Annotated in this window: 102 protein-coding genes, 1 tRNA gene and 1 pseudogene (2 of these 104 cut by a window edge); 36 read left to right on the top strand and 68 right to left on the bottom strand. The window is 72.5% G+C overall.

Annotated features, from left to right (window positions below; translation table 11 throughout):
- The 3 genes from ABZ738_RS01025 to ABZ738_RS01015 form a co-directional block, all read right to left on the bottom strand.
- Positions 1–1339, bottom strand: the 5' portion of a protein-coding gene (locus ABZ738_RS01025; protein WP_357210212.1) for a hypothetical protein. Its footprint begins 362 nt before the window's first position; 1339 of the gene's 1701 nt are visible here — the first part of the coding sequence; it begins with the start codon at positions 1337–1339; its stop codon lies off the left edge, out of view.
- Complete coding sequence (locus tag ABZ738_RS01020) at positions 1336–2172, bottom strand: hypothetical protein (RefSeq protein WP_131051628.1); 837 nt, start codon at positions 2170–2172, stop codon at positions 1336–1338. The genes ABZ738_RS01025 and ABZ738_RS01020 overlap by 4 nt, the downstream gene beginning before the upstream one ends.
- Positions 2173–2282: 110 nt before the next feature.
- A tRNA-Thr gene (locus ABZ738_RS01015) sits at positions 2283–2359 on the bottom strand.
- Between the two features lie 324 nt (positions 2360–2683).
- Here ABZ738_RS01015 and ugpC point away from each other — a divergent pair.
- Entirely contained in the window at positions 2684–3775 is a 1092-nt protein-coding gene (gene ugpC, locus ABZ738_RS01010; protein ID WP_131051629.1) for a sn-glycerol-3-phosphate ABC transporter ATP-binding protein UgpC, read from the top strand.
- 76 nt (positions 3776–3851) lie between these two features.
- On the opposite strand, the gene rlmB is transcribed toward ugpC, so the two are convergent.
- Positions 3852–4973: a 23S rRNA (guanosine(2251)-2'-O)-methyltransferase RlmB gene (rlmB, locus tag ABZ738_RS01005; RefSeq protein WP_357210208.1), complete on the bottom strand. Its 1122-nt coding sequence runs from the start codon at positions 4971–4973 to the stop codon at positions 3852–3854.
- Positions 4973–6388: a cysteine--tRNA ligase gene (gene cysS, locus ABZ738_RS01000; protein WP_176095385.1), complete on the bottom strand. Its 1416-nt coding sequence runs from the start codon at positions 6386–6388 to the stop codon at positions 4973–4975. The genes rlmB and cysS overlap by 1 nt, the downstream gene beginning before the upstream one ends.
- Before the next feature lie 63 nt (positions 6389–6451).
- Between cysS and ABZ738_RS00995 the strand changes: the two genes are divergently transcribed.
- Together ABZ738_RS00995 and ABZ738_RS00990 are read left to right on the top strand one after the other, a co-directional pair.
- The gene (locus tag ABZ738_RS00995) at positions 6452–7132 is read left to right on the top strand and encodes a helix-turn-helix domain-containing protein (RefSeq protein WP_236145580.1); all 681 of its coding nucleotides are present in this window, start codon (positions 6452–6454) and stop codon (positions 7130–7132) included.
- Between the two features lie 116 nt (positions 7133–7248).
- Positions 7249–8109 (top strand): hypothetical protein, encoded by an 861-nt coding sequence (locus ABZ738_RS00990; RefSeq protein WP_131051632.1) that lies wholly within the window; start codon positions 7249–7251, stop codon positions 8107–8109.
- 83 nt (positions 8110–8192) lie between these two features.
- Here ABZ738_RS00990 and ABZ738_RS00985 read toward each other — a convergent pair whose 3' ends face one another.
- Genes ABZ738_RS00985 through ABZ738_RS00975 form a run of 3 tightly spaced genes read right to left on the bottom strand, consistent with a single transcriptional unit; the run spans position 8193 to position 11390 of the window.
- On the bottom strand, positions 8193–9869 hold the full coding sequence (locus ABZ738_RS00985; protein ID WP_131051633.1) for a S8 family serine peptidase: 1677 nt from the start codon (positions 9867–9869) through the stop codon (positions 8193–8195).
- Between the two features lie 35 nt (positions 9870–9904).
- Positions 9905–10417, bottom strand: coding sequence for an HAD family hydrolase (locus ABZ738_RS00980; RefSeq protein WP_357210204.1), 513 nt, complete (start codon positions 10415–10417; stop codon positions 9905–9907).
- 13 nt (positions 10418–10430) lie between these two features.
- A complete protein-coding gene (locus ABZ738_RS00975) occupies positions 10431–11390 on the bottom strand; it encodes an EamA family transporter (RefSeq protein WP_357210202.1) in 960 nt (319 codons plus the stop codon).
- An 84-nt stretch (positions 11391–11474) separates the two neighbouring features.
- Between ABZ738_RS00975 and ABZ738_RS00970 the strand changes: the two genes are divergently transcribed.
- Complete coding sequence (locus ABZ738_RS00970) at positions 11475–12020, top strand: CGNR zinc finger domain-containing protein (RefSeq protein ID WP_131051636.1); 546 nt, start codon at positions 11475–11477, stop codon at positions 12018–12020.
- 462 nt (positions 12021–12482) lie between these two features.
- Here the strand turns inward: ABZ738_RS00970 and ABZ738_RS00965 are convergent, their stop codons facing one another.
- From ABZ738_RS00965 to ABZ738_RS00945, 5 genes are all read right to left on the bottom strand, one after another.
- A complete protein-coding gene (locus ABZ738_RS00965) occupies positions 12483–13892 on the bottom strand; it encodes a class II fumarate hydratase (RefSeq protein ID WP_357210199.1) in 1410 nt (469 codons plus the stop codon).
- A 48-nt stretch (positions 13893–13940) separates the two neighbouring features.
- Positions 13941–16916, bottom strand: coding sequence for a BTAD domain-containing putative transcriptional regulator (locus tag ABZ738_RS00960; protein ID WP_357210197.1), 2976 nt, complete (start codon positions 16914–16916; stop codon positions 13941–13943).
- Between the two features lie 203 nt (positions 16917–17119).
- The gene (locus tag ABZ738_RS00955) at positions 17120–18787 is read right to left on the bottom strand and encodes a fumarate hydratase (RefSeq protein WP_131051638.1); all 1668 of its coding nucleotides are present in this window, start codon (positions 18785–18787) and stop codon (positions 17120–17122) included.
- Positions 18788–19037: 250 nt separating this feature from the next.
- A complete protein-coding gene (locus tag ABZ738_RS00950) occupies positions 19038–20471 on the bottom strand; it encodes a PQQ-binding-like beta-propeller repeat protein (RefSeq protein WP_357210195.1) in 1434 nt (477 codons plus the stop codon).
- A 200-nt stretch (positions 20472–20671) separates the two neighbouring features.
- On the bottom strand, positions 20672–21955 hold the full coding sequence (locus ABZ738_RS00945) for an MFS transporter (protein WP_131051640.1): 1284 nt from the start codon (positions 21953–21955) through the stop codon (positions 20672–20674).
- A 67-nt stretch (positions 21956–22022) separates the two neighbouring features.
- Between ABZ738_RS00945 and ABZ738_RS00940 the strand changes: the two genes are divergently transcribed.
- Positions 22023–23015, top strand: a complete 993-nt coding sequence (locus ABZ738_RS00940) for a helix-turn-helix domain-containing protein (RefSeq protein ID WP_176095394.1) — start codon at positions 22023–22025, stop codon at positions 23013–23015.
- A 131-nt stretch (positions 23016–23146) separates the two neighbouring features.
- Here ABZ738_RS00940 and ABZ738_RS00935 read toward each other — a convergent pair whose 3' ends face one another.
- Positions 23147–23632, bottom strand: coding sequence for an Lrp/AsnC family transcriptional regulator (locus ABZ738_RS00935; RefSeq protein WP_131051642.1), 486 nt, complete (start codon positions 23630–23632; stop codon positions 23147–23149).
- A 139-nt stretch (positions 23633–23771) separates the two neighbouring features.
- On the opposite strand from ABZ738_RS00935, the gene hppD reads away from it, so the two are divergent.
- Genes hppD through hisC form a run of 4 tightly spaced genes read left to right on the top strand, consistent with a single transcriptional unit; the run spans position 23772 to position 27934 of the window.
- Complete coding sequence (gene hppD / locus ABZ738_RS00930; RefSeq protein ID WP_131051643.1) at positions 23772–24977, top strand: 4-hydroxyphenylpyruvate dioxygenase; 1206 nt, start codon at positions 23772–23774, stop codon at positions 24975–24977.
- 11 nt (positions 24978–24988) lie between these two features.
- Positions 24989–25771, top strand: a complete 783-nt coding sequence (locus tag ABZ738_RS00925) for an RDD family protein (RefSeq protein WP_357210192.1) — start codon at positions 24989–24991, stop codon at positions 25769–25771.
- Positions 25772–25793: 22 nt separating this feature from the next.
- Entirely contained in the window at positions 25794–26837 is a 1044-nt protein-coding gene (locus ABZ738_RS00920) for an RDD family protein (RefSeq protein WP_357210189.1), read from the top strand.
- The gene (hisC, locus tag ABZ738_RS00915) at positions 26834–27934 is read left to right on the top strand and encodes a histidinol-phosphate transaminase (RefSeq protein ID WP_357210187.1); all 1101 of its coding nucleotides are present in this window, start codon (positions 26834–26836) and stop codon (positions 27932–27934) included. Before ABZ738_RS00920 ends, hisC begins: the two co-directional genes overlap by 4 nt.
- Positions 27935–28048: 114 nt before the next feature.
- On the opposite strand, the gene ABZ738_RS00910 is transcribed toward hisC, so the two are convergent.
- From ABZ738_RS00910 to ABZ738_RS00895, 4 genes are all read right to left on the bottom strand, one after another.
- On the bottom strand, positions 28049–29299 hold the full coding sequence (locus ABZ738_RS00910; protein WP_357210184.1) for a PQQ-binding-like beta-propeller repeat protein: 1251 nt from the start codon (positions 29297–29299) through the stop codon (positions 28049–28051).
- 153 nt (positions 29300–29452) lie between these two features.
- Positions 29453–29662 (bottom strand): DUF397 domain-containing protein, encoded by a 210-nt coding sequence (locus ABZ738_RS00905; protein ID WP_131054730.1) that lies wholly within the window; start codon positions 29660–29662, stop codon positions 29453–29455.
- 169 nt (positions 29663–29831) lie between these two features.
- Positions 29832–31028 (bottom strand): fumarylacetoacetase, encoded by a 1197-nt coding sequence (gene fahA / locus ABZ738_RS00900; RefSeq protein WP_176095399.1) that lies wholly within the window; start codon positions 31026–31028, stop codon positions 29832–29834.
- A gap of 31 nt (positions 31029–31059) precedes the next feature.
- On the bottom strand, positions 31060–31920 hold the full coding sequence (locus ABZ738_RS00895) for a hypothetical protein (protein ID WP_131054728.1): 861 nt from the start codon (positions 31918–31920) through the stop codon (positions 31060–31062).
- A 78-nt stretch (positions 31921–31998) separates the two neighbouring features.
- Between ABZ738_RS00895 and ABZ738_RS00890 the strand changes: the two genes are divergently transcribed.
- Positions 31999–33165: a cupin domain-containing protein gene (locus ABZ738_RS00890; protein ID WP_131054733.1), complete on the top strand. Its 1167-nt coding sequence runs from the start codon at positions 31999–32001 to the stop codon at positions 33163–33165.
- Between the two features lie 861 nt (positions 33166–34026).
- Here the strand turns inward: ABZ738_RS00890 and ABZ738_RS00885 are convergent.
- The 4 genes and pseudogenes from ABZ738_RS00885 to ABZ738_RS00870 all read right to left on the bottom strand — a co-directional run.
- Positions 34027–34653 (bottom strand): annotated as a pseudogene (locus ABZ738_RS00885) (tetratricopeptide repeat protein); the annotation flags it as partial.
- A 9-nt stretch (positions 34654–34662) separates the two neighbouring features.
- Positions 34663–35142, bottom strand: coding sequence for a 2-C-methyl-D-erythritol 2,4-cyclodiphosphate synthase (gene ispF / locus ABZ738_RS00880; protein WP_131057666.1), 480 nt, complete (start codon positions 35140–35142; stop codon positions 34663–34665).
- A 16-nt stretch (positions 35143–35158) separates the two neighbouring features.
- A complete protein-coding gene (gene ispD, locus ABZ738_RS00875; protein WP_131057667.1) occupies positions 35159–35854 on the bottom strand; it encodes a 2-C-methyl-D-erythritol 4-phosphate cytidylyltransferase in 696 nt (231 codons plus the stop codon).
- Positions 35855–35910: 56 nt separating this feature from the next.
- Positions 35911–36396 carry a CarD family transcriptional regulator gene (locus ABZ738_RS00870; RefSeq protein ID WP_007073334.1) on the bottom strand — a complete coding sequence of 162 codons (486 nt, stop codon included), beginning with the start codon at positions 36394–36396 and terminating at the stop codon, positions 35911–35913.
- A gap of 397 nt (positions 36397–36793) precedes the next feature.
- Between ABZ738_RS00870 and ABZ738_RS00865 the strand changes: the two genes are divergently transcribed.
- The gene (locus ABZ738_RS00865) at positions 36794–37474 is read left to right on the top strand and encodes a hypothetical protein (protein WP_357210903.1); all 681 of its coding nucleotides are present in this window, start codon (positions 36794–36796) and stop codon (positions 37472–37474) included.
- 92 nt (positions 37475–37566) lie between these two features.
- Here the strand turns inward: ABZ738_RS00865 and ABZ738_RS00860 are convergent, their stop codons facing one another.
- The 5 genes from ABZ738_RS00860 to ABZ738_RS00840 form a co-directional block, all read right to left on the bottom strand.
- Complete coding sequence (locus tag ABZ738_RS00860) at positions 37567–38256, bottom strand: hypothetical protein (protein ID WP_357210180.1); 690 nt, start codon at positions 38254–38256, stop codon at positions 37567–37569.
- A 27-nt stretch (positions 38257–38283) separates the two neighbouring features.
- Complete coding sequence (locus ABZ738_RS00855) at positions 38284–38871, bottom strand: hypothetical protein (protein ID WP_131057414.1); 588 nt, start codon at positions 38869–38871, stop codon at positions 38284–38286.
- A gap of 26 nt (positions 38872–38897) precedes the next feature.
- Positions 38898–39947 (bottom strand): type III polyketide synthase, encoded by a 1050-nt coding sequence (locus ABZ738_RS00850; RefSeq protein WP_357210178.1) that lies wholly within the window; start codon positions 39945–39947, stop codon positions 38898–38900.
- A 34-nt stretch (positions 39948–39981) separates the two neighbouring features.
- Positions 39982–41145, bottom strand: a complete 1164-nt coding sequence (locus ABZ738_RS00845) for an acyl-CoA dehydrogenase family protein (RefSeq protein ID WP_176095405.1) — start codon at positions 41143–41145, stop codon at positions 39982–39984.
- Positions 41146–41346: 201 nt separating this feature from the next.
- On the bottom strand, positions 41347–42084 hold the full coding sequence (locus ABZ738_RS00840) for a methyltransferase domain-containing protein (RefSeq protein WP_131057768.1): 738 nt from the start codon (positions 42082–42084) through the stop codon (positions 41347–41349).
- Between the two features lie 45 nt (positions 42085–42129).
- On the opposite strand from ABZ738_RS00840, the gene ABZ738_RS00835 reads away from it, so the two are divergent.
- The 4 genes from ABZ738_RS00835 (at position 42130) to disA (ending at position 46678) form a co-directional block, all read left to right on the top strand.
- Positions 42130–42969 (top strand): UbiA family prenyltransferase, encoded by an 840-nt coding sequence (locus tag ABZ738_RS00835; RefSeq protein ID WP_176095407.1) that lies wholly within the window; start codon positions 42130–42132, stop codon positions 42967–42969.
- A gap of 142 nt (positions 42970–43111) precedes the next feature.
- On the top strand, positions 43112–43855 hold the full coding sequence (locus ABZ738_RS00830) for a hypothetical protein (protein WP_176095408.1): 744 nt from the start codon (positions 43112–43114) through the stop codon (positions 43853–43855).
- Positions 43856–43946: 91 nt separating this feature from the next.
- On the top strand, positions 43947–45398 hold the full coding sequence (gene radA, locus ABZ738_RS00825; RefSeq protein WP_176095409.1) for a DNA repair protein RadA: 1452 nt from the start codon (positions 43947–43949) through the stop codon (positions 45396–45398).
- Positions 45399–45499: 101 nt separating this feature from the next.
- On the top strand, positions 45500–46678 hold the full coding sequence (gene disA, locus ABZ738_RS00820; RefSeq protein WP_131056261.1) for a DNA integrity scanning diadenylate cyclase DisA: 1179 nt from the start codon (positions 45500–45502) through the stop codon (positions 46676–46678).
- Between the two features lie 39 nt (positions 46679–46717).
- On the opposite strand, the gene ABZ738_RS00815 is transcribed toward disA, so the two are convergent.
- The 3 genes from ABZ738_RS00815 to ABZ738_RS00805 form a co-directional block, all read right to left on the bottom strand.
- Positions 46718–47449: a hypothetical protein gene (locus ABZ738_RS00815; RefSeq protein ID WP_176096041.1), complete on the bottom strand. Its 732-nt coding sequence runs from the start codon at positions 47447–47449 to the stop codon at positions 46718–46720.
- A gap of 147 nt (positions 47450–47596) precedes the next feature.
- A complete protein-coding gene (locus ABZ738_RS00810; protein WP_131056263.1) occupies positions 47597–48157 on the bottom strand; it encodes a peptide deformylase in 561 nt (186 codons plus the stop codon).
- Between the two features lie 23 nt (positions 48158–48180).
- Positions 48181–48693, bottom strand: coding sequence for an ACT domain-containing protein (locus tag ABZ738_RS00805; RefSeq protein WP_131056257.1), 513 nt, complete (start codon positions 48691–48693; stop codon positions 48181–48183).
- A 97-nt stretch (positions 48694–48790) separates the two neighbouring features.
- Between ABZ738_RS00805 and ABZ738_RS00800 the strand changes: the two genes are divergently transcribed.
- Positions 48791–49693, top strand: a complete 903-nt coding sequence (locus ABZ738_RS00800; RefSeq protein WP_357210901.1) for an A/G-specific adenine glycosylase — start codon at positions 48791–48793, stop codon at positions 49691–49693.
- Between the two features lie 103 nt (positions 49694–49796).
- Here ABZ738_RS00800 and ABZ738_RS00795 read toward each other — a convergent pair whose 3' ends face one another.
- The 4 genes from ABZ738_RS00795 to lysS form a co-directional block, all read right to left on the bottom strand.
- Positions 49797–50453, bottom strand: a complete 657-nt coding sequence (locus ABZ738_RS00795; protein ID WP_131053722.1) for a C39 family peptidase — start codon at positions 50451–50453, stop codon at positions 49797–49799.
- 418 nt (positions 50454–50871) lie between these two features.
- Complete coding sequence (locus tag ABZ738_RS00790; protein WP_131053723.1) at positions 50872–53406, bottom strand: ATP-dependent Clp protease ATP-binding subunit; 2535 nt, start codon at positions 53404–53406, stop codon at positions 50872–50874.
- Between the two features lie 428 nt (positions 53407–53834).
- On the bottom strand, positions 53835–54185 hold the full coding sequence (locus tag ABZ738_RS00785; protein ID WP_162854363.1) for an Lsr2 family protein: 351 nt from the start codon (positions 54183–54185) through the stop codon (positions 53835–53837).
- A gap of 118 nt (positions 54186–54303) precedes the next feature.
- Positions 54304–55812, bottom strand: coding sequence for a lysine--tRNA ligase (gene lysS / locus ABZ738_RS00780; RefSeq protein WP_131053720.1), 1509 nt, complete (start codon positions 55810–55812; stop codon positions 54304–54306).
- A 90-nt stretch (positions 55813–55902) separates the two neighbouring features.
- On the opposite strand from lysS, the gene ABZ738_RS00775 reads away from it, so the two are divergent.
- Positions 55903–56643 (top strand): class I SAM-dependent methyltransferase, encoded by a 741-nt coding sequence (locus tag ABZ738_RS00775; protein ID WP_357210173.1) that lies wholly within the window; start codon positions 55903–55905, stop codon positions 56641–56643.
- Between the two features lie 246 nt (positions 56644–56889).
- Here the strand turns inward: ABZ738_RS00775 and ABZ738_RS00770 are convergent, their stop codons facing one another.
- The 7 genes from ABZ738_RS00770 to ABZ738_RS00740 all read right to left on the bottom strand — a co-directional run bounded on the left by ABZ738_RS00770 (position 56890) and on the right by ABZ738_RS00740 (position 63663).
- Positions 56890–57648 (bottom strand): type III pantothenate kinase, encoded by a 759-nt coding sequence (locus ABZ738_RS00770; protein WP_176095412.1) that lies wholly within the window; start codon positions 57646–57648, stop codon positions 56890–56892.
- 19 nt (positions 57649–57667) lie between these two features.
- Positions 57668–58561, bottom strand: coding sequence for a carboxylating nicotinate-nucleotide diphosphorylase (nadC, locus tag ABZ738_RS00765; protein ID WP_357210170.1), 894 nt, complete (start codon positions 58559–58561; stop codon positions 57668–57670).
- On the bottom strand, positions 58561–60252 hold the full coding sequence (locus tag ABZ738_RS00760; protein WP_131053716.1) for an L-aspartate oxidase: 1692 nt from the start codon (positions 60250–60252) through the stop codon (positions 58561–58563). The genes nadC and ABZ738_RS00760 overlap by 1 nt, the downstream gene beginning before the upstream one ends.
- 61 nt (positions 60253–60313) lie before the next feature.
- On the bottom strand, positions 60314–61210 hold the full coding sequence (locus tag ABZ738_RS00755; RefSeq protein ID WP_131053715.1) for a septum formation family protein: 897 nt from the start codon (positions 61208–61210) through the stop codon (positions 60314–60316).
- 147 nt (positions 61211–61357) lie between these two features.
- Positions 61358–61777, bottom strand: coding sequence for an aspartate 1-decarboxylase (gene panD, locus ABZ738_RS00750; protein ID WP_131053714.1), 420 nt, complete (start codon positions 61775–61777; stop codon positions 61358–61360).
- Between the two features lie 27 nt (positions 61778–61804).
- Positions 61805–62653, bottom strand: coding sequence for a pantoate--beta-alanine ligase (panC, locus tag ABZ738_RS00745; RefSeq protein ID WP_357210166.1), 849 nt, complete (start codon positions 62651–62653; stop codon positions 61805–61807).
- Positions 62654–62700: 47 nt separating this feature from the next.
- The gene (locus ABZ738_RS00740; protein ID WP_131057640.1) at positions 62701–63663 is read right to left on the bottom strand and encodes a DUF2520 domain-containing protein; all 963 of its coding nucleotides are present in this window, start codon (positions 63661–63663) and stop codon (positions 62701–62703) included.
- Between the two features lie 111 nt (positions 63664–63774).
- Here ABZ738_RS00740 and ABZ738_RS00735 point away from each other — a divergent pair, with 111 nt between their 5' ends.
- Both ABZ738_RS00735 and ABZ738_RS00730 read left to right on the top strand, forming a co-directional pair.
- Positions 63775–65145 (top strand): SAM-dependent methyltransferase, encoded by a 1371-nt coding sequence (locus ABZ738_RS00735; protein ID WP_357210163.1) that lies wholly within the window; start codon positions 63775–63777, stop codon positions 65143–65145.
- Positions 65146–65158: 13 nt separating this feature from the next.
- Positions 65159–66340, top strand: coding sequence for an NADH-quinone oxidoreductase subunit D (locus tag ABZ738_RS00730; RefSeq protein WP_176095417.1), 1182 nt, complete (start codon positions 65159–65161; stop codon positions 66338–66340).
- Between the two features lie 12 nt (positions 66341–66352).
- Here the strand turns inward: ABZ738_RS00730 and ABZ738_RS00725 are convergent, their stop codons facing one another.
- The 4 genes from ABZ738_RS00725 to ABZ738_RS00710 form a co-directional block, all read right to left on the bottom strand.
- On the bottom strand, positions 66353–68020 hold the full coding sequence (locus ABZ738_RS00725; RefSeq protein WP_357210161.1) for a hypothetical protein: 1668 nt from the start codon (positions 68018–68020) through the stop codon (positions 66353–66355).
- A gap of 154 nt (positions 68021–68174) precedes the next feature.
- Positions 68175–69173: a glycine betaine ABC transporter substrate-binding protein gene (locus ABZ738_RS00720; RefSeq protein WP_131054217.1), complete on the bottom strand. Its 999-nt coding sequence runs from the start codon at positions 69171–69173 to the stop codon at positions 68175–68177.
- Between the two features lie 200 nt (positions 69174–69373).
- Complete coding sequence (locus tag ABZ738_RS00715) at positions 69374–70096, bottom strand: ABC transporter permease subunit (protein WP_131054218.1); 723 nt, start codon at positions 70094–70096, stop codon at positions 69374–69376.
- 43 nt (positions 70097–70139) lie between these two features.
- Positions 70140–70826 carry an ABC transporter permease gene (locus ABZ738_RS00710; protein ID WP_131054219.1) on the bottom strand — a complete coding sequence of 229 codons (687 nt, stop codon included), beginning with the start codon at positions 70824–70826 and terminating at the stop codon, positions 70140–70142.
- Positions 70827–70828: 2 nt separating this feature from the next.
- On the opposite strand from ABZ738_RS00710, the gene ABZ738_RS00705 reads away from it, so the two are divergent.
- Positions 70829–71824, top strand: a complete 996-nt coding sequence (locus tag ABZ738_RS00705; RefSeq protein WP_131054220.1) for an ATP-binding cassette domain-containing protein — start codon at positions 70829–70831, stop codon at positions 71822–71824.
- A 73-nt stretch (positions 71825–71897) separates the two neighbouring features.
- On the opposite strand, the gene ABZ738_RS00700 is transcribed toward ABZ738_RS00705, so the two are convergent.
- The 7 genes from ABZ738_RS00700 to folP form a co-directional block, all read right to left on the bottom strand.
- On the bottom strand, positions 71898–72389 hold the full coding sequence (locus ABZ738_RS00700; protein WP_131054221.1) for a hypothetical protein: 492 nt from the start codon (positions 72387–72389) through the stop codon (positions 71898–71900).
- A gap of 94 nt (positions 72390–72483) precedes the next feature.
- Positions 72484–72789 carry a hypothetical protein gene (locus ABZ738_RS00695; protein ID WP_131054222.1) on the bottom strand — a complete coding sequence of 102 codons (306 nt, stop codon included), beginning with the start codon at positions 72787–72789 and terminating at the stop codon, positions 72484–72486.
- A 63-nt stretch (positions 72790–72852) separates the two neighbouring features.
- On the bottom strand, positions 72853–74064 hold the full coding sequence (locus ABZ738_RS00690; protein WP_357210157.1) for an ABC transporter permease: 1212 nt from the start codon (positions 74062–74064) through the stop codon (positions 72853–72855).
- A gap of 110 nt (positions 74065–74174) precedes the next feature.
- Positions 74175–74696 (bottom strand): DUF3180 domain-containing protein, encoded by a 522-nt coding sequence (locus ABZ738_RS00685; protein WP_131054224.1) that lies wholly within the window; start codon positions 74694–74696, stop codon positions 74175–74177.
- 97 nt (positions 74697–74793) lie between these two features.
- A complete protein-coding gene (gene folK, locus ABZ738_RS00680; RefSeq protein ID WP_357210154.1) occupies positions 74794–75321 on the bottom strand; it encodes a 2-amino-4-hydroxy-6-hydroxymethyldihydropteridine diphosphokinase in 528 nt (175 codons plus the stop codon).
- Positions 75318–75683, bottom strand: a complete 366-nt coding sequence (gene folB / locus ABZ738_RS00675) for a dihydroneopterin aldolase (protein ID WP_357210152.1) — start codon at positions 75681–75683, stop codon at positions 75318–75320. Before folB ends, folK begins: the two co-directional genes overlap by 4 nt.
- Entirely contained in the window at positions 75680–76576 is an 897-nt protein-coding gene (folP, locus tag ABZ738_RS00670; protein ID WP_357210150.1) for a dihydropteroate synthase, read from the bottom strand. Before folP ends, folB begins: the two co-directional genes overlap by 4 nt.
- 345 nt (positions 76577–76921) lie before the next feature.
- On the opposite strand from folP, the gene ABZ738_RS00665 reads away from it, so the two are divergent.
- The 7 genes from ABZ738_RS00665 to ABZ738_RS00635 all read left to right on the top strand — a co-directional run bounded on the left by ABZ738_RS00665 (position 76922) and on the right by ABZ738_RS00635 (position 85543).
- Complete coding sequence (locus ABZ738_RS00665; protein WP_131054228.1) at positions 76922–77239, top strand: hypothetical protein; 318 nt, start codon at positions 76922–76924, stop codon at positions 77237–77239.
- A 13-nt stretch (positions 77240–77252) separates the two neighbouring features.
- A complete protein-coding gene (locus tag ABZ738_RS00660) occupies positions 77253–77615 on the top strand; it encodes a hypothetical protein (protein ID WP_093409867.1) in 363 nt (120 codons plus the stop codon).
- A 109-nt stretch (positions 77616–77724) separates the two neighbouring features.
- The gene (locus ABZ738_RS00655) at positions 77725–81102 is read left to right on the top strand and encodes an ATP-binding protein (RefSeq protein WP_357210147.1); all 3378 of its coding nucleotides are present in this window, start codon (positions 77725–77727) and stop codon (positions 81100–81102) included.
- Position 81103: 1 nt separating this feature from the next.
- Positions 81104–83059, top strand: a complete 1956-nt coding sequence (locus ABZ738_RS00650) for an MFS transporter (RefSeq protein WP_131053133.1) — start codon at positions 81104–81106, stop codon at positions 83057–83059.
- A complete protein-coding gene (locus ABZ738_RS00645) occupies positions 83056–83607 on the top strand; it encodes a hypothetical protein (RefSeq protein WP_131053132.1) in 552 nt (183 codons plus the stop codon). Before ABZ738_RS00650 ends, ABZ738_RS00645 begins: the two co-directional genes overlap by 4 nt.
- Before the next feature lie 156 nt (positions 83608–83763).
- Positions 83764–84933, top strand: a complete 1170-nt coding sequence (locus tag ABZ738_RS00640; RefSeq protein WP_131053131.1) for a M23 family metallopeptidase — start codon at positions 83764–83766, stop codon at positions 84931–84933.
- A 13-nt stretch (positions 84934–84946) separates the two neighbouring features.
- Positions 84947–85543 (top strand): hypothetical protein, encoded by a 597-nt coding sequence (locus ABZ738_RS00635; RefSeq protein ID WP_131053130.1) that lies wholly within the window; start codon positions 84947–84949, stop codon positions 85541–85543.
- Positions 85544–85548: 5 nt separating this feature from the next.
- On the opposite strand, the gene ABZ738_RS00630 is transcribed toward ABZ738_RS00635, so the two are convergent.
- Positions 85549–86109, bottom strand: coding sequence for a hypothetical protein (locus ABZ738_RS00630; protein ID WP_131053136.1), 561 nt, complete (start codon positions 86107–86109; stop codon positions 85549–85551).
- Positions 86110–86306: 197 nt separating this feature from the next.
- Between ABZ738_RS00630 and ABZ738_RS00625 the strand changes: the two genes are divergently transcribed.
- Together ABZ738_RS00625 and ABZ738_RS00620 are read left to right on the top strand one after the other, a co-directional pair.
- Positions 86307–88871 carry an FtsK/SpoIIIE domain-containing protein gene (locus tag ABZ738_RS00625; RefSeq protein ID WP_357210144.1) on the top strand — a complete coding sequence of 855 codons (2565 nt, stop codon included), beginning with the start codon at positions 86307–86309 and terminating at the stop codon, positions 88869–88871.
- On the top strand, positions 88868–89590 hold the full coding sequence (locus tag ABZ738_RS00620; RefSeq protein WP_162854356.1) for a hypothetical protein: 723 nt from the start codon (positions 88868–88870) through the stop codon (positions 89588–89590). Before ABZ738_RS00625 ends, ABZ738_RS00620 begins: the two co-directional genes overlap by 4 nt.
- A 51-nt stretch (positions 89591–89641) precedes the next feature.
- On the opposite strand, the gene folE is transcribed toward ABZ738_RS00620, so the two are convergent.
- The 4 genes from folE to ABZ738_RS00600 all read right to left on the bottom strand — a co-directional run bounded on the left by folE (position 89642) and on the right by ABZ738_RS00600 (position 93542).
- Positions 89642–90259 carry a GTP cyclohydrolase I FolE gene (folE, locus tag ABZ738_RS00615; RefSeq protein ID WP_131053128.1) on the bottom strand — a complete coding sequence of 206 codons (618 nt, stop codon included), beginning with the start codon at positions 90257–90259 and terminating at the stop codon, positions 89642–89644.
- 92 nt (positions 90260–90351) lie between these two features.
- Complete coding sequence (gene ftsH, locus ABZ738_RS00610; RefSeq protein WP_131053127.1) at positions 90352–92370, bottom strand: ATP-dependent zinc metalloprotease FtsH; 2019 nt, start codon at positions 92368–92370, stop codon at positions 90352–90354.
- A 341-nt stretch (positions 92371–92711) separates the two neighbouring features.
- On the bottom strand, positions 92712–93287 hold the full coding sequence (gene hpt / locus ABZ738_RS00605; protein WP_013736289.1) for a hypoxanthine phosphoribosyltransferase: 576 nt from the start codon (positions 93285–93287) through the stop codon (positions 92712–92714).
- Between the two features lie 99 nt (positions 93288–93386).
- Positions 93387–93542, bottom strand: coding sequence for a hypothetical protein (locus ABZ738_RS00600; RefSeq protein WP_161594957.1), 156 nt, complete (start codon positions 93540–93542; stop codon positions 93387–93389).
- Positions 93543–93672: 130 nt separating this feature from the next.
- Between ABZ738_RS00600 and ABZ738_RS00595 the strand changes: the two genes are divergently transcribed.
- The gene (locus tag ABZ738_RS00595) at positions 93673–94632 is read left to right on the top strand and encodes a helix-turn-helix domain-containing protein (protein ID WP_357210140.1); all 960 of its coding nucleotides are present in this window, start codon (positions 93673–93675) and stop codon (positions 94630–94632) included.
- Here ABZ738_RS00595 and ABZ738_RS00590 read toward each other — a convergent pair.
- The 4 genes from ABZ738_RS00590 to dacB form a co-directional block, all read right to left on the bottom strand.
- The gene (locus ABZ738_RS00590; protein WP_357210137.1) at positions 94629–96263 is read right to left on the bottom strand and encodes a gamma-glutamyltransferase family protein; all 1635 of its coding nucleotides are present in this window, start codon (positions 96261–96263) and stop codon (positions 94629–94631) included. The genes ABZ738_RS00595 and ABZ738_RS00590 overlap by 4 nt on opposite strands.
- Positions 96260–97288 carry a tRNA lysidine(34) synthetase TilS gene (gene tilS, locus ABZ738_RS00585; protein WP_357210135.1) on the bottom strand — a complete coding sequence of 343 codons (1029 nt, stop codon included), beginning with the start codon at positions 97286–97288 and terminating at the stop codon, positions 96260–96262. Before tilS ends, ABZ738_RS00590 begins: the two co-directional genes overlap by 4 nt.
- A 2-nt stretch (positions 97289–97290) precedes the next feature.
- Positions 97291–98358 (bottom strand): zinc-dependent metalloprotease, encoded by a 1068-nt coding sequence (locus tag ABZ738_RS00580; RefSeq protein ID WP_131056231.1) that lies wholly within the window; start codon positions 98356–98358, stop codon positions 97291–97293.
- Between the two features lie 66 nt (positions 98359–98424).
- Complete coding sequence (dacB, locus tag ABZ738_RS00575) at positions 98425–99831, bottom strand: D-alanyl-D-alanine carboxypeptidase/D-alanyl-D-alanine-endopeptidase (protein ID WP_254877092.1); 1407 nt, start codon at positions 99829–99831, stop codon at positions 98425–98427.
- A gap of 604 nt (positions 99832–100435) precedes the next feature.
- Here dacB and ABZ738_RS00570 point away from each other — a divergent pair.
- Positions 100436–100942: an inorganic diphosphatase gene (locus ABZ738_RS00570; protein ID WP_131055375.1), complete on the top strand. Its 507-nt coding sequence runs from the start codon at positions 100436–100438 to the stop codon at positions 100940–100942.
- A 30-nt stretch (positions 100943–100972) separates the two neighbouring features.
- On the opposite strand, the gene eccD is transcribed toward ABZ738_RS00570, so the two are convergent.
- Positions 100973–102370, bottom strand: coding sequence for a type VII secretion integral membrane protein EccD (eccD, locus tag ABZ738_RS00565; protein ID WP_357210132.1), 1398 nt, complete (start codon positions 102368–102370; stop codon positions 100973–100975).
- 101 nt (positions 102371–102471) lie between these two features.
- Between eccD and eccCa the strand changes: the two genes are divergently transcribed.
- From eccCa to ABZ738_RS00550, 3 genes are all read left to right on the top strand, one after another.
- Positions 102472–106416 (top strand): type VII secretion protein EccCa, encoded by a 3945-nt coding sequence (eccCa, locus tag ABZ738_RS00560; RefSeq protein WP_357210130.1) that lies wholly within the window; start codon positions 102472–102474, stop codon positions 106414–106416.
- Positions 106417–106490: 74 nt separating this feature from the next.
- Entirely contained in the window at positions 106491–107807 is a 1317-nt protein-coding gene (gene mycP / locus ABZ738_RS00555; RefSeq protein WP_357210128.1) for a type VII secretion-associated serine protease mycosin, read from the top strand.
- A gap of 178 nt (positions 107808–107985) precedes the next feature.
- Positions 107986–108600, top strand: a complete 615-nt coding sequence (locus tag ABZ738_RS00550; protein ID WP_357210895.1) for a phosphatase PAP2 family protein — start codon at positions 107986–107988, stop codon at positions 108598–108600.
- Positions 108601–108603: 3 nt separating this feature from the next.
- On the opposite strand, the gene ABZ738_RS00545 is transcribed toward ABZ738_RS00550, so the two are convergent.
- The 6 genes from ABZ738_RS00545 to ABZ738_RS00520 all read right to left on the bottom strand — a co-directional run bounded on the left by ABZ738_RS00545 (position 108604) and on the right by ABZ738_RS00520 (position 113954).
- Complete coding sequence (locus tag ABZ738_RS00545; RefSeq protein ID WP_131054402.1) at positions 108604–109782, bottom strand: MarP family serine protease; 1179 nt, start codon at positions 109780–109782, stop codon at positions 108604–108606.
- Positions 109783–109845: 63 nt separating this feature from the next.
- Positions 109846–110565 carry a CoA pyrophosphatase gene (locus ABZ738_RS00540; protein WP_131054403.1) on the bottom strand — a complete coding sequence of 240 codons (720 nt, stop codon included), beginning with the start codon at positions 110563–110565 and terminating at the stop codon, positions 109846–109848.
- A 17-nt stretch (positions 110566–110582) separates the two neighbouring features.
- Positions 110583–111191, bottom strand: a complete 609-nt coding sequence (locus ABZ738_RS00535; RefSeq protein ID WP_236145843.1) for a TlpA disulfide reductase family protein — start codon at positions 111189–111191, stop codon at positions 110583–110585.
- Positions 111188–111967 carry an endonuclease III gene (gene nth / locus ABZ738_RS00530; protein WP_131054404.1) on the bottom strand — a complete coding sequence of 260 codons (780 nt, stop codon included), beginning with the start codon at positions 111965–111967 and terminating at the stop codon, positions 111188–111190. The genes ABZ738_RS00535 and nth overlap by 4 nt, the downstream gene beginning before the upstream one ends.
- A gap of 61 nt (positions 111968–112028) precedes the next feature.
- The gene (locus ABZ738_RS00525; RefSeq protein ID WP_236145845.1) at positions 112029–113102 is read right to left on the bottom strand and encodes a CapA family protein; all 1074 of its coding nucleotides are present in this window, start codon (positions 113100–113102) and stop codon (positions 112029–112031) included.
- A 189-nt stretch (positions 113103–113291) separates the two neighbouring features.
- Positions 113292–113954, bottom strand: a complete 663-nt coding sequence (locus tag ABZ738_RS00520; RefSeq protein WP_131054406.1) for an adenosylcobinamide amidohydrolase — start codon at positions 113952–113954, stop codon at positions 113292–113294.
- A 217-nt stretch (positions 113955–114171) separates the two neighbouring features.
- Between ABZ738_RS00520 and ABZ738_RS00515 the strand changes: the two genes are divergently transcribed.
- Together ABZ738_RS00515 and ABZ738_RS00510 are read left to right on the top strand one after the other, a co-directional pair.
- A complete protein-coding gene (locus ABZ738_RS00515) occupies positions 114172–114849 on the top strand; it encodes a Crp/Fnr family transcriptional regulator (protein ID WP_013736306.1) in 678 nt (225 codons plus the stop codon).
- Between the two features lie 227 nt (positions 114850–115076).
- A protein-coding gene (locus tag ABZ738_RS00510) for a TetR/AcrR family transcriptional regulator (protein WP_131054407.1) crosses the window boundary here: on the top strand, positions 115077–115343 show its 5' portion. Its footprint extends 369 nt past the window's final position; only the first 267 of its 636 coding nucleotides appear in the window; the start codon lies at positions 115077–115079; its stop codon lies beyond the right edge, outside the window.

Below are 115343 nucleotides of genomic sequence, written 5' to 3'. Positions count from 1 at the left end.
TCATCCGGGACGCCAACCGGCGCAACACCACGTCCGACCCGACCTCCCGCGACTCCCCCTCCACCGGCCCGGTCGGGGACTCGGTGCGGCCCGTCGCCTCGGCGTACGCCCGCCGGACCACCTCGGTCGGCTCGGCCGCCGTCACGGCGTGCCAGGCACCGTGCGGTGGGACCACCACCTGGTCCGCCGGCACGTCCGCGAGCGGACCGGCCTGCCAGGCGGTCAACAGCGCACGCAGCGCGGGCACCTCCCGCCGCGCCGTCGCGGCAAGCACCAGATCCTCGGCGGTACGCCCCGACGGCACCACCGCCCCGTCGGCGTACCGCCATCCGCCAGCCGGACCACGGTGGACCTCTCGCCCCCGCCGGCCGCCCCAGCTCAGCACCGCCGCCGGCGGTCGACTCCCGACCGGATCGGCGCCCTCGTCCGAGTCGTCATGCCGTTCCGGAGTGGTGTTGGTGTTGGTGTTGGTGCCGGCGAGTCGCTCGGCCAGCACCACCCAGCCGGGGGCCAGCTCCGTGGCGCCCCCGTGCCGGAGCGCCACCACGGCCAACCGCGCCGGATCGGCGAGCGGCGGCACGGATCGGCCCAGTTCGGCGAGCGGGCCCAGTTCGGCGGGCGGCGGCACGGAAGGCCCCGGATCGGTCGCGCTCAGGGCTGCCTGGAGAAAGCCGGTCAGGTCGGTGTCGGCCAGCAGGTCGGTACCGAGCAGGGCGGTCGGCGTACGCGGGCCGGGGAACGTGGCCCAGGTGCCGACGGTCCACAGACCGGACGCGGCCAGCCGGTCCCGCAGCCGGGGCAGGCCGCCAGGGCGGGTGTGGTCGTACTCCTCCGGCGCGGTCCAGTCGGAGTCGGTGCGTTCCGGCGGCGGCCACGGCAGCCGGTGCAGCCCGAGGAGGTTCTCCGCTCCGAGCAGCAGTCGACCGGTGGGGCGCAGCATCGACACCAGCAGGTCGAACAGGTCCGTCCAGCTCAGATCCGACCCTTCGACCGAGGTGAGCCGACCCAGGCCGTCCAGGGCGACCAGGGTGTCGTACTGCGGCGAGGCGGGCAGCTTCTCGGGGCTGCCGCAGTACACCTGGACTTCCGGCCGATCGGCGTACCGGGTGGTCAGTGTCTCGGCGTCCGGCAGCCCGCGTACCAGGATCGTCAGGTCGGGCGACGGCACCGCGTCGAGCAGGTCGGGGTGGTGCGGGCCGACCACCAGGGTGCGTCCGCCGACGGCGGTCAGCAGCCCGGTCAACGTCGGACCGCCCACCGGGCCGGGGCCACGCGATCCGTCGAGGTCCGACCAGGCGAGCATCTCGCCGCCGAGCAGGCGCGGGCTTCCGGAGGTCATACCGGAGCCGGTACGACGGCAGGGTGCGGCCAGCGGAACAGGTGGCGCATCTCGGCGGGGGTGAGCAGGCGGTCGGCACCCAGCTCGGCGTCGGCCAGTTCGCGGGCGACGGTCACCTCGACCCGGGAGCCGTGCAGGTCGGCCCACTGGCGACGGATGCGTGGCTGGCCGCCCCAGACGGGAGTCTCCCCGGCCAGTTCCATCGGGTCGCCGTACACGGCGGGCTCGCAGCCGGCCAGGACGCCGTAGAGGATCGCGCTGCACAGCCGGTTGGAGGCGACCCGCCGGTGCCGGCGCAGTTCGGTGAGCTGCCGGCCGAGGAACTCCGGGTCGAGGTCGGTCCACCGGCCACCCCGGTAGCCGTGGCAGACGACCCGGAACCCGGCCCGCTCGTAGTACGTGCGGACCCGCTTCGACCGGTGCTCCTGCCAGTAGAGGCAGACCGTCACCGGGCCCGGCTCCACGGCCCGGATCTCGTCGACCAGCCGGCCGTGGTCGCCGAGGATCCGCTGTCCCTCCCAGCCGTGGAAGGGGTACCAGATGGTGCCCTCCCGCCGGGACGGCTCCTCGGGCGTCAGGGCGGCCAGGTACGCGAAGGGCGCGCCGACCACGTACGTCCGCCGGTGCCCGAGGGACCAGGCGCGTCGACGCGTCCGCTCGGACCAGAGGAACAACGGCACCCCGGGTACGAACTCGTGGTCGGGAGCCATCCCGTCGCCGATGTTCCAGCCGTGTTGCAGGTAACCGGGTACGCGGGGCGGCTCCCGGTCGTCGAGTCCGCAGTAGCGGGACAGCACGTGGGAGTGCCCGTAGTAGTGGTTCGCGTGGTGCACGGCGGTGGGTGTCCCTGGTGGTGGCGGGGGCGTTCAGGCGGACGGTAACCAGCCCGCCTGAACGCCCGGCCACGACGAGGTGTCGCCCGGTGTTCCGTGCGCGATACGGATGGAGCCCCCGGCCGGGATCGAACCGGCGACATCCCGCTTACAAGGCGGGTGCTCTGGCCAGCTGAGCTACAGGGGCGTTGTTTCCCGGTCAGCATAGCGACCGACGTCTGCTTTTCCCGCTCGGCAGGGGTCCCGAGCACGGGAAACGTCAACATCCCGACCCGCAGGCGTCGATTCGTGTCCGACCGTGCCCGAGTGACCGGAATGCGAATGCTCTCAGTCCCATGCATCGTCCCGAACCTTGGCATTGCGGCGAAAGCCGTTTACCGTGCATTGACACGGACGACACCGGGGTTCGCCTCACGTCGTCCGTCGCGCCGGTACGGGTCTCCTGTGCCGGTCGCTCCTTCACTCGGATCGTCCGGCACGTTCCTGCCGGTGAAAGGAAGCGCACCCCCTCATGGCTACGGTCACGTACGCGAAGGCGTCCCGGATCTACCCGGGCACCGAACGCCCCGCGGTCAACCAGCTCGACCTCCAGATCGGCGACGGGGAGTTCCTCGTCCTGGTCGGCCCCTCCGGTTGTGGTAAGTCCACCAGCCTGCGCATGCTCGCCGGCCTGGAGGACGTCGACGACGGCGCGATCTACATCGACGACCGGGACGTCACGCACCTCCCCCCGAAGGCCCGCGACATCGCGATGGTCTTCCAGAACTACGCCCTGTACCCGCACATGACGGTGTACGAGAACATGGCGTTCGCGCTCAAGCTGCGCAAGACCTCCAAGGCCGAGATCGACCGTCGGGTCAAGGAGGCGGCGGCGCTGCTCCAGCTGGAGGAGTACCTCAGCCGTAAGCCCAAGGCGCTCTCCGGTGGTCAGCGCCAGCGGGTCGCGATGGGCCGGGCCATCGTCCGGGAGCCCCAGGTCTTCCTCATGGACGAGCCGCTGTCGAACCTCGACGCCAAGCTCCGGGTGCAGACCCGTACCCAGATCGCCTCGCTGCAGGCCAAGCTCGGCGTCACCACCGTCTACGTGACGCACGACCAGGTCGAGGCCATGACCATGGGTCACCGGGTGGCGGTCATGCTCGACGGTGTGCTCCAGCAGGTGGACACCCCGCGTGCGCTCTACGACACCCCGGCCAACGTCTTCGTCGCCGGCTTCATGGGTTCGCCCGCGATGAACATCAAGACCGTGCCGCTCACCGAACAGGGCGCGGCGTTCGCCGAGCTGTTCGTCCCGCTGACCCGCGAGCAGGCCGAGGCGGCCCGCGCCGAGGGTGGCGACGGCAAGGTCACCGTGGGCTTCCGCCCGGAGGACTGCGACATCGTCAGCCCGACCGAGGGCGGCATGCCGGTCGTCGTCGAGCTGGTCGAGGACCTCGGTTCGGACGCCAACGTCTACGGGCACGCCGCCCTGGACGGCTCCTCCGAGCGCTTCGTGGTGCGGACCGACCGGCAGCACAGCCCGAACATGGGCGACACGATCTTCGTGAAGCCGCGTACCGGCCGCAGCCACGTCTTCCACGCCACCAACGGCAAGCGGATCTGACGTAGCAACCGCGAAGGGGCGGCCCGCCGATCGGCGGGCCGCCCCTTCCGCGTACTCCTCGTGGCTCGTGACGGGGTCAGAGCTCGACGGCGCGGCGACGCGCCACCTCGGCGAGCGCCACCGCGGCGGCGACGCTCGCGTTGAGCGACTCCACCTCGGAGATCATCGGGATGCTCACCGTCAGGTCACAGGTCTGCCCGACCAACCGGGACAGCCCGCGCCCCTCCGAGCCGACCACCACGACCAGCGGGCCGACGGCGGCCTCCAGGTCGTAGAGGTCCGTCTCACCGTCGGCGTCCAGGCCGACGACCAGGAAACCGGCGTCCTGGCACGCCTTCAGCGAACGGGTCAGGTTGGTGACCTGCGCCACCGGCACCCGGGCCGCCGCGCCGGCACTGGTCCGCCAGGCGGTCGCGGTGATCCCGGCAGCCCGCCGCTCGGGTACGAACACACCCTGCGCGCCGAACGCGGCGGCCGAGCGGATCACCGCGCCGAGGTTGCGCGGGTCGGTGACGCCGTCCAGCGCCACCAGCAGCGGCGCCGCCTGCTCCACCGCCGCCGCGACCAGGTCCTCGAACGGCTGGTACGCGAACGGCGGCACCTGGAGGCCGACGCCCTGGTGCAGCACGCCCCCGGTCATCCTGTCCAGCTCGGCGCGGCTGACCTCAAGGATCGCGATGCCCCGGTCGGCCGCCGTCCGGACGATCTCCTTCATCCGGTCGTCGACGTCGATGCCCTGCGCGGTGTAGAGCGCGGTGGCCGGCACCTGGGCGCGCAGCGCCTCCAGCACCGGGTTGCGCCCGACCAGCAGCTCCGGCGTGTCCTTCGCCGGGTTCGACTTGCGGCCCGGCGCGACCCGGGGGCCGCCACGCCCGGCGGGCTGCTTACCCCGGGCCGGTTTGGCCGCAGGGGTGCCCCGACCGCCGCCACGACCCCAGGTGGTGTCCTTGCTGCCGGGCTGGCCGATCTTGGGGGCGCGCCCCTCCTCGGCCGCCGCCCGACGCTCCTTCTCCTGCTTCCAGGCGGTGCGCTGGGGCAGCTTCTCGGTGCCCGAGTAACCCTTGTGCCAGGGACGTTCGTCGGCCGGCAGGGTCCGGCCACGCCCGGCGAGGGAGTCCCGGTTCTTGCCGCCGGAGCCCTTCGGGGCCCCCGCCTTCGACGTCATCCGCCGGCCACGGCGTTGCGAATTGCCGGCCATCAGTCATGTTCTCCAATTGTCCAACGCGGGCCCTGCGGGGTGTCCTCGACCACCACACCGGCTCGCTTGAGTTGATCCCGCAGCGCGTCGGCGGCGGCCCAGTCCTTGCGGACCCGGGCCTGTGCGCGCTGTTCGAGTGCCAGGGCGACCAGGGAGTCCACCACACCACGGAGGTCGCTCGCCCGGGCGCCGCCCGCCCACGCCGGGTCGAGCGGGTCGACGCCGAGGATATCCAGCATGGCCCGGACGTCGGCGAGCGTCGTGCGGACGGTCACATCGTCCGCGCACGCCAACGCGGAGTTGCCGTCGCGCAGCACGTCGTGCAGCACGGCCAGCGCGGCCGAGGTGTTGAGGTCGTCGTCCATCGCCGCCGCGAACGCCGCCGGCACCTCGCCGACCTGGCCGACCCCGACCCGTTCGACGGCCCGCTGGACGAAGCCCTCGATCCGCCGGTACGCGACCGCAGCCTCCCGCAACGCGTCCTCGGAGTAGTCGATCCGGGAGCGGTAGTGCGCGGCCACGTAGTAGTAGCGCAGCTCGACCGGGCGTACCCCGAGCGAGGCGACGTAGGCGAGGTCGAGGGTGTTGCCCAGCGACTTGCCCATCTTGGTCCCGCCGATGCCGAGCAGGCCGTGGTGCACCCAGTACCGGGCGAACGGCAGGTCGGCGGCCTGCGACTGGGCCAGCTCGTTCTCGTGGTGCGGGAAGATCAGGTCCAGCCCGCCGCCGTGGATGTCGAACTCGGCGCCGAGGTAGCGCCAGCACATCGCCGAGCACTCGATGTGCCAGCCGGGACGTCCCCGTCCCCACGGCGACGACCAGTAGGCGTCGGTCGGCTCGTCCGGTTTCGCACCCTTCCAGAGTGCGAAGTCACGCGGGTCCCGCTTGCCGCGTTCCGGGCCCTCGCAGGCGGAGAGCATGTCGTCCGGCGACTGGTTGGACAACGCGCCGTACGCCGACCAGGACCGCACGTCGAAGTAGACGTCCCCGGAGTCGTCGGTGGCCGGGTACGCGTGCCCCCGGTCGATCAACTCCGCGATGAGCTGGTGCATCTCCGGGATGTGCCCGGTGGCGCGCGGTTCGTAGGTCGGCGGCAGCACGTTCAACGCCCGGTACGCCTCGCCGAGCTTCAACTCGTTGGCGTACGCGATCGACCAGAACGGCTGCGCCTGCTCCTGCGCCTTGACCAGGATCTTGTCGTCGATGTCGGTCAGGTTGCGGACGAAGGTGACCTCGAAACCGGCGGCCAGCAGCCAACGCCGTAACACGTCGTAGTTGACGCCGGAACGGAGATGGCCGATGTGCGGCGGTGCCTGGAGGGTGAGACCACACAGGTAGACCCCCACCTTGCCGGCTTCCCGCGGGACGAAGTCCCGCACCGATCGGGTGGCGGTGTCATACAGGCGTAGCGTCACCGTACAAGGGTAGCCGTCCGTCGTTTTCCGGGTCCGCCGGAGCCGGGTCGTACGCTGCTGCTCGTGGACTCCGCAGCGACACCCGACATCGATCCGCCGTCACCCGCCGTACCCGGTGGCGAGACGTCGCAGACGTTGGACCGGGGTCTGCGGCTGCTGCACCTGGTCGCGGAGGCGTCGGGCGGGCTGACGGTCACCGAGGCGGCGACCCGGCTGGGCATCGGTCGGGCGGCCGTCTACCGTCTGGTCGGCCCGCTGGCCGGGCACGGGATGCTGCGCCGGGACGCCGCAGGTCGACTCCGCCTCGGTGCCGGCGTGCTGCACCTGGCCCGGCGGGCCCAACCGCTGCTCGCCGAGGGGGCGCTGCCCGCGCTGCGTCGCCTGGCCGAGCAGGCCGGGGCCACCGCCCACCTGACCGTGGTGGAGGGCGGCGAGGGGGTGGCGCTGGCGGTGGTCGAGCCGAGTTGGACGTCGTTCCACGTCGCGTACCGGACCGGGGCCCGGCACCCGCTGGAGCGGGGTGCCGCCGGGCAGGCCATCCTCGCCGGGCGGACCGGCGCCGTCGGCCCGGTGAGCACCGCCGGTGAGCTGCAACCCGGCGCGTACGGGGTGGCCGCGCCGGTGCTCGGGGTGCCCGGTCTGGAGGCGAGCGTGGGGGTCGTCGCGCTGGCTCCACTGGATGCCGAGGCGGTCGGTGCGCAGGTGCTCGCCGCCGCCACCGCGATCGCCACCGCGCTGAGCTGACCGCATACCACATCACGCGCACTCGGTGAGCGTTGTCCACAGGCGGTGGTCCCGGTCGTCGTCGCGGTTGTCCACAGGGGTCGCCCGGTCGGTGAGCCGGACCGCAGGCTGCTGTCATGCCAGTTCGCACACAGCCACCGGACGCCCTGGCGTGGCAGGTCTTCCGCGGGTCGGACGTCGTCCGCCGAGGTCTGCTCACCGCCCACCAACTCCGCAACTCCGCCTGGGTCCGACTGCGGCACGACGTCTACGCCGACGCGCGGCTCGACCGCGACCACACCCTGGCCTGCCGCGCAGCGGCCCTGCAACTGCCCGCCGGGGCGGCCGTCGCCGGGCCCTCCGCGGCCTACCTGCACGGCATCGGGCACGCCGCCGACTTCGACCAGGCCGTCCACGTCCTGGTGCCACCCCGGGCCGGGCTGCGCAGTCAGCGTGGGCTCCAGGTGCACACCGAGCCCCCGCAGTCGCTGGCCGGGTTGACGATCAAGGGCGTCCCCCCGCACACCGACACCGCCCGCGCCGCCTGGGAGAGCGCGGTGTGGTTGGAGCCGAGCCGCTCGGTCGGCATCGTGGACGCGCTGCTGGGCCGGGGGCTGACCACCCGGGCGGCGTTGGACGAGGTGGCGGCCGTGAACGACGACCGTCCCGGCGGACGCCGGGCGCGCTGGGTGTTCGATCTGGCCGACCCGGCCGCGCAGTCCCCCGACGAGTCGCGGCTGCGGGTCGGGCTGGTGTTGGCCGGTCTGCCCCGCCCGGTCGCCCACCATCCGGTGCCCCTGCCCGGCGGCGTGGTGCTGCGGCCCGGCCTGGCCTGGCCGGAGCAGCGCGTGGCGGTGGAGTTCGACGGTCAGCGGCTCTATCCACTGGTCGGTGCGGGCTGGCTGGTGCGACATGTGACCGGCCGGCGCCTGCACCAGGACCTCCCCGGGGTCGCTCGCGAGATCGGCAGCGCGCTTCTCGACGGTGACCGCCGGTGACGGAGCAGAACGGGGGACGGCCCGGCCGGGGGCAACCCGGCCGGGCCGTGTGTTCGCCCGTCGAGGGCGGGTGTCCTACCCGGTCACCGGCGCAGCGGGGCGGTCACCGCCGCGTACGCGTCGATGATGCCGTGGCCGTAGAAGCCGTTGAAGTTCACCGAACCGTCGCAGTACGCGTCGAACTCGGCCGGCCGGCCCTCGTCGGTGTAGGTCTGCAACCGAGGTTCGGGGCAGGCCCGCTCGGTGGCGGTGCGGAGCAGGTGCTTCTCGACCAGCTTCGGAGCCAGGCCGAAGCCGCCCCGGCCCTGCGGCTTGCCGTGCCTGCTCACGATGAGCGCGGCCACGCCGGAGGCGTGCGGAGCGGCCATCGAGGTGCCCTGGAGGTACGTGTAGTAGCCGCACTGCCCGTTGGCCTTGCACTCCTTGAACACGAAGGTCTCGGCGCCCGGCACCACGTTGCCGGCCTCGTCGACCGTCCCCTCCTCCTGGAGCACCTTCTTCGGGTAGGTGGAGAGGATCATGTTGGCGTCGGTGCGGAACGTGTCGGTGCCGAACCCGTCGCGGAACCATCCACCCGGTGCGGCCACCGCCGTCTGCTCGGTGCCGTAGTTGGAGTAGTCGGCCTTCTTGCCGGACGGGCCGACCGAGGACACGCTGATCACGTGCGGCCCCTCGGCGGGCAGGTCCCAGCAGCTGTCGTTGTCGATCTCCCGGGGGTACGGCGCGACGTCACCGTAGTTCGGGCTGGACACGTCGGTCCGGGGGTCGCCCAGGTCCTCGTGGTTGTTGCCGAGCGCGCCGACCAGGGTCACGCCCCGGTTGTGGGCATAGGTCAGGGCCCGCTTCATGGCGCGGATGGTGGCCCGCTGCGCCGCCTGCGCCTCCGGGGAGTCGGCCGGGTTGGCGGTGCAGTTATAGAGCCACGGGTCGACGTAGAACGACATGTTCACCACGTCCAGGCCCGACCGGCCGGCGTGCAGCAGCGCGTTGACCACCGGGTTCAGGAAGAAGTACCCGGAGTCCTGGCCACCCTTGAGGTTGACCAGGGAGACCTTCGGGGCGACGCCGGAGAGGCCGAAGCCGTTGGCGGCGGCACCGATGGTGCCGGCGACGTGCGTACCGTGCCCGCCGTCGTCGGTGCCGGCCGGGTCGAGGCAGCTCGCCACCTCGCACTCCCCGTCGATCTCGGGGATGTCCGGGGCGAAGTTGCGCGACAGGGCCCAGTTGAAGTTCGGCGCGATGTCCGGGTGGGCGGCGTCGACGCCGGTGTCCAACACACCGACGGTCACCCGACGGTCGCCCGGCTCGATCTTGCGCGCCTTGTCGGCCCGGATCATCTCCAGGCCCCAGAGCTTGTCGTCGAGTGGGTCCAGCTTCTTGCCCCGCTGCTTACCGGTCCCCTTCGCGGCGGCCACGGCCAGCAGGTGTTCCTGCTCGACCCGGTCCAGCTTGGGCTTGCGGCCGATCGCCTTCTGCTCGGCGGCGCCGATCAGAGCAGCGGCGGCCGTCGCCTTCGTCGCGAAGTCGGCCCGGTCACTGGTCACCTGGAACACGCCGACCTCGTCGGTGCGGGACACCACGGTCCCGCCGGCCGACCGGATCGCGGCGAGGGCCGCGTCGGCGGAGAACCCGTCCTCCGCGACCACGGTGAACGTTCGGACGGTCGTCGGCTCGGCGCTGGCCGGCACGCCCAAACCCGTCACCGTGAGTGCCAGTGCCGCCGCGGTCGCGACGACACCGACGGTGAAGCGCTTGCTCACCACATCGAATCCTCTCTTTGAGGGACGTGGCGTCATCAGACATCAACGCATGACGTTTCGCCAGACCGGCGTCGCTTACGCGGAGGAAGATCCGCTTCGCCGGAAAGGCCGACCAGGACGGCAGGCAACTCCGCGAGCGAGGACACTGTCGCGTCCGGCAGCACACCGGCCGGGAGTGAGTCGCCCCGTCGGTTCAGCCAGATCGCCCGCAGACCGGCCCGCTGCGCCCCGACCACGTCGAACGCCGGGTTGTCCCCGACGTGCACCACCTGCGACGGCGGCACCCCGGCCAACTCGTCCAGGTGGCCGCCGAGGTCCGCACGGGCCAACGAACGGGCCAGCGCCGCCCGACGGATCTCCGTCACCGGCGCCGAGGCCAGATCACCGAAGACGGCGTCCCAGTCCGACTCCAGGTCGGCGAGCGACACCTCGGCCGCCGCCGGGGTCAGTCGCCGCATCTCGTCGAGTACGGTCACCAACCCGCCGGTGACGGCCGGACGCAGATCCAGCAGAGTCTCGTCGGCGTCGAACACCACCGTGCTCAGCATGCCGAAAAGGGTGTCATGTCAGGGCGGGCTCCGCCGCCTTCGCCTGGTCGGGCATGACGGGTGCGCGCAGTTCGTCGAGGCGGACCAGGGCCACCCCGGCCACGATCAACGCCCCGCCGAGCAGTTGCACGACCGTCGGCAGCTCACCCAGCACCAGCCAGGCGATCAGCACCGCGAACATCACCTCGGTGAGCCCGACGAAGGAGGCCATCCGGGCACCGAGGACGCGGGCCGCAGCGATCCCGGCCAGATATGCGACCACCGCCGCCACCAGCGCGAGGCCGACGATCGGCACCAGCCAGCTCGTCTCCCGCCCGGCGAACTCGACCGTGCCGAAGTCGGCCCGCAGTGGTAGCGCGCCGAGCAGGCCGAGCAGCAGCAGTGCGCCGGCACCGACGGCCATCCCGCCACTGGCCATGACCACCGACGGCAGTGCGGCGTCGACCCGGCCGGCCAGTACGAAGTAGCCGGCCAGCCCGACCGCCGCGCCCAACCCCCAGAGCACCCCGATCGGGTCGAGCCGCCCGGCTCCGGTGAGATCGAGCACGAAGAAGAGGCCGGCGAGGGCAGCCGCCGAGCCGGCCACGGTCAGCCGGCGGGGGCGCTGCCCCTGGATCAGCCAGGTCCAACCGACCACGAGGATGATGCCGAGGTACTCCAGCAGCAGCGCGACCCCGACCGGCAGGTAACGGACCGCGTTGAAGAAGCACACCTGGGCGAGCGCCACCCCGAGCAGCCCGAAGACACCGATCGAGGCGATGTTGCGGCGCAGCACCGCCCACCGGCCCCGCAGCACCAGCAGAGCCGGCCCGGCCAGCACCAGAGCCGCGATGCCGACCCGGGCGACGACGACCGCCTCGGCGGACCAGCCATCATTGATCAACGAACGGGCGAAGGTGCCCGAGGTGGCGAACGTGACCGCGGAGAGCAGGGCCAGGGCGAGCCCGGCCCCCGCGACGGGGGAATGACGCATCGACTCTCCTTGGCACGGTCGCCCGCCATGGGCAAACTAGGCTTACACCGATGACGCTAAAGCGGGGCCACGACAGGAGTCAAGTTGCTTTTCGCCCATGACACCGAATGTTCGCTCACCGCCGCCGCCGCGCTGGTCAACACCGACGGGCGGGACGGCGACAAGCTGCCCGACGTCGCCGCGCTGGACGCGTTCTACGTCACCCACTCCTACAGCGGCCGGCACGAGCACAGCGAGGCCGAGCTCCGCGCGGTACGCGCCCTGCGCCCCCGGCTGCGACGATTCTGGTCCGCCGACATCGACGAGATCGTCGAGATCGTCAACGGGCTGCTCCGCGAGCATCGCGCGCTGCCGCAGCTCATCACGCACGACGACGAGCCGTACCATCTGCACGCCGTCCCCCGCGACGCCCCACTGGCCACCCGGATGGCGGTCGAGGCGGCGATGGCGATCGCCGACGTGGTCCGGGGCGGCGAGCTGCGCCGACTGCGGACCTGCGACCACCCCGACTGCGACAACGTACTGGTCGACCTCTCGAAGAACCGGTCCCGCCGGTTCTGCGAGGCGGGTTGCGGCAACCGGGCCGCCGTCAGCGCCTACCGCGCCCGCAAGGCCGCCGCCCGCACCTGAGCTGCCCGTCGCCCCGTCCTGCCCACCGCGCCAAGCTGCCCGTCGCCCCGTCCTGCTGCGCTCGGAGTCAAGGTCTAGCCCCCAAGGCCACGCGGGTCGATGTCTTGCCCAAGGCCACGCTCAGGGTCGAGGTCCTGCCCCAAGGCCACGCGGGGTCGGTGTCTCCGCCAAGGTCACGCTCGATCCAGGATCGAGTGGCATCGGCCGTCCGCGATGACCACTCGATCCTGGATCGAGCATGTTCATGGCGTCCCGAAGCACACGGAGCCGACGGGACAGCATGACTCGCCCTCCGCCCGCTCCCCCGGCCGGGCGGTCCCACTGCCGGGGGCGATGGCATATCCGACTCAGCTCGACAGGACACCCGTGCCATGTCCTGGCCCGCCCGCGCGACCTGGCTCCGCAGCACCCGCCGCGATCAGCGGCCCGCCGCACCCCCGCAGAACCGTCCCTCGCGGGGCCTCAGGGGTGGGTCATCCGGAGCAGGTCGAGCGCCTCGTCCAACTGGGTCTCGCTGAGTTTGCCGGACTCGACGTGGCCACGAGAGACCACCACATCCCGGATGGAGACCTGCTTCTCCAGCGCCTCCTTGGCGATCGAGGCGGCCTCGTCGTACCCGAGGTGGCGGTTGAGCGGGGTGACGATCGACGGCGAGCCCTCGGCGTACGACAGACAGACCTCGGCGTCCGCGACCAGGCCGACCACGCAGCGGTCGGCGAGCAGGCGGCTCGACGCGGCGATCAACCGGATCGACTCCAGGAGGTTGCGGCCCATCACCGGCAGCATGACGTTCAGTTCGAAGTCGCCCTGCGAGCCGGCGAAGGCCACCGTGGCGTCGTTACCGATCACCTGCGCGCAGACCTGCCGGACCGCCTCGCAGACCACCGGGTTGACCTTGCCCGGCATGATCGACGAGCCCGGCTGGAGGTCGGGAATACGCAGTTCGCGCAGGCCGGCGCGCGGACCGGAGCCCATCCAGCGGATGTCGTTGGCGATCTTGTAAAGCCCCACCGCGACGGTACGCAACTGGCCCGAGGTCTCCACCAGGGCGTCGCGGGCGCCCTGCGCCTCGAAGTGGTTCCGCGCCTCGCTCAGCGGCAGCCCGGTCGAGTCACGCAGCTTGTCGATCACGCGGGCGGCGAACCCGAGCGGCGTGTTGATGCCGGTGCCCACCGCCGTACCACCCAGCGGCAGCTCGGCCAGCCGGGGCAGCACGCCCTCCACCCGCTCCAGGCCGTAGCGGATCTGGGCGGCGTACCCGCCGAACTCCTGCCCGAGGGTCACCGGCGTGGCGTCCATCAGGTGGGTACGCCCGGCCTTGACCACGGTCTCGAACTCCGACGCCTTCGCCTCCAGCGCGGCGGCCAGGTGGTCGAGTGCCGGTAGCAGGTCCCGTACGACGGCCTCGGTGGCCGCCAGGTGGATCGAGGAGGGGAAGACGTCGTTGCTGGACTGCGAGGCGTTGACGTCGTCGTTGGGATGGACGGCGTTGCCCAGTTCCCGCCCGGCCAGCGTGGCGATCACCTCGTTGGTGTTCATGTTGGACGACGTGCCGGAGCCGGTCTGGAACACGTCGACCGGGAACTGGTCGTCGTACCCGCCGTCGGCCACGTGCGCGGCGGCTGCGGCGATCGCGGCGGCCACGTTCGCGTCGATCACGCCCAGATCCCCGTTGACCTCGGCCGCCGCGCCCTTGATCTGCGCAAGTGCCCGGATCTGCGCCGGCTCGATCCCCCGGCCCGAGATCGGGAAGTTCTGCACCGCTCGCTGCGTCTGGGCCCGCCAGAGCGCCTCGGCGGGCACCTCCACCTCGCCCATCGAGTCGCGTTCGATCCGGTAGCCCGTCGTCTCTGGAGTCGTCACGCGTTCCATCCTGCCCCGCCGACAGCGGACGTGCAGATGATCGCGGCAGTCGGCTCCTCAGCCGAGATCGGCGAGTGCCTTCTCCACCCGGTGCTGATCCGGCACGTCAATTTGGCGAAACAGGGCCAGTGCCCGGACCCAGTGCGAGCGTGCCGCAGCCGGATCGATCGGACGCAGACAGTGCGCGATGCCGTCCAACGCCATGGCCTGCTGATGCCGGTGATTGACCTTGGTGGCGTCCTGCAACACCCGCCGGAAGAGGTCCAACGCGCTTGGTACATCGCCCTGGTCCAGCAGGGCCAGACCCAGCAGGTTCCTTGACGCGCACTGACCGATCCGATCACCCGCCTCCCTTATCGCGATCAGCGCCTGGCGGTGCAACGTTGCCGCCGATTCCGGCCGCCCCGCATCCCGTTCGATCATTCCGAGCCCGTTGAGCATGTCTCCTTCGTCGAACCGGTTGCCGACCTGACGATGCAGTCTCAGTGCCGCCAGGAGCAGCCGAAGGGCCGGGCCGGAACCCCCCAATCGATACCTGATCAGGCCGATGTGACCCATCGAGTTCGCCATCTGCCGAGTGTCTGCGGCCTCTCGGGCCAACGCTAGGTGCACTCGGCCGAGCCAGAGGGCCTTCCGGTAGCGCCCCGCGTTGAGCAACATGCAGGTGGTGTTGTTCAACGTGATCATCTGGGTGCCAGGATCGCGGTCCGGAATGATCCGGCTGACCTCGTCGAGATATACCGCAGCCTGCTGGTGGTCGCCGTTGGACGAGTTCGACGCGACCAGGTTCCAGATCATGTTGGCCAGTCGCCCGTCGGGCTGCTTGCCCCGGGTAAGGTCCACAGCCCGTTGAAGCAGGCGTACGGCTTGCCCGAACTGTGCCCGCCGGAAATAGGCGGAGGCGAGGTAGTTCAGCACCAGGGCCACGGCTGACTCCTCGTGCAGACTCTCCGCAGCCCGCAGGCCGACGGTGTGCATCTCGGTCAGCTCGTCGATCTGACCGCCGTTGAACAGGGGACGCCAACAGGCCAACGCCAACTGCCAGCAACGTCGCGGAAAGATGCTCTCCGCCATCCTGCACAGCGCGGTCAACGCGCGCCGATTCTCGTCCACCCAGGCCGGCCCTTGCGCCGCACACACCTCGACCAGGTCGGGACGAGGCGGCTCGGGCAGAAGGAAGTCCGGCTTGCTGCCCGCCGACTCGATCCTCCGCGCGATCGAAGCGGCCACGTGTAGGTGATGGTCGAGCAGCCGCTCCAGGGCGTGCTCATGCTCGGTCTCGCCGCCCTGCCCTGTCAGGAGCGTTCGGGCGTACTCGCGGACGAGGTCATGGAGCCGGTACCGCCCGGGCTCTGGTTCCTCCACCAAGTGCGCGTCGACCAACTCGTCGAGCACTTCCTGGGCCTCCGCGAGCGGCAGGTCGGCGAGCACGGCGGCGACGGTGCTGTCGAAGCGTACGCCCGGGTGCAGGCCGAGTCGCCGGAACATCCGCTGCGCCTCAGGCGTCACCTGGGCGTACGAGAGGGCGAAGGCATCGCCGACGGACCGTTGCCCGGCGGCCAGTTCGGCCAACGGGTCGCTGGTGTCGCAAAGACGCACGACCAGATCGGCGATCCGCCACCGGGGACGGTGCGCCAGCCGCGCCCCGGCCAGCCGGATCGCCAGCGGCAGGTGACCACAGTGGCGTACCACCTCGGCCGCGGCCTCCGGCTCCGCCGCCACCCGAGCCTCACCCGCCGCCCGCCCGAGCAGCTCGACAGCCTCCGCGCTGGTGAGCGTCGCAATCGACGACGGGCGCCCCTCGTCGAGACCCACCAACCGGCGACGGCTGGTGACCAGGGTGAGGCAGTCGGGTCCGCTGGGTAACAGCGGTGCCACCTGCTCGGCGCTGGCGGCGTTATCGAGCAGGATCAGGGCACGGCGGGGCGTCAGCTCAGTCCGCCACATCGCGAGCCGGTCGTCCGTATCCAGCGGAATCCGCTCCGGGGGGACACCGAGCTGCCGCAGCAGGGCAGCGACTGCGGCGGTTGTGGTGAGCGGGCTCCGCGCGCTGTGTCCGTGCAGGTCGATGAAGAGTTGGGCATCGGGGTACCGGTCAGCCAACCGGGCCGCGACGTGCACCGCGAGAGTGGTCTTGCCGCTTCCCGGCATCCCGTCGATGAGCTGGATCCGGGCCTGGTCCTGCTCGATCTCCTCGACCAGTCGCGCGATCGTCTCCTGCCGCCCAGTGAAGTCGCTGATCGCACGGGGCAACGCCCGGATCGGTGCCAGCGGGCGAGCCTCCGGCACGGTCACCGCCAGGTCTCCGGCGAGGACCCGCTGGTGCAGTTCCTGCAGCGCGGGCCCGGGCTCGAGGCCGAGTTCCGCCGTGAACCGCCGCCGACCCTCCTGGTAGACGGTGAGGGCGTCGGCCTGTCGACCGACACCGGCCAGTGCCAACATGAGTTGCCCGCGCAGCCGTTCCCGTAGGGGCTGGCGGGCGACCGTCTCGGTCAGTTCGTCGATCAGGTCGGCGGCCAGACCGAGCCGCAACTCAATGTCCACGCAGTCTTCGAGCGCGTCCAGCCGCCGCTGGTCCAGCGCATGCGACGGCGACCGGACGTGCTGGCCGGTGATCCCGTCGAGCGCCGGTCCGCGCCAGAGCGCCAGACCGGCCCGGAAGTGCCGCCGCGCGTCGGCGAACCGACCCGCCGAGCGGGCCGTACGCGCCGAAGTCAGCTCGTCGGCGAACACCTCGGCGTCGAGTTCGCCCGGCTCCGTACGCACGCGGTAGCCCACCGGATCGGTGACGATGACCTCCGGCGGGATGCCCAGCGCGGCGAACCGCTGCCGCAGCCGCGACACACAGGTTTGCAACTGTGCCCGTGCCGTGGCCGGCGGATCTTCCTCCCAGATCGCATCGACCAGGTCGTCGACCGGCACGATGCGATTCGCCCGCAGCAGCAGCACCGCGAGTACGACCCGGTCCCGGCCCGCCGTGACGGTGGCTTCGCCACCACCGACGCGCAGTGGCCCCAGGATCTGAAACCGCATCCACTCCCCCGCCTCGCAACACGGTGCAACCCGAGCAGGGTAACTAGGTGGTCACACGAGTCCACACCGGGCCGATAGCGATATGAGAGCGGATCGACAGCGCGCGTCGGCACACTGTGGCCGGTTGCGGCTGGCCGCAATCGACGGGGGCGGTGCGCCCGCTCGACAGGGCGGGCGCACCGATGTCGAACACCGCTGACGGATCAGCGGCGACCGATGCTGAGGACCGGCTTGGTCACCTCGGCGAAGAAGTCGTTGCCCTTGTCGTCGACCACGATGAAGGCCGGGAAGTCCTCCACCTCGATCTTCCAGACCGCCTCCATGCCGAGTTCCGCGTACTCCAGAACCTCGACGTGCTTGATGCAGTCCTGCGCGAGCCGGGCCGCCGGCCCACCGATCGAGCCGAGGTAGAAGCCGCCGTGCTGCTCGCAGGAGCGGGTCACCTGGTTCGACCGGTTGCCCTTCGCGAGCATCACCATCGAGCCGCCGGCAGCCTGGAACTTCTCCACGTAGGCGTCCATCCGCCCGGCCGTGGTCGGGCCGAACGAACCGGAGGCGTACCCCTCCGGGGTCTTCGCCGGACCGGCGTAGTAGACGGCGTGGTCGCGGAGGTACTGCGGCATCGCCTCGCCCGCGTCCAGCCGCTCGGCGATCTTCGAGTGCGCGATGTCACGGGCCACCACCAGCGGGCCGGTCAACGACAGACGCGTCTTCACCGGGTACTTCGACAGCTCGGCGCGGATCTCGTCCATCGGGCGGTTCAGGTCGACTCGGACCACCTCGGTGGCGTCCAACTGCCCCTCGGTGACATCGGGCAGGTAGCGGGCCGGGTCGGTTTCGAGTCGCTCCAGCCAGACACCCGACGGGGTGATCTTCGCTACCGCCTGGCGGTCGGCCGAGCAGGACACCGCGATCGCCACCGGGCAGGACGCCCCGTGCCGGGGCAGCCGCACCACCCGCACGTCGTGGCAGAAGTACCGCCCACCGAACTGCGCGCCGATGCCGAAGTTGCGGGTCAGCTCCAGCACCTCGGCCTCCAGCTCCAGGTCCCGGAAGCCGTGCGCGGACATCGAACCGGACGTGGGCAACGCGTCGAGGTACTTGGCGCTGGCGTACTTGGCGGTCTTCAGGGCGTACTCGGCGCTGGTGCCGCCGATCACCACGGCCAGGTGGTACGGCGGACAGGCCGAGGTGCCGATCAGCCGCAGCTTCTCGTCCAGGAACTGCATCATCCGCGTCGGGTTCAGCAGCGCCTTGGTCTCCTGGTAGAGGTACGACTTGTTGGCCGAGCCGCCCCCCTTGGCCATGAACAGGAACTTGTACGCGTCCGGGTGCCCATCCGGGTCCTCCGCGTACAGATCCACCTGGGCCGGGAGGTTGCTGCCGGTGTTGCGTTCCTCCCACATGGTGAGCGGGGCGAGCTGGGAGTAGCGCAGGTTCAACCGCGTGTACGCCTGCCACACACCCCGCGAGATCGCCTCGGCGTCGCTGCCGTCGGTGAGTACGTGCCGACCACGCTTGCCCATCACGATCGCGGTGCCGGTGTCCTGGCACATCGGCAACACCCCGCCGGCCGCGATGTTGGCGTTGCGGAGCAGGTCGAGCGCCACGAACCGATCGTTCGGCGAGGCCTGCGGGTCGTCGACGATCGACCGCAGCTGGGCCAGGTGCGCCGGACGCAGGAAGTGCGCGATGTCGTGCATCGCCTCGGCGGTCAACGCGGTCAGCGCCGCCGGGTCCACGGTGAGGAAACGCCGACCACCGGGCCCGTTGACGACGTCGACGCCCTCGTCGGTGATCAGGCGGTACTCCGTCTGGTCGGGACCGGTCGGCAGCAGGGGGGCGTACGAGAAGTCCACGGCACTGCTCATGACCGCACTCCGCTTCGCTCCGCGCCGCCATGAGGCACCGCCGCACTGCGCTGATTATTCGCTCGCTGGCGCTCGCTCATGACGACACTCCGCTCCGCTGCGTGCCGCCATGAGGCCATCACCGCACCGAGTTGATGATTCGCTCGCTGGCGCTCGCTCATGACCGCAAAGCCTAGGGCAGACGGGTCGGTCGGTCCCACCCGCCGGGTGGGGTGGTGGGGCGTTGCACTCGGCCGCCCCGGAGACCGGCTCACTTGCCGGAATCGGGAGCCGTGCAGAGTTCGTTCTTGGGGCCGCAGCTTTCCTGGGGCTGCGGCACCTGCCCGGTACCGGCGGGACCCGGTACTCCCCCGTTGCCGTCGCGTGCCGGGTCACCCGTGGCGCCGAAGCGGACGTACCCGATCTCGCGGCCCTCGCCGATCACCATGCCGGCGGGGCCGACCGCGAGGGCGTTGGCGGAGGTCCGCAGCACGACCAGTTCCCGGCCGGTACGCGGATCGAGCGCCACCAGCCGGTTCGGTTTCTCGTCGGTGAGCACGGTCGCGTACGGGGTCAGCGCGGCGCCCGTCTTCTCCCCGGTGGGCCGGTTCCACCTGGTCCGGTCGGTGCCGAGTTCCCGGCCGGAGACGGTGTCCCCGTCGGCGGTCCGCACCACGCCGTACCGGTCGTCGACGGCCAGTACCCGCTCCCCCTCGGCGGCCACCAGCAGCAGCCGCCCGTCGTAGCCGTCGAGGACCGTCTCCCGGCCGTCGGGCGCGACTCCGATCAGCACGTTGCGGGCACCGTACGGGTCCTCCCGCTGCACGCAGCCCGCGCTGTCGGCGGTCCGCAGGTTGATCCCGGACCGCCGCCACGCCTCCTGGCCGGTGGCCGGGTCGCGGCCGGTGATGGCGAAGTAGCAGTTGCCGTCCTGCGAGCGGGCGGCGATGTGCAGCAGGCGCCCGCCGATCACGGCTAGCCGCTCGTCCCGGCCGGGCTCGACGTTCTGGAGTACCCGGCCGGTGGCGGTGTCGACCACGTGCACCCGGCCGTCAACCGGGAACCCGAGCAGCGGCGGCACCGACTCCGGGCCGGCCACCTCCTCGTGGATGCGGTTCGTACCGAGGCGGCGGGTGTCCAGCAGGTTCGGGTTGTCGGCGAGCAGGCCGCTGCTGACCCCGGGCAGGAACGCGGTCCAGATCGGGGCGGTGCCGCGCGGGTCCCAGGCGCTCAGCGTGCAGTCGGTGGCCTCCACGCAGCGCGCGTCGAGCAGCAGGTTCCGGTACGTCCAGACGGCCACCGCGTCGTCGTCGCGTCGTCGCGTCACGCCGGTGCTCGGGTCGAGGACCTCGTACCCCTTGACCAGCAGCTTGCCCACGGCGACGACGGACTCCGGGCCGACGCCGGCCACCGCGCTCCAGTCGGCCTTGCGTTCCCAGAGCTGGGAGCCGGTGGCCAGGCTGCGGGCCTCGACGCGGGTGCGCTGCTCGACGATCACCGCCTCACCGGCGATCGTGACGCTGCGCGGGGTGCCGCCGATGCGCTGCTGCCACTGCACATCCGGCGAGGAGATGGGCTGTCGCCGGTTCACCCAGTCCCACATGGTCGGGAAGGGGTTCCAGACGCCGGTCGCGGCGAGCGCCACCACCGTGGCGAGGCCGAGCAGCAGCCAGCCACGTACGCCGAGCCCGCTGCCCTTCGCCACCGGATCACGGTAGCCACCCGCGCCCCCAACCGCCCGCACCACCCCGCGTGTCGTGAAAGGAAGGGACCCTTGCTAACGCCTCCGGTGGTAAAAGGGTCCCTTCCTAACCGCACACCGCGACCGCACACCGCATCCGCACACCGCGACCGCGCACGGCGGCAGCACACGGCGGCCGAACGCGGCGACCGAACGCCGCGACCTCATGCGGCGGCACCTCCCGCGCCGACCGAACGCGGGCGGCCGGTCGGGGCGAGCACCGGCCACAGGATCAGCGTCGCCGTGGCCGACGCCGCGCCGGCCAACGCCATCACGAGGCCCGGTGCGAGCACCTCGCTGAGCGCGCCCGCACCCGCCGCAGCCAGCCCCTGCATCGCCATCATGCCGGTGCTCACCAGCCCGAACGCCTGCCCACGCCGGCCTTCGGGCACCGCGTCGAGGAACCGTCGGGCCAACCCGAGCTGGTAGGCGAAGCCTGCGGTCGCCACCGCGAACAGGGCTGCCGCCGGCACCAGCGACGGCCGGGCCACGAACGCGAGCATCGGTACGCCGAGCAGCAGCGCGAGCCAGGGCGTCCACCGTTCCCGCCGGGCCGGCGCGACGAACCGCCCCACCAGCAGGTCACCGACGAGCATGCCGCCCGCCCCGGCCATCAGCAGTACGCCCGCGCTGGCGCCCGGCCCGAGGTCGGCCGCGTACGGCACGGCCACCCCCTCCGCGCCCACCAGCAGCGAGCCGGGCAGCCACTGGGCGAGCAGCAGTCCCCGGATCCGCCGGTCGGCGAGCAGGCTCCGGTTGACCCGCAGGGTCTCGCGTACCGCCCCGCGCGCCGGCTTGTCGGTCGTCATCGGGGCGTAGTGGATGCGGGCCGGGCGTCGGGTGAGACCGGTCCGCACCAGCAGCGCCGAGAGCCCGCAGGTCACCGCGGTCAGCCAGAGAGCACCGTACGGGCCGACGAGCCCGAGTAGCAGCCCGCCGACCGCGAACCCGGCGACCTGGGTCCCGCCGGAGGCGACCGAGAGCAGCGAGCGTCCGAGCACGTACGCGTCGCCGTGCAGCACCTCGGGCAACAGCGCGGTGCGGGCGGCGTTGCTGACCGGGCCGAAGAGGGCCACCACCGCGACCAGCCCGAGCATGGCCGACGGGGAGAGCGCCCCGACGGCGAGTACCGCCACCATGACCATCCGCAGCAGGTCGTAGCCGACCATCATGGCTCGGGCCGGCCACCGGTCGGCCAGCGCCAGCAGGAACACCCCGCCCAGGGCGTGCGGCAGGAACCCGGTCACGTACGCCAGGGCGGCCAGCAGGCCGGACCCGGTGCGCTCGTAGACGAGCACGGACAGGGCGAGCATCTTCACCGTCTCGCCGATCATGAAGACGCTGAAGCTGGCGAAGATCACCCGGAACTCGCTGACGGCGAAGACGTCCCGGAACGTCGCCGGACGTTCGGCAGCCCCCTGAGCTGCGGTGGTGCTGGTGCTGTTCACGCCGGCAAGCTTCGTGCGCGTACCCGGTCCGGCTCTATCCTTTCGCCAGGGAACGAAAGGTCGTGGTATGCGGATCGAGGTGACCCCGGCCGACCTGGCGGCGAGCCGGTTCGCCGTCTCACCGCTGGGTGAGACGGTCTCCGCGCTGCGGCTGCTGGCCGGGCTGAACAGTGCCCCCGGGCTCGCCCCCTGGGTGGCCCGGCAACGGCCGGTGTACGAGCGGCTGCGACGCGAGCTGCCGGAGGTGGGCGCGCTGCTGGCGCTGATGCGCCGGGGCGGCTACAACGCCGACTTCATCCATCCGCCGCCGGCCGACACCGCCCAGGACTTCGCCGACGAGCTGGCGGTGGTCCGGGCCACCCCGCTCGCCCAGGCCCGGGACGAGCTGGCCCGCAACCTCGTCGCCCCGCACACCACACCCCCCGGGTACGCCCTCCGGATCTACCGGTCGCCGCATGTGGTGGACCTGCTCGCGGACGCGATCGAGGCGGCCTGGACGACACTCGTACAGCCGGACTGGCCCCGCCTGCGCGCGGTTCTCGAACGCGACCTGCTGCACCGGGCCGGTCGGCTGCTCGCGTACGGCTGGGGTGCGGCCATCGCGGGCCTGGATCCCCGGATGCGCTGGGTGCCCGGTGGCGACGTGGGCACCATCGAGGTCGACGACCCGCTCCAGGAGGAGACGCACTCGCTGGCCGGGCGGGGACTTCTCTTCGTCCCCACCGTATTCGGCATCCTGATCAAGTACCTCGAACCGCCGTGGCCGTTCGCGATCGTCTACCCGGCCTACGGTGCGGCGGAACTGCTCGGGCCACCCGATCCGAGCCGCCCGGACGACCACCTGGACCGCCTGCTCGGGCGGTCCCGGGCGGCGGTGCTGCGGGCGCTCGCGCTGCCCGCCACCACCAGTCAGCTCGTCGCCCAACTCGGGCTGAGTCTGGGCGGGGTCGGTGACCACCTGACCGTGCTGCGCGGGGCGGGCCTGGTCAGCCGGGTACGTTCCGGCCGGGCCGTCCGCTACCGACGCACCCCGCTCGGCGACGCCCTCGCCGAGCGCTGACCACTCCCGCACCGTCGCGTGCAGCGCGCCCGGATGTAAGCAGGGGTCCCTTCCTATACACCAGGCGTTAGCAGGGGACCCCTCCTTACATCAGCACCCCTCCTTACATCAGCACCCGCTGGGCGGGGGGCTCATGCGACGGCGGAGCGGACCAGGGGGAGGACGCGGTAGGGGATCTGCTCGGCGAGCGCGATGATCGTCGAGGCGCGGGTGATCCCCTCGTACGCCACGATCTGGTCGATCACCCGCTGGAGGTCGGTGTTCGACCGGGCCACGATCCGGCAGAGCACGTCGCCCGAGCCGGTGATGGTGTGCGCCTCCAGCACCTCGGGGATCGCCGCGAGGTGGCGGGTCACCGGGTCGTGCCCGAGCCGCTGGCTGATCTCCAGCGTGACGAAGCTGGTCACCGTGAAGCCGAGGGCGGCGGGTCCGAGGTCCGGTCCGAAGCCGGCGATCACGCCCCGGCCGACCAGCTTGTCCAGCCGGGCCTGGACGGTGCCCCGGGCCACCCGGAGTCGGCGGGAGCACTCCAGCACACCGATCCGCGGTTCCTCCGCGAGCAACTCGATCAGTCTCGCGTCCAGCGCATCGAGCTGTACAACCTGTCCAGGGTTCATGCGTCAACACCATACCGTTTGCGCAACCTGACCAGCGTAGGCGGAGAGTGTTGCCCAGTGAGCCCGCTCACCGCGATGCTCGCAGCAGCAGACGACCCCGTCGGCCCACGAGGCCGGCCGGTACGCAAGGGAGGCCACCATGACCCAGGCGATCGACCGACCCCAGTCGACCGAGGAGGTCGACGTCGACGCCCTCGTCGGCGCCGTCGACCACGACACCAGCAAGGACCCGTTCCCGGTCAAGGGCATGGACCACGTGCGCTTCCTGGTCGGCAACGCCAAGCAGGCCGCGCACTACTACTCCACCGCGTTCGGCATGACCTGCGTGGCCTACCGGGGCCCGGAGCAGGGCTATCGCGATCACGCCGAGTACGTGCTGACCAGCGGTTCGGCCCGGTTCGTGCTCACCGGGGCGGTACGTCCCGACGCCACCGGCACCGCGCACGTCGCCCGGCACAGTGACGGTGTCTCGGACATCGCGCTGGAGGTACCGGACGTGGACGCCGCGTACGCGCACGCCACCGCCCAGGGCGCGACGGGGCTGGCCGAGCCGCACGACGTCACCGACGAGCACGGCACCGTACGGCTGGCCGCCATCGCCACCTACGGCGAGACCCGGCACACCCTGGTGGACCGTTCGCGGTACACCGGCCCGTTCCTGCCCGGTTTCGTCGCCCGCAAGCCGATCGTGGACCGGCAGCCGATGATCGACGCCGGGGTGCAGCCCAAGCGTTTCTTCCAGGCGGTCGACCACGTGGTCGGCAACGTGGAGCTGGGCCGGATGGACGAGTGGGTCGAGTTCTACCGGCGGGTGATGGGCTTCACCAACATGGCGGAGTTCGTCGGCGACGACATCGCCACCGACTACTCGGCCCTGATGAGCAAGGTCGTCGCGAACGGCACCCGCAAGGTGAAGTTCCCGCTCAACGAGCCGGCGGTCGCCCGGAAGAAGTCGCAGATCGACGAGTACCTGGAGTTCTACCAGGGTCCGGGCGCGCAGCACATCGCCGTCGCCACCAACGACATCCTGGCCAGCGTCGACGCGATGCGCGCCGCCGGGGTCGACTTCCTGGACACCCCGGACTCGTACTACGAGGACCCGGAGCTGCGGGCCCGGATCGGTGAGGTCCGGGTACCGATCGAGGAGTTGAAGTCCCGCAAGATCCTGGTCGACCGGGACGAGGACGGCTACCTGCTCCAGATCTTCACCAAGCCGGTGCAGGACCGCCCGACCGTCTTCTTCGAGCTGATCGAGCGGCACGGCTCCCTCGGTTTCGGCAAGGGCAACTTCAAGGCGCTCTTCGAGGCGATCGAGCGGGAGCAGGAGAAGCGCGGCAACCTGTAACACTGTCCAGCGTGACCCAGCCTCCCGTGCACCCGTCGCCGGCCGGCGGGCCTACGCCCCCGGCCGGCGGCGCACCGCCGCCCCTCGGCCCGCCGCATCCGATTCCGCCCCAGTACGCACCACCGGGCCACTCGCCACCCGGTCATCCGCCACCGCCCGGCTGGGCGGGTCCACCTGGACCGCAGCAGCCGCCGGGCGCGGGCTGGGCGGGTCCGCCCGGACAGCAGCAGCCGGGCTGGGCACCGGGAGTGGCGCCACCGGTCCTCGGGCCGGGCGGGCAGCCGCTGGCCGGCTTCGGCGAGCGGCTGGCCGCGTACATGATCGACTCGTTGGTCGCCGGCGTGGTGCTGATGGTGCTCTTCGTGCCGGCCTTCGTCTTCATCTGGCTCCGGATGTTCAGCGCGATGACCCGGACGAACCCGGACGGCACCCTGGCCGAACCGGACCCGGGAACGGTGTTCACCGAGTTCCTGCTGCCGCTCCTGCTGCTCCAGGTCGGTCTCTTCGTGGTGATGTTCGCGCTGTACTGGGTCTACCACGTGGAGTACCTGATCCGGAACGGCGGGCAGAGCGTCGGCAAGCGGGTGATGAACCTGCGGGTGGTGATGCTCGACCCGACACACGACCTGGACCGCCGGGCGGCCGGCAAGCGGTACCTCGTGCAGTTCGTCGGCGGGTCCCTGGTGCCGGGTGGCAGTTACCTCGACGGGCTCTGGCAGTTGTGGGACAAGCCCTGGCAGCAGTGCCTCCACGACAAGTTCGCCGGGACCGTCGTCGTTAAGGTGTCGAGGTGAACGAGCGCAGCGAGGCCGCGACGTGAGCGTGGCACCCGGTTGGTACGTCGACCCCGCCGATCCCGAGACCCGCAGGTACTGGGACGGCGAGGGTTGGATCGGCGCGCCCATCCCGGTGGACGTCACCCCACCCGAAGGCCCACCCCCGCCGGAACCCGAGCCCACGCCCGAACCCGAGCCGGCGACCCCGGCCGCCGGGACCGCCTCGCCGACCGGCGCACCCGCCGAGCCGGGCCCGCACACCACCTGGCCCGGCCAGCCCACCGGCACACCCGGCTGGCCCGGCCAGCCCGGCGGCACGCCCGGACCACAGCCGGGCCCACCTGGCGGCACACCCGATCAGCACGGCGGCCACCCCGGACAGCAATCGGGCTGGCCGCCCGGCTCGGGACCGCCTCCCGGCTGGCCGTACCCGACCTGGCCGGGCACACCACCACCGCCCCGGCCGCACGGGTTGCCGCTGGCCTCGTTCGGTGCCCGGTTCGGTGCCCGGCTGATCGACTTCGGCATCGTCTTCCTGCTCAACGTGTTCGTGAACGGCTTCTTCGTCTATCGGCTGGCGCAGGAGTACGCCACTCCACTGAACGAGTTCTGGCGGCGGGTCGAGGCGCAGGACCGCACCACCGACCCGCTGCCCCCGGCGGGCGACCAGGCCGGCTCGCTGGTGGTGGTGATCCTGCTGCTGGCCACCGCGCTCTGGTTGGCGTACGAGGTCCCGGCGATGGCGGCCAGCGGGCAGACCTTCGGCAAGCGGCTGCTCCGGGTCAAGGCGGTGCCGATGGAGGCGGACGCACCGCTGGGCTTCGGTCGGGCCCTGCGTCGCTGGAACACGCTCGGCCTGCCCACGCTGCTCTGGTACTGCTGCGGCCTCGGCCTGTTGCTCCAGTTGATCGACGCGCTCTCGCCGCTCTTCGACCATCCGCTACGGCAGGCCCTGCACGACAAGCGGGCACAGACCGTGGTGGTCCAGCTTTCCCGCACCCCCGACGACCGCAGCCCCGACCACCGCAGCCCCGACCACCGCAGCCCCGACGACCGGGCCGACACATCGGGAGACACCCCATGACCGACACCGGACGACAGCCGGCACCCCGGTTGACCCGCGCCGACCTGGACGCACTGCCCAACTACGTACCCGGACGCAGCCCGGCCGACCTGGCCCGGGAGCTGGGTCTGCCCGAGGCCATCAAGCTGGCCAGCAACGAGGTGCCGTACGGCCCGCTCCCCGGGGTCGTGGAGGCGGTCGCCGAGGCGGTCGCCGGTGTGCACCGCTACCCGGACATGGGCGTCGTCGCGCTGCGTCAGGCGTTGGCCGACCGGTACGACGTGGCCCCGGACCGGATCGCGACCGGCTGCGGCTCGGTGGCGCTGGCCGAGCACCTGGTCCGGACCACCTGTCTGCCCGGTGACGAGCTGGTCTACTCGTGGCGTTCCTTCGAGGCGTACCCGATCATCGCGGCGACCAGCGGCGCGACCAGCGTGCAGGTGCCCAACGCGGCCGGGCACGGGCACGACCTGTCCGCGATGGCCACGGCGGTGACCGACCGGACGCGGATGATCCTGGTCTGCAACCCGAACAACCCGACCGGCGCCGCGGTACGGCGGGCCGAGCTGGACCGCTTCCTGGACGCCGTCCCGGACGACGTGCTGGTGGTCATCGACGAGGCGTACCGGGAGTTCGTCACGGATCCGGAGGTGCCGGACGGGCTGACCTACGCCGACCGGCCGAACGTGGCGGTGCTGCGCACCCTCTCCAAGGCGTGGGGCCTGGCGGGTCTGCGGATCGGTTTCCTCGTCGCGCAGCCGCAGGTGGCGGCGGCGGTCCGCAAGGTCGTCACGCCGTTCTCCACCAGCATGGCGGCGCAGGCCGGCGCGCTGGCCGCGTTGGCCCAGGCCGACGAGGTGCAGCGACGGTGTGCGCTGGTGGTGGCCGAGCGGGACCGGGTCACCGAGGCGCTGCGCAAGCTCGTCCCGGACGTGCCCACCAGTCAGGCGAACTTCGTCTGGCTGCCGTTGGGCGACCGGTCGGTGGCGTTCGGCAAGGCGTGCGAGTCGCGGGGCGTGATCGTCCGGCCGTTCGCGGGTGACGGGGTGCGGGTGACCATCGGTACGCCGGAGGAGAACGACGCGTTCCTGGCCGCCGCCGAGTCCGCCCTGGTCTGAACCACGAGCGGTGCCGGGCCGATCCGCCATCCCCCAGCGGACCGGCCCGGAAGCCCACCGAAAGCATACGTAGCTTTTGTCCGATTTGCCCGAGACTCGCTGTCGCCCCGCCGGTCAGGTAGCCGCCAGCACCAGCGGCTCCGAGGTGAGGAAGTAGCGCTGGTCGTCGGCGTCCGGAACCGGCGGCTGCCGGAGCCGCTCCAGCGCCAGGTAGCCGCCGCTCGCGTACGCCGCCCCGGGCGCCCAGCCCACCCCGTCGGCCCCCACGTTCAGCACGAAGCGGGACCGCTCGACCCCGGTGGCCGGGTCCACGGTGATCAGGTCGTTCGTCTCGGTGAGCAGGTGCACGCGGTCGGGCTGGACGGCCACGATCCGGACCGCCCCGAGGTCGGCACGCCGCCAGACCTCGTCGCCGTCGCGGGCGGAGCGTCCGGTGACCACGCCGTCCGCAGCCCGGACGACCCACTCCCCGTGCAGTTCGGCGTCGGTCGGGTCGAGTGCGGGTGCGGCCACCGGGCCGTCGGCGGCCAGCAGCCAACCTCGCCCCCCGTCGTCACCGGGGCCGGTGACGCGCAGGCCACCACAGCGCACGCCCTCGGTGACGCAGCCGACCGGCGTGACGCTCCACTCGGCAGCGGCGCCCGGCGGCTCCCAGCGGTCCACCGGCGTACCCGTGCGCACGTCGAGGAACTCGACCACCGCCGGCCCCCCGCACCGGTCCACCACGGCGAACCGACCGGTCGTGGTGGTGCCCACGTCGCTGCGGCAGTCGTCGTCCACCTCCGTGGACCAGAGGAGCCGGCCGTCGTCGAGCGCGAAGGCGGCGAGGCGCTCCGGCCCGGAGACCACGAGCGTCGACGCGCCGCCGGCTCCGGTATGGAAGAGACCGGCCGGGCTCCAGACCGCCCCGGCACCGGTGCGGCGCGCGGTCCACCCCTCGGCGGGCACCGGGCCGTCGACCTGCCAGGCCACCCGTCCGGTACGCGCGTCCAGCGCCACCAGCTTCCCGTCCGACCAGTGGCTGACCACCGTGGTCCCGTCCGCCACGACCCCGCTCACCTCGGCCGGCCACCGCCGGTACGACCAGTACGGCGTACCCCGGTGGCGGGCGTCCACCGGCCCGTCGGCGTACACCTGGCGCTGGGCGGCGTACACCCGGAGGCGGCCGTCGACGATCAGCGGCGCCACCGGCAGCCGGCCGACCACCCCGGCCTCCCGGTCGGTGGCGGCCGGATACTCGCCCCGCGCGGTCGTGCTGACCTCGGCCGGAGCGAGCACGCGGTACGCGGTGATCGCGGTGACCGCGACCATGACAGCCACGGACACCACCGCCACGATCCGTCGCCGGCCCGTCGTCAACCCCATCCCGCACCTCCGACCGGCACCCTATCCAGCCGGGCTGAGTGCGCGGGGGTACGGCCCCGAGGGCGGGCGTCACACTCCGGTCGGGGCCGACGCGTCCCGGGAAGCGGCCGTGTCCCACGAGAGCGGGGCACTCGCGGGACACGGCCGACGGCGTCAGCGGGTGAAGTGCCCGGCCCGGATCGCGCCGACGAACGACGTCCAGTCCGGCGGGCTGACCACCAGGACCGGCCCGGCCTGGTCCTTGGAGTCGCGTATGCCCACCACACCGTGGACACGGGCCAGGTTGTCGGCCACCTCCACACAGAGACCCTGGTCGTTCGAGCGGCTGCTGGTACGCCAGACCGCGCCCACGAGTTCGTGCATCGTCATCTCCTCGGTTTGTGACGTGTCGCCACCGGGCCGGGCCGACCGGAACGGGGGGCACCGGCCGGCCCGGCGCGTCGTGGCGACGCGATTCCGAGGGCATCAACGAAGAGAGTGACGGTCCTTGATCGCACATCGAGTGCGATCAAGGAATTGTGTCGGGTTGGGGTCAGTTCGCGGGCGTGACCGTGCCGGTGACCTCACCCAGCTCGACGGTGCTGCCGTCCGGTCCGGGAGCGGTCGCGGTGACGGTCACCGTGTCCCCGTCGGCGAGGAAGGTGCGCTCCGCCCCGTCGACCACGACCGGCTCGGTGCCGCCCCAGGTGAGTTCCAGGAACGAACCGACCTGGTCCCGGCGCGGGCCGGAGACGGTGCCGGAGGCGTACAGGTCGCCGGTGCGCAGCGAGGCGCCGTTGACGGTCAGGTGCGCCAACTGCTGGGCCGGCGTCCAGTACATGCCGGCGAACGGCGGCTCGCTGACCGCCTCGCCGTTCCAGCGCACCGTGAGCCGCAGGTCCAGCCCCAGGCGGGACTCCTCACGCAGGTAGTCGACCACCGGCGGGTCCTGCTCCGGGGCGGGCACGAAGGCGTGTCGCAGCGCGTCCAACGGAGTGATCCACGCGGCCACCGAGGTGGCGAACGACTTGCCGAGGAAGGGCCCGAGCGGTTGGTACTCCCACGCCTGGATGTCCCGGGCCGACCAGTCGTTGACCAGCACCACCCCGAAGACGTGGTCGGCGAAGTCGGCGGCGGCCACCCGCCGGCCGAGTGGACTCGGTACGCCCACCACGAACCCGACCTCGGCCTCGATGTCCAGGCGCGCGGACGGTCCGTAGACCGGCCCCTGCGGACCGGGCCGCTGGCCGTGCGGGCGGATCACCGGGGTGCCGGAGACCACCACCGTGCCGGCCCGGCCGTGGTAGCCGATCGGCAGGTGCTTCCAGTTCGGCAGCAGCGGCGGCTGGCCCGGCCGGAAGATCAGTCCGACGTTCGAGGCGTGGTGCTCCGAGGAGTAGAAGTCGACGTAGTCGGCCACCTCGAAGGGCAGTTCCATCGTCACCTCGGCCAGCGGCACCAGCAACGGTTCCACCGCCGCGCGGTGGGCCTCGTCGGTGAGCAGCTCGGTGATCCGCTGCCGGGCGGCGGTCCACTGCGGGCGACCCAGCGCCAGGAACGCGTTGAGCGTGGACTGCCGCAACGCGCCACCGGCCAGCACCAGGCCGGCCTCCTCCGCGCCCGCCAGGTCCAGCACGAGGTCCCCGACGCGTACGCCGATCCGGGGCTCGCCGGAATCCACCCGGAACACCCCGTACGGCAGGTGGTGCGTCCCGTACCCGGAGCCCTCGGCACCCGTCACCCAGCTCACGCCGACCCTCCGTTCCACCGTGCCCACTCGCTCATGCCTCGAATCCTCCGTTCACCAGCCCGAGCCGGATCAGGTCGGTCAGTGGTTCACTGATGCTGCACGAGCCGAAGCCCACCCAGAGCGGACGCGCCGAGTCGTGGCGTCCCTCGGTGCCCTGGACCAGCGGTCGCTCGTCGCGCACGGTGAGCAGATCGGCGACGGACTCCACCGTGGCCCCGTCGGCGGCGGCCAGCGTGGCGGCCAGCACGTTGCCGAAGCCGTGGTGGGTGAAACCGGTCTCCGGATCCACCTGCCGCACGGCGTGGTGCAGACCGGCGGTCAGCTTGAACGGCAGCCGCCGGTCCCGGCAGGCGCAGATCACCGCGGCCAGTTCGGCGGGGGTGGGGAACAGCTCGGCGGCGAGCCCGCCGGTGCGGAACTTCGCGGCGACCGGCAGCCCACCGGCCCGCGCCTCGGCCAGCGCGTCCAGCGCCCCCATCAGCCCGAAGGTCAGCGGGATCTCCGCATAGACGGGTACGCCGTCCAGCCGTTCGGTCAGCGTCACCAGCTCGGCCAGGCCGGGCTGCGGGTCCTCGCCACGCCGCGCGACGGGCGCCTCGATCTGCCGGGCGGTCACGCCGAGCGGAGGCAGGCAGGAGAGCGCGAGGGGCAGGCGGTCGAGACCGGTGTCGCCGATCAGCCCGATGGCGAGCCCGGGATCGACGAGTCCGTCCAGTTCACCTGCGGCCACGGTCGAGGCCGGCAGCAGCAGCGGGCCGACGAGGTCGGCGTACCAGGCGGCGCGGTGCTGCCGGTGGGCGGCGAGGGCGTCGGGCAGCGACGCGCTGCCCGGCGGGAAGACGGCGGCGTCGTCGACCAGTCCGGTGACGAGCGCGGGCAGCTGCGTTGACACGAGACAAGAATGTACGGGACGCTCTAAGAAGCGGACAACAGCGTCCGATTATCGGACGCGCTGGTGACGGGAGGCGAGATGCCGTACTACCGCAGCGTCGGTGAGGTGCCACGGAAACGTCACACCCAGTTCCGGCAACCCGACGGCAGCCTCTACACCGAGGAGCTGATGGGCCAGGAGGGCTTCTCCTCCGACTCGTCCCTGCTCTACCACCGGTACGCGCCGACCGCGATCGTCGCCGCCGAGGAGTTCACCCCACCGGCGGTGACCCGTACGCCCAACCTGCCGCTCAAGCCCCGGCACCTGCGGACCCACAAGCTCGACGGCACCGGCGCCGACCCGGTCCTCGGCCGGCGCTACCTGCTCGCCAACGACGACGTCCGGATCGCGTACGTGCTGGCCGACCGGCCCTCCCCGCTGTTCCGCGACGCCACCGGCGACCACTGCCTCTACGTCGAGTCCGGGGCACTACGGGTCGAGTCGACCTTCGGGGTGCTGGACGTGACCGCCGGCGACTACGTGATCATCCCGACCTCGACGGTGCACCGGCTGGTGCCGACCGGTGACACGCCGACCCGGCTGCTCGCCGTCGAGGCGTCCGGCCACATCGGCCCGCCCAAGCGCTACCTCTCGGTACGCGGCCAGTTCCTGGAGCACTCGCCGTACTGCGAGCGCGACGTCCGGGGACCGGACACGCCGCTGCTGGTCGACGGCACCGACGTGGACGTGCTGGTGCGTCACCGTCGCGGGTGGACCCGACACGTCTTCGCGAACCACCCGTTCGACGTGGTCGGCTGGGACGGGCACATGTATCCGTGGGCGTTCTCCATCCACGACTTCGAGCCGATCACCGGCCGGGTCCACCAGCCGCCACCGGTGCACCAGACGTTCCAGGGGCCGAACTTCGTGATCTGCTCGTTCGTCCCGCGCAAGGTCGACTACCACCCGGGCGCCATCCCGGTGCCGTACCACCACCACAACGTCGACTCCGACGAGATGCTCTTCTACACCGGCGGCAACTACGAGGCCCGGCGCGGCTCCGGCATCGAGCAGGGGTCCATCTCGCTGCACCCGTCCGGCTTCACGCACGGCCCGCAGCCCGGCGCCGCGGAGCGCTCGATCGGCGTGGACTTCTTCGACGAGCTGGCGGTCATGGTCGACACGTTCCGGCCACTCGACCTGTGCGACGCGGCGAGCGAGTGCGAGGACGACGCGTACGCCTGGACCTGGGCCCGCCGCCCCTGACCCGGCCCCGACCCACCCGGCCGGTCAGGCGACCGGTCGGGTGATGATCGCGAGTTGCGCGGCCATCGCCACCCCGATCGCCAGCACCAGCGGCCACGGGGTGCCCAGCAGGGCGTAGAGCAGGATCAGCACCGGTGCCACGCAGGCCCCGTAGACGGCGAACGCGAGCGTCCGGTCGGTGCGCCGCAGCACCGGCAGGACCGTCCGGGTCAGCCCGGGCAACCGCGACGCCTGCCGCCACACCACGAAGCCGCCGCCGGCTGCGGCCAGCACCGCCATCATGCGGGAGAAGCCGGACCCGGTGGCGGCCGAGCAGGCGACCAGCACGGCGGCGATCACCGACCATCCGGCGCCCCAGACGACGAGCTGCCGCAGCGCCGCCGGCACGGTGCGGTCGGCGATCGGACCCACCGGACCCGCGCCGCCCGGCGCGGCGAAGGGATCACCCTGGTACCCGCCGGCCGACCCGCTCTCGGACGGCCACGTCGGCGGCTCGTCCCGCCCGTCGGCGGACCGACCGACGCCCTCCCCGGCCTGATTCGCGCCACCCTGCCCCGGTCCGCCCTGACCCCCGCCAGGCCCGCTCAGACCGTCCGGCTGGCCGGTGACGGGGTCCGGCCGACCTGTCCCGCCCTGACCCGCCGTGGGCCAGCTCAGCCCGCCGGTGGGCCAACTCAGGCCGGTCTGACCCGCCGTCGGCCCGCCAGTCCCACTCTGGCCCGGTTTCCGCCCGTCCGGGGTCTCCGGGTCGTTCCGGGACTGGTCGAGACCGCTCAGGTCGTCCGGGACGGTGTCCGTCCGGTTCGGGTCGGTTCGCGTACCGTCGCGGCGGCTCGGGTCGTTCGACGGCAGGCTGGCCACCGCCGCCTCCGCGAGCTGTTCCAGCGTCGCGCTCCACCGGCGCTGCTCCAACCGCAGCACACCGACGTCGTCGCTCACCTCGGCCAGCCGGGGGTCCAGCCGCAGCGCCTCCCGGTAGGCGCGCTCGGCCAGGTCGTACATCTGCATGTTGGCCGCCACCAGGCCGAGCACCAGATGTGCCTGCGGCTCCTCGGGCGCCAGCTCCACCCCGTGCCAGGCCGCGTTCAGCGCCGGCTGTCCGTTGCGGGAGCCGGCCAGGATCGCCGCCGCGCTGCGCTGCGCGTACGCGTCCTCCGGCCCCAACGCCAGGATCTCGTCGGCGGTACGCGCGGCGTCTGCGTACCGTTCCAGGTCGCCCAGGGCCAGGCCCCGCACGACGAGTGGGGCGAGCTGTCCCGGCGCGGCTGCCACGGCGGTCTCGGCGGCGGTCAGCGCCTCGGCCGGGCGGCCTGCGGCCAGGTGCACCCGGGCCAGCATCGTCGACACCTCGACGGCGGCCGGGTCGAGGGCGAGGGCGAAACCCAGCTCGGCGGCGGCCTCGTCGTAACGGCCCAATTCGCCGAGGAGGGTGGCGCGCTCCAGGTAGCCATCGGCGGCGGGCGGATCGGTGGGGACGTCGGCGGACATCGCGCGAGCCTAGCTCGCCTGCTCGTGGACCAGGGCCACCGCGATGCCGGCGAGCCCCTCACCGCGCCCGGTGAAGCCCAGGCCGTCGGTGGTGGCGGCGGAGACGGTGACCGGTGCGCCGACCGCCTCGGAGAGCACCCGCTCGGCCTCCGCGCGACGCGGGCCGATCTTCGGGCGTACGCCCACCACCTGCACCGACACGTTGCCGATGGCGAAACCGGCGGCCCGGACCCGACGGGCCGACTCGGTCAGCAGCGCCACCCCGCTGGCACCCGCCCACTCGGGCTGGTCCACTCCGAAGTTGGCGCCCAGATCACCGAGACCGGCGGCGGAGAGCAACGCGTTGCAGGCGGCGTGGGCGGCGACGTCCGCGTCCGAGTGCCCCGCCAGGCCATCCTGGTCGGGCCAGTGCAGACCGGCCACCCAACACGGCCGACCAGCCTCGAAGGCGTGCACGTCGGTGCCGATGGCCACCCGAGGAACGATCATGAAACGAGGGTACGCGCTAGGCGCCGACGGAGAGCAGGTGCTCGGCCAGCGCCAGGTCGAAGGGCCGGGTGATCTTCAGGGCGTGATCCGACCCGGGTACGCAGTACACCGGTGTCCCGCGCTTCTCGACCAGCCCGGCATCGTCGGTGAGCGGGTCACCGGCGGCGGCGTGCGCGTCGGTCAGCACCGCCCGGCGGAAGCCCTGCGGGGTCTGCACGGCCCGCAACGCGGCCCGGTCGACGGTGCCGAGCACCACCTCGCCCGCGTCGACCTCCTTGATCGTGTCGACCACCGGCAGCACGGGGATCACCGCGTCGTGACCGGTCCGGACCGCGGCGGCCACCGACTCCACGAGTGCCGGTGGGGTCAACGCACGGGCCGCGTCGTGCACCAGGACGATCTCGGGGCCGTCCGGCACGGCGGCCAGGGCGGCGGCCACCGACGCCTGCCGTTCCGCCCCGCCCGGCACCACCGTCACCGGCGCGACCGGGGCGAGCAGTTCGCGTACCGCCGCGACGTCGGCGACCGGGGCGGCCACCACGATCGTGTGGACCGACGGGGCGGCGGCGAGCCGGCGGACCGCGTGCACCAGCAGCGGCTCGCCGGCCAACAGCCGGAGTGCCTTCGGACGGCCGGGCCCCAGGCGTACGCCGGCACCGGCCGCAGGCACGAGGACCGCGACGTCACCGCGCGGATTCAGCTGCGCGGTCACGTCGCGGTCCTCGATGGTTTCTTCGCTACGAAGTGGGTACGACGATGCTGTGCGGACTAGGCCTCGGTCAGCACCTTGTCGAGCAGCGTCTCCGCCTCGTCCTTGGTGCTCTTCTCGGCCAGCGCGACCTCGCCGACGAGAATGTCGCGGGCCTTGGCGAGCATCCGCTTCTCACCTGCGGACAGCCCACGCTCCCGCTCCCGGCGCCACAGGTCACGCACGACCTCGGCCACCTTCAGCGGGTTACCGGAGGCCAGCTTCTCCAGATTTGCCTTGTAACGTCGCGACCAGTTGGTCGGCTCCTCGGTGTGCGGAGCCCGGAGAACGTCGAAGACCTTGCCGAGACCCTCTTCGCCGACCACCTCGCGCACACCCACGATCTCGGCGTTCTCGGCGGGCACCCGGACCGTCAGGTCACCCTGCGCGACCCTCAGGACGAGGTACTGCTTCGGCTCGCCCTTGATGACCCGAGTCTCGATTGCCTCGATGAGTGCGGCCCCGTGGTGGGGGTAAACAACGGTCTCGCCGACACTGAAAACCATAGGTTCGAAACCCCTTTCGCTGTGTCTAGGGTAACACGCTCAGGCACCGATGTCTCACCGCTGTCCTGACCGTTGGCGCAGCTCAGGGGCCCTGTGAGAGGTATTTCTTCGGCTTGACAGACCGCCCAAACAATGATTTGACCACTCTGCGTAATCAGAAGATGACCCCCGGACGTCGTCCGGTGAGGAACATCGAAGATCACGACTGGCATCGCACATCAGGGCCTACGCCACCCGCCCTATGATATCCCGCCGTTGCGGAGTGTGGGCAGCGGTAGCGGGACCCGGGCCTGGTACGGGACGCTGGAGGGTGCCCGCGCACGCGCACCCGCGACGGTCGAGAGCGACCGGCGAGAGGGTGGTGGAGGCGGCGCGGGAACCGTCCGAGGGGGTGGTGATGGACAAGGCCGACGCCGACGGTCCCGGGTTGCCCGACCTGCCGCCCGAGTGGGGCCGGGTGGTCGTACCCGACGATGCCGCCGCGCTCGCGGACGAGGCCGAAGAGCTACGCCGGGAGCTGCGCGGCCGAGCCGCCGGGTACGCCCGCCGGTGGCGTCCGTCCGCGTTGCCCGTGCTCGCGCTGCTGCTCGCCGTCGTGGCGACCGTCGCCGGTCTGGCCGCCGCCACCTGGCCCCGCACCGGCCGCTCGCCCGGACCGACCACCAGCAGCACCCCCGACCCGGCACCGGTCCGGCTCACCGGCCGATCACTGCCCGCACTGGACCTGGTCGACGGCGGGCAGGCCCCGGTGCCGCTACGCGGCCTGGTGCCGACCGTGGTGCTGCTGGTCGACGGCTGCGCCTGCCCGGAGCGGGTCGCCGAGGCAGCGGCGGCGGCACCGCCCGGAGTGAGCGTGGTCACGGTCGCCGCCACCCGCCCCCGGGCCGCGCCGCCCGGCACCGCCGTCCGCGCGCTGGCCGACCCGGCCGGTGGCCTCCGCGACTTCCTGCACCTGCCGGCCCGGCCGGACACCGTGACCGCCCTGCTCGCCGACCGCACCGGCCGGGTCGTCCTGGTCGTGCCCGAGGTCGGCTCGCTCACCGACTACCAGGCCGAACTGGCCCGCCTGGCGGGCTGACCGACCGCGCCTCGCAGAGCCGGCCGGTGAGTCCGTGGCCGGACCCGACCCGGCCACCGCCGCGATACCCAGCCTGGCCTGCACGACCGATGTCAGGACTGAGAGACCAGGCGGGCCACCAGTTGGGCCTGCGCCGCCTCGCCGGGATGGAACGTGACCCGCAGCGGGCCACCGGCAGCGGTGATCCCGATCGTCGACACCGCCCCCGTGCACTCGACCCGGTGTGGGTAGAACGCACCCCGGGCACCGTCGACGGCGACGTTGACCTCGCCCGAGCCGGTGCAACTGACGCGCAACACCAACTGGTCACCGTCGGCGACCCGAGCCGTGCGGACCACGGGCTCGTCCGGGCGCAACACCGATCGGTCGAACCACACCACGTTGCCGCCGCCTCCCCGGCGCCGGCCCGACTCTCCGGTCTCGGGAGCGCTGACGTCACCCGAACCCGCCCCGGCCAGCACGCGCACCTTGTCGCCATCCATTTCGAGCACGAGCGAGGAACCGGTGGCCGGATCCACCCAGAACGACGCGCCGGTAGCTGGATCCACCCGGAACATCGCCGTCACCTCTGGTTGGGGCGAGTCGGTACCGCGATACTGCCGGGCCCCGGTGAGCGGATCCACCCGCCAGCCGGTCGCCTGGGAAACGCTGCTCGGCCCGGCCCCGACACCCGACCCGGTCGGTGCGGTCGCCTGCCACCACACGCCACCGGCAGCCAGCGCCACCACCCCCACACCGGCCAGCAGGACACCTCGGAGCCGATGGCGGGGATCGTCATGCATGCCGAGAAGAGTAGAGGCCCGAGCGGCTCAGGACGGGGCGATCAGGCGGGCCTCCAGGTGCAACGGCTCCGCACCGGCGGTGGAGAACGAGATGCGTACCGGGCCGCCGGTGCCGGTCACCTCCGTCGTGGCCACCGCACCGTCACAGCCGATCATGATCGGGTCGGCCGCCCGTGCCCCGACCACCACCACCAACAGGTCGCCGGGGCCGACGCACCGCAAGCGCAGCTGGAACAACTCGCCGTACCCGACCGGGGTCTGCCGGACCACCGCGGCACCCTCGCTCAGCTTCGTCGACTCGGTCCACACCACGTGGCGGACCTCCGCCCGACGAACGCCCCGGTGGCCGGCGCTGGACGGGGCCTCCGCCGAGCCGTACCCACGGCCGGGCGAGGTCGGGACGACGGAGCCGGTTCGGGCGTCGAGCATGACGCTCGTCCTCGGTTCGGGCTCCACCCGCCCCGTCGTCGTGAGCCGGAAGTCGCCGCCCGGACCGGTCGACGTTGCCGCACCCGGCGCCTGCGCCTGCCACCACCAGCCCCCGAGCACCAGCGCGACCGCACCGATCCCGGCGAGCAGAACGCCGCGCAGCCGATGAACCGGATCGACGTGCATGAGTTCCAGGGTAGCCGCCCGCACGGTCAGGCGTGCCGTTCCAGCAGCACCGCGTAGAGGGTCAGACCGGGTCCGAAGGCGAGCATCACCACCCGGCGGGGCGAGGGCGCGGCCCGCATCAGACGGTCGAGGATCAGCAGCACCGTCGGGGACGAGCAGTTGCCGTGCTCGTCCAGCGTCGCCCGGGACGCCGCCAACCCGGTCGGCGGCAGCTCCAGTTCGCGCTCCACCACGTTCAGGATGCGGGGGCCGCCCGGGTGCACCGCCCAGCCGTCCACCCCGGACACCGTGGCACCGTGCCGGGCCAGCAGGTCCTCCACCAACCCGCGTACGTGGGTCGACAGCACCTGCGGCACCTTCGGCGAGAGCCCCATCCGGAAGCCGGTGTCGGTCACGTCCCACGTCATGTGGTCGGCGGTGGAGGTGTCGGTGACCGAGGTGACCTCGCGTACCGCGTACCCCCGGCCACCGGGCAGGAGCACGGCGGCGACGGCGGCGTCCGAGAAGAGCGCGTGGGAGACGATCTGCTGAGTGTCCACCCGGGCCGACGAGGGTTGCAGGTGCAGGCTGGTCAACTCGGCGCAGAGCAGCAGCGCCGGGCGGCCCCGGGAGACCACGAAGTCACTCGCCGCACCCAACCCGGGCAGGGCCGCGTAGCACCCCATGTGACCGACGAACATCCGCTGCGTCGTCGGGGACATACCCAGGTCACGGGCGAGCAGGATGTCCAGCCCCGGGGTGGCGTACCCGGTGCAGGAGCAGACCACGAAAAGACCGACGTCCCCGGCGTCCAGGCCGGCCGAGGTCAGCGCACGGCCGACCGCCTCCTTGCCCAGCGGCAGCGCCTCCACCTGGTAGCGGCGCATCCGCCGCTCGGTCGGCCAGTCCGAGACGTCCTCGATCAGCGGACTCACCGCCGCCTGCCGGCGGGTCACCCCCGAGTTCGCGAAGATCCGCTCGGCGAGCGCCCGGGTGCTGCCGGAGTAGTGCCGGGAGAAGAACTTGTCCCATAGTTCCTGCTGGTCGGCCGAGGGCGGATGAGCCGTACCCACACCCGCGATCACCGGTACGGTCACCGTCCCACCTTCCGCTCGCTCGGGCTCCTCACGCTCACCAACGAGGAGCCGACCCGTCACGGTCCGGGTCACCGCCGAGCGCGGCGATCCCCAACCAGTCGGCGCAGACGTCGGAGGTGGCCGGGTGCAGTGATCCGCAACGGGCGTCCCGGTAGAGGCGCTCCAACGGGTGACCACGCCGGGTGGCGGAGGTGCCGGCCGCCTCCAGCATGGACGCGGCAACCTCCGCCGCAGTCGTACCGGCCAGCAGCTTGGCCCGCCACACCCAGCGGTTCGTCTCGGCGTCACCCGGCGCCTCGTCCACCCGACGGGCCGCCTCGGTGACCGCGAGCTGCGCCGCCGCCACCGCCGCGTCGGCCCGCCCCAACCGGGCACGGACCGCCGGCAGATGCGTCAGCCCCCGGGCGTGCAGGTGTTCCGCCGCCGCGTCGATCGACGCCTGCGCCACCCCGACGTAGACGGCGGCGTAGCTGGCCACCAGCCAGTGCGGCATCAGCTGGGCGACCACCAGGGCCAGGCCCTCCACCCCGCCGAGCAGCCGGTCGGCGGGCACGGTGACGTCCAGGTGCAGGTCGTGCGAGGCGGTCGCCCGCATGCCGAGCGCGTCCCAGGTCGGCTCGACGGTCAGACCGTCACCGGCCGGGACCAGGAACTGCGAGACCACCGACGGGTCGGCCGCGCTCCGGGCCGCCACCAGATAACCGTCGGCGTGACCGGCACCCGAGCAGAAGGTCTTGCTGCCCTTGATCCGCCAGCCGCCGTCGACCGGCTCGTAGACCGTGGTTAGCTGGGACAACCGGGCACCGGCGCCGCGCTCGCTCATCGCGACCGCGTACCACGCGCCCTCGGCCGCCGCCCGCAGCAACCGGTCGCGGGCGGCGAGCGCCTCCTCCGGTACGCCCAACGCCTCGGCCAGTTCCTCGGTGACCGCGCCCAGGGCGCCGGTGACCGAGGCGTGCATGTTGAACACCAGCGCCGTGGCGCCGTTGCCCCGCGCCAGTTCGGTGGCGACGGCCGCGTACCCGGCGAACGTCGCCCCGATGCCGCCCAGCTCGGCGGGGACCATCAGCCCGAACAGCCCGGCCGCACCGAGATCGGCGAAGTCATCGACCGGGAACGAACCGTCCCGGTCGTGCTCCGCCGCCCGGGCGGCCAGCCGGGGCGACAGCCTCCGCGCGGCGTCCCACGCTTCGCTCATGCCGGCACTCCGCTGCGCTGCGTGCCGCCATGAGACACCCACGCACCGAGCCGACGACTCGCTCGCTGACGCTCGCTCATGCCGGCACTCCGCTGCGCTGCGTGCCGCCATGAGACACCCACGCACCGAGCCGACGACTCGCTCGCTGACGCTCGCTCATGGAACCCCCTTCTCGGCTTCCCTTACCCCCGCCCGGACCGGCTACCCGCCGTACACCCCGCGTCCCTGGTAGAGCACGGCCGGCGAACCGGTCGGCACGATCCGCGGCGTCTGGCCGGGTGGGGTCGCCGCGCCGCGTACCTGCCGGAGCAGCCAGCGCAGCAGGCCCGGCACCGCCGGACGGACACCCCGGACCCGCAGGTCCACACCGTGCCGGGCGCACTCGGCCACCAGCTCACGATGGTCCACGAACAACCGTGGGTCGTGGATGCCGCGCGGCACGGTCGGCAGCCGTTCGGCGATGCGGACCGCGACCAGCCGACACAGCGCGGTGTCGTTGAGCGTGTCCAGCACCAGCAGCCCGCCGGGACGCAGCAGGCGACACGCCTGCGCCACCACGGCCCGCCAGTCGGGTACGTGTTCCAGCAGCTCACCGGCGGCCACCACGTCGGCGCAGCCGTCGACGAAGGGCACCCGGGTGGCGTCGCCGTTGACCACCGTCACGCCGTGCGCGGCGGCCTGGTTCAGCGCGGAGCGGGTCAGGTCCACCCCCACGTGCCGGTAGCCCTTGCCGACCAGGTGCGGGGCGAGCAGACCGGCGCCGCACCCGAGGTCGACCAGGAGCGCGTCGGGCCGCGTCGCCGGTGGGACCATCGCCGCCCGCGCCTCGGCCAGCCAGTGCAGCATGGCGAACGCGCCGTCCGGTCGCCACCATTCGCCGGCCAGGTCGTCGTACTGACGCGGGTCGTTGCGGGGCAGGCTCAGGCCGGCGTCACGCATTCACCGAGCGTGGCACGACTAGCCGGTAACGACCAGACTTCCGTTATGTCGTCCACGGTGTTAGGGCTGGTCAGAGCGAGCCATCCGGAACCGACGGCGGCCGTCACCACAGTGGCCGGTCTGCTCGCGGCCGGCGTCGGGCATCCGCCCGGCGGGATCGCCGTGGTGGCGCTGACCGTGGCGGCGAGCCAGTTCGCGGTGGGGTGGACGAACGACGCGCTCGACGCCGACCGGGACGCCGCGGTGGGGCGTACCGACAAGCCGGTGGCCGCCGGTGCGGTCAGCCGGCGGGTCGTCGCGGTGGCCGCCGTGCTGGCCGCCGCCACCACCGTGGCGCTGGCCCTGACCACGAACCCGGCCGCAGCCCTCTGCGCCGTCGTCGCGCTGGTCTCGGCCCTGCTGTACGACTGGCCGCTCAAGTGGACCCCGGTCTCGGTGCTGCCGTACGCGATCTCCTTCGGCGCGCTGCCCGCCTTCGTGGTGCTGGCGCTGCCCGGCGCGCCGACGCCGCCGGGGTGGCTGGTCACCGCAGCGGCCCTGCTCGGCGCCGGTGCGCACTTCGCCAACGTGCTGCCCGATTTCGCCGACGATGCCCGGACCGGGGTGCGCGGTCTGCCGCACCGGGTGGGTCCGGCGGGCAGCCGGGCGGCCGCCGTCGGGCTGCTCGTCGCGGCGACCGTCACGCTGGTGCTGGGTCCGCCCGGTCCGCCGTCCGGCCTGGGCCTCGCGGCGGTCGTCGCCGCCGTGGTCATCCTGGTTCTCGCCTGGTACGCCGGACGCACCGCCGACCGACCCGGCGCCCGCTCGGCGGCGGCCTTCCGGGCGGTCATGCTGGTCGCCCTGATCGATGTCGTCCTGCTGGTCACGAGCGGTCGACTGGTCTGACCACGTCCCCCGGCAGGTGGCAGCACCGGGTCGCCGTGCGGGCCACGATCAGCTCCAACTACGCTGGGAAGCGGTCTGTGCGGGGGCATGGCCAGCGGTTCCGGCGACGGCGCCGGGTGTGATCGTGACGAGGAGGACCGACGTGACGCGCTCGATCAGGGGTTCCCGGCGGGCTGCCGTACTGCTGCCCGGGATCGCGGCGGCAGCCGGGATGCTGCTGCTGTCGGGATGCGGCACCGGTCAGATCTCCGAGACGGCGAACAAGGTCCCGTCGATCCAGGGCGTCGACCTCCAGGCCGAGGACGGCCGGTACGGCGTACGCAGCGTGCTGATCTCGTACCCCGGTGTCGAGGGCTACCAGGCCGGCGACGACGCGATCCTGAACGCGCTCTTCTACAACGACTCGCCCGACCCGGTCACCGTGACCGTCACCTCGTCGGACGCCCGCGAGGTCGTGCTCACCACGGTCCAGGCCGCGACCAGCCCCTCGCCCAGCGCCTCGCCCTCGCCGACCGGCTCCCCGTCGCCGGACCCGTCCCCGGAGGGCACCCCCTCCCCGGGCAGTTCCCCGTCGCCGGACGAGACGCCCTCCCCCGACGAGACGCCCTCCCCGGACGAGACCGAGTCGTCGGCCGGCGGCCCGGCCCGGATCGAGATCCCGCCGCTGAGCTACGTGCAGCTCAACACCGAGGGCGAGCAGGTGCTCCAGCTCCTCGGGCTCAACTCGGCACTGCTCGCCGGTCAGAACGTCACGATCAGCTTCGACTTCGGCGACGGCAACACGATCACCAGCCCGGCCCCGGTGGCCGTGCCGCTCAGCCCGGCTCCGCCGCCGTCGCCGATCATCGAGCGGCACACCGAGTTCGAGGGCGAAGGCGGGCACTGACCCGTCCTGCCGGAATGTCCGACGGCACCGTCGGCGTGGTGAACCCATGCCGGCGGTGCCGTCGTCGTACCGGGGGGTTAGCGTCGCTCGGGTGAGCATCTCCCGATCGACCCCGGCCCGGGGAGCGGGTGGCGGGCGCGGCAGGGCCGCCGCTCGCGAGCCCCGCCCCGCGTACGAGTGCGACGCCTGCGGGCACCAGCCACCCAAGTGGGTGGGCCGCTGCCCCGAGTGCGGCGAATGGGGCTCGGTGGTCGAGTGCACCGTCACCGGCCCGACCGTCTCCGGCCGTGTGGTCAGCTCCCGGATGCCCGCCGAGCCGGCCCGCCCCATCGCCACCATCAGCGCCGCACCGGCCCGCGCCCGCCCCACCGGCGTCAGCGAGCTGGACCGGGTGCTCGGCGGCGGGCTGGTGCCCGGGGCGGTGGTGCTGCTCGCCGGTGAGCCCGGGGTCGGCAAGTCCACCCTGCTGCTCGACGTCGCCCAGCAGTGGGCCGTCGGCGCGGGCAGCCCCTCGCTGGTGGTCAGCGGCGAGGAGTCGGTCAGCCAGGTGCGCCTGCGGGCCGAACGCATGGGCACCCTGCACGACCAGCTCTACCTCGCCGCCGAGAGCGACCTCGCGGCGGTGCTCGGCCACCTCGACGCGGTCAAGCCGGGCCTGCTGGTGCTCGACTCGGTCCAGACCATCTCCACCACCGGCACCGAGGGCGTGCCGGGCGGGGTGACCCAGGTGCGGGCGGTCACCGCCGCACTGGTGGCGGTCGCCAAGGAGCGCGGCATCGCGACCGTGCTGGTGGGGCACGTGACCAAGGACGGGCAGGTGGCGGGTCCCCGGGTGTTGGAGCACCTGGTCGACGTGGTGCTGCACTTCGAGGGCGACAAGCACTCCTCGCTGCGGATGGTGCGCGGCGTCAAGAACCGGTTCGGCGCCGCCGACGAGGTGGGCTGCTTCGAGATGCACGAGGGCGGCATCAGCAGCCTCGCCGACCCGTCCGGGCTGTTCCTTACCCGCTACAGCGAGCCGGTGCCGGGCACCTGCGTGACGGTGGCGATGGAGGGACGCCGGGCACTGGTGACGGAGGTGCAGGCGTTGATCGGTGCCGCCGTGGCCGGTTCGCCCCGGCGTACCGTCTCCGGGCTGGACTCGGCCCGGCTGGCGATGGTGCTGGCGGTGCTCCAGCGCCGCACCGAGCGGCTCACCCTGCACGACCGGGAGGTCTTCGCGGCCACCGTCGGCGGCATCCGGGTGGTGGAGCCGGCGGCGGACCTGGCGGTCGCGCTCGCGGTCGCCTCCGGCGGCCTGAACCTGGCGATCGCGCCGCACCTGGTGGCGATCGGCGAGGTCGGCCTGACCGGCGAGGTACGCCGGGTGGGAGCGGTGCCGCGCCGGCTGTCCGAGGCGGCCCGGCTCGGGTTCCGGCTGGCCCTGGTGCCGCCCGGTTGCGGCCCGGCGAGCACCGGCGCCGGCCCGGAGCAGATGCGGGTGGTGGAGGTGGGCGACGTCCGGGCGGCGTTGCAGGCCGCAGCCCGGGCCTCGGCGGAGTGAGCCGCGTCTCCGACGGACGGGACGGACGGCACGGGCCGAATCGTGACACATCCCAGTAACCACGGGAGCACCCACCGCAGGGCAGTCCGTAGACTGTGCCCGTGCCGATCGACCGCGAAGCCACCAAGCCTGCCGGCGCGACACCCCACGCCCGCACCGGTGCCGTGGGCTCGCCCGCTCGTCCGATCAGCGTCAGCGTGACCGGAGGCGGCAGCGTCGGCGACCCGCTGCGCGCGAATCTGGCGCTGATGGCACCGGGCACCGCGCTTCGCGACGGCCTGGAGCGCATCCTGCGCGGTCGCACCGGCGCACTGATCGTCCTCGGGTACGACAAGGTGGTCGAGGGTCTGTGCACCGGCGGTTTCCCGCTGGACGTCGAGTTCTCCGCGACCCGGGTCCGTGAGCTGTGCAAGATGGACGGCGCGGTGGTGCTCTCCAGCGACGGCACCCGCATCGTCCGGGCCGCGGTGCACCTGATGCCCGACCCGACGATCCCGACCGAGGAGTCGGGCACCCGGCACCGCACCGCCGAGCGGGTCGCCCGGCAGACGGGCTACCCGGTGATCTCGGTCAGCCAGTCGATGCGGATCATCAGCCTCTACGTCAACGGCCAGCGGCACGTGCTGGACGACTCGGCGGCCATCCTGTCCCGGGCCAACCAGGCGCTGGCCACCCTGGAGCGCTACAAGCTCCGGCTGGACGAGGTCTCCGGCACCCTCTCCGCGCTGGAGATCGAGGACCTGGTCACCGTCCGGGACGCGGTCGCCGTGGTGCAGCGGCTGGAGATGGTCCGCCGGATCGCCGACGAGATCGCCGGCTACGTGGTCGAGCTGGGCACCGACGGCCGACTGCTCGCCCTGCAACTCGACGAGCTGATGGCCGGCGTGGACGCCGACCGCACCCTGGTCATCCGGGACTACCTGCCCACCGGCCGTAAGCCCCGCACCCTCGACGAGGCCCTGGTCGAGCTGGACCTGCTCAGCGCCACCGAGCTGATCGACCTGGTCTCCGTCGCCAAGGCGATCGGTTACCCGGCCGCGTCCGACGCGCTGGAGGCAGCGGTCAGCCCGCGCGGCTTCCGGCTGCTGGCCAAGGTGCCCCGACTGCCGGTGGCGGTGGTGGACCGGCTGGTGCTGCACTTCGGCAGCCTCCAGCGGCTGCTCGGCGCGACGGTCGAGGACCTCCAGGCCGTCGAGGGCGTCGGCGACGCGCGGGCCCGGGGCGTACGCGAGGGGCTCTCCCGGCTCGCCGAGGCGTCCATCCTGGAACGCTACGTCTGACCCGGGCCGCGATCACCGGCCCGGCCCGGTCCCGCCCGGTCAGCCCGTCAGACGGATCTTGGCCGGCTGGCTCAGCCGGGTCCCCACCCGCGCGAAGACCTCGTACGTCCCGGCCTGCACGACCGGGCCGTTCGCCACTCCCTCGGCGCACCGGCTGCTGTCCTTGCCGTTCCAGCCGACCTGGTAGGAGCGCTCGAAGCCCGGCGTGAAGGACTGCGTGTCCGACCCGGAGGCGGCACCGCAGGTGTCCGAGGACCAGACCACCTCGGCGCCGGACTTGATGAAGATCTCCTGCGCGTCCGCGCCGACGTCCCGGCTGCACGTCCGCTCCGACCGGTTGCGGATCTTCAGATGCAGATCGACGGCGGCGCCGCGCACCACCTCGCCGGGCAGGGCCTGGGCGGTCACCACGATCTCACTGTCGGTGCAGGTTCCGTCATCGGTCGAGGTGTTGTTGACCGGCGGGTCGTTACTGAGCGACGGCTCGGTCGACGGACTGGAGGCCGGGTCACCGGAGGGCGTCGTCGGACCGGTCCCGGCGTCGCCCGACGGAGGCGAGCCGGTCTCCGGGGTCAACACCGACCCGGTCGGCTCCGGCGTACCGGTCGACACCCCGGGATCGGGCTGACCGTCGCCGGTCGCACCGGGCTCGCTGCTCTGCCCGTTACAGGAGTAGAGCACGACAACCAGCAGGAGCAGGACCGCGCCGAGCACGACGGCACGACGCCGCCAGTACACCGCGGGAGACAGGGGGCCGACCGTCAGACGCATGATGCCCCCACCGTAGCGGCGTCGCACGCGACGGACGGTAGCGACGCGCCGGGGTCGACCGGACCCATCGGAACCCACCCTCCATTCACGACGGTGCGGGGCGTCGGCAGCGCCGATTCGTCACTCACCGTATCGACCCGCCCTCGGTCAGAGATACACCTTGCGTTGGTAGATCGCGTGCGCGCCGGCCACCCGGTCCAGGAACAACAGCCCGGCGCAGTGGTCGATCTCGTGTTGCAGGGCCCGCGCCTCGAAACCGTCGGTGACCAGGCGAACCAGCTCGCCGCTGCCCGGCAGCGTCCCCTCGACCACGAGCCGGCTGGCGCGCTTGACGTCACCGGTCAGGTCCGGCACCGACATGCACCCCTCCCGGCCCGCCTTCCACCGGGTCGCCTCGACCACCCGGGCGTTGCAGAGCGCGAACGTGCCGTGCACCGTGACCGCCTTGGAATGGCCCGTCACGTTGACCGCGAACACGTGTGCCCCCACCCCCACCTGCGGTGCGGCCAGGCCGACGCAGCCGGGCGAGACCCGCATGGTGGCGATCAGGTCGGCCGCCAGCCGGACGGTCTCCTCGGCGGTGGGGTCGACCTCCGCGCCGGCCCGGCTGAGCACCGTGTGCGGGGCGGAGACCACCGGCAGCACCGCGCCGGTGCCCAGGGACTCGGGCGTCCACTCCCCCAGCCCGGCGTACGCCTCGGCGGTCAGGTCCGGCGTACCCGCGTCGCCGCTCACAGCAGATCCGGTTCGGCGGGACGGAGAGTGACGTCGACACCGAGATTCGTGGCGGCCTCGGCCAGCCGGGCGGCGAGCGGCTCGGCCGCGCCCGGGGGCACCTCGACCTCCGCCACCACCACGTAGAGCGACCCCACCAACCGGGTACTCAGGTCGGTGACGTTACCGCCGGCCTCGGTCAGCACCCGGGTCATCGCGGCCACGATGCCCATCCGGTCCGCCCCGTGCACCGCCACCACGTACGGCTCGCCGGCCGGAGCCGTCTCCCCGTCGGGCGTCACCTCGCGTACGGTGGCCAGCAGTTGACCGTCGGCGGTCAGCGTGACCAACGCGGCCTCCACCTCGGCGGCGGCCGGGCCCACACAGATGAGGGTCATCGCGAAGTGTCCGCGCAGCCGGGTCATGGTGCTGTCGGTGAGGTTCGCCCCGAGTCGGGCCAGCACCTCGGCGACGTCGGCCACGATGCCGGGTCGGTCCCGGCCGATGACGGTGATCGCGAGCTCGTTCATCCGGGCATTCTCCCCGATCCACGTCCGCCGACGGTGGCGGCCCGCCCGGACCGTCCAGTCGGCGGAATCCGGCACCCGTGGCATGATCGGCGACGCGATGACAGAAACCACCTTCGCCGGCCAGGTGAGCCGGTGGTACGAGCGCAACGCGCGGGACCTGCCGTGGCGCCATCCCGACGTCAGCCCGTGGGCCATCCTGGTCAGCGAGGTCATGCTCCAGCAGACCCCGGTGGTCCGGGTACTGCCCGCATGGGAGGCGTGGCTGGCACGCTGGTCCACTCCGGCGGCACTGGCGCAGGACACCCCGGCCGAGGCGATCCGGATGTGGGGGCGGCTCGGCTACCCCCGCCGGGCGGTCCGGCTGCGGGAGTGCGCGGTCGCCGTCGTGGAGCGGCACGGCGGCCAGGTCCCTGATCAACTGGAGCAGTTGCTCGCCCTGCCCGGGGTCGGCACGTACACGGCGCGGGCGGTGGCGGCCTTCGCGTACGGGCAGCGGCATCCGGTGGTCGACACCAACGTGCGGCGGGTGGTCTGCCGCGCGATCGCCGGGGAGCCGGACGCCGGCCCGGCGACCCGACCGGCGGACCTGGTCGCCACCGAGGAACTGCTGCCGATCGAACCGGCGGCCGCCGCCCTGGCCAGCGCCGCCTTCATGGAGCTGGGCGCGGTGGTCTGCACCGCCCGCTCGCCTCGCTGCGGTGTCTGCCCGGTCGAGGCGACCTGTGCGTGGCGGGCGTCCGGCCAGGTCGCCCCGGACGGCCCGACGCGCCGTCCGCAGCGGTACGCCGGCACCGACCGCCAGGTACGCGGCCTCCTGCTCGGGGTGCTGCGCGAGGCGACCGGCCCGGTGCCGCACCAACGCCTGGACCAGGTCTGGTCGGACGACATGCAGCGGGCGCGGGCACTGGCCGGTCTGGTGACCGACGGTCTGGTCGAGCCGGTCGGCGAAAGCGCGTTCCGCCTGGTCGGCGACGGTCCACCGGCCCCGGTCCCGACCTGATCGCAGTAGCGGGCCGGCTCCCGGGTAAGGAGCCGGCCCGCAGAGTTCTGCCTGGTGTGGCACTGATCCGTCCCGGTATGCCGGCCCGGTCGGTGTCGCTCGGTCAGGCGGAGTAGCCGCGGCTGGCGATCCAGTCCGCCAGCACTTCGGTGTCCATCCAGTACTCGGCCTTGGCGGGATCCGCCGAGTCGGCGATCTTCACCTGGCTGCCGCCGTCCCGATAACCGGTCACCGAGATGTAGTGGCCGGACTCGAACGAGTGGCTGCCTCCGCCGAGGTCGACTGCGGTGCCGAAGACGTTGGCCACCACGCTCCGGTCGTCGTCGACGGTACGGACGATGTCCTCGCGCAACCGCTCGGTCTCGGCCTCGTCGGCGACCTGGCCGGGGATCTCCACGGTGCGGTAGACGTCCTTACCGGCCTTGTTGTTCAACGCCTTGGTGATCACGAACGCCGAGTCGGTGCCCCGCTCGGTGGTGCCCATCTCGCGGGCCAGGTCGTCCTGCGAGACGTCCTTGTCCATCACGCTGAGGGCGTTCCGCACCGCGGCCGGACCGCAGTAGTAGAAGTTCGGCTGGGCCTGGTAGCGGACCTTCAGCTGCCGCTCGCCCTTGCCGTGGCCGCGCTCCGTCACGGTGGCCAGGGCGTCGGTGCTGTTCGTCGCCCCCACCGCGGCCATCGGACCGCTGATCATCCCACCGGCACAGACGGCACCGGCGGCGGTCAGCGCGGCCTTACGCATCAATGTCGTCATGGTCATTCCTCCAGCTCGGGGGATCGACACGACACCCGGGACTGCCGAGAGGGTGGATGCCGCGTCGGAGGGAAGAAGCAGGTGACACCACGAACGGTGGGGTGCCCCGCCATGGGTGCAACGGCTCGGATAGGCCACACATTCCGGGCTTACCGGGCGTACGCCGATCCCGCTCTGCGGTGCGCCGCGACTACCTGGCCACCAGAGCCACCACGGCCACCCCCGGTGCAACCGCTCGGGGCGCCGACCCATGCCCGGCGGCCGGGTGACAGGGTCCTTCCGGCGCCCTCGCTGAGCGGAATGTAACCGGGTGCGCTGAAGCATCCGACTGTCCGGTTCGAGGATCCGCACCGAAGCGGCGACACACGACGGCGGCCCGGTGGCAGGTGCCACCGGGCCGCCGCTGGTCGAACCAGCCGACTACCTACTCGTCTGCGCCTGCCGCGGCGGTGCTGCCGCCGAGGTCGGCCGGGACCGCGTCCGGCACGGTGACCGGCCGGTCGGAGCCCTTGAAGACGAGCTTGGACTTGTCGATGTCGTTCGGGTCGCCCTCGCAGTCGACCACCACGATCTGACCGGGGGTCAGCTCGTTGAACAGGATCCGCTCGGACAGGTTGTCCTCGATGTCGCGCTGGATCGTGCGACGCAGCGGCCGAGCGCCGAGGACCGGGTCGAAGCCCTTCAGCGCCAGGTACTTCTTGGCGTTGTCGGTCAACTCGAGACCCATGTCCTTGTTGCGCAGCTGGGTCTCGATCCGGGCGATCATGATGTCCACGATCTGGAGGATCTCGTTCTGACGCAGCTGGTGGAAGACGATGGTGTCGTCGATGCGGTTGAGGAACTCGGGCCGGAAGTGCTGCTTGAGTTCGTCGTTGACCTTCTGCTTCATGCGGTCGTAGTTGGACTCGGAGTCCTCCGACTGCTGGAAGCCGAGCGAGACCGCCTTGGCCACGTCCCTCGTACCGAGGTTGGTGGTCAGGATGATGACCGTGTTCTTGAAGTCCACGATCCGGCCCTGACCGTCGGTGAGCCGACCGTCCTCCAGGATCTGGAGCAGCGTGTTGAACACGTCCGGGTGGGCCTTCTCGATCTCGTCGAAGAGGACCACCGAGAACGGCCGACGCCGCACCTTCTCGGTCAGCTGCCCGCCCTCGTCGTAGCCGACGTAGCCGGGAGGCGCACCGACGAGCCGCGACACGGTGTACCGGTCGTGGAACTCGGACATGTCCAGCTGGATCAGGGCGTCCTCGCTGCCGAACAGGAACTCGGCGAGCGCCTTGGACAGCTCGGTCTTACCGACACCCGACGGGCCGGCGAAGATGAACGAGCCCGACGGACGCTTCGGGTCCTTCAGGCCGGCGCGGGTACGCCGGATCGCCTTCGAGACCGCCTTGACGGCGTCCTCCTGCCCGATGACGCGCTTGTGAAGCTCGTCCTCCATGCGCAGCAGGCGCGAGGTCTCCTCCTCGGTCAGCTTGTAGACCGGGATGCCCGTCCAGTTGCCCAGCACCTCGGCGATCTGCTCGTCGTCGACCTCACTGACGACGTCGAGGTCGCCGGCCTTCCACTCCTTCTCCCGCTGCGCCTTCTGGCCCAGCAGCTGCTTCTCCTTGTCGCGCAGCTGAGCGGCGCGCTCGAAGTCCTGCGCGTCGATCGCGGACTCCTTGTCCCGGCGCACCTGGGCGATCCGCTCGTCGAAGTCACGCAGGTCCGGCGGCGCGGTCATCCGGCGGATCCGCATCCGGGCCCCGGCCTCGTCGATCAGGTCGATCGCCTTGTCCGGCAGGAACCGGTCGGAGATGTACCGGTCGGCCAGCGTCGCCGCCGCCACCAGCGCCGCGTCCGTGATGCTCACCCGGTGGTGCGCCTCGTACCGGTCCCGCAGGCCCTTGAGAATCTCGATGGTGTGGGCCAGCGAGGGCTCACCCACCTGGATCGGCTGGAAACGACGCTCCAACGCGGCGTCCTTCTCCAGGTGCTTGCGGTACTCGTCCAGCGTCGTCGCGCCGATGGTCTGCAGCTCACCACGGGCCAGCATCGGCTTGAGGATGCTCGCCGCGTCGATCGCGCCCTCGGCGGCGCCCGCACCGACCAGGGTGTGGATCTCGTCGATGAACAGGATGATGTCGCCCCGGGTGCGGATCTCCTTGAGCACCTTCTTCAGGCGCTCCTCGAAGTCACCCCGGTAGCGGGAGCCCGCCACCAGCGCACCCAGGTCGAGCGTGTAGAGCTGCTTGTCCTTCAGCGTCTCGGGCACCTCGCCCTTGATGATCTTCTGGGACAGGCCCTCCACCACGGCGGTCTTGCCGACGCCGGGCTCACCAATCAGGACCGGGTTGTTCTTGGTCCGGCGGGAGAGCACCTGCATCACCCGCTCGATCTCCTTCTCGCGCCCGATCACCGGGTCGAGCTTGCCCTCCCGGGCCGCCTGGGTCAGGTTCCGCCCGAACTGGTCGAGCACCAGGCTGGTCGACGGGGCCGCCTCGCCCGGGGCGGTGCCGGCGGCGGCCGGCTCCTTGCCCTGGTAGCCGGAGAGCAGCTGGATCACCTGCTGGCGGACCCGGTTCAGGTCGGCGCCCAGCTTCACCAGCACCTGCGCGGCCACGCCCTCGCCCTCGCGGATGAGACCGAGCAGGATGTGCTCCGTGCCGATGTAGTTGTGGCCGAGTTGCAGAGCCTCGCGCAGCGACAGCTCCAACACCTTCTTGGCCCGCGGCGTGAACGGGATGTGCCCGCTCGGCGCCTGCTGGCCCTGGCCGATGATCTCCTCCACCTGCTGGCGGACGCCCTCCAGCGAGATCCCCAGGCTCTCCAGGGCCTTCGCCGCGACGCCCTCGCCCTCGTGGATCAGGCCCAACAGGATGTGTTCCGTACCGATGTAGTTGTGGTTGAGCATCCGGGCCTCTTCTTGGGCCAGGACGACAACCCGTCGCGCTCGGTCGGTGAACCGCTCGAACATGCCCTCGTGCTCCTCACGTGCCGTGCGCACTCGATCTTGGTGGTCAAGACTCTCGGCGGGGCCGGATACGCAAGCGCCCGGGACGGGCGTCCGCGCCTCTTTACTCTATCGCCGCGGACCGACTCGGCTGACCTCGTGTGTCTCCGACGATGGCCCGGTACGCGTCGTTTTGCACAACCCTCCACGCTCAACGGGTGTTCCGGGCATGGTGCGTGTACGCGCAGAGCGAAATTCGAGCACGAGCCGGGGGCCGCCGGAAGCACCGCACGGAGCCCTCCCGACACCGGACGGTCACCCCTCGCCCGTTGTCCACAGGCTGTGGACAAACCGTCCACCGGCTGTGGACAACGGGCGGCGCGCCCCGTACGGCCGGACGACCGCGCCGGCCCGGAGAGGCGCTCCGAACCGGCGTGGCGGACGGCCTGGTCTCAGTGACCGGCCTTGGAGTGGTACTCGTCGACGATCTCCTGGGGGATCCGGCCCCGGTCCGAGATCTCCTTGCCGGCCTTGCGGGCCCAGGCGCGGATGGCCTTGTTCTGCTCGCGGTCCGCCGTGGCGCCGCCCCGGCCCCGGGCGGCACGCCCACCGACGACCACACCGCCGCGTCCCACCTTCGATCCACCAGCGATGTACGGCGCGAATGCCTCACGCAATTTCTCGGCGTTCGAACCCGACAGGTCGATCTCGTACTGAACGCCGTCGAGCGCGAACTTGACAGTCTCGTCCGCGTCCCCGCCGTCCAGGTCATCGACCAGCCTCTGAATGATCTGCTTGGCCACGTCCCACATTCCTTTCGCGCAGGGTTCGGTGCACCTGCCAGTTACCAGAGCACAATAGCTCGTCAGATGCTTGTTACGTCAATGGGATCCGGTAACGCGGCGGAAAGTTCCGTGTCGACTACTCGGGGCGAACCAAGGGGAACAGGATGGTTTCCCGAATTCCAAGACCGGTCAGCGCCATCAGGAGCCGGTCGATTCCCATTCCCATGCCACCCGCCGGCGGCATTCCGTACTCCATCGCCCGGAGAAAGTCCTCGTCGAGCCGCATCGCCTCGTCGTCGCCACGGGCACCCAGCTGCGCCTGCGCGACCAGCCGTTCCCGCTGCACCACCGGGTCGACCAGCTCCGAGTACGCGGTGGCCAGTTCGACCCCGCGCACGTACAGGTCCCACTTCTCGGCCAGCCCCGGCTCCTCGCGGTGCCCACGCGTCAGCGGGCTGGTCTCCTCCGGGTAGTCCCGCACGAAGGTGGGTGCCACCAGGCCGGGCACGACCAACTCCTCGAACAGTTCCTCGACCAGCTTGCCCGACCCCCACCTGGGGTCGACGGTGAGGCCCACCTTGTCCGCGTACTCGACCAGGCGGCGGTGCTCGGTGCGGACCGTGACCTCGTCACCGAGTGCCTCGGAAAGCACGCCGAACAAGCTCACCGAACGCCACTCACCGCCGAGGTCGAACTCCTGACCGTCGGCGTGAGTGACCACCGTCGACCCGGCGACCGCCATCGCCGCCTGTTGCACGAGATTGCGGGTCAGTTCGGCCATCGTGTTGTAGTCGCCGTACGCCTCGTACACCTCCAGCATCGCGAACTCCGGCGAGTGCGAGGAGTCGATGCCCTCATTACGGAAGTTACGGTTGATCTCGAAGACTCGCTCGACACCGCCGACCACGGCGCGCTTGAGAAACAGTTCCGGTGCGATTCGCAGATACAGGTCGGTGTCGAGTGCATTGCTGTGGGTCACGAAAGGACGGGCCGTCGCGCCACCGTGCAGCAACTGCAACATCGGGGTCTCCACCTCGAGGAAACCCGTGTCGTGCAGGGAATCGCGAAGACTACGGACCGCCGTTGCCCGCGTGCGTACCATCTGGCGGGCCTGCGGGCGCACGATCAGGTCGACGTAGCGCTGCCGGACCCGGGCCTCCTCGCTCAGCGGCTTGTGCGCCACCGGCAGCGGGCGCAGCGCCTTCGCGGTGGTCACCCACTCCTGCGCCAGCACCGACAACTCGCCCCGGCGGCTGCTGATCACCTCGCCGGTGACCCCGACGAGGTCACCGAGGTCGACCAGCCGCTTCCAGTCCTCCAGCCGCTCGGGGCCGACCCGGTCCAGCGAGAGCATCGCCTGGAGCTCGGTGCCGTCGCCGTCGCGCAGCGTGGCGAAACAGAGCTTGCCGGTGTTCCGTACGAAGATCACCCGGCCGGTCACCGACACCTGGTCGCCCGTCGCGGTGTCCGTCGGCAGGTCGGCGTAGCGTTCCCGCACCTGGGCCAGGGTGCTGGTCCGCAGGAAGCTGACCGGGTACGGCTCGACGCCGTCGGCGAGCATCCGGTCCCGCTTCTCCCGGCGGACCTTCATCTGCTCGGGAAGGTCGTCGGCGGGGTCGACTGGCACGGGGCTCTGCTGGGTCACGGCACGCTTCCTCAGTGGGAGATTTCGGGCGAGGTCAGGCCCGAGCGTACTCAAGCCCTCCGGCGGCCGTCGGCGGATAGCCTGCCGGTCATGACGCATCCCACCGAGGCCCGCTCGTTCGGTCCGGCGGCGGCCGACTACGACCGCTACCGGCCCCGCTACCCGGAGGCGGCACTGCACTGGGCGCTGGACGGACTGGCCCGGCCCGCCCGGGTGGTCGACCTGGCGGCCGGCACCGGCATCCTCACCCGTGGCCTGCTCGCCCTGGGACACGAGGTGATCGCCGTGGAACCCGACCCCGAGATGCGCGCCCACCTGGTCGCCACCACCCCGGGGGTACGCGCGGAGGCCGGTGCCGCGGAGTCCATGCCGCTACCCGACGGGTACGCCGACGCCGTCCTCGCCGGTCAGGCGTACCACTGGTTCGACCGGGAGACGGCGCACGCCGAGATCGCCCGGGTGCTGCGCCCCGGCGGCGTCTTCGCCCCGATCTGGAACCTCCGGGACGAGCGCGTCGACTGGGTGACCGAGCTGAGCCGGATCGCCGAGATCGGGGACACCGTCGACCACCTGCGCCAGACCGTCACCGACTTCGGCGACGCCTTCGGCCCACCCGAGTGGGCCGAGTTCCCCCACACCACCACGCTGACCCGCGACGACCTGCTGGGCCTGGTCCGGACCCGCTCCCACTACCTGACCGCCGCCCCCGCCCGCCAGGCCGAGGTCGACCACCGGGTCCGCCACCTCCTCGACACCCACCCCGCCCTGACCGCCCGGGGCCTCATAACCCTCCCCTACCGCACCCTCACCGCCCGCACCCACAAACCCTGACCCACCCACCCCGAGCCCCAGCTCGACGCTGACGCCCGTCCGAGTCCACGCCTGACGCCACGCGCCTACCCACCCCAACGAACGGACGCACCGCCCCCACCCCAGCCGACCACCCCACCGGAACGGATGACGCCGGCCCCGAGGGTTTCCGGGCCGCCCGACCGGCGCAGGGATCAAGCCTGACCGCCCGGAGCCGGTCGGGCGGCCCGGAAACCCCACCAGCAAGAAGAACAGAACCCAAAAGCGTCAGACGTTCCGCTCATACACCATGCGCAACCCGATCAACGTGATCATCGGCTCGTGATGAGTGATCGTCCGGCACTCGTTGAGCACCAGCGACGCCAGTCCACCGGTGGCGATGACCGCCTTGAGCTCGCCCAGCTCGGCGGCCATCCGCTCGACGATCCGGTCCACCTGGCCGGCGAAGCCGAAGTACAGCCCGGCCTGGAGGCACTCGACGGTGTTCTTGCCGATCACCGACCGGGGTCTGGTCGCCTCGACCTTGCGCAACTGGGCGGCGCGGGCGGCGAGCGCGTCGAAGGAGATCTCGATGCCGGGCGCGAACGCGCCACCGAGGAACTCTCCTCGACCGCTGATCACGTCGAAGTTGGTGGTGGTGCCGAAGTCGACCACGATCGACGGTCCGCCGTAGAGGCTGTGGGCCGCCAGCGTGTTCACCACCCGGTCGGCCCCGACCTCCTTGGGGTTGTCGATGGCGAGCTGTACGCCGGTGCGGACACCCGGCTCGACGATGACGCTCGGCAGGTCGGCGTAGTAGCGGGTCAGCATGGTCCGCAGCGAGCGCAGGGCGGCCGGGACGGTCGAACAGGCGGCCACCCCGGTGATCTCGACCGCGTCCCCGGCGAGCAGACCCCGGAACATCAGGCCCAGCTCGTCGGCGGTGGATCGGGCGTCGGTCTTGATCCGCCAGTTGTGCACCAGCTTGTCACCGTCGAAGGTCGCCAGGACGGTGTTGGTGTTCCCGATGTCGATGCAGAGCAGCACGCACGAAGCCTAGACGGGTTCAGTCCGTACGCAGGTCCAGGGCGATGTCCAGGATCGGCGAGGAGTGGGTGAGCGCGCCGACGGAGAGGAAGTCGACACCGGTGGCGCCCACCTCGGCGGCGTCGGCGAGGGTGAGCCCGCCGGTCGCCTCCAACTCGGCCCGGTCACCCACCGCCGCCACCACCGTGCGCAGTGTCTCCGGAGGCATGTTGTCCAGGAGCAGGAAGACCGCGCCGGCCTCCACCGCCTCCACCGCCTCGTCGAGGGTGTCCACCTCCACCTGCACCGGTACGTCCGGAAACGCCTCCCGGACCCGGCGGTAGGCGGCGGCGACACCACCGGCGGCGAACTTGTGGTTGTCCTTGACCATGGCGACGTCGTGCAGGCCCATCCGCTTGTTCGTGCCGCCACCGGCGCGGACCGCGTACTTCTCCAGGGCGCGTAGGCCGGGCGTGGTCTTGCGGGTGTCCAGGACCATCGCCTTGCTGCCGGCCAGGGCGTCCGCCCAGGCCCGGGTGTGGGTGGCGACGCCGGACATCCGGCAGAGCAGGTTCAGCGCGGTCCGCTCGGCCGTGAGCAGCACCCGGGTGGGGCCGGTGACCGTGGCGAGCACGTCGCCCCGCGCCACCCGCTCGCCGTCGCGGGCCACCAGCGACACCTCGACGGTACGTCCCGTCCCGGTCACCTCGCCGGCCAGCTCGAACACGGCGGCGGCGACGGCCAGCCCGGCGACCACCCCGTCGGCCCGGGCCACCAGGTCGGCGGTGTCGGTCTGGGTGGCCGGGATGGTGGCGACGCTGGTGACGTCGAGCAGGTCCGGACCGAGGTCCTCGACCAGCGCCGTCTCCACGATCCGGCGCACCTCCGCCGGGTCGAGCCCGTTCTCGTGCAGCATCCGTGCCGTGTCCGCCATCAGCTCTCCTCCCACCGGGTCGTCAACCGGCCCTGCGCGCCTATCGCGCCGACCAGGTGCCCCTGCCATCGCTCGTCGGCCGCCCCGTGGTCCTCCCGCCAGTGGCAGCCACGGGTCTCCTGCCGCGCGTACGCGGCGGCGACCAGCGTGGCGGCCACCGTGAGCAGGTTGGTCGCCTCCCAGTCGGCGGTACGCGGGGTGCCCCGGCCGGCGCCCAGGTCGACCAGTTCGGCGGCGGTCGCGGCGAGCGTGCCGGCGGAGCGGAGCACACCGGCGCCCCGGGTCATCGCCTGTTGCAGCCTCGGGGTCGCCGCTGCCGGCGCCACCCAGCCGGTGCCGCCGCGCCACGCTCCGGTCTCCGCCGGGCGGGCCTGCTCGGGCAGGCCGGACGCGATGTCGTCGGCGATCCGCCGGGAGAAGACCAGCCCCTCCAGCAGCGAGTTGCTGGCCAGCCGGTTGGCGCCGTGCACGCCGGTGCAGGCGACCTCGCCGCAGGCGTACAGGCCGGGGATGGAGGTCCGGCCGCGCAGGTCGGTGCGTACGCCGCCGGAGGCGTAGTGGGCGGCCGGCGCGACCGGGATCAGGTCGGCTCCCGGGTCGACGCCGATGGCCAGGCACGAGGCGACGATGGTGGGGAAGCGTCGGGCCAGGAAGTCGCCGCCGAGGTGTCGGGCGTCGAGGTGGACGTGGTCCGCGCCGGTGTCCAGCAGGACCCGGTGGATGCCCTTGGCCACCACGTCCCGGGGCGCCAGCTCGGCGAGGTCGTGCTGGCCGAGCATGAACCGCTTGCCGTCGGCGTCCACCAGGTACGCGCCCTCACCCCGCAGCGCCTCGGAGACCAGCGGCTGCTGGGCGTGCCCGGCACCGGGTACCCGGGCGGCCGGCGGCACGATCAGCGCGGTCGGGTGGAACTGCACGAACTCCACGTCGGTGACTGCCGCGCCGGCCCGCATCGCGAGCGCCACGCCGTCGCCGGTGGAGACGGCGGGATTGGTGGTCGCCGCGAAGATCTGCCCCATCCCGCCGGTGGCCAGCACCACGGCGCGTCCGAGGATGGCGCCGACCCCGTCCTCGCTGCCCTCGCCGAGCACGTGCAGGGTGATGCCGCACGCCCGGCCCAGCCCGTCCGGGCCGTCGCCGGGGGCGCGGAGCAGGTCCAGCACCAGCGCGTGCTCGACGAGCCGGATCCACGGGTCGCGGCGTACCGACTCGTGCAGGGCGCGTTGGACCTCGGCGCCGGTCGCGTCGCCGCCGGCGTGCACGATGCGGTCGGCGCGGTGTCCGCCCTCGCGGGTGAGCATCAGCGAGCCGTCCGGGTGGCGGTCGAACTCGGCACCGATCCGCATCAGCTCGCGCAGTCGGGTCGGTCCCTCCTCGACCAGTACCCGCACCGCCGCCGGGTCGCAGAGGCCGACGCCGGCGATCTCGGTGTCCGAGGCGTGCATCGCCGGGGTGTCCGCCGGGTCGAGGACCGCCGCGATGCCGCCCTGGGCCCAGCGGGTCGACCCCTCGTCGATGTTGACCTTGGTGACCACCGTGACGTGCAGTCCGGCCCGGCGCAGGTGCAGCGCGGCGGTCAGCCCGGCCACCCCGGAGCCGACCACGATCACGTCGGTGGTCTCCACCCAGCCGGGCGCCGGGGCGGCCAGCAGGCTCGGCAACGTGGGCAGGCCGACGGTCGGGAGCTCCATGCCACCAGTCAACCCGAATGCGTCTCGGCTCGGACGGCGGGGGCCGGACGAGTGGTTCTTGCTACTTCGTCCGGACCGGCAGGCCGGCCGGACCGGCACCCTTGAGCGAGCCGGTCACCTTGCGGTCACCGAGCCACAGGTAGCAGCGGACCCCCCGGTCCCCGGCCCGCCACCGGCCGGCCCCCGGCGGCCGGACCACCAGGTCGCTGCGGAAGACCAGGTCCGTGTCGTTCGGTACGCCCGCGTAGCGCGCGATCACCGCACGGCAACCCTCGTAGAACGGCGCCCACTGGGCGCTGCGCGTCGGGTACGCCCGCTCGGGCGACTGCCACACCCCGACGAACTCGGCGTCGTGGCGCGTGGCGCAGTCCACCGCGACCAGGGTCTGCACCATCCTGTTCCGGTCGGTACGCGTCTGCTGGCAACCCAACCGCACCGGCGACGGTGCCCGGAGCGCGTCCCGCAGCGAACCGGTACGCAGCACCACCGTGGCCGCCGCCTCGGCCGTGGTCACCTCCATCAGGTCGCAGCGGTACCACCGCGAACCGGCGGCCCAGCCCGGCTCGGAGGGCACCGCCACGGCCAGCCGCAGCCGGCCGGCCCGCCAGTTGTCACCGACGAAGCCATTGGCCCGGTTGTCGCACTCGGCGAAGGCGGTCCGCAGTTCGGCGGAACCCACGGCGGGCGGTGCGGCACGGTCGGCCGGCAACGCACCGACGTGCACCGTCTCCACCCGGTGCGGCTGCGCGCAGTCCACCGGCGCGTACGCGGCCAGCGAGACGGTGGGGGTGAACTCGGGCTCGTGGCAGACCTGGGCGGCCGGGGTGAACGGACCGGGTGGCGGCAGAGCCCCCCAGTCGTCGATCAGGTCACCGTCGAGCCCACCGGACCCGCTGCAGCCCACCAGCAGGGCCGCCACGGCGAAGGCCGCGACCAGGCTTCTCGTCGCACGCTGCATGACGCCGCCTCCCCCAGCCAGCGACCGTCTCCCGACGGCGCCCCCAGGGTAACCAAAAATGACCTTCCGGTGACAGACCGGATTCCCGGGCATGTGTGTAAGGAGGGGACCCTTCCTATACACGAGGCGTTAGCAGGGGGCCCTTCCTTACACCGTGAGCGGGTTGGGGATGGGGGCGCCGGCGGTGCCGGGCGCGGCGGTCGCCGGGTCGGCGTCCAGCTCGACGATCCGGTTCTCGGCGTCGACGTGCACCACCCGAGGGTGGTACGACCGCGCCTCGGCGTCGTCCATCTGCCCGTACGAGATCAGGATCACCAGGTCGCCCGGGTGCACCAGGTGGGCGGCGGCGCCGTTGATGCCGATCACGCCGCTGCCCCGCCGCCCCGGGATCACGTACGTCTCCAGCCGGGCGCCGTTGGTGATGTCCACGATCGCCACCTGCTCGCCGGGCAGCAGGTCGGCGGCGTCGAGCAGATCCTCGTCGACGGTCACCGAACCGACGTAGTGCAGGTCCGCCTGGGTGACGGTGGCCCGGTGGATCTTCGACTTGAGCATGGTGCGGTACATCGGGAACGCCTTTCGCGAGCTGCGGGGTCAGGAGGTCGGGGCGAGCCGGACCGGAGCGTTGTCGATCAGCCGGGTCTCGCCCACCCAGGCCGCGACGAGCAGCCGCGCCGGACCCTCGACCGGGCCGGGCGCCAGATCGGGATCGGCGAGCACCAGGTAGTCCAGCCGGGCACCGGCGGCTGCGGCGCCGAAGGCCGCGTGCGCGGCGGTCAGCACCGCCCCGGCGTCCCCGCCGGCCTCGGCGGCGTCGGCACCGGCGCGCAGCGCCCGCGACAGGCTCAGCGCCGCCGTCCGCTCCGGGGCGGAGAGGTACCGGTTGCGGCTGGAGAGCGCCAACCCGTCCGGTTCCCGGACCGTCGGCACGCCGACCACCTCGACCGGTACGTCCAGGTCCCGGCACATCCGCCGGACCAGGGTCAACTGCTGGTAGTCCTTCTCACCGAAGAACGTCAGATCCGGCCGGGTGAGCTGGAGCAGCTTCATCACCACGGTCAGCACGCCGTGGAAGAACCCGGGTCGGCTGAGCCCCTCCAGGTCCTCGCCGAGCGGCCCCGGGTTGACCCGGACCGCCGGCTGGCCGCCGGGGTACATGTCCGTCACCGAGGGCGCGAAGACCAGGTCGGCCCCGGCCCGCCGGCACACCTCAAGATCAGTTCCCAGGGTACGCGGATAGCGGTCGAAATCCTCGTTCGGCCCGAACTGCAACGGGTTCACGAAGATCGTCACGATCACGTGGTCGACGCGGTCCCGGGCGGCCCGGATCAGCGTCTCGTGCCCGGAGTGCAGCGCCCCCATGGTCATCACCACCCCCACCGTGCCGGTGCGGGCGGACCGCGCCCGGGCCAGGTCGGCCCGGCTGTGCACCAGTTCCGTCATCTCGTCCGCCTCCCTGGGTATCGGCCGGACCGCCCCGTCACCCGGTGTCACGCCGCCACTCCGGTCTGGTCCCGGCCGAGCACGCCGAGCAACGACTCGGCGTCCACCGGTCGCAGCCGGCCGGCGGCCACCGCCCGGTCGGCGGTACGCCGAGCCAGAGCCAGGTACGCGCCGACCGCCTCGGGCGCGGTGGCGGCGAGCGCGGCCAGGTGACGCTCGACGGTGCCCGCGTCACCCCGGGACACCGGGCCGGTCAACGCGTCGTCGCCCAGCCGTAGCGCGTTCTCCAGCGCGGCTCGCAGCAGCGGGGCCAGCACCTTCTCGGGTCGACCCACCCCGGCGTCCCGTAGCCGGTCCGCCGCCTCGTTGACCAGGGTCACCAGGTGGTTCGCACCGTGCGCCAGCGCCGCGTGGTACAGCGGCCGGTCGGCCTCCCCGATCCACTCGGGCACCCCGCCCAGATCCGTCACCAGCCGGGCGGCCAACGGCCGAAGCTCGGCCGGGGCGGTCACCCCGTACGAGATGCCGGGCAGCCGGCCGAGGTCGTCCGGCGTACCGGTGAACGTCATCGCGGGATGCAACGCCAGCGGTCGGGCACCGACCCGGACGGCCGGTGCCAGCACGGACAGGCCGTGCGCGCCGGAGGTGTGCGCGACCACCTGGCCCGGGTGCAACGCCCCGTCGGCGGCCATCGCGGCGACCACCCCGGCGAGCGCGTCGTCGGGTACGGCGATCAGCAGCAGGTCGGCGGCGGACCGGGCGACCGCCTCGGCGGGACGGCAGGCGGTGGCCGGCAGCAGCAACGCCAGCCGGGCCTGGGAGGCCCCGGAACGCCCGGTGGCGGCGACCACCCGGTGCCCGGCGGCGGCGAGCGCGGCGCCCAGCGTGGCACCGACCCGGCCGGCGCCGATGACGCCCACGGTGAGTACGGCATGGTTCACGACCTGGGCCGACGGGCCGGTCGCAGGCCGCCGAAGGGCGGCCGGATGGTGGCGCAGCGGTGCGCTCATGTCACGATCCAGTCCTCGAGATGGGTACCGGTCGGGGCAAGTATGCGTCGCTGACACGGATCTCAAACAAGGATGTGTGAAATCGTTCACCGACGCCGAGGAGGTACCCCGATGTCGATGCCTTGGCGGGCCGCCATGCAGCAGGCGCTCTACGGACCCTCGGGGTTCTTCGTCGCCGGTGCCGGGCCGGCGGCACACTTCCGCACCAGCGTGCACGCCTCCCCGGTCTTCGCCTCGGCGCTGCTGCGGTTGATCCACCACCTCGACGCGGCTCTCGGCTTTCCCGACCGGTTCGACGTGGTGGATGTGGGGGCGGGTCGGGGTGAGCTGCTCTGTTCGTTGTCTGTTGCGGTGGGGGTTTCCGGGGAGCCCACCCGCTCCGGGCGGTCAGGCTTGATCCCTGCGCGGGTGGGCTCCCCGGAAACCCTGACTTCCACGGCCGCCGTCCGTGCCGGAGGCTTCACCCCGGGGGTTGGGGGTACGGCGGGACTCGGGGAGGGTGGGACCGTCTCGTCGGCGCGCGGGGGTCCAGGGGTTCCGCTGGTGGAGCGGGTGCGGTTCACTGCGGTCGAGGTGGCACCGCGACCGGATGATCTGCCCGAACAGATCGCCTGGACAGATGAGATCCCCGACGGCGTCACCGGGCTGCTGCTGGCCACCGAATGGCTGGACAACGTGCCGCTGGACCTGGCCGTCCACACCGAGGACGGCTGGCGCTACCTCCTCGTCGACCCGACGTCGGGCGAGGAGACGACAGGTGACCCGGTCAGCCCTACAGACGCCACCTGGCTCACCACCTGGTGGCCCCCACAAAACCAACCCCACCCCACGGACCCACCCGAAGGCTCGCCGGAGCTCGCCCTTGACCTCCCACCGGACGCGAACGCCCACCCCCTGAGCCCCCACAGCCCGACCAGGTCGGGTTTCCGGGCAGCCCGACCGGCGCAGGGATCAAGCCTGACCGCCCGGAGCCGGTCGGGCTGCCCGGAAACCCCAACGGACCGCACCCTCACCGTCGAGCGCGCCGAGATCGGGCGGAGCCGGGACGAGGCGTGGGCCGCTGCGGTAGGCCACGTCGAGCGTGGGCTGGCCGTCGCGGTGGACTACGGGCACCTGCGTACGAGCCGGCCCTTCGAGGGGTCGTTGACCGGGTACCGAGGTGGGCGACAGGTGCCACCGGTGCCGGACGGGTCGTGTGACGTGACGGCGCACGTCGCCATGGACTCGGTCGCCTCTGCCGGTGAGCGGGTCGCGCGGTGTGCGTACTCCCTGGGGACTCAGCGGGAGGGGCTGCGGGCGCTCGGGGCCGACGGCGGGCGACCACCGTTGAGCCTGGCCTACCAGGATCCGGCCGGGTACGTGCGGGCGCTGGCCGAGGCGACGGCGGCGGCCGAACTGACCGATCCGGCCGGGCTCGGCGGGCATCTGTGGCTCTGGCAGCCGGTCGGGCTGGCCGTGGACCGGCTGCCACTGTGGTCCTGACGTTCATGGCACGATGGCGGGCATGACCACGGGCGACCTGCGCGAGCTGACCGTCGGCACCGGTGCCGGGCTGGTGGCGGGCACCGGTGGGGAGCAGCTCGGCACGGACATGGTGCTCAACATCGGGCCGCAGCACCCCTCCACCCACGGTGTGCTGCGGCTCAAGCTCGTCCTCGACGGCGAACGGGTGATCGCCGCCGAGCCCATCGTGGGCTACATGCACCGGGGCGCGGAGAAGCTGTTCGAGGTACGCGACTACCGGCAGATCATAGTGCTGGCCAACCGGCACGACTGGCTCTCCGCCTTCGCCAACGAGTTGGGCGTGGTGCTCGCGGTCGAACGGCTGATGGGTATGGAGGTGCCGGAGCGGGCCACCTGGCTGCGGATGGCGCTGGCCGAGCTGAACCGGGTGCTCAACCACCTGATGTTCCTCGGCTCGTACCCGCTGGAGATCGGCGCGATCACGCCGATGTTCTATGCCTTCCGGGAACGGGAGACGCTCCAGACGGTGATGGAGGAGGTCTCCGGCGGGCGGATCCACTACATGTTCAACCGGGTGGGCGGCCTGAAGGAGGAGGTGCCGTCCGGTTGGACCGGGCGGGCCCGCGCCGCCGTCGGCGAGGTACGCCGTCGAATGCCCGACCTGGACAATCTGATCCGGCGCAACGACATCTTCCTGGCCCGGACCGTCGGGGTGGGGGTGCTCTCCGCCGCCGACGCCGCCGCGTTCGGCGCCTCCGGGCCGGTCGCCCGGGCCTCCGGGCTGGACCTGGACCTACGCCGCGACGAGCCGTACCTCGCCTACGACCAGCTCGACGTGCCGGTGGTCACCCGCACCACCGGCGACTGCCACGCCCGCTTCGAGGTCCTCCTCGACCAGGTGTACGCCTCGTTGGACCTGGCCGAACAGTGCCTCGACCGGGTGGACCGGCTCACCGGGCCGATCAACACCCGGCTGCCGAAGGTGCTCAAGGCGCCCGAGGGTCACACCTATGCCTGGACGGAGAACCCGCTCGGCATCAACGGTTACTACCTGGTGTCGCGGGGTGAGAAGACGCCGTGGCGGCTCAAGTTGCGCACCGCGTCGTACGCGAACGTGCAGGCACTCGCCACGCTGCTGCCGGGCTGCCTGGTGCCGGACCTGATCGCCATTCTCGGCTCGATGTTCTTCGTGGTCGGCGACATCGACAAGTAGGCCGGCGACCGGTCAGCGCCAGCGACCCCGGTCGGGTTCGTAGCCCTGCCGGTCGTAGCCGGGCTCCTCGGCCTGGTGCCGCCGCCCGTACGGCTCCGGTTCCGGGCGCCCCCGGACCGGTTCGGGCTGTGGAGCACGCTGACGGGGCGGCCGCCACTCCTGCGGCACCGGGACCCCGCCGGGCGGCAGCGCCGGCTGGCCCTCCGGCTCGCCCCGGCCCTCCCGCCACGCCTCGTCTCGGGCCCGCCGTGGCTCGTCCTGTCGCACACTGGCCCAGCGGTCCTGCATCCGGTACTCGGTGCCGGTCTGGTCGGCGTGCACCTCGGCGCGCCGCTCACCGACCCGCAGTTCCCGGCCCTGGTCGTCGTCGCGTACGGCGGCCCAGCGGTCACCGGCGCGCATCTGCGCCCAGTACTCCCCGGTGTCGTCCGGCCGGGCCGTCCGGTTCTCGGCCGGGGCCTCGGGAGCCGCCTCCCACCGCGCGGCACCGCCGTCCCACCCCCGGTCGTCCCGGCCCGTCGGTCGGTCGTCTCGATATCCGGCGTACTCGTCCCGGTAGGCCGGGCGGTCGTCGCGGTGGCCGGCACGGTCGTCGTACGCGCCGCTCCAGGACCGTTCCTGGGGCGGTTCCCCCCAGGAGGTGTCCTCCTCGCGGGCCCGGCCGGACCGGGGACGGTCGTCGGCCCGGGCCGCACCGGACGACCAGGACCGCTCCTCCTCGCGGCCGGGCGGGGCCGACCAGGAACGGCTCTCGCCCCGGCGGGAACGCTCGTCCGCGTCGGACCACGACCGGTCGTCCCGCTCGGCGGCGTGGCCGCCCCGCTGCCGCTCGTCCGGCCAGGTCGTCCCGTAGCCGCCGTAGCGGCCACCGGACTCCCCGCCTCCACCGTCCACGACGGTGTGCCGGGTGGTGACGTGCACGGTCTCGGTGTGCCGGACCACCCCGTGCGGGCGGTGCGCGTGGTCACCAGAGCGGCTCTCCGGCTCCTGGCGGTTGGCCGCGCCGTAGACCCCCGCGGTCGCCGCCGGACGGTCGGCGCCGTACCCGGACGACCGGTCCTCACCGCCTCGCGATGCCGGACGGTCCTCGGCGAAACCGCCGGTCGTGGCGGCGTCGGGTTCGGCGGTCGCAGCCGCTCCGTACACCCCGGAAGCGGGCTCCGCGACCTGGGCCGCACCGTAGGTGCCGGTCGTGCCGGCGGGCCGCTCGGCGTACCGGGGCGGTGCCTCCGCAGCGGGCGCCGGGACCCGGGCCCGACCCGGGCCGGGTGCCTCCTCGGCACCGGCCACCTGGGCGGCACCGGCCAACTGGGCGGCGCCCGCGTCGAGCCGACGCCGCAGCCCCGCCAACGCCTCGTGGGCCCGTTGGGCCTCGGTGAGCGCCTGGTTGCCGCGCTGGGCGGCGGCCACGATCTCGCCCCGCAGTTCGCGGCGGAGCTCGTCGAGGTCCGCGCGCAGCTCCTCGCTGCGCGCCGACCCGTCCCCCTCGGTCCGCAAGGCGATGGAGAGGCCGATGAACACCACGGCCATGATGGCCAGCACCGCGGCGAAGCGGAGCGGGCCGTTGCCGTCGGCGACCAGCAGGATCAGCGCCGCGACGGGGGCCAGCGCCACACCGCCCCAGAAGAGCGCTTTCAGCATTTTTTTGTTGCGCGCGTCGACGGGTACCGGGGCAGGCATGGGTCCTGACCCTACCGAGAGTTGCGGTGGGTGGGAACGGCTCGACCGAAGACCTTTCGGTGGGCGATGCGCCGATTTCGCGGCACTTGCCGGGGACCAGCGACGACGCGGCGCCCCCGGCCGGATTCGACCGAGGGCGCCGGGAGTCGACGGGTCAGTTCTGCGCGTACGCCGCGTCGGTGGAGAAGACCAGCCCGACACTGATCGTGCCGTTACGCAGACCGGTCTTGGTCAGCGGGCCACCACCGTCGAGGGACGAGAACGAACCGACCGTGAGGCCGTACTTCTCCTCCAGGCCGGGCTTGCAGAACGGGCGCTCCTGGCACTCCGGCGGGCCGCCCAGCACGGTGGCCGTACCCGAGCACTTCTCGGCCAGCTCGGAGAGGGTCCGCACGCCGTACTTGTCGGCGAACTCCTGGGTCACCGCGAACGCGTTCTGGCTCTGGGCGGCGGCCGGGGCACCGAAGGTCAGGCCGGCCTTCTCGCCGAGGCCGCGCAGGGCGGTCACGGTGGCTTCCACGTCCGGCGAGGAGACCGGCTGACCGCCGCCCGCCTTGCCGTTGAGGAACTCGGCCATGGTGGCCGCGTACTCGGGGACGACCTGGATCTCGCCCTTCTCCAGCGCCGGCTCGTACAGCTCCCGGTTGCCGATCTGCTGGACGGTGACCTGGTAGCCGGCCGCCGTCAGCTGGATCTTGTAGAGCTCGGCGATGATCTCACTCTCGGTGAAGTTGCCGGCGCCCACGGTCAGGCGCCCGCCCGGTCCCCGCTCGACCCCGTCGGCCAGCGAGTTGGCCGTGGCGAACTCCTGCGCGGCCACCTGGGCGCTCTTGCGGTCCACGTCGACCGCCTTGTTGAGCTGCACCAGCTTGGGGGTGTCGAGCACCGACGAGACCTTGTCCAGCGCCGCGACGAGCTGCGGCGTGGACACCTCGCTGTTGATCGCCGGAATGATGTTGTCCGCGTTCTGCAGGGACTTGTCGTCGTCGAGCGCGATGAGCTGCTCGCCGGCCACCGGTGCGCAGCCCTCCCCCGAGGCCCCCTGCTGCGGCGCCTCGGTGCCGGACGAGCCGGCCTCACCACATCCGGCCAGCACGCCCGCGGCGGCGATCGCGCCGACGAACGCGATGGACAGTCTTCTACCTGCGCGCATGTGCCCGCCTTCCGTGTCCCGGCGCGACCCCTCGGGCCGGCCGCGTGTCCGACGGGCGATCCGCATCAGCCGCCCGCAGTCCCACCCAACATCCTGGTGGCGGGCACCGACAACTCGGAGAGAACTTCGTCACCGGAACGTCACCATCCGTCCACGACGGCGGCGCGACGGGCCACCCGGACCGGCGACTCCAGGGCGACTCAGGTGCCGGTGACCGCGTCCGCCGCGCGTCGTGCGGCCCGACGCCGGACGCGACGCAGCGGGCGGGGCGTGACCATCCGCTCGACCCCGGCGAAGATCAGTTCGACGCTGACCGCGAGCGCGGCCACCAGCAGGCCACCGGCGAGGATCTGTCCCCCGCCGACCGCGATGCTCAGCCCGAAGCCGAATCGGATGATCTCCCCCAGGCCACCACCGTTGACGAAGGTCGCCAGGGCCGCCGTGGCGACCACCTGAACGGCGGCGGTCCGGAACCCGGCAGCCAGATAGGGCACCGCGAGCGGCAACTCGACCCGACGCAGCACCTGCCTGCCGGTCATCCCCATCCCCCGGGCCGCCTCCCGGATCTGCGGGTCGACCTGCCGCACCCCGGTGTACGCGTTGGCCAGCAGCGGCGGCACCGCGAACACCGCCAGGGCGACCACCACGGCCGGGCGGCCGAAGCCGAGGAAGGTCAACGGCAGGATGGTCAACAGCGCCAACGTGGGCACCGCCAGGGTGACGTTGGAGACCAGCACCACCACGCCGCCGCCCCGACCGGTGTGTCCCAGCCACAGCCCGAGCGGCCAGGCCACCAGGCAGCCCAGCAGCACGGCCGTGGCCGACATGCTGACGTGCTCGCCGAGCCGGTCCAGTGCCCCGCCCGGGTTGGTCCAGTTCAACGGGTCGTTGAGCCAGACCACCGCCTGCTCCACGGGGTTCATGGCGTCCTCCCGCCGGTCCGCCGGCCGCCCGCCGCGTCCGCGCTCATCCGACCCGCCCGCGCAGCCACGGGGTGAGCAGCCGGCCGACGCCGACCAGGAACAGGTCGAGCACCAGCGCCAGCAGCACGCAGAGCAGCGTCCCGGTCATGATCTGGGCCTTGTAGAAGTTGTTCTGGAAACCCGCGAAGATGATCTGCCCGAGGCCGCCGCGCCCGATCACCACACCGACGGTGACCAGCGCGACGGTGGAGACCGTGGCCAGCCGCAGGCCGGTGAGGATGCCGGGCAGGGCCAGCGGCAGTTCCACCCGCAGCAGTCGGCCCCAGCGGCCGTAACCCATGCCCTCGGCCGCCTCGCGTACCTCGACCGGCACCTGGTTGAGCCCGGCAACGGCGTTCCGGACGATCACCAGCAGCGCGTAGAGCACCACCACGCTGAGCACCGTCGTCACCCCGATGCCCAGGTACGGCGCGATGAACGCGAACAGCGCCAGGGACGGGACGGTGTAGAGCACCCCGGTGAGTGCGAGAATCGGACCGGTCAACGGCCGGAACCAGTACGCCACGACGGCCAGCGGGACGGCGATCAGCGCCGCGATCAGCACCGCCCGTAGGGTCAGCGTGGTGTGGTCCCGCAGGGCGGCCAACACCGTGTCAGAGTTGTCCCGCACGTACTGCCAGGAGAACCACGGGTTACCCGGGTCGGCCCGGTAGCTCAGGCGGAAGGACATACGTGGACGTTACCCCGGCCACCGACGACGGTCGGCGCGCGGCGTCGATCACTCTCGACGGTATCGGCAAGCGGTATCCGGACGGTACCGAGGCCGTCCGCGACCTCAGCCTGCACATCGACGCGGGTGAGCTGGTCGTGCTGATCGGGCCCTCCGGGTGCGGCAAGTCGACCGTGTTGCGGATGGTCAACCGCCTGATCGAGCCGACCGCCGGCCGGATCGTGCTCGGCGAGTCCGACGTGACCCGGGTCGACCCGGTGAAACTGCGGCGACAGATCGGGTACGTCATCCAGAACGTCGGCCTGTTCCCGCACCAGACGGTGGCCGCCAACGTGGCCACCGTGCCCCGCCTGCTCGGCTGGCCCCGGGACCGGGCCCGGCGCCGCGTCGACGAACTGCTGGAGCTGGTCGGCCTCGATCCGGCGCAGTTCGGCCGGCGCTACCCGCACGAACTCTCCGGCGGTCAACGGCAGCGGGTCGGCGTGGCCCGGGCACTCGCGGCCGACCCGGTGGTGCTGCTGATGGACGAGCCGTTCTCCGCCGTGGACCCGATCGTGCGGACCCGGTTGCAGGAGGAGTTCCTGCGGCTCCAGGCCGAGGTCCGCAAGACAATCGTCCTGGTCACCCACGACCTGGACGAGGCGGTACGGCTCGGCGACCGCATCGCGGTGCTCTCCGAGGGCGGACACCTGGAGCAGTACGACACCCCGGCGGCCCTGCTCGGCAGCCCCGCCACCCCGTTCGTCCGCGAGTTCGTCGGCGCCGACCGGGGCATCCGGCGGCTGGCGGTGACCCCGCTGACCCGGGAGGTGCTCGAACCGCTGCCCGCCGACGGCACGGCGGAACTGCCCTCGGTGCCGCTGGGCGGTTCGGCGTACGACGCGTTGGCGGTGCTGCTCACCTCGACGCAGGGTCGGGCCCTCGTCACCGAGGACGGTCGCCCGGTCGGGTTGCTCAGCCGGGAACGCGTCCTCACCCTGGCCGAACCGACCGGCTGAGCCGCGCCGCACCTCGGTCGACGCGAAACCGGGCCCGCCGATGCGGCAGGCCCGGTCGCGGTCGTCGCACAGGTCAGCGGCGTCCCCGGTAGCCACCGAGGGTGGCGATGCCGATGATCCAGCCGGTGAACAACCCGTACTCGGCACCGTCGCCGGCGGCCTGGAAGGCGCCGAGCAGCGACGGGTTGGTGCGGATCAGCGCGGTGAGCAGGGCCGCGAAGGCGCCCGCGAAGACGAACGCCGCCCAGCCGGCGAAGAACTGGCTGAGCGTGCCCCGGGCCCGGGCGAGCTGCGAGCCCGGCAGGAGGTAGAGGAAGACAAAGGTCATCACGACCACGAGAATCGCCTTCAGGTCGGCGGCGAAGATCTCCTGGATCGAGTCGGAGGAGTCGAACCGCCAGGCCGGCCAGGCGAGAAGTCTCAGGAACCAGCCGCCGGCGCTGTCCGGGTCGGTGTTGTCCCGTGCCCAGTCGGCGTACCAGGGGCTGCCGAAGACCAGGACCATGATGAGCGCGGCGAGCGTGCCGGCGCCCGGTGCGGACTTGTATCGATTGGTGAGAGCCATGGCCCCGCTAGTTCCCAGCACATCGACACGGGCAAACGCGAGGCGCGTTTTATGGGGGTACGCCCCGTTCGGCGGTGGGTACCGACCCGGCCGGTCAGTGCTTCATCAGGTAGTCGATGAAGGCGGCACGCAGCAGCGGAGCGGACTCCTCATAGCCGTGACCGGTCATCTCCCGCCACAGCGCGGCGGCCTCGTCGATCGTCGGCCCCACCGAGTTCGGCGCGCCGTCCAGGGCGGCGGCCTCGTCCGCGTTCGGCAGACGGCGCAGCACCGACCAGAAGAACTTCACGTCCCGGTTCTCCCGGGCGAGCGCGAACGCCTGCTCGCGCAGCTCCTCGGTGGAGAGGGCGTCCAACTCCTCGAACGACCGGCCGCCGGAGATCGATGATGTGTCGGTCATGAACCGAGCCTAACCGCCGAGATCACATTCGGCGCGTCGACGGCGCGCGGGACCGACGGTCCGTCACCGGTCCTCGGCGTCCCAGGGGCGCGGGCCGGTCTCCCAGCGGCGGGGCCCCCAGGGGTCGGTCGTGCTCGTCGGCGACTGCGCCGGAGGCATGGGCGGCCAGTCACCGACCGGCTCCGGTCGTGGCAACGTCCAGCCGCCGCCGTTGGTGGCGTCCGGCGGCGGGGGCGGCGGTGCGGCCGTGAACAGCGGCGCGGGCCGCCCGTACGCCTCGACCAGCCGGGTGACCACCAGACCGACGGCCAACACCACTCCGCCGACCGCCCACCGGCTGACCGTCCAGCCACGGGTCTGGGCGTACGCGAGGAACAGGCCGATCGCACCGGCCGTCAGCAGCGTGCCGAACACCCCGCCGCGCAGCCCGAAGGCGCTGGTGCCGGCGAGCACGGCCGCGCCCACCGCCAGCACCGTCCAGTCCAGCCCGGTCGCCGGGGTCACCGCCCCCTCGGCGGAGGCGACGAGCGCACCCGCGAGCATCGCCAGGACGGTGGAGAAGACGTACCCCAGGGTGGTGACGACGGCGGCGGCCGTCCCCCGCCGCCGGGCCGGGTCGGCGACCGGGCGGAACCGGCCGACCAGCCGGCGGACCGGTCCCAGCGCTCCGAACAACGCGCCGAACACCGCGATCGCGGCGAAGCCGACGAAGAGCTGGCCGGCGACGCCGCGCGGGTCGAAGTCCCCCTGCACCAGCACCGGTGCGGAGCGCTGCTCGATGTAGACGATCACACCGGCCGCACCCGCCAGGCTGGCCGCCCAGCCGGGCACGTGCAGCACCACCACGAGCAGTCCCAGCAGCAGTCCACCGAGGGCGGCCACGCCACAGGCCAGCCCGACGGCCTCGACCAGGCCCCGGTCCGACTGCTCGGCGAAGTGCAGCCCGGCCGCGACCGCCACCGGCCCGATCGCCAGGTTCACCGCGGCCGTCCGCAGGCTCAGCCCGGCGGCCAGCGCCAACAGGCCGAGGGCCACCACCTCGACGATGAGTACGCGCAGCCCACCGCCCCGCAGGATCGCCGGGTCCTCCCGCCAGACCAGGTAGACCAGCGCACCGAAGCCGAACAGCAGGAGCGTCTCCCAGACGATGTGCACACCGAAGCGGTCCGGGCCGGTCTCGCACTGCGGATCGTCGGGACCGGGCTCCGTCACCGCGACGGGGGCGGCGGAGGTCGGTTCCGGGAGTTGACTCCGGCCCGGGTCGTCGTACGCCATGATCGTTGCCTCCCAGCAGCCGCCGGGAACCCATCGACGCACCGGCGGTGACCGTCACTTCTGGTCGCTGGCACCGTACCCGCGTGGCGGAGCCGGGCGTAACCCCGCGTTCACCGTCGAGGAGGGCGGCTCTCCCAGTCGTCGGGCTCCTGCTCGTCCTCCGGCCGCTCCGGGACCCGGCAGGACCGCTCCAGCCAGAGCGCGGCGGCCACCAGCGCGACCGAGGCCACCAGCCCGGCGATCGCCGCAGGCCGATCCGATCCCGCAGCCCGGGTGCTCTGCACCAGCAACCAACCCACCAGCCCGGCGTACGCCCCGGCGAAGATCGCCCCGACCAGGGCGGACGCCTTGGCCAGCACCACGAAGCGGGCGACCAGCAACGGGTTGACCGGGTCACGGCCGGGTCGACGGTCGATGCGACCACGGGTGTTGACCGCCGCGTACGCCTCCAGCACGGCGAGCCCGGCCAGGGTCACCACCGGCAGCCAGGGCAGCGGCGGCAACCCGCTGTAGTAGAAGCTGCTGATCAGCAGCCAGGTGGCCGCAGCCGCGGCCAGGGCGGCGACCACCAGGGTCGAGATCCGGGTGGGACCCATCCGCGACTCGTCGTCGGGGGGCGTGGACCGCGTCATGCCGGACCGCCGTCACGCCGCGCGCCGACCAGGGCTGCGGCGCCGCGCCTGACGGCCGACCCGCCGTGCTCGCCCGTGTCGACTCCGCTGCGCTCACTCATGGCGTCGACTCTAACGTCAGATCCGGCCGTGGGCTCAGTTCCGCGACCTCGGCGTCGAGTGGCCCGGCGTTGAGCAGATCGGTCAGCCAGCCGTGTCCGGGCAACCGGCCGTAGGGCTGGATGTCGATCCACGGCCGCAGCACGAAGGCGCGCAGATGGGCCCGGGGATGCGGCAGCGTCAGCTCGGGGTCGTCGCGGAGCACCGGCTCACCGTCGTCGCCCCAGACCGCGATCACGTCGACGTCGAGCGTGCGGGGACCGAACCGCCGTTGCGGGTCACGGACCCGCCCGGCGGCCCGCTCGGCGCTCCGGGCCCGCGCCAGCCAGTCGTCCGGCCCGGCGGCCGGGTCACCGACCAGCGCCACCGCGTTCAGGTACGCCGGCTGCGCGGTGTCGCCCCAGGGCGGCGTCTCGTACACCCCGGAGACCATCAGCACGCTCTCGCCGAGCGTGGCCACGGCGGTACGCAGGTGGTCGAGGCGGTCACCCAGGTTGCTGCCCAGGGAGAGCACCGCCCGCGTCATCGGGTACGCGTCCGGCGCATCGTCACGGCCACGTCGCCGAAGGCGTGTGGGACCGGCGCCTCGGGTTTGTGCACGGTCACCGTCGCGGCGGACACCCGTGGATCGGTCAGGCAGACCTCGATCAGGCGGTCGGCCAGCGTCTCGATCAGGTCGACCGGCTCGCCGGTGATCACCGCGACCAGGCCGTCGGCCAGTTCGCCGTAGTGCACCGTGTCGGCGACGTCGTCGGAGCGCGCGGCGGGGCCGAGGTCCAACTCCAGGACGACGTCGACGACGAACTCCTGGCCCCGGGCGCGCTCGAAGTCGTACACGCCGTGCCGGCCGTGGGCCCGCAGGCCGGTCAGCGCGATCCGGTCGGTCATCGCCGGACCTGCCGGTCGCTGCCCGCCCCGACGGACGGTCGACTCTCCGGCGTGCCGCCGAGCCGGGGAGCGCCGGTGGCCTGCCAGACCGCGAGCGCGTCCACGGTGGCGCGGACGTCGTGCACGCGTACCCCCCAGGCACCGGCGGCGACCGCGAGCAGGCTGGTGGCGACGGTGGCCGCCTCCCGACCGCCGGTGGGTCGCGGGGTGCCGTCCGGTCCGGCCAGCAACTGGCCGAGGTAGGACTTGCGGCTCGCGGCGAACAACAGCGGACAGCCGAGGTCGAGCAGTTCCGGCAGCCGGGTGCTGAGCTGCCAGTTGTGCGCCGCCGTCTTGGCGAAGCCCAGGCCCGGATCGATGATCAGTCGGTTCTCGGACACCCCGACGGCGAGCGCCGCCGCCACCCGCTCGCCCAGTTCGGCGCGGACCTCGGCGACCACGTCCCGGTAACTGGCCAGTTCGCTCATCCGTCGGGAGTGACCGCGCCAGTGCATCAGCACCCAGGGGCAGTCGGCGTCCCGGACCACGCGGGCCATGTCCGGATCGGCCAGGCCGCCGGAGACGTCGTTGACCACCACCGCCCCGGCGGCCAGTGCCGCCTCGGCGACCCGGGCCCGGGTGGTGTCGATGCTGACCGGTACGCCGGCCGCGGTCAGCTCCCGGACCACCGGCAGCACCCGGGCGCTCTCCGTCTCGGCGTCCACCCGGTCGGCGCCGGGCCGTGTCGACTCTCCACCGACATCCACCAACGCCGCTCCGTCGGCACGCAGCCGGACGCCGTGTGCGACGGCCGCGGCGACGTCGGCGTAGCGTCCGCCGTCGGAGAACGAGTCGGGCGTGACGTTCAGAACGCCCATCACCACCGGGGCCGAGGCCCGTACCAGATCGGTCACGACTAGACGGTACCGGTCCGTTCCACCGCCCTGAGCAGGCCCGCGATCCGGGCACTGACAAGGCGATTAGAACGCGTGTACGATCGGTCGTCCGGGCAGCTTCGGGCAGACTCTTCGCGGCTTGTCGCAAAGGGGGGCGGCCCGTACGCTGTGGAATTGCCCAGCATCGAGATGGCGAGGCGTGAAGAGGAGGGCCGAAGCGGGGTAATTCGCCCAAAAATCGCCACTTTCCGTGGCGAGTGACACACACAGGGTCTCGGGCGCTGTGCCGACCGAGCACCCATCCCGCAAGGCTTGCCTACTGCACCACCGCGGCACCGCCGGCCGCGACTTGGGGAGGTTCCAGTGATCGCCATCGAGCTGATGGAAGCGGCGTCGAGCAACGCCGCCCACCTGCTCTCCACTGTGGCGTCGTCGATCCCGCTCGCTGCCGACGAGCCGACCGGGATCAACACCGAAGGCGTCGTCACCTTCTTCGCCAGCAAGATCGCGCCGATCCTGCTCGCCGTCCTGGGTGTCATCTTCATCGGCCGTGCCAGCCGGGGCGAGATCTCCAAGGTGTTGACCAGCTCCGCCATCGCGATCGTCGGGCTGGCCTTCATCGCCGGAGCCGCCACCCTCTTCTTCATCGGCGACTTCCTGATCAACCTGATCTTCGAATAGGCGCGGGCTCGACATGCGGCTGCGCACCGACGACGACATCTACCGGGCCCGCCTGGTCTATCTCGGGCCGCCCGGCTACACCCTTCCGGTCCACCTGCCGTACGCCCAGTACGGGCTGTTCATGCTGCTCGTTCCCCTCTACATGTTCATCCACTGGTTGTTCACGTTGCAGGTCGAGCTCTTCCCCGCCTGGGAGATCGCCCTCGCCATCGTGACCACCTCGTTCGTCTTCCGGTACGTCGACCCGGATCGGCCGGCGCGCATGGTGATCCGTACCGCGCTGACCGACTGGCGACGCACCCGGGAGCCGGCCGCCGAGCAGCGCGATCCGCGCCTGGTCGGCAGCAGGATCAGGATCCGGGAGGAACTCGCATGACCGGCTGCACGCCGTACCGGCCGTCCCACAGGTTGCCGGGCCGTCCCGGTGCCGCCGAGACGACACACGGCCTCCCGACGGCCACCACGGACGCGGGCAGGGCGGTCGCATGAGCCCCTCCCCCACGCCGGGTTCCCCGGCCGGGCGTCCGGCCGCACCACACGGTAACCGTGCGCGATCATTCAACTACCCGCAGGCCGGTGAGCTCGACGAGGCCGACCTCGATCCGGCGCTCGCCACCAGCCCCGGCCACGGTGGCGTCGGCGTCTTCCAGGCTCCCCGCCCCCCGCAGCGCCTGTCGGTGGCGGCCGAACCCGCGCCGCCACCCCCGGCACCCCGCGACGGGGCCGACATCGACTCGCCCTTCCTGGACCTGTTCGGCGGCACCTACGCCCGGCCGGGTTCCGCCCAGCGCGGCAACGCCCTCTCCGGGCGGAGCGTGCCGCAACAGGCACTGCCCCCGCCACCCCCACCGGTCGTACCGCCGACGCCGGTGACCCAGCGGCCGGCCACACCGCACCTGCCCGCGCAGGCCACCGGCCCGGCCCCCGCCCGACCGGCCGTCGAGCCCCCCGTGGTCACCGCACCCGCTGTGCCGCCGCCTCCACCTCCGGCACGGCCGCCGGCACCGGCCCCCGACCGGCTCCCGAACGCCCGCCCGCCCGTCGACGACCAGCCGACCCGGGCCGAGCGGTCCGCGCGACCCGGCGTCGACGAGCGCCCGCCCCGCGACGACCGTCCGCAGCGCGATCCCCGGCCGGACCGCGACGACCGTCGTCCGGCCGACGAGGCCCCCCCGGCCGAGCCCGCCCCGCCGTCGCGCCGGACGCCGGCACCCGCCGCCCGGACGACCGCCGCACCCCGGCAACGCTCCGTGGAGCGGCGGGACCGTCCGGTGAAACCGGCCCGCGTCCGCGCGCCGAAGATCAAGTTCGGCGACCGGGACCCGGCGGTCGAACTGGCCATCACCGAGATCGCCGGTCACCTGACCTTCACCCCCAACACGGTCACCGCCTGGTACTGGCTACCCGAGGTGCGCTGGGCGTTCCGGCCGGACGCGGAGCGGGAAGCGCTGCTCTCGGCCATCTCCGAGCAGTACGCCGGCCTGGCCGGATTCCGGCTGCACCTGCGGCGCACCAGCCGGCCCTTCCCGGCCGACGAATGGGCCCGCACCATCGACGGAAACACCGCCTCCCCGTTGCCGGACGTCCCCGGCACCCCCGGCTGGGCCGATCACCTGGTCGCGGCGCAGCGGCACCTGCTCTCGGTCAACCACGCCGAGGGGCAGACCTACCTCGGCGTCACCTTCGCGCGTCGCTCGCTCGGCGACTCGCTCACCGAACGGGTGCTGCGCACTTTCGGTCGAGGCGTGGCCGAAGGCGAACGCCGCAAGCTCGGACGCACCGTCGAACAGTTCGACGAGGTCCTGGGCGCGTTCGGCATGCGTGGCCGCCGGGTCACCTCACAGGAGATGGAATGGCTGCTGTACCGCTCGGTGGCGCTCTGCATGGCGCCGCCCGGTGCGCTCTCGCCCATCACCGACGGGCGCTGGGAACGCGGTGACCTGCTGGCCCTCACCGAGCAGGTCGAGCGCTACCGCACGCCGTACGGTTCGACGGTAAAGCTGGTCAACCGGATGACCGGCGAGGAACGGCACGTGGCGGTGCTCGCCGTCGGCCGGATGGAGCCGCTGGAGATCCCCGAGCGGCACGAGCCCTGGCTGCACTTCCACGAGCGGCTGCCGTGGCCCATGGAGCTCTCCACCCGGGTCGACATCCTCGGTTCCGGCGACTCCTTCCGGAACCTGGAGCACCGGCTCCGGATGATCCGGTCGCAGCAGCTCGACTACGCCGAGCACGGCATCGACGCCCCGCCCGAGCTGGAACGCCTGGCCAAGCGCGCCCTGGTGATCGGTGACGAGATGACCACCGGGCTGCCGGTCGACTCCGCCCGGGCGCACGGCTGGCACCGACTCGCCGTCGGTGGGCGTACCCGGGAGGAGTGCCTGGAGCGGGCCCGGCGGCTGATCCAGCTCTACTCGCGCGAGCTGCGCGTCTCCCTCCAGCACCCGAAGAACCAGGACTGGCTGGCCCGCGAGTTCATCCCCGGCGAGCCGATCGCCAACACCGGCTACGTCCGACGGATGCCGGTCCACCTCCTGGCGGCGGCGCTGCCCCAGGCCGCGTCGACGGTCGGCGACCGCCGGGGCGACCTGATCGGGCGTACCGCGGGCACCTGCCGCCGGCCGGTCTTCCTCGACCTGCACTTCCCGATGGAGGTCCGCGAACGCTCCGGGCTCGCGGTCTTCGTGGCCGAGCCGGGCGGTGGCAAGTCGACCCTGCTCGGTGCCCTGGGCTACCTCGCCGCACGACGCGGTGTGCAGGTCACGCTGCTCGACCCGTCCGGCCCGCTGGCCCGGCTCTGCGCGATGCCGGAGCTGCGCCCGTACTCTCGGGTGCTCAACCTGACCGGCTCCGAGCACGGCACCCTCGCGCCCTACTCGCTGATCCCGACGCCGCTGCGCAGCGAGTTCAGCAGCGGTGCGTCCGGCGACCGCGAGTTCGAGATCGCGGTCTCCAACGCCCGGGCCGAGCGTCGGATGCTGGTGCAGGACATCTGCATGATGCTGGTGCCGCCGCAGGTGGCCCGCGAGGCGTCCACCGCCACCCTGTTCCGGCACGCCGTACGCCAGGTGCCGGCCGAGGAGACCTCGACGCTGGACGACGTGGTCACCTGCCTCGGGCAGCTCGACGACGACGCCGGCCGGGAACTGGCCAACCTGCTGCTGGACACCGCCGAGATGCCGCTGGCCATGCTCTTCTTCGGCCGGCCGCCGGAGGGGCTGCTCGGGGCGGACGCGGCACTCACCGTGATCACCATGGCCGGCCTGCGGCTGCCCGACCTCAAGATCGAACGCGAGTACTGGTCGGCCGAGGAGGCGTTGGCGCTGCCGATGCTGCACACCGCGCACCGACTGGCGGTACGCCGCTGCTACGGCGGCTCGATGTCGTCCCGCAAGCTCGTGGGCCTGGACGAGGCACACTTCATGGAAGGGTGGCGCTCCGGCCGGTCCTTCCTGGTCCGGCTCGCCCGCGACTCCCGCAAGTGGAACCTCGCCGCGCTGGTCGCCTCTCAGAATCCAAAGGACATCCTCGGCCTCGACGTGCAGAACCTCGTCTCCACCGTCTTCGTCGGCCGGATCGCCGAGGACGCCGAGATCGCCTCCGAGGCGCTCCGGCTGCTGCGCGTCCCGGTGGACGACGGGTACGAGGCGACCCTCGCCTCACTCTCCACCGCCGACGCGACCTCCGCCCACCGGCTCGGCTTCCGTGAGTTCGTCATGCGCGACGTGGACGGCCGGGTGCAGAAGGTCCGCGTCGACGTCTCCTACGTGGACGGACTGCTGAGTCACCTCGACACCACCCCCGCCGCCATCGCCGCCGCCGCAGGGGTGTTACCTACCGTCCTGCCTGACATGGAGGCGTGACATGGCGAGGGCCCGGGCAAGGATCACGGCGTTCCTCCTGGCACTCGGCGTCCTCGCCGTGGCCACGATCAGTTGGCCCGGGCTCACCGCCACACCCGCGTACGCCGCCCCGGTCGCGTACCAGGCACCCACCGACCTCTGCACGGTGCAGGAGTGGCAGGTCGACTTCCGGGCCTGCGTCGCCAAGCTCCAGCAGGTCGCGGAGTCGGAGGCCACCTGCCTGAACCCCCCGACCCCGACCGCACCGGACTCCGGCATCGCCGGCTGGTTCGCTGCAAGACCTACAACAAACACGATGCGTGGTTCGGGCGACTATTACAGCAACTATGGCTACGCTGGCTACAGCTATAGCACGTATAAAGTGGAGTCCGGCTGCGCCACCACGTTGCTGCACCCGGATTACAAGTTCACCAACACCGTCGCCAACGGTGAGTTCATGATGGCAACGGCGATCATCGGCGCCTCGAACGCCCTGCGCGAGCGCGCCTGGGAACCAGGGACGATGTGGGGCTGGGCCGACCCCCTGGTGGATCAGGCGACCAAGGCGATCTACCAGAAGGTGTTCAGCGTCTTCGGCATCGTCACGCTCTGTGTCGTGGGGCTCTACCTGCTCTGGCGGTCCCGCCAGTCCGACATGAGCACCGCCATGACCACGGCGGGGTGGGCACTGGTGGTAATGATCGCGGTGACCGCGTTGGCCGCCTGGCCCGTCAAGTCCGCCAACCTCGCCGACGGCGCATTGGTTTCCACTCTCGGCATTGTGCATAATGCCGTTGGGCCGGCAGCGGAGACCATTCCTCCTGAGAAATGCGTAATGCCAAACCCGGATGCTTGCGTCGACAAGCGGCCACCCGCTGTCCGGGCAAGCGATACGGCGACAGAAGCACTGCTTTACCGCAACTGGCTCCGTGGCGTACTCGGCTCAGCAGACAGTGAAACTGCACGTAAATACGGCGAAGCGTTATACGATGCTAAATCGCTCTCGTGGGAAGAAGCAGAGAAGTTGAGGGCTAGCCCACAACTTCGTGATGCCACCATTAGCGCAAAGAAGCAGCAGTGGATGACCGTCGCGGCGCAGATCGAGCGGGAGGACCCGGAGGCGTTCGAGTACCTGCAGGGCGTCCGGGACATGGACCGGGTCGGTGCGGGTTTCATCGCCGTACTGGCCGCCCTGCTCTTCGCGATGTTCGACCTGACCGCGTCGCTGCTCGTCCTGCTCGGCTTCCTGATCTTCCGGTGGGCGGTCATCGCCGCGCCGATCCTGGGCACGATCGGCTTGCTCCGACCGGCCAGCGCCGGGCTACGACGGCTCGGCAACGCGGTGGTGGCGGCCCTCTTCAACATCGCGATCTTCGGCACCGGTGCCGCCATCTATCTCTTCGCCGTCGACCTCATCATGAGCACCGCCACGCTGCCGGGCTGGCTGCAGGTGGTCCTGGTCTGGCTGTGCGGAGTGGTCGGCTGGCTGCTGCTGCGCCCCTACCGGCGGATCACCCAACTGGGCGGCAAGGACAGCAGTGCGGCGGTCAGTTCCGCCGGCTCCTGGCACCGACGGTTCTTCCGGGACATGCGTACCGCCGCCCGGCTCGATGTGGCGGAGCCCGGTGGGACCACGGAACCCGGCATGGGACGGCGCCGAGGCCTGGTGCCGGAACAGCCGAAGGTACGTCCGGAGGCCCGGCCGGATCCGGTTCCCACCGGAGGTTCGGCGGCACCGCAGCGTCCGGATGCTCCGCAACGCCCGGACGGTCGTGAGCCGAAGGGCACGCCTCCCCCGGCAGACGAACCGCGCCCCGAGGGCCGGCCCTCCGCGCCGCGACCGCGCCGTCGTCAGCCCGCCTCCTGGACGGCGCCGGACGTACCCGAGGAGAACCCGTCCTTCGCCATCTACCGTCCGGGCTCAGCCGAGCGCGCGCCCGAGAAGGTGACGCCGCGGGTTCGCTCCGAGGCCCGGTGAGTGTCGTGCGACGTGCCATCGAGTTCGTCTTCACCCGGTTGTTACGGTCCCGGCTCGGCGTCGCGCTCGGCATCGCCGTCCTGGTGCTCGGCGTGGTCGGGGCGGCCCGGGTGATCTCCGGTCCGGACGACTCCACCGGGTTGAGCAATCGCCCTCCGGCACCGATCACCACGGTGCACCCGACCACCGGCGACGACGGTGCGATCTCGACGACCACGACGCCATCGCCGGTCACCCGCCCCGGCGAGCCCACACCGGAGCGGATCGCGGAACGCTTCACGACTGCCTGGCTGGGGCAACCGGGCCAATCTGCGGAGCAGTGGCGTCAGGAGTTGCGCCCGTTCGCCACTCCGGCTCTTCTCGACAAGCTCGCCGGCGCGGATCCCGCCGGCGTGCCCACGGGAAAGCCGACCGAGGTGACCGTGCGCGCTCGAGGGGAGACCTTCGTGGAGGCGCTGGTCACACTCGACACGGGGCGACTCCGACTCGAGTTGGTAGCGCCGGACGGACGATGGTTGGTGGACGCCGTGGACTGGGAGCGCGCATGAGCGAGCGGCAGCGAGCGAATCATCATCGCAGTGCGGTAGTGCCTCATGACGGCACGAAGCGAAGCGGAGTGCAGTCATGAGCGAGCGGCAGCAAGCGAATCATCATCGCAGTACGGTGGTGCCTCATGACGGCACGAAGCGAAGCGGAGTGCGGTCATGAGCAGCGAGAGCAGTCCTCGTCGGCAGCCGGTGCGGGTGGGCGCACTCGCTGCGGCGCTCACCGCCGCGCTCGCCTTACTGTGCTGCACTGGTGGGGCCGGTGCCTTCTTCCTCACCGAGTTGGGTGGCGAGTCCGCCGAGCAGATCGACCCGGTCAGCATGGAGTGCACCGGGGACTTCACGGTCGACGTCACGGGCAAGATGCCCCGGTTCTCCGATTACGGGGAACGGCAGATGCGCAACGCCGCAGCAATCATCAAGGTCGGCCAGGACATGAAGGTGCCGGCGCGGGGCTGGGTGGTCGCCGTGGCGACCGCGATGCAGGAGTCGCGGCTGCTCAACCTGGCCAACCGCACCGTCGCCGAGTCGAACGACATCCCCAACGAGGGCGTCGGCGCCGACCATGACTCGGTCGGCCTGTTCCAGCAGCGCGCCTCGTGGGGGTCGGTCCGGCAGCGGATGAATCCGGCGTACGCGTCCCGCAAGTTCTACGAGAAGCTCGTGGACGTACCCGACTGGGAGAAGCTGCCGCTGACCGTGGCCGCCCAGCGGGTCCAGATCAGCGCCTTTCCCGACGCGTACGCGAAGCACGAGGAACTCGCCTCACGCATCGTCGACGCGCTCGCCGGTGGTGCCGCCCGGACGGCGCTGATCGCCGGCCAACAGGTGTGCGACGCGGCCGCGTCGGGTGACATCGCCGCCTCCGGCTGGACCGCGCCCATCCCCGGCGGCGTGGGCTCCGGCTTCCAGACGGCCAGCCGCCCCGGGCACAACGGGGTGGACATCGCCGCGCCGAAGGGCACCCTGATCAGAGTCGCGGCCACCGGCCGGGTCATCGTCTCCCGCTGCGACCCGGACTCGCGCGGGCGACTCAGCTGCAACGTGGACGGTTGGCCGAACAAGGGCGGCTGCGGCTGGTTCGTGGACGTGCTGCACGCCCAGGATGTCATCACCCGCTACTGTCACCTGGTCAGTCGTCCCCGCGTCCAGGTGGGTGACACCGTGCAGGCCGGTGAGGTGATCGGCGAGGTGGGCAGCAGCGGCAACTCCTCCGGGCCGCACCTGCACTTCGAGGTGCACGTCGACGGAGACCGCAGCAGCCGGGGCGCCATCGACCCGGTGCCCTTCATGCGCGCCAAGGGCGCACCGCTCAAGGGCGCGGGGTGAGACACCCGCCGTCATGACAGGACCCCTTCCCGACCCCTTCGCCGACCAGCCGGACTGGGCGCCACGACCACCCCGCCCGATCGAGATCGTGCCCGCCACCAGCCGCGTCGACCTGCGCGGCCAACGGGTCCTGGTCGGGCTGCCCGGCCTCGGGTGGCGCACCGACCTGCGGGCCGACGAGCGGGTGGTGCAGAACAGCCGCACCTTCGTGCCGGTCATTCCCGAACACGAGTGGTACCGCGCCGAGTCCGAACAGGTGGAGGTCTTCGCACCACTGGTGCCGGTCGAGCGGGTCTGGGTCGAGACGGTGAGCTCACCACGGACCATCCCCGTCGAGGAGAGCGGGCTGCGGCTCGTCTCACTGGACGCACCCGCCCACCGGGCACCCACCCCGGTCTTCGAGGCGGATGCGGTCACCGGCCGGCGCGTCGTGCACATGGTCGACGGCGTCGAGCACCGCGACCTGCGCGCGGTCACCGAGACCTACTCCGGTGCCGAGGGCGACATCTGCGTACGGGTCACACCCGAGTTGGAGTGGTATCGCTGGGCCTGGCGCGGTCAGTCACCGACCACACTGGAGGTCCCTGTGCACCTGCTGTGGGTCGAATAGAAGTTCTAGCCTTCCATCGTCGCGGAGCACACACGCCAGTCGTTCCCAAGCCTCGTTGTAAAGACCCATGTCTGGCGGTCGTTTTGTCGAACACCATCTACACGGGCCGAGAACAAGAGATCCACTCGAACCTGGGCTGTATCACTGCCCTGCTGCGCTTGTGGATTCCCCCAACTAACCATGATGCTGACCCCGAAGCGTTCCTCTCGGGCTTCTAGGTCGCTCCTCAGTTGGCGAAGCTGCTCCAGGTCCGCATTCCTCTCGCAGGTGAGAAGATCGGCTCGCACTTCGTTCTCGTCGATCAGAAACGCCCGCAGATAACTGTCCACTACCACCGTTGGTGTGCCCCGGTCGGGGGCGGTGGCGCGGTCGTACAGGACGAAGCCGGTGATCCCGCCCGCCAGGCAGAGCGCCGCCACGGCTCCGGTGATCACCATCAGGACCTTCCGCAGCCGCCGCCGAGGCTGGGGTGGCGCCGGCGCGGTCGAGGGCGGCGCCAGATCCTCCTGCGGCGGGGTCCGTTGCGCCGGTACGCGGGAGACCTGGGAACCGGCGGGGGGCGGCACTGATTCCACCCCCTGAGGCTATCGGCTGGACGCTGTGGACCCAATGCCCCAGATTCAGCAGATCGTGACGGACCACTGGCGACCGGTGAGATCCACGACAACACCGGCGCTGTGGCGCCACGCATCCCCGAGAAGGAGCCGCGACTGGGATACCGTCGTCTCTGCCCGGGACGTGGTGCCGACCTCGGGCGGAGGAGGTGGACGCGGTGGGCGGTCCGAAGGCACGGACGCTCCGCGCCGCCGCGCTGCACCGCCGAGCCGCCGCGACGGTCACGGCGGCGGCTGCCGTCCTCGACGAGACCCGTCCCGCTCCCGCCGATCAGCGTCGGCAGTACGCGCTCGCCGAGCGCCTACGGGGCGCCGCGCAGGTTCTCGCGCCCGGCTGGGCCGGTACCGCGCTGGACGCGGTCGCACCGACCTGTCCCGCCGGGGAGGGGCCACCGCCCTTCGTCCGGGTGGGTACCGCCGCGCCGCTGGACGACGCCCGTTTCCCCGCGCTGGTCCCGCTCGTCGGCGCCGGGCATCTGGCCGTCGACGTCGACGCGCACGATCCCCGGGTGGCCGGGCTGCTGCGGGCCGTACTCCTGCGGTTGGTGGCGGCGACACCGGCGGGGGCGCTGCTGGTCCGGGCGGTGGACGCGACGGGTGGGGTACTCGGGCCGTTCGGGGCGCTCGGCGACGCCGGGGTGCTCTCGCCCCCGGCCACGGACACCGACGGCCTGCGGACGGTGTTGACCGAGGCGGAGCGGTGGGTGGCGCCGGGGGCCTCGGGTACCCGCCGGCACGACCGCTCGATGGTGCTGGTGGTCGCCACTCTCCCGGACGAGATCGAGGCGACCGACCTGACGCGGATCGAGGCGCTTGCCGAGCAGGGACCTGCCGCCGGGCTGCACCTGGTGGTGGCCGGGTGGCCGGCGGCCGGGCGGGATCCGCTGCCCCGGGCCACGGCACTCTCGGTCCGCACCGCGTACGCGCTGCTGGGCGACCCTCCCGGGGCGCCTTTCGCCAGCGCGGGCACGGGCTCGCCGGGTGGCTTGAACTCGCCGGTGTTCGTCGAGCCGGATCCACCGGCCGAGCTGGTCGACTCCGTCTGCCGTCGAATCGCCGCCCAGATCGAGGCCGGCACCCGACTCTCCCTGTCGGGCCTGCTGCCGCCGGACACCGACGAGTGGTGGCAGGCGGACGCGACCGACGGGCTGAGCACCACGGTCGGGGACGCGGGTGGGCGTCCGGTGCTCCTCGGCTTCACCGAGTTGACGCCACACTGGCTGGTCAGCGGCCGGTCCCGGGTCTGCCGGGCCACGTTCCTGACCACGGCGTTGCTGGGTCTCGCCGCCCGGTACGGCCCGGAGGAACTGGAGCTGTACCTGGTCGACCTCGGTGCCGGCGAGTCCTTCGCGGAGTTCCTGCAGACCGAGCGGGACCGGTCCTGGATTCCCCAGGTTCGCGCTGCGGCGATGGCCGCCGACCGCGAGTACGTGCTGGACCTGCTGGAGCAGTTGGCGGCGGAGGTGCAGCGGCGGTCCGAGGCGGCGGCCCGCGCGGGCGGTCAACGCTTCGCCGAGCTGCGGCGACACCGCCGGCTGCCCCGGGTGGTCTGCGTGGTGGAGAACCTGCCGCTGCTCTTCGCCGAGCGGGACCGGTTGGCCGCCGACGTGGTGGCCCGGTTGGACTCGTTGACCAGGGCGGGCCGGGCGTACGGGGTGCATCTGGTGTTGTCCGGTGAGGGTGACCTGGGGTTGGGCGTACGCGACGGTGGACAGCGGGATTCGCTGCTCGGTCAGTTCCCGGTGCGGGTGGCGCTGCCGGGGGGCGGGCCGGTGCTGGAGCCGACCAACGACTCGGCGGCCGGGCTGCCGGTGGGCAGTGCCGTGGTGAACACCGCCGGGGGTCTCGGTGGCCCGCGTGGCGCGATCCGGGGTCACGAGCGGATGGTCCGGTTCCCCGATCCGCAGGACGAACCGGCCGTCGTGGAGGGCCTACGGCACCGTCTCTGGCAGGCGCGTCCGGAGGGCAGCGTCCCGCCGGTGGTCTTCGCCGGGTACGCGTACCCCTCGTTGCGCAACGATCCACGACACCGGTCCGCCGAGTCCGGGCAGGCGCTGGCGCCGGCGGCGCTGCTCGGGCGGGCGGTGGACGTGGCACGGAGCACGGTGGCCGTGTCGCTCGGTCCGGTCGCCGGGCGCAACCTCGCCGTTCTCGGGCCGCGACCGGAGGCGACCCGGCTGCTGGCCACGGCCGCTCGGAGCACGGCGGCGCACCACCCGCCGGGGACGGCACGCTTCGTGATCGCCGTACCGGACTCCGAGTCGCGGTCGTCGGCGGAGGATCTGGCGCGGGAGTTGGCGCAGCGGCATCCGGTGGAGACGGTGGACCTGGCCGGGCTGCTCGCGGTCGTCGACGCCGGGCAGCCCGCCTACCTGGTGGTGTTCGGGCTGGACGTGGCGCCGCCGGAGCAGTTACCCCCGGAGCGGCTGCGGATGCTGCTGCGGGACGGCCCGCCGGCGGGGCAGCATCTGCTCGGCTGGTGGCGCACGGTGCCGTCGTTCGCGGCGCTGCTGGGCCCGGAGGAGACGGTCGACAAGCTGAGCGCGGTGGCGGTGGCGGGTGTGCCGGGGGCGCAGCTCACGCCGGTGTTCGGTCGGCCGGTGGAATGGCGGCCCCGGCCCGGGCGGGTGGTCCTCTGGGACGGCCCGGTCGAGCGCGGACTGGTGCTGGTTCCGTACGACGTGCCGGATGACGTGGACGGGGAGGCGGCGTGACGGGAAGCGGATCGTCGGTCACGGCCGCCGGGCCGGTGCGGCAGCGGACCGGCGGGACGTCGCCGTCCGGTTCCTCGGACCCGGTGGCTGCGGCGTGGGCCGACTATCTGGCCGCGACCCGTCAGCTCGACGGGGTACGCCGGGACGCGGCGACCGCCGCGAGCGAGCAGGCGCGGACGGTCCAGGCGGCCCGCGAGGAGTTGGCGGCGGTGCGTACCCGGTTGGCGCCGCAGGAGGCCCAACTGCGGGAGGCGGGCGTACCGCCGATGTCGCTGGTGCCCGCGCCGCCGGAGCTGACCGAGGCGACCCGCACGATGACCGGCGGGTCGGGCGCGGTGCTGGCCGCGTTACGGGAGGCGAACCGCTGGGCGCACGGTGCGGACGACGTGCTCGCGGCCCGGGGCCTGCCGGGCGCGGCCCCCTGGCCGGCCCGACCGCGCAACCTGCTGGTGTACGGGCCGTTGGCATTGTTGGTGCCGCTGCTCCAGATCGTGGCGTACCTGGTCGCCGGGAGCGACGCGGTGACGGTGTTGACGCTGGTGGTCGGCCTGCCGGCACCGGCGGTGGCGTTCGGGGTGGGGTGGCTGGCGGTGGGGCGGCTCTTCCCGTCCCGGCCGGGCGAACGGGTGGACCGGACGTCCCGGTTCGGTGCGTTGACCTGCCTGGTCCCGGCGGTGCTGACCACCGCCGGGATCGTCCTGGCGATGCTGGCCGCCTGAGCGGCCCGGGCCGGGCGCGGTCCCCGTGGTGGGGCGTCCCGGTCGAGCCGCTCAGCGCGGGATGATCAGCGCCATCGCCTCGGCGCGGGACTTGGCGTCCCGTTGCAGGGTGCCGCGCACCGCCGAGGTGATCGTCTTGGCGCCCGACTTCTGGATGCCGCGCATGGCCATGCACATGTGTTCGCACTCCAGCACGACCACCACGCCCCGTGGCGCCAGCCGCTCCATCAGCAGGTCGGCGATCTGGGAGGTGAGTCGCTCCTGCACCTGCGGGCGTCGTGCGAAGACCTCGACCAGCCGGGCCAGTTTGGACAGGCCGGTGATCCGACCGTCGGGCCCGGGGATGTAGCCGATGTGCGCGCTGCCCCGGAACGGCAGCAGGTGGTGCTCACAGAGGCTCATCACGTCGATGTCCCGGACCAGCACGAGTTCCTCGTGGTTGGCCTCGAAGGTGGTGGTGAGCACCGTGGCCGGGTCCACCCGCAGGCCGGCGAAGAGTTCGGCGTACGCCCGGGCGACCCGCGCCGGGGTCTGCTGGAGGCCGTCGCGGTCCGGGTCCTCGCCGACCGCGATCAGGATCTCGCGGACCGCCTTCTCGATCCGGCCGAGGTCCATGGTGTCCTCGACCGGGCGGCCGGTGAGCCGGCCGTTGACCAGCCGGGCGGCGATGTAGTCGAGGTCGTCGAGATCGTCGATGTCGGGCTCGGTTGCGGAGGCGGCCGATCCCCGTTGCTGGGGACCGGCCGCCGTGTCGTCGGTGCTCAGTGCGGGCCGTCCGAGTTGTTCGAGCTGACGCCACCGACCGTGGTGGCCTGGGCGCCGTCGGCCTCGGCCTGCACCTTGAGCGCGTCCTTCTCGGCCGGGGTGAGCACGGGCGGCTCGGTGGAGGGCTGCCGTTTGCCGAAGCCGTTGTACGGCGCCATCGGCGGACGCTTCACCACCCGGGAACAGATCCGGGCCATGTCGGCGGTGGAGAGGGTTTCCTTCTCCATCAGCTCGAGCACGATGTTGTCCAGGACGTCCCGGTACTCGACCAGGATCTCCCAGGCCTCGTCGTGGGCCAGTTCGATCAGCGCCCGCATCTCGCCGTCGATCTCGGCGGCGACGGAGTCGGAGTAGTCCCGCTCGTGGCCCATGTTGCGGCCGAGGAACGGCTCGTCCCCGCTGGTGCCGTACTTGATCGCACCGAGCTTGGAGCTCATGCCGTACTGCGTGATCATCGCCCGGGCCAGTGCGGTGGCCTTCTCGATGTCGTTGCCGGCACCGGTGGTGGGCTCGTGGAAGACGAGTTCCTCGGCGGCCCGGCCGCCCAGCGCGTACGCCAGGGTGTCGATCATCTCGGCACGGGTCTGGGTGTACTTGTCCTCGGTGGGCAGCACCAGCGTGTGCCCCAGCGAGCGACCGCGCGACAGGATCGTCACCTTGTGCACCGGCGCGGCGTGCGGCAGGGCCCAGGCGACCAGTGCGTGACCACCCTCGTGGTACGCGGTGATCTTCTTCTCCTGGTCGCCCATCACCCGGGTCCGGCGCTGCGGGCCGGCGATCACCCGGTCGATCGACTCCTCCAGCGACTCGTTGCTGATCGCCCGCTGGTCCTTGCGGGCGGTCAGCAGGGCCGCCTCGTTGATCACGTTGGCCAGGTCGGCGCCGCTGAAGCCCGGCGTCCGTTTGGCCACCGAGTCGAGGTCGACGTCGGGCGTGAAGGGCTTGCCCTTGGCGTGCACCCGCAGGATGGCCTTGCGGCCCTCCATGTCGGGGGCGTCGACCGGGATCTGCCGGTCGAACCGGCCCGGACGCAGCAGCGCGGGGTCGAGGATGTCCGGCCGGTTGGTGGCGGCGATCAGGATGACGCCGCCCTTGACGTCGAAGCCGTCCATCTCGACGAGGAGCTGGTTCAGGGTCTGCTCACGCTCGTCGTGCCCGCCGCCCATGCCGGCGCCACGGTGGCGACCGACGGCGTCGATCTCGTCGACGAAGACGATCGCGGGGGCGTTGGCCTTGGCCTGCTCGAACAGGTCGCGGACCCGGCTGGCGCCGACGCCGACGAACATCTCCACGAAGTCGGAGCCGGAGATCGAGTAGAACGGCACCCCCGCCTCACCGGCGACCGCCCGGGCGAGCAGCGTCTTACCGGTTCCGGGCGGCCCGAAGAGGAGTACGCCCTTCGGGATCTTGGCGCCGAGCGCCTGGTATTTCGCCGGATTCTGCAGGAAGTCCTTGATCTCGTGCAGTTCCTCGACGGCCTCCTCGGAGCCCGCGACGTCCGCGAAGGTCGTCTTCGGGGTGTCCTTGGTGATCATCTTCGCCTTGGACTTGCCGAAGTTGAGCACCCGGGAGCCGCCGCCCTGCATCTGCGACATGAAGAACAGCAGCAGCAACACGAGCAGCACGATGGGGAGCAGGTTGACCAGCAGGCTGACCCAGATGCTGTCGGACGACACCTCGGTGTCGGCCGGCCCGGTGACCCGGTTGTTGGCCTTGGCATCGAGGACCTGGTTCCAGACCTCGTTGCCGACCTCGTACGGGAACTGGGCCTCGATCAGCTTGGTCTTCGTCTCGCCGAACTCGGCCTCTTCGGCCAGGTCCAGCTGGATCGTCTGTTCCTTGTCCTGGAAGACGACCTTCTCGATACCGCCCTTGTTGAGCTGGTCGAGCGCGACTGAGGTGTCCACGCGGTGGTAGCTGGGTCCACCGGTGAACAGCTGACTGAGCACGACGGCGCCGAGGATGACCAGGATGACCCAGAACACCGGTCGGCGGAAGAAACGCGTACGTTCCATGCTGTATGTCGAGCGCCGAGACGCCCGCATCCTCCTGATCGACGTCCTGACCGACTGTGGGTGTCGCCGCTTGGGCGGCTGCCGGAGCCGCCGTGCGGGCCGGCCTCGACCCCGGGGCGCGAATTGTCGCACCACGGTCATTCGACGGTACACCGTACGCGACCGATCTGAGCTGGCGAGCCCAGCACTTACGCGTACGGCGAACCGGATGTCGACCGGCGTGACGGAGAGCGGATTCCACCGTCACCGGAGTCCACGGTAGCCCGACCAGCTGAAAGTCGGCTGAACGTCGACCGGACCGGCGGCATCGGACCTCGGTGCCGTCCCGGCCGGAACCGAGGTCAGGAGCGGGCGTACACCTCCGGCTTGAGCACGCCGACGTACGGCAGCTCGCGGTATCGCTCACCGAAGTCCAGGCCGTACCCGACGACGAACTCGGTCGGGATGTCGAAGCCGACGTACTTCACCGGCACCGTCACCTTGACCGCGTCCGGCTTGCGGAACAGCGCGACCACCTCGACGCTCGCCGCCGACCGGGACTCCAGGTAGCGCAGCAGCCAGGACAGGGTCAGGCCGGAGTCGACGATGTCCTCCACGACGACGACGTGCCGGCCGGCGATGTCCCGGTCGAGGTCCTTGAGGATCCGGACCACCCCGGAGGAGGTGGTGCCCTGGCCGTAGGAGGAGATGGCCATGAAGTCCAGCTCGGCGGGGGGGCCCTGGCGGCCCAGCGCCCGGGCGAAGTCGGCCATGAACATGACCGCGCCCTTGAGTACGCAGACGAGCAGCAGCCCGTCGGTGACGTGGGCGTAGTCCGCGGAGACCTGCTTGGCCAGTTCCGCGGTCTTCTCGCGGATCTGCGCCTCCGAAATGATCACGTGGTCGATGTCGGCGTCGTACCAGGAGCCGTCAGCCATGGTCCTAGCCTGCCGTACGCCCCGGGTTCGCCGTCGGCGGGGCCGCCTCTTTCGGGGCGACCCCGGCCCGGATCTTTCCGACGAAGGGCACGAACCGCATCAGTACGGGTGGGACCGCCAGCGGTGGCCACCGTCGGACGGCTTCCAGTCGGCCGAGTCACGGCTGTCCGCGGTCAGCCCGACGGCCGAGAGCAGAGCGAGGAGCAGGAAGAACACGAGGAAGAAGAGAAGTCCCATGGCGGCGCTCGCTTTCATCTGGTTTCTGGTGATCTCGCAGCCGGCGCACCGGGCTGACACCAGTCTGCGGGTCCCGCCGATCGCCGGACAGTGGCAGGAATGCCACTCACCCTCGATTTTCTGCCACCCCCCGGGTTACCCTCGTCACATGCTCCGCTCGGTCGCGGTACTCACCCTGGACGGCGTCGCCCCGTTCGAAGTCGGCGTGCTCGCCGAGGTCTTCGGCACCGACCGCACCGCCGACGGCCTGCCCGGCTACCGGTTCGACCTGTGCAGCCCGCAGGGCGCACCGGTGCGTACCACCGCGGGTTTCGGCCTGGTGCCCACCGCCGACCTCGACTCGATCGACCGGGCCGACCTGGTGGCCGTGCCGGCGCACCACGGCACCGAAGCGCCCGCCGAGGTGCGCGAGGCGCTGCGGCGGGCCGCCGACCGGGGGGCACACCTGTTCAGCGTCTGCACCGGTGCGTACCTGCTGGGTGAGGCCGGGCTGCTCGAAGGCCGGGAGTGCACCACGCACTGGCGGCACGTCGACGAGTTGCAGCGCCGCAATCCGAGTGCGCGGGTCCGCTGCAACTCGCTCTACGTGCAGGACGGCCAGCTGCTCACCAGCGCCGGCACCGCCGCCGGCATCGACGCCTGCCTGCACCTGGTACGCCAGGAGCACGGCTCGGCCGTCGCCACCCGGCTGGCCCGACGGATGGTGGTGCCGCCGCACCGCGACGGCGGCCAGGCGCAGTACATCGAGGCGCCGATCCCGAAGGCACCGGAGGCACCCACCCTGGAACCGGTGCTGGAGTGGCTGATGGAACGGCTCGACCAGCAGTTCACCGTCGACGAGTTGGCCGCCCGCGCGGGCATGGCGCCCCGGACCTTCGCCCGCCGGTTCCGCGCGGAGACCGGCACGACCCCGCACGACTGGCTGACCGGCCAGCGGGTGCTGCTGGCCCGGCGTCTGCTGGAGGACACCGGGCTGTCGGTGGAGGCGGTCGCCGAGCAGGCCGGCTTCGGGGACGCCGCCGCCCTGCGGCACCACTTCACCCGCCGGGTCGGCGCCACCCCGCACACCTACCGCACCACGTTCCGCGACCGCGCCCCGGCGGGCTAGAAACCGCCGGCGGCGCCGTCGACCCGGGACTCCGAGCCGGCGACGTAGCCGCCGTCGGGGCGACGCCAGATCGCCTGGCCGTACCCGAAGACGCCCGGATCGTCCGCGACGGTGACCCGGTGACCCCGGGCGCGCAGGTCGGCGACGAGTTCCGGCCCTCCCGGCCCGGCCGCCAGGTGCTCCTCCACCAGCAGGGACCGGCCGGCGTGCCAGTACCAACGCGGGGCGTCCAGCGCCGCCTGCGGGTCGAGACCGGCGTCCACGGTCGACGAGATCAGCTGCACGTGTCCCTGGGGCTGCATGTGCCCACCCATGACCCCGAACGGCCCGACCGGCGCACCGTCGCGGGTCAGAAATCCGGGGATGATGGTGTGGTACGGCCGCTTCGCCGCGCCCACCACGTTCGGGTGGTCGGGGTCGAGGCGGAAGCCGAGACCTCGGTTCTGCAGGGCGAAGCCGTGTCCGGGCAGCACCACGTGCGAGCCGAAGGCCAGGTAGGTGGACTGGATCAGGCTCACCATCATGCCGTCGGCGTCGGCCGCGCAGAGGTACACCGTTCCGCCGCGCTCCGGGACCCCGGCGGCCGGATCGGCGGCGTGTCCGCTGATCGAGGACCGGCGGGCCGCCAGGTGCTCGGGAGTGAGCAGCGCCTGGACCGGCAGCCGCATCCGGTCCGCGTCGGTGACGTGGGCGTGCGCGTCGGCGAAGCCGAGCTTGACCGCCTCGATCTGCCGGTGCCGCCACGCCGGGTCGGCCGGGTCGAGCCCGTGGAGGACGCCCAGGGCGATCAGGGCGGCCACGCCCTGCCCGTTCGGCGGCAGCTCCCACACCTCGTGGTCCCGGTAGCCGACCGACACCGGGTCGACCCAGGTGGAGGCGTGCCCCGCCAGATCGTCGCCGGTGAGCAGCCCGCCGGTCCGGGCCGCGTGGTCGGCCAGGGCCGCCGCGATCCGTCCCCGGTAGAACTCCTCGGCCCCGCTGCGCGCGATCAGCCGCAGGGTCCGGGCGGCGCCCGGGTTGCGCCACCGTTCGCCGGGGCGGGGTGCCCGCCCGTCCGGGGCGAAGACCCGGGCGAACTCGGCGTACTCCGGGCCGGTGGAACCGGCGTGTCCGGCCACCGCCCGGGCCCAGGCCGTGGCGGTGCCGGTGGAGACCGGGTGACCGTGCTCGGCGTACCCGACGGCGTCGGTGAACAGGTCGGCGAAGGGCAGCGAGCCGAACCGGTCGTGCAGGTCACGCCAGCCGGCCGGTACGCCCGGCACGGTCACCGGCAGCCAGCCACGGGCCGGCATCGCCGGTCCCCTGGCCTGTGCCCCGCCCAGCGCGTCGGTGGGCTCGGCACCCCGGCCGTCGGTGGCGGCCAGCACCACGTCCCGGCTCAGCGCGGCCGGTGACCGACCGGAGGCGTTCAGCCCGTGCAGCCGCTGGCCGTCCCAGACGATGGCGAACAGGTCACCGCCGATGTCGTTCGACGGCGGCTGCACCACGGTCAGGGTGATCGCGGTGGCCAGGGCGGCGTCGACCGCGTTGCCGCCTCGGCGCAGCACCGCCAACCCGGCCGCGGTGGCCAGCGGATGGCTGGTGGCCACCGCGCCGTGCGGGGCGTACAGCGGCCTGCGGGGGTACGTCACGTGTCGACCTCGCCGTCGTCCGTCGGGAGCGCGGCGGTCGGGTCTGCGGGCAGCAGGCGGTCACGATGCCGACGGACCCGCAATCCGCCGGGCAGGTACGCCGCGCCCTGCCCGTGCCAGGCGGTGATCAACGTGTCCAGCGCGGCGACGTGCCGGTGCGACAGGGCGGCCGGCGACGCGCCCATCTCGTGCGCCCAGGCGCGGAGTACCCGGCCCCGCAGCGCGGGAGCGAGGTCGGCCAGCGCCTTGACGGTCAGCCCGCCGTCCGGGTGCCGGGCGGCGGTCAGCGCCTCGACGGCCAACCCGTCCAACACCGCGTTGTCCGCCGCGACCATCTGCGCGGTCCGGGCGAGGTTGTCCACCACCGCCGGGCCGAGCGCCCCGACCAGCGCGGGCAGCACGTCGGCCCGTACCCGGGACCGGGCGTAGGCGGGGTCGGTGTTGTGCGGGTCCTCCCACGGGGTCAGGCCCAGCGCCGCGCACGCCGCCCGGGTCTGTTCCCGACCGGTCTCCAGCAGCGGCCGGAGCAGCGGCACCCCGGCCAGTTCCCGGTACGCCGGCATCCCGGCCAGCCCACGCGGCCCGGCACCCCGGGCCAGCGCGAGCAGGACCGTCTCCGCCTGGTCGTCCCGGGTGTGTCCGGTGAGCACCGCCGCCGCCCGGTACCGACCGGCGACCTCGACCAGCGCCTGGTAGCGCGCCTGGCGGGCGGCGGCCTCGGGGCCACCGGGCCGGCCGGCGACCTCCACCCGGACCACCTCCACCGGCGCCAGCCCGTTCTGCCGTGCCCAGTCCGCGACCGACTCGGCCCGCTCGGCGGATCCGGGCTGCAACCCGTGGTCGACGGTGACCAGTCCGGCGGCTCGATCCGTCCGGGGCGCCACGAACGCGGCGGCGGCGGCCAGGGCGAGCGAGTCGGCTCCGCCGGAGCAGGCCACCAGCACCGGTCCAGGCCCCGTCAGGTCGGCCAGCGCACGACGGACCGCGACCCGGATCGCGGCGACCGCCGGGGCGAGTGAGGCCATGCTCAGTCGGCGGGGGGCTTCGGCCCGACCGGACCGTGCACCCGGGCCACCCAGGCGTCCGGTTCGCTCAGCTCGGAGAGGCGGGGCAGGGTCAGCGGCGACTCGAAGATCCGGTTGAAGCCGGCCATCCCGACCCGGTCCACCACCGCGTGGACGAACTTGCGGCCCTCCGCGTACTGCCGCAGTTTGACGTCGAGGCCGATCAGGCGGCGGACCGCCTTCTCCACCGGGTTGCCGGCCTCCCGGCGCCGGTCGAACCCGGCCCGGATCCGCTCGACACTCGGGATGACCTGCGGCCCGACGCCGTCCATCACGAACTCGGCGTGCCCTTCCAGCAGCGTCATCAGCGCGGTCAGCCGGTCCAGCACGGCGCGCTGCCCCGGGGTCTGCACGATGTCCAGCACGCTGGACCGGCTCTCCGGGTTACGGACCACGTCGGCGAGCGTGCCCACGCCCCGGCGCAGCCGCTCGGCGAGGTGCTCACCCCCCTGCGAGGCGTCCACGAAGGCCTGCACCTCACCCAGGAAGTACCCGCGCATCCACGGCACCGCGGTGAACTGCGTCCGGTGGGTCACCTCGTGCAGGCACACCCAGAGCCGGAAGTCACGCGGCTCGGCGCCCAGCTTCCGCTCCACCTCGACGATGTTCGGCGCGACGAGCAGGAGCTGACCCGGATCGGCGGAGAAGACCTCGTACTGGCCGAGCACCCGACCGGACAGGTACGCCAGCACGGTTCCCGCCTGGACCCCGGTGACCCGCGACCCGATCGCCTCGGTGAACGCGCCGGGCTGCTTGTCCTCGGCGAGCCGGCCGACGAGCGGAGTGATCACCTCGCGCAGGCCGGCGATGTTGGTCGCCGCCCAGTCGCGCCGGTCGACCACCCGCACCGGCGGATGGGCCACCTGCGACGTCAACCCGGTGTAGTCGGCCACGTGCCCGGCCGCCTCGTCGGTCAACCGGCGCAGCTCGGCGACCACCTCGGTGGCCTCGGCGTACGACACCCGGGGGCCCGACTTGCCCAGCGCCCCCGCAGTAGCGGCGGCCAGATCCCAGTCCACGAACTGCGCCATGCCACCCACCGTACCCGCGCCGCGACACCCGTCCCCGGATCGCGCCGGGCGCACCGGCCGTCCTGGTCAGCGGCAACCGCAGGTGGCGAGCGCCGAGGCGATCCGGTCCAGCGCCACCCGGGCGGGTTCCATGCCGTCCGGCGACACCTGGTCGGTGAGCACCGCGAAGGTGAGCAACCGTCCCTCGACGGTGGTCACCACACCGGCGATCGCGTGCACCCGGGTCAGCGTGCCCGTCTTGGCGCGGACCACCCCCATACCGGCGTCCGTGCCCGGTGCCGAACCGTAGCGGTCGCGCAGCGTGCCGGACCAGCCGCCGACCGGCAGCCCACCGAAGATGCCGCCGAGTTCGGGCCGGTCCGGACCGGCCGCGAGCGCCAGCAGCTCGGTCAGCAGCGCGGGGCTGATCAGGTTCTTCCGGGACAGGCCGCTGCCGTCGGCGAGCGTCAACCCGTCCACCGGCAGGCCGAGTTCGGGCACCATCTCGGCCATCGCCGTGGCGGCACCGGCGAACGACGCGGGCTGGCCGCGGGCCAGCGCGACCTGACGGGCCAGCGCCTCGGCCACGATGTTGTCGCTCTCGCTGATCATGACGTCGACCAGGCGGATCAGCGGTGGCGAGTGCACCACGCCCAGCTCCGCGCCGGGCTCGGTGCCGCCGGTCGCGTCGACCGGGGCCACCGGGGCGGTGCCCTTGCTCACCGCACCGGCCGGTACGCCGAGCAGCCTGGCGAAGGCCCGTCCGGCGGTGAGGTCGGGTTCGGGTACCCGCTCGGCCCAGCTCCGCCCCGCCTTGGGGTCCTTGCGGGCGCCGTCGAGCATCAGCGCGGTGATCGCGCCGCCGTAGCCGCCGGTGGGGATGTCGTCGTCCCAGCCCGGCCCGAAGACCGGCCCGGGATACAGCGAGGAGTCGACCACGACGCGGGTCGGCGGGGTGCCGCCCAGGGCGGTACGCACCTGCTCGGCGAGATTCTCCAGGCTCGCGGCACCGGTGTAGAAACCCTTGGCACCGGCGGTCAGGGTGGGATCCCCGCCACCGACGACGACCACCTCACCGGGCTGGGCGCCGGCCACCACCCGGGTCGGGATCCGGTAGCCGGGGCCCCGGGCGGTCAGCACGGTGACCGCGGTCAGCAACTTCGTCACCGAGGCCGGCACGGTGGCCTCGGCACCGCCCCGGTCGAAGAGCAACTGCCCGGTCAGGGCGTCGGCCACGGCGAGGTGGACCCGGTCACCGAGCGCGGGGTCACCGATCAGCGGGTCGAGCACCGCACCCATCCCGTCGGCGCTGGGCACGGGCGCGCCGACGTCGGCGGCGGCCAGCACCGCGACCGGCGCGGGCTCCGGTGAGCCGGCGACCGTCGAGGTGTCGGGGTCCTCGCCCAGCCACTGACCGACCGGTCCGGGGCGTACCACGGCCACGCCCACCCCGACCAGCACGAGCGCCAGCACGGCGGCGAGCACCAGCGGCAGTCGGCGGCGGACGGCGGACGGTGGCGCGGGAGGCGGCCCCTGGTCGGCGGGCGCGGCGGTGCTCCCGGGTGGGCCCGGCGGCACCGCGCCGGGGTCCGCCTGCGGACCGGCCGGCGCGTCGGCGGCACCGGACGCCGCTGCGGCCGGGACCGCCCCGGAACCGCCCGGGACGCTCACCCGCCCGGACGCGGTGCCGGACGGCACGGACGCGCTGCCGGACGGCACAGGTGACACCGAGGCAGTGCCCGGCGGTACGGACGCGGTGCCGGTGGCCGGCGGGGTCGGGCCGGGAGCCGGGCTCGTCGGAGCGGGGTCGGCGGATGTCGGTGACGGTGTCCGGAGCAGGTGCGCGTCGGGTACCACCACACGCCCGGTCGCCGGTGTGACCGACGGTGTCGCGGGACCGCCCTCGGCGGCACCCTCCGGACGGTAGTGTGAATCTTCCCTCCCCACGACCCCCTCCTCCCCCACCGGAAACCGGCCTGGGTGACACTACTTCGGTCCGAAGACTATGCGGCGGCCGGACTCGGTGGGCGGGCAATCGCCCGTCCGGGCTGGTCGCCGGTTCCGTCAGGCCAGCGTGGGCGAACGAGGGAGCGTGCGAATGGATTTCGACGTCACGGTTGAGATCCCCAAGGGTCACCGCAACAAGTACGAGGTGGACCACGTGACCGGCCGGATCCGGCTGGACCGCACGCTCTTCACCTCCACGCAGTACCCGGCCGACTACGGCTTCATCGAGGGCACCCTCGGCGCGGACGGCGACCCCCTGGACGCCCTGGTGCTGGTGCCCGAGCCCACCTTCCCCGGCTGCCTGATCCGGTGCCGCACCATCGGCATGTTCCGGATGACGGACGAGAAGGGCGGCGACGACAAGGTCCTCTGCGTGCCGTACGAGGACCCCCGGCAGGAGCACCTGCGCGACATCCACCACCTCGGCGAGTTCGACCGGCTGGAGATCCAGCACTTCTTCGAGGTCTACAAGGACCTGGAGCCGGGCAAGTCGGTCGAGGGCGCGACCTGGGTGGGGCGTACCGAGGCCGAGGCCGAGATCCTGATCTCCTACCAGCGGGCCAAGGACGCCGAGGAGCGTGGCGAGACCATCCACTGACGCGGCCTCGCGACGGGCCCGCCGGACCGCTCAGCCGAGCAGTCCCCGGGCCCGTTCGTAGAGTCCGAGCACCGCGCAGGCGATCGGCACCACGGAGATCACCAGAGCGGTGTCGGTGAGGTCGGCGAGCCGCCCGACGTACGGCGAGACCGGCCGGTGGGCGTGACCGGTGCCGGCCGCCGCGACCGCGAGGCCGACCAGCACGCCGCCGACCGCCAGGATCAGTGGTCCGGTCGCGGCGTCGACGGCGAGCACCGTGCCGAGGGCCGCGTACCCGGCCAGACCCGCGAGCACCGGCGGCACCCGGTGGCGTACCGCCGCGAAGAGCCGGGCGCGCAGCAGGAACACCGTCGAGGTCACCCCGACCAGCAGCCGACCGGTGACGCCGCCGGTGACGGCGAGGACCAGACCGGCCACGCCGCCCAGCACCGCGTGCCCGATCAGCATCCCGGTGAGCATCTCCTCGGTGCGCGCCACCGCCGCGTACACCCGGCCGCGATCGGGCAGGTCACGGGCCTGGTCCAGGTCGTGGTCGGCACCGGTCGGCAGGGTGGTCGGCGGCAGCGGCACCCGGCCCAGCCGGATCGCCAGCAGCGGGACCGCACCGATCGCGAAGGCCAGCACACAGAGCAGGACGGCCGTCGCGCCGGCCGGGCCGAGCAGCACGCCGCCGAGGGCAGCCGGGACGCCGACCGCACCGACCGCCACCCCGGCCACGAAGACCCGTTGCCGGGTGGCCACGCCGAGCAGCCCGAGCACCGACACCAGCAGCAGCGCCACCGCCCCGGCCAGCGCCTCCTCCGCGCCGACCCAGCGCAGCGGACCGAGCGGCCCGACCGGGTCGCCCGAGCTGACCGCGAGGGCACCGGCCACGGCGGCGTACGGCAGCGCGTACCCGCCGAGGACGGCACCGGACGCGCCGTCGCCCCGGGCCCGCGAGAACACCGTGCCGGCGAGCACCAGCAGGACCGCGAGCAGGGTCGCCACCGGCCACACGGCCCGGTCGACGGGGCCGGTGGCGAGCAGGGCGACCAGGCCGACGCCGAGCGGCACTCCGGCACCGGCCAGCGCGGCGACCCGGGTGGCCTCGGGTGACCAGGCGGCACCCCGCCGTCGTGCGCCGTCGGCGATGGCCTCCACCACGTCGTCGTACTCGGGTTCGGGCCACTCGGCACGGCCCGGCACCAGGTGCAGCAACTCACCGTCACGGACGCCCTGGGCGAGCAACGCCTGCCCGGTGGCGAGCATGCTGCCGTCGGCCCGCCGCAGCAGCCAGCCGCCGTGCCGTTCACCGTCGTCGGCGAGCCCGACACCGGCGTGCCGGAGCACCTCGGGCAGCAGCTCGACGAGCGGGACCTGCTCGGGCAGGGCCACGTCGACCCGGCGCACCGGCGAGCTGACGGTGACCCGGGCCAGCCCGATCGTCATCGACTGATCTCCCTATCGAGCGGGGTGCGGGCCTGCGCGGACGGAAGGACTTTACCTACCATGAGCCAGGCTCGGGTCACCGTGCGTCGTCGGGAGGTCGAGTGTCCACTGTCGTCGTCCGGCGGGCGGCCCGACGTCCGGCACCGGAGATCCCCGTCGGCGAGGTGCCGGTGCAGGCCCCGCCGGAGATCCCGGCCGTCACCGGTGGCCGCTGGCAGCAGATGCTGATGGTGCTGCCGATGCTCGGCGGTACGGTCGCGATGGCGATGATGTTCGGTCGGGGCGGCGGCGCGTACGCGTACGTGGTCGGCGCGATGTTCGGCCTCTCCACGCTGGCGATGCTGGTCACCTCGTGGGGCAGCGCCTCGGGCAGTCCCCGCAAGTCCGAGATGATGGCCGCCCGACGCGAGTACCTGCGACACCTGGCGACGTTGCGGCGGCAGGTCCGGCAGACCGCGGCACGACAGCGCAGCGGCCTCTGTTACCGGCACCCGGATCCGCAGGGCCTCTGGTCGACGGTGGAGAGCCACCGGGTCTGGGAACGTCGTCCCACCGATGCCGACTTCACCGTGGTGCGGGTCGCCGTCGGGCCGCAGACGCTGGCGACTCCGCTGGTCCCACCGGTCACCCGGCCGTTGGAGGAGTTGGAGCCGATGACCGCCGGGGCGCTGCGCCGCTTCCTGGACGCGTACTCGGTGGTGCCGGAGCTGCCGGTGGCGGTGTCGCTGCGGAGCTTCGCCCGGGTGTTCGTCCGGGCCGCGCCGGCCGGTCCCGCCGGGTCACCGGCCGCGCAGTCGCTGGTCCGGGCGATGCTCACCCAGCTCGCGGTCTTCCACTCCCCCGACGAACTGCTGATCGCGGTCTGCGCCGGGCCGGAACGGCGGGCGACCTGGGAGTGGGTGAAGTGGTTGCCGCACACCGGTCATCCGTCCCGGGTCGACGCCCTCGGCCCGGTCCGGCTGGTCGCGAGCGCGGCGGTGGACCTGGAGAAGCTGCTCGACGAGGTGCTGGACAGCCGGTCCCGGTTCAGCCCGGCCGGGCCGGTCACCGACGGGCCGCATCTGGTGGTGGTGCTCGACGGCGGCGACCTGACCGGCGCCACCGAGCTGGCCGGGGACGGCGGTATCGACGCGGTCACCCTGATCGACCTGAGTTCCCCGCCGCCCCGCCTGCTGGACCGCTTCGCCCTGCTGTTGGAGGTGTGGGGCGGCCGGCTGCACTCGCACTCGGCGGACGGGCCGGCCGAGGTCGGCACGGCCGATGCGCTCAGGATCGCCGAGGCCGAGGCGGTGGCCCGCCGGTTGGCCCCGTTACGCCCGGCCGCCGTGCGTGGTCCGGACGCCGCGACCGGTGCCGAGCCGGGCCTGCCGGAGCTGCTCGGCATCGGCGACCCGGAGGGCTTCAGCACCGAGCAGGGCTGGGCCCCCCGGTCGCCCCGTGACCGGCTGCGGGTGCCGATCGGCGTCGGGGTGGACGGTATCGCCGTCGAGCTGGACCTGAAGGAGTCGGCGCAGGACGGCATGGGTCCGCACGGGCTGCTGATCGGCGCCACCGGCTCAGGCAAGTCCGAGCTGCTACGGACCCTGGTGGTGGGGCTGGCCGCCACGCACTCCTCCGAGCAGCTCAACTTCGTCCTGGTCGACTTCAAGGGCGGGGCCACCTTCGCCTCGTTCGACCGGCTGCCGCACACCGCCGCCGTCATCACCAACCTGGCCGACGCGTTGCCGCTGGTGGACCGCATGGTCGACGCGATCAACGGCGAGTTGGTACGCCGGCAGGAGCTGCTGCGTCGCGCCGGCAACTTCGCCAGCCTGCGCGACTACGAGCGGGCCCGGGCGGCCGGCACCGCGCTGGCCCCGCTGCCGTCGCTGCTGCTGGTCTGCGACGAGTTCTCCGAGCTGCTGTCGGCCAAGCCCGACTTCGTCGACCTCTTCGTGCAGATCGGCCGGTTGGGGCGGTCCCTCGGGGTGCACCTGCTGCTGGCCAGCCAGCGGTTGGAGGAGGGGCGGCTGCGCGGGTTGGACACCCACCTGTCGTACCGGATCGGTCTGCGTACCTTCTCGTCGCTGGAGTCGCGCACGGTGCTCGGCGTGCCGGACGCGTACGAGCTGCCCCGCTCGCCGGGTCACGGCTACCTGCGCTCCGGCACCGAGCCGCTGGTGCGTTTCAAGACCGCGTACGTCTCGGGGGCGGTCCGTCGACGCCTTGTGGCGGCCGGTGCGGCCGGGTCCGAGCGCCCGCGCCTGCTCACCTTCTCCACCCATTTCACACCCGAACCGGAGCCGCCCGCCCCGCCCGTCCAGGAGGACGAGGAGCCGGGCCGGGAGACCCTGCTGGACCTGCTGATCACGCGCCTCGCCGACCAGGGGCCGCCGGCACATCGGGTGTGGTTGCCGCCGTTGGACGGCGCGCCGGGGCTGGACGAGGTGGTCGGGCCGTTGACCGTGCACCCCTCCCGGGGGCTGACCTCCGGCAATCCGGAGCTGCACGGGGCGTTGCAGGTGCCGGTGGCGCTCGTCGACAAGCCGTACGAGCAGCGGCGCGATCTGCTCTGGCTGGCCCTGGACGGCGCCGCCGGGCACGTGGCCGTGGTCGGCGGTACGCAGAGCGGCAAGTCCACCGCGCTGCGGACGTTGATCTGCGCGCTGGCGCTCACCCACACTCCTGCCGAGGTGCAGGTCTACGGTCTGGACTTCGGTGGCGGCGGATTGGCCGCGCTGCGCGACCTGCCGCACGTCGGTGGGATCACCGGTCGCGCCGACCCGACCGGCGTGCGACGCACCGTGGGTGAGATGGCCACCCTGCTGGCGGACCGGGAGCGCGCCTTCGCCGAACTCGGCGTCGAGTCCATGGCGGTCTGGCGGCGTCGGCGTGTCGAGCAGGCCGCCGCCGGTGCGCCGGACACCGACCGGTTCGGAGACGTCTTCCTCGTCGTCGACGGCTGGACCACGCTGCGCGGCGAGTACGACGACCTGGAGCCGCTGATCACCGACCTCGCCACCCGGGGACTCTCCTACGGCGTGCACGTGGTGGCCACGGCGGTGCGTTGGCTGGACTTCCGACCGGCCATCCGGGACCTCTTCGGTTCGCGACTGGAGTTGCGGCTCGGTGACCCGTCGGATTCGGTGATCGCCCGGCGGGCGGCGGCGGACGTACCGGAGCGGACGCCGGGTCGCGGCATCACCGCCGGGAGCCTGCACTTCCTCACCGCCCTGCCGCAGGTCGCCGACGCGGACACCGCCGCTCTGGTGCGGCGGGCGGCGGAGAGCTGGTCCGGTCCGCCGGCACCCCGGGTACGGCTGCTCCCGGCGGTGCTGCCCTACCCGGAGATCGACCTGACCGGTACCGCCGGGTTGCGGATCCCGGTCGGGATCGCCGAGGCGGACCTGCGGCCGGTGGTGCTCGACTTCGCCATCGAGCCGCACTTCGTGGTCTACGGCGACGCCGAGTGCGGCAAGTCGTCGTTCCTCCGCGCGCTGGCCCAGTCGATCGTCACCCGGTTCACCCCGGAGCAGGCGCGGGTGATCCTGGTCGACTACCGCCGCAGCCTGCTCGGCACGATCGAGACGGAGCACCTGATCGGGTACGGCACCGCCGCCGCGCACACCGCCGACCTGGTGGAGTCCGCGGCCGGTTACCTGCAGGGCCGTACGCCCGGTCCCGAGGTCGGGCCGGCGCAGTTGCGCGACCGGTCGTGGTGGACCGGCCCGGAGCTGTTCGTGCTGGTCGACGACTACGACCTGGTGGCGAGCGGGCCGGCGAACCCACTGCGGGCGCTGGAGGAGCACCTGCCGCACGCCCGCGACGTCGGGTTGCACCTGGTGCTGGTCCGCCGCTGCGGCGGTGCCGGCCGGGCCCAGTACGAGCCGGTCGTGCAGCGGCTGCGCGAACTGTCCACCTCGGGCCTGGTGATGTCGGGCAGCCCCGAGGAGGGCGCGTTGGTGGGTGCGGTCCGGCCCGGCCCGCTGCCGCCCGGACGCGGTCGACTGTCCACCCGGCGGGAGGGTGTCCGCCTGGTGCAGTTGGCATACCTGCCGCCACAGTGACGTTGAGTCCACGGAACGTCCCGTAAAGGGGAGGCGAACCGGTAATCTCCGATCGTCATGTGTCCCTGCGACGAATGGCGGAGGATGTGACCAGGGTGCGGCAGAGCGGCCCGCCGGGGCCGCGAAGGTTCGCGCATCGGGCGCTGCTGGCGGCGGCGGCCACGACGCTGGCGGCCGCGGTCGCGGCCGTTCCGGCCGCTGCCGTGCCGGTCGCCCCGACCTCCTTCGGCGTGCCGGTGGCCTACGCCCCGGACACCGCCGAGCGTGCCGACCAGGTCCGTGACGAGCAGTGGCAGCTCGACAAGCTGGGCGCGCAGATCGCCTGGCGTACCTCGACCGGGCGCGGCGTGATCGTCGCGGTGATCGACTCCGGGGTGGACGGTTCGCATCCGGACCTGGCCGGTCAGGTGCTCCCCGGTCTCGACCTGGTCGCACCGGACGGGGCCGCCGAACCCGATCCGGTCGGGCACGGCACCACGGTCGCCGGACTGATCGCCGGGCGCCGGGACGACCGCCGGGGCGTGGTGGGGCTGGCCCCCGACTCCCGCATCCTGCCGGTCCGCGTGCTCGACGAGGAGAACCGGTACGACGACGCGTTGATCGTCGCCAAGGGCGTCCGGTGGGCGGTCGACAACGGCGCCAAAGTGATCAACCTGTCGCTCGGCGGCAACGGCGACAGCCCCGCCCTGGCCGCCGCCATCGACTACGCCTTCGCCAAGGACGTGGTGGTGGTCGCCTGCACCGGCAATCTCGCCACGTCACCGGAGGCGAAGGTGTGGTATCCGGCCCGGGAGCCGGGCGTCATCGCCGTCTCCGGGCTGGAGCGCAACAGCGACAACCTGTGGAGCGGCGCGATCACCGGTCGCGCCACCGTCCTCACCGCCCCGGCCAGCGGCCTGGTCGGCGCCCGGCCGCCGCAGGGGTACTGGCGGGTGCAGGGCACCAGCTTCGCGGCCCCGCTGGTCGCCGCCACCGCCGCCCTGGTCCGGGCCCGCTACCCGCAGATGTCCGCCGGGGACGTGGTGAACCGGCTGCTGGTCACCGCGAAGGACATCGGGCCCACCGGCCGCGACGACCGGTTCGGGTACGGCCTGGTCGACCCGATCGCGGCGCTGACCACGGACGTACCCCCGGTCGGCGACAACCCGCTGGACGACAACGACTCGCCCGGGGTGACCGGCTTCGGCCCGGCACCCGGCTCGGTGCCGGTCGGCGACCGCGACGCCGAGCAGCTCGGTCTGACCGGATCGCCGCAGGAGACCCGGTGGCGGGCCCGCGCCGCCGGGGCGGCGGAGGACACCGGTCCGGTACGCCTCTGGGCCGGCTCGGCGATCCTCGTCGCCCTGGTCACCGGTGCGGCGCTGATGGTGCGTCGGCTGCGGCGACGCTGAGCGGCACCGCCGGGCAATCCGGCGATCCCGGGTCTTCGATCCTGCTCGGCGGGGTACAACCATCGGCGTGAGTGCCTCTGGCCGGCGCACGACGGCGCCCCCGTCGGTCCGCGACCCGTTCGGTCCTGCGGACGGTCCGTCGGGCCTGCGCCCCGGCCCCACCGCCTCCGGCCTGTCGATGCTCGTGCCGTTCGCGCTGCTCGCCACGCTGGTGATGGGCGACTGGTCGCCGCTGCGGCGGCTGGACGCGGCGATCACCGCCGACCTGCACGCCGTCGCCCACGACCACCCGGCCTGGGTGTCGGTGATGCGCCTCTGGACGGACGTGTTCGCACCGATGCCGCTGCGCGCCGGGGCGTTGTGTCTGGTGGTCTGGCTGGCCTACCGGGGTGCGCGGCGGCTGGCCGTCTGGGTCGCCACGACCATGATCCTCGGCGGTCTGCTCGGGCCGCTGCTCAAGCTCGTGGTGGGCCGTCCGCGACCGGATCTGCCCGAACCGGTGGCACTTGCCCCCGGCCTCTCCTTCCCGTCCGGCCACGCGCTGAACGCGGCGTTGGCCGCCGGGGTGCTGCTCGTGGTGTTCCTGCCCCGGACCAGCGCCCGGTCGGCGGCCCGGGTGGCGGTCTGGTCCGCCGCGCTGGCCATCGCCCTGGTCACCGGGTTCAGTCGGGTCGCGCTCGGGGTGCACTGGTCCAGCGACGTGGTCGCCGGATGGCTGCTCGGCACGGCGGTGGTCACCGCGACCACTGCGGTCTTCGCGCTCCGGGCCCGGCGGTCACCGTCGGCCGGGTGACCGTCAGGTGCACTCGCCGGTGCCCACCTCCCGGGTGCGTTCCGCACCGGCCAGCGCCACCGGCCGGGCCTCGGCGGCGGTCACCGCGAAGCCGGTGTTCGGGTCGTACGCGGCCGCTGCGAAGATCACCCCGAGCACCAGGCCGTTCGAGGAGACCAGCGGCCCGCCGGAGTTACCGCTGCGCACCAGGGCCCGGATCGTGTAGATCTCCCGGGTCACGTCCCCCGACGAGTAGATGTCCGGGCCGGTGATCCGGTCGACGTCGCGGATCCGCGCCGACTGGGCGTTGTACGGCCCGTCCAGCGGGAAGCCGAGCACGATGGCGTCCGCGCCGCTGGTGGTGTTGCCGGCGGCGAACCGCATGGAGGGACCGGGCAGGTTGGGCACGTAGAGCACGGCCAGGTCGCGGTCCGGGTCGTAGACGACGACGACGCCCTCGTACCGCTCGCCGCGCAGTTCCACCGCGACCGAGTCGGTGCCGGCGACCACGTGCGCGTTGGTCATCACCCGGTCGTCGGCGTACACGAAGCCGGAGCCCTCGATGCGGCGGGAGCAGCTCTTCGCCGAGCCGAGCACCTTGACCACCGACTGTTGGCCGTTCGCGACCACCGGCGATCCGGCCAGCGCCGGGTCGGGCGGCTCGACCTGCCGTGCCTGGGAACGGCGCAGGCCGTCGAAGACGTCCGGGAAGCCGTTGGTGTCGACGGTGTCGCGCAGTGCGGTGGAGAGCTGCTGGGCCTGGTCCGGCAGCACCTGGTCGACCACGTTGAGCAGCGCGCTGCTGCGGACCGAATTGGCGAGCCAGGGCACCGAGGAGGAGCCGAGCGGCACCGCCACCAGCCAGGCGACCAGGAGCACCGCGAAGAGCGAGACGAAGGCGCCGCCGATGTCGTCGAGCCGCCGACCCGTGTCGCTGGCGATGGTGCGGCGCAGGTGGGAGCCGAGCCATCCGGCGAGCGCCTGGCCGATCACCGCCAGGCCGAAGATGGCGACGAGCGAGATAAGCACGCGGGTGCCGCTGTCCACGAACTGCTGGGCGAACATCGGCCCGATCTGGAGCCCGATCAGCGCACCGAGGAAGAACCCGGAGAACGAGAGCACCCCGATGACGAACCCCTGCCGGTATCCGCTGATCGCGAACACGAGCATGAGTAACAGCAGAACGAGATCAACGGCCGACACGGGTCAAGCGTACGGGCCGGGGGCTCGTGGGATGACGACCGCTTGCGGAAGGTGACCGCGCGGTCAGCGGATCGCGCTCTCGTCCACCTCGTCGGTGCCGGCTGAGGGGGCGGGCGACGCACCGGACGGGGGCAGGTCGATCACCCGGCCGTGCGGCCACGGTCGGCTCCAGCCGCCCATCTCCAGCAGCGCGGCCAGCACCCCGGCGGTGAAGCCCCAGACCAGCATGCCGCGTACCGAGAAGGCGGGGCCGACCCAGCCGCTGGAGTGGCGTACCCGGACGCGGTTCTCCGGGTCGACCAGCTCGGTGACCGGTAGCCGGGCCACATGCGCCACCTCGGCCGGTTCCCGGGGGTGCACCCAGTGCGGCGTGTGCCACCAGGCGAGCACCGGCGTCACCACGAACTCGCTGACGGGGATCCACAGCCTCGGCAGTTGCGCCAGTACGGTGACGCTCGCCGGGTCGAGGCCGACCTCCTCGTTGGCCTCACGCAACGCGGTGGCGGCGGCGTCGGCGTCGCCCGGGTCGGCGGCACCGCCCGGGAACGCCGGCTGACCGGCATGGTTACGCAGCGTCGCGGCACGTTGGAGCACCAGCACGTCCGGACCGGTCTCGGGGTCCTCACCGAGCAGCACGAGGACGGCGCTCTCCCGGCCGCCCTGCTCCGGCGTGCGTACCTGGGTGAAGTCCTCGATGCGGGCGGTGCCGAGCCGGACCAGCAGCGGGTCCAGCCAGTCCGGCACCGGCCGTGGCGCGTCGGACGTCCCCGGGCCCGAGGTCATCCTGGCGGGCACCTCACTCACGCCGGTACCACGATGTCGAGGTGCTGCCGGACGAGGCCGGCGAGGCCGGCGTCGTCCAGCGCACCGGAGGTGTCGATGTGCCGGACACCGCCGTCGGCGCCGACGAACACCGTCATCGGGAACGCGTTGCGTTCGAGGGCCCGCTGGAACGCCTTGCCCTGGTCGAACAGCATCGGGAACCGCACGCCGAAGTCCTCGCCGATGGACTGCGCGGCGCTGCGACTGTCCTGGGTGTTCACCCCGACGACCCGCAGTCGCCCCTCGGTCTGTTCGCTGAGCCGCTGGAAGGCGGGCAGTTCCTTGCGGCAGGGCGGGCACCAGGAGGCCCAGATGTTGATCACGGCCGGGCCGGGGATGTCGCGCAGCGCGACCGGGGTGCCACCGGTGAAGCAGGTGAGGGTCAGCTCGGGCAGCCGATCACCCTGCGGGGTGCCGGTGTCCACCGCGCCGGGCTCGGCGACGAGGGAGGTGCACTCCTCGAACGGCGACGGCCGGCTGGTGCTCGTGTCCGCCCCGGTGGCGGCGGGCCGGTCGGTCTCGGGCGTACACGCCACGGTGCCGAGCAGCAGCAGCGGCAGGGACATCAGGGCCAGTCGGCGGATCACGGCGCCTCCGCCCGGACCGCCTGCACCGGCACCAGGTCGGGGTCGACTCCGGCGGCGACGGCCAGGTCACGGGCCCGGGGGCCCTTGAGCAGCTTCGCGGCGGCGGCCGCCTCGGTCGGGCCGGTGCCGTACGACGGGCAGAGCTTCACCAGCGTGCACGCGCCGCAGGCGGGCTTGCGGGCATGGCAGACCCGCCGGCCGTGGAAGATGATCCGGTGCGACAGCATGGTCCAGTCGCGCTTGGGATACATCGCCCCGATGGCGTGCTCGATCTTGACCGGGTCGGTCTCGGCGGTCAGTCGCCAGCGCTGGACCAACCGCTGGAAGTGCGTGTCGACGGTGATGCCGGGCACGTCGAAGGCGTTGCCGAGGATGACGTTGGCGGTCTTGCGGCCGATCCCGGGCAGGGTCACCAGGTCGGCCAACCGCCCCGGGACCTGGCCGTCGTACCGCTCGACGAGGGCCTGACCGAGGTGGATCAGCGAGCTGGTCTTGTTGCGGTAGAAGCCGGTCGGCCGGATCAGCTCCTCCATCTCGTCCCGGTTCGCCCCGGCGTAGTCGGGGGCGCTCGGATACCGGGCGAAGAGCTTCGGCGTGACCTCGTTGACCTTCTTGTCGGTGCACTGGGCCGAGAGGATGGTGGCGACGGCCAGCTCCAGCGCGTTGCCGTGGTTCAGCTCACAGTGGGCGTCGGGATGCGTCTCGGTCAGCACGCGGCCGATCCGCCGCGCCCGACGCGTACGACCGAGGTCGGTCTCGGTGGCGCTTCTGGTCACGACGGCCAGCCTACGTCGCCACGCCGACGCTCCGGTCGGCCCACACGTCTCGGACCGGCGATCAGCCCTCGTCCGGCGGACTGATCTTGCCCGCCTTGGTGAACTGGGCGCCGGTCTCCGGGAAGTCGAGCTTGGTGAGTTCACGGAGCAGGCCGAGGCCCCGGTCGTCCGGGTCCGTGGTCGGCTTGCCGATGCCGTTCATGTACGTCGAGACGAACGACCCGCCGGACCAGGTGCCGTCCGGTTCGAGGGTCACCTTGAGCACCCCGCCCCAGCCGAGGCGGCCGTTGTTGCTGAGCATGCCGCCGCCCCCGGCGAAGTTGCCCAGGCTGTACGCGATCAGTCGGCCCTTGTAGAACTCCATGCCCCGCAGCACGTGCGGGCCGTGGCCGACGATCAGGTCGGCGCCGGAGTCGATCATCGCGCGGGAGAACTTGATCGGGTCGCCGCGGTTCTCGCCGAGGAACATCTCGGTGCCCGGGCGGGTACGGGTCATCTCCGAACCCTCGGCCCCCATGTGCACCTGCACCACGACGATGTCGGCCATCGTGGCGGCCTTCTCGACGACCTTCTTCGCGGACGGGATGTCGACCAGGCTGTTCGACCAGCGGTACGACGAGAAGCCGGCCACCGCGACCTTGACACCGTCGGCCTCGACCACCGTGATCTGGTCGGGCGCGCCGGTGTGCGCCAGGTCGTGCTCCTCCAGCGCCTTCTGGGTGTTCTCGTACCCCTTGGGCCCGAAGTCGTAGCCGTGGTTGTTGGCCTGGTTGAGCAGGTCGAACCCGGCGTCGGCGAGGTGCGCGGCGTACTCCGGCGGCGCGCGGAACTGGAAGCACCGGGTGGAGTCGGCCCCGCACTTGCCGGTGCCGGTGTCCACCGTCAACGGCTCTTCCAGGTTGCCCATCGCCACGTCGGCGGAGATCGCCTTCTTGACCGAGTCGAAGAAGCCCTTCCCGCCGTTGGGCGGCAGCCGGTTGGGCGCGTTGCCCATCACGATGTCACCGGTGGCGGAGAGCGAGATGGTCTTGACCTTGGGCGGGGTCGACTCGACCGGCCCGCCGGTCCCACCGCCCGCGCCCGGCTGCCAGACCGGCTCCTGACCGAGATCGGCACAACCGGCGAACAGCAGCATGGCGAGCAGCGCACCGAGCGCGGCCAGGGAACGGCGGCGTGGACGCGCCGCGAGAGCGGCGTGGGGGCGCGGACGCGACGCCGTGGAGGCACGGCGGCGTGGACGCGACGCGAGGGGGGCGCGAGCATACATCGGGGGCGACCATACCGGGCGGGAAACGCCGCGACGACGGCCGATCGGGTGGAGGATTCAGCCCTGGAGCCGATCCGACCATGGGACGACGGTGTCGGTGCCGACCGCCGACACCGCGGCGTGCACCGCGCGGGCCAGCGGCGCTCCCCAGGTCGAGCGCGGGCCGCCGTACGCACTGACCGGGCCGTCCGGTGGGCAGAGCACGGTGACCGCGTCCGTCGGGGTGCCGGTGCCGGGTAGCCCGAGGTCCGCGATCGCCTGCGCCTTCGCCTCGGTCGCCGTGGCCACCGCGTTGACCAGGGCCGCGTCGCCGAGCCGGGCCGGGACGTACACCACGATGTTGACCGTGCCGACCCGCTGGGCCGGGGCCGCCACGTCGGGTGCCGCCGCCGGCACCGGGGTACCCAGGCCGACGGTGGCCCAGACCTGCACGCCGGTGTCGGTCCGCGCGATCACCTCGGTCACGTCGACACCGGTCAGCAACCCCACCCCGGGTCCGTCGAGGCCGAGCCGCCGGGCCATGCCGGCCAGGTGGTCGGCGGGGTCGTCCCGGTCGTACGACATCGGCACGGTCGCGTTCAACACCCACCGCCGTACGCCGAGCCCGCCGCCGAGCGGGCCGGTGCCGACCGTCCGCAACGGCCGCACGGCGCGCCACACGAGTAGCGGAATGTCCCTTCCGTCCTCGTGGCGGGTGGTCACCTGCGGCTCGCTCAACACGCCGTGACCCTACGGCCGACGGCCCTGCCGGTCGTCGGCGGCCCGCGCGGGCGAGCGATGGTACCGGGCGACCGACACGGGAAGGTTACGCCCAACGATCAAGATTCCAGGGGTGCACCTCTGATTCCTGCTCACGTGCGCCTAGACTGGGCGGCGCGCGAGGGATCAGCGGACGGCGGCCCGGCCGACAGACGGCACGCGCAACCGGAGGTGCGCGATGGACGAGGTACTGGCCCGCAGCGGGATCTTCCAGGGAGTCGACCCGGAGGCTGCCGAGGCGCTCGCCAAGGAGATGGAGACGATCGAGGTCCGCAAGGGCGAGGTCGTGTTCAACGAGGGCGAGCCCGGCGACAGTCTCTACATCCTGCTGTCCGGCAAGATCAAGGTGGGTCGCCGGGCGGCGGACGGCCGGCAGAACCTGATCGCGGTGATGGGGCCGTCGGACATGGTCGGCGAGCTGTCGCTCTTCGACCCGGGTCCGCGTACGGCGACCGCCACCGCGGTGACCGACAGCCGCCTGGCCCGACTGCGCAAGCAGGCGCTGCGTCCGTGGCTGAACAACCGGCCGGAGATCGCCGAGCAGTTGCTGCGCGTGCTCGCCCGCCGGCTGCGCCGGACCAACGACGCCCTCGCCGACCTGATCTTCACCGACGTACCCGGTCGGGTCGCCAAGAACCTGCTCCAGATGGCGGGCCGCTTCGGCACCCGGGACGGTGGCGTGCTGCGGGTGACGCACGACCTGACCCAGGAGGAGATTGCCCAGCTCGTCGGCGCCTCACGCGAGACGGTCAACAAGGCGTTGGCCGACTTCGCCTCGCGGGGCTGGCTCCGGTTGGACGGCAAGAGCATCATCATCCTCGACCCGGAGCGCCTGGCACGCCGCGCCCGGGTCTGACACCCCTGCTCCCGACACCGCCCGGCCGCCACTCGCGGCCGGGCGGTGTCGTGTCCGGGCGGCCGTGTCCAGGCGGCATCGTGGCCGGACGGGTCTTGTCCGGGCAGAGTCTTGTCCGGCCGGGCGGGTTCGGGTTCGGGTTCGGCGTCGGTGACCGCCTCGTGCGGCTCACCGCACCGAAAAAAGTCAGTCTTGACTGTTTGTTTTCCGGGCGGCAGGCTGTGCCCGTGCCTCCCGCATCGACCCGCGTCCCTCAGCAACAGCGCAGCCGTGCCACCCGGGCCCGGCTGCTGGAGGCGACCGTCGAGTGCCTGGTCGAGCATGGCTGGTCCGGCACCACGACCACGGTCGTGGCGGCCCGGGCCGGAGTCTCCCGAGGCGCCCAACTGCACCACTACCCGACCCGGGCAGCCCTGGTCACCGCCGCCGTGGCACACCTGACCGAACGCCGGGCGGCCGAGCTGCGGGCCGAGGCGGAGGCACTGCCGGCCGGC

It is taken from the genome of Micromonospora sp. NPDC047793, from assembly GCF_040642635.1.
Classification (GTDB): domain Bacteria; phylum Actinomycetota; class Actinomycetes; order Mycobacteriales; family Micromonosporaceae; genus Micromonospora.
The sequence above is the reverse complement of the archived record's forward strand: the minus strand, read 5'-3'. Positions and strand labels throughout refer to the sequence as shown.

Coding starts and splice junctions, on each gene's coding strand:
- ugpC (WP_131051629.1), top strand. CDS start 2,684: ATGGCTACGGTCACGTACGCGAAGGCGTCCCGGATCTACCCGGGCACC.
- rlmB (WP_357210208.1), bottom strand. CDS start 4,973: ATGGCCGGCAATTCGCAACGCCGTGGCCGGCGGATGACGTCGAAGGCG.
- ABZ738_RS00990 (WP_131051632.1), top strand. CDS start 7,249: ATGCCAGTTCGCACACAGCCACCGGACGCCCTGGCGTGGCAGGTCTTC.
- ABZ738_RS00980 (WP_357210204.1), bottom strand. CDS start 10,417: ATGCTGAGCACGGTGGTGTTCGACGCCGACGAGACTCTGCTGGATCTG.
- ABZ738_RS00975 (WP_357210202.1), bottom strand. CDS start 11,390: ATGCGTCATTCCCCCGTCGCGGGGGCCGGGCTCGCCCTGGCCCTGCTC.
- ABZ738_RS00965 (WP_357210199.1), bottom strand. CDS start 13,892: ATGGAACGCGTGACGACTCCAGAGACGACGGGCTACCGGATCGAACGC.
- ABZ738_RS00960 (WP_357210197.1), bottom strand. CDS start 16,916: ATGCGGTTTCAGATCCTGGGGCCACTGCGCGTCGGTGGTGGCGAAGCC.
- ABZ738_RS00955 (WP_131051638.1), bottom strand. CDS start 18,787: ATGAGCAGTGCCGTGGACTTCTCGTACGCCCCCCTGCTGCCGACCGGT.
- ABZ738_RS00940 (WP_176095394.1), top strand. CDS start 22,023: ATGCGGATCGAGGTGACCCCGGCCGACCTGGCGGCGAGCCGGTTCGCC.
- ABZ738_RS00935 (WP_131051642.1), bottom strand. CDS start 23,632: ATGAACCCTGGACAGGTTGTACAGCTCGATGCGCTGGACGCGAGACTG.
- hppD (WP_131051643.1), top strand. CDS start 23,772: ATGACCCAGGCGATCGACCGACCCCAGTCGACCGAGGAGGTCGACGTC.
- hisC (WP_357210187.1), top strand. CDS start 26,834: ATGACCGACACCGGACGACAGCCGGCACCCCGGTTGACCCGCGCCGAC.
- ABZ738_RS00910 (WP_357210184.1), bottom strand. CDS start 29,299: ATGGGGTTGACGACGGGCCGGCGACGGATCGTGGCGGTGGTGTCCGTG.
- ABZ738_RS00905 (WP_131054730.1), bottom strand. CDS start 29,662: ATGCACGAACTCGTGGGCGCGGTCTGGCGTACCAGCAGCCGCTCGAAC.
- ABZ738_RS00890 (WP_131054733.1), top strand. CDS start 31,999: ATGCCGTACTACCGCAGCGTCGGTGAGGTGCCACGGAAACGTCACACC.
- ispF (WP_131057666.1), bottom strand. CDS start 35,142: ATGATCGTTCCTCGGGTGGCCATCGGCACCGACGTGCACGCCTTCGAG.
- ABZ738_RS00870 (WP_007073334.1), bottom strand. CDS start 36,396: ATGGTTTTCAGTGTCGGCGAGACCGTTGTTTACCCCCACCACGGGGCC.
- ABZ738_RS00865 (WP_357210903.1), top strand. CDS start 36,794: ATGGACAAGGCCGACGCCGACGGTCCCGGGTTGCCCGACCTGCCGCCC.
- ABZ738_RS00860 (WP_357210180.1), bottom strand. CDS start 38,256: ATGCATGACGATCCCCGCCATCGGCTCCGAGGTGTCCTGCTGGCCGGT.
- ABZ738_RS00855 (WP_131057414.1), bottom strand. CDS start 38,871: ATGCACGTCGATCCGGTTCATCGGCTGCGCGGCGTTCTGCTCGCCGGG.
- ABZ738_RS00845 (WP_176095405.1), bottom strand. CDS start 41,145: ATGAGCGAAGCGTGGGACGCCGCGCGGAGGCTGTCGCCCCGGCTGGCC.
- ABZ738_RS00840 (WP_131057768.1), bottom strand. CDS start 42,084: ATGCGTGACGCCGGCCTGAGCCTGCCCCGCAACGACCCGCGTCAGTAC.
- ABZ738_RS00835 (WP_176095407.1), top strand. CDS start 42,130: ATGTCGTCCACGGTGTTAGGGCTGGTCAGAGCGAGCCATCCGGAACCG.
- ABZ738_RS00815 (WP_176096041.1), bottom strand. CDS start 47,449: ATGCGTCTGACGGTCGGCCCCCTGTCTCCCGCGGTGTACTGGCGGCGT.
- ABZ738_RS00805 (WP_131056257.1), bottom strand. CDS start 48,693: ATGAACGAGCTCGCGATCACCGTCATCGGCCGGGACCGACCCGGCATC.
- ABZ738_RS00800 (WP_357210901.1), top strand. CDS start 48,791: ATGACAGAAACCACCTTCGCCGGCCAGGTGAGCCGGTGGTACGAGCGC.
- ABZ738_RS00795 (WP_131053722.1), bottom strand. CDS start 50,453: ATGACCATGACGACATTGATGCGTAAGGCCGCGCTGACCGCCGCCGGT.
- ABZ738_RS00790 (WP_131053723.1), bottom strand. CDS start 53,406: ATGTTCGAGCGGTTCACCGACCGAGCGCGACGGGTTGTCGTCCTGGCC.
- ABZ738_RS00775 (WP_357210173.1), top strand. CDS start 55,903: ATGACGCATCCCACCGAGGCCCGCTCGTTCGGTCCGGCGGCGGCCGAC.
- nadC (WP_357210170.1), bottom strand. CDS start 58,561: ATGGCGGACACGGCACGGATGCTGCACGAGAACGGGCTCGACCCGGCG.
- ABZ738_RS00760 (WP_131053716.1), bottom strand. CDS start 60,252: ATGGAGCTCCCGACCGTCGGCCTGCCCACGTTGCCGAGCCTGCTGGCC.
- ABZ738_RS00755 (WP_131053715.1), bottom strand. CDS start 61,210: ATGCAGCGTGCGACGAGAAGCCTGGTCGCGGCCTTCGCCGTGGCGGCC.
- panD (WP_131053714.1), bottom strand. CDS start 61,777: ATGTACCGCACCATGCTCAAGTCGAAGATCCACCGGGCCACCGTCACC.
- panC (WP_357210166.1), bottom strand. CDS start 62,653: ATGACGGAACTGGTGCACAGCCGGGCCGACCTGGCCCGGGCGCGGTCC.
- ABZ738_RS00740 (WP_131057640.1), bottom strand. CDS start 63,663: ATGAGCGCACCGCTGCGCCACCATCCGGCCGCCCTTCGGCGGCCTGCG.
- ABZ738_RS00735 (WP_357210163.1), top strand. CDS start 63,775: ATGTCGATGCCTTGGCGGGCCGCCATGCAGCAGGCGCTCTACGGACCC.
- ABZ738_RS00730 (WP_176095417.1), top strand. CDS start 65,159: ATGGCGGGCATGACCACGGGCGACCTGCGCGAGCTGACCGTCGGCACC.
- ABZ738_RS00725 (WP_357210161.1), bottom strand. CDS start 68,020: ATGCCTGCCCCGGTACCCGTCGACGCGCGCAACAAAAAAATGCTGAAA.
- ABZ738_RS00720 (WP_131054217.1), bottom strand. CDS start 69,173: ATGCGCGCAGGTAGAAGACTGTCCATCGCGTTCGTCGGCGCGATCGCC.
- ABZ738_RS00715 (WP_131054218.1), bottom strand. CDS start 70,096: ATGAACCCCGTGGAGCAGGCGGTGGTCTGGCTCAACGACCCGTTGAAC.
- ABZ738_RS00710 (WP_131054219.1), bottom strand. CDS start 70,826: ATGTCCTTCCGCCTGAGCTACCGGGCCGACCCGGGTAACCCGTGGTTC.
- ABZ738_RS00700 (WP_131054221.1), bottom strand. CDS start 72,389: ATGGCTCTCACCAATCGATACAAGTCCGCACCGGGCGCCGGCACGCTC.
- ABZ738_RS00695 (WP_131054222.1), bottom strand. CDS start 72,789: ATGACCGACACATCATCGATCTCCGGCGGCCGGTCGTTCGAGGAGTTG.
- ABZ738_RS00690 (WP_357210157.1), bottom strand. CDS start 74,064: ATGGCGTACGACGACCCGGGCCGGAGTCAACTCCCGGAACCGACCTCC.
- ABZ738_RS00685 (WP_131054224.1), bottom strand. CDS start 74,696: ATGACGCGGTCCACGCCCCCCGACGACGAGTCGCGGATGGGTCCCACC.
- folK (WP_357210154.1), bottom strand. CDS start 75,321: ATGACGCGGGCGGTGCTCTCCCTGGGCAGCAACCTGGGTGACCGCCTC.
- folB (WP_357210152.1), bottom strand. CDS start 75,683: ATGACCGACCGGATCGCGCTGACCGGCCTGCGGGCCCACGGCCGGCAC.
- ABZ738_RS00660 (WP_093409867.1), top strand. CDS start 77,253: ATGCGGCTGCGCACCGACGACGACATCTACCGGGCCCGCCTGGTCTAT.
- ABZ738_RS00655 (WP_357210147.1), top strand. CDS start 77,725: ATGAGCCCCTCCCCCACGCCGGGTTCCCCGGCCGGGCGTCCGGCCGCA.
- ABZ738_RS00650 (WP_131053133.1), top strand. CDS start 81,104: ATGGCGAGGGCCCGGGCAAGGATCACGGCGTTCCTCCTGGCACTCGGC.
- ABZ738_RS00640 (WP_131053131.1), top strand. CDS start 83,764: ATGAGCAGCGAGAGCAGTCCTCGTCGGCAGCCGGTGCGGGTGGGCGCA.
- ABZ738_RS00635 (WP_131053130.1), top strand. CDS start 84,947: ATGACAGGACCCCTTCCCGACCCCTTCGCCGACCAGCCGGACTGGGCG.
- ftsH (WP_131053127.1), bottom strand. CDS start 92,370: ATGGAACGTACGCGTTTCTTCCGCCGACCGGTGTTCTGGGTCATCCTG.
- hpt (WP_013736289.1), bottom strand. CDS start 93,287: ATGGCTGACGGCTCCTGGTACGACGCCGACATCGACCACGTGATCATT.
- ABZ738_RS00600 (WP_161594957.1), bottom strand. CDS start 93,542: ATGAAAGCGAGCGCCGCCATGGGACTTCTCTTCTTCCTCGTGTTCTTC.
- ABZ738_RS00595 (WP_357210140.1), top strand. CDS start 93,673: ATGCTCCGCTCGGTCGCGGTACTCACCCTGGACGGCGTCGCCCCGTTC.
- tilS (WP_357210135.1), bottom strand. CDS start 97,288: ATGGCCTCACTCGCCCCGGCGGTCGCCGCGATCCGGGTCGCGGTCCGT.
- ABZ738_RS00580 (WP_131056231.1), bottom strand. CDS start 98,358: ATGGCGCAGTTCGTGGACTGGGATCTGGCCGCCGCTACTGCGGGGGCG.
- ABZ738_RS00570 (WP_131055375.1), top strand. CDS start 100,436: ATGGATTTCGACGTCACGGTTGAGATCCCCAAGGGTCACCGCAACAAG.
- eccD (WP_357210132.1), bottom strand. CDS start 102,370: ATGACGATCGGGCTGGCCCGGGTCACCGTCAGCTCGCCGGTGCGCCGG.
- mycP (WP_357210128.1), top strand. CDS start 106,491: ATGGCGGAGGATGTGACCAGGGTGCGGCAGAGCGGCCCGCCGGGGCCG.
- ABZ738_RS00550 (WP_357210895.1), top strand. CDS start 107,986: ATGCTCGTGCCGTTCGCGCTGCTCGCCACGCTGGTGATGGGCGACTGG.
- ABZ738_RS00540 (WP_131054403.1), bottom strand. CDS start 110,565: ATGACCTCGGGCCCGGGGACGTCCGACGCGCCACGGCCGGTGCCGGAC.
- ABZ738_RS00525 (WP_236145845.1), bottom strand. CDS start 113,102: ATGCTGCTGTTCGCCGGTTGTGCCGATCTCGGTCAGGAGCCGGTCTGG.
- ABZ738_RS00515 (WP_013736306.1), top strand. CDS start 114,172: ATGGACGAGGTACTGGCCCGCAGCGGGATCTTCCAGGGAGTCGACCCG.